The sequence below is a fragment of the Rhodoferax sp. GW821-FHT10B06 genome (assembly GCF_059415605.1).
In genome coordinates this window covers 172,856-288,198 of the sequence record NZ_JBWKNO010000003.1, presented here as the reverse complement: position 1 = coordinate 288,198, position 115,343 = coordinate 172,856, and the positions used below count along the sequence as shown (strand labels likewise).

The 115,343-nt window shown below is 58.8% G+C and carries 101 protein-coding genes, 1 tRNA gene and 2 pseudogenes (2 of these 104 running past the window's edge); 32 read left to right on the top strand and 72 right to left on the bottom strand.

Annotation, left to right across the window (positions count from 1 at the left end; translation table 11 throughout):
• Nucleotides 1-406, bottom strand: partial view of a GGDEF domain-containing protein gene (locus AC07O2_RS06730; protein ID WP_495074966.1) — the beginning only. The gene continues 584 nt to the left of window position 1, outside the view; only the first 406 of its 990 coding nucleotides appear in the window; its start codon is at nucleotides 404-406; its stop codon lies beyond the left edge, outside the window.
• 299 nt (nucleotides 407-705) lie between these two features.
• On the opposite strand from AC07O2_RS06730, the gene AC07O2_RS06725 reads away from it, so the two are divergent.
• The 3 genes from AC07O2_RS06725 to AC07O2_RS06715 are packed head-to-tail and all read left to right on the top strand — an operon-like array spanning nucleotide 706 to nucleotide 4,777.
• Nucleotides 706-3,300: a xanthine dehydrogenase family protein molybdopterin-binding subunit gene (locus tag AC07O2_RS06725; protein WP_495074965.1), complete on the top strand. Its 2,595-nt coding sequence runs from the start codon at nucleotides 706-708 to the stop codon at nucleotides 3,298-3,300.
• Nucleotides 3,297-3,812, top strand: coding sequence for a (2Fe-2S)-binding protein (locus AC07O2_RS06720; protein ID WP_495074964.1), 516 nt, complete (start codon nucleotides 3,297-3,299; stop codon nucleotides 3,810-3,812). The genes AC07O2_RS06725 and AC07O2_RS06720 overlap by 4 nt, the downstream gene beginning before the upstream one ends.
• Nucleotides 3,809-4,777 carry a hypothetical protein gene (locus AC07O2_RS06715; protein WP_495074963.1) on the top strand — a complete coding sequence of 323 codons (969 nt, stop codon included), beginning with the start codon at nucleotides 3,809-3,811 and terminating at the stop codon, nucleotides 4,775-4,777. Before AC07O2_RS06720 ends, AC07O2_RS06715 begins: the two co-directional genes overlap by 4 nt.
• Nucleotides 4,778-4,833: 56 nt before the next feature.
• Here the strand turns inward: AC07O2_RS06715 and ahpF are convergent, their stop codons facing one another.
• The 37 genes from ahpF to AC07O2_RS06530 all read right to left on the bottom strand — a co-directional run bounded on the left by ahpF (nucleotide 4,834) and on the right by AC07O2_RS06530 (nucleotide 44,970).
• A complete protein-coding gene (ahpF, locus tag AC07O2_RS06710) occupies nucleotides 4,834-6,405 on the bottom strand; it encodes an alkyl hydroperoxide reductase subunit F (RefSeq protein WP_495074962.1) in 1,572 nt (523 codons plus the stop codon).
• A 126-nt stretch (nucleotides 6,406-6,531) separates the two neighbouring features.
• Nucleotides 6,532-7,095, bottom strand: a complete 564-nt coding sequence (ahpC, locus tag AC07O2_RS06705) for an alkyl hydroperoxide reductase subunit C (RefSeq protein WP_490592802.1) — start codon at nucleotides 7,093-7,095, stop codon at nucleotides 6,532-6,534.
• Nucleotides 7,096-7,223: 128 nt separating this feature from the next.
• Complete coding sequence (locus AC07O2_RS06700) at nucleotides 7,224-8,084, bottom strand: NAD-dependent epimerase/dehydratase family protein (protein WP_495074961.1); 861 nt, start codon at nucleotides 8,082-8,084, stop codon at nucleotides 7,224-7,226.
• A 49-nt stretch (nucleotides 8,085-8,133) separates the two neighbouring features.
• On the bottom strand, nucleotides 8,134-9,012 hold the full coding sequence (locus AC07O2_RS06695) for a glycosyltransferase family 2 protein (RefSeq protein ID WP_495075091.1): 879 nt from the start codon (nucleotides 9,010-9,012) through the stop codon (nucleotides 8,134-8,136).
• Nucleotides 9,013-9,070: 58 nt separating this feature from the next.
• Nucleotides 9,071-10,039: a glycosyltransferase family 2 protein gene (locus AC07O2_RS06690; protein ID WP_495074960.1), complete on the bottom strand. Its 969-nt coding sequence runs from the start codon at nucleotides 10,037-10,039 to the stop codon at nucleotides 9,071-9,073.
• 50 nt (nucleotides 10,040-10,089) lie between these two features.
• Nucleotides 10,090-11,043 (bottom strand): GDP-L-fucose synthase family protein, encoded by a 954-nt coding sequence (locus AC07O2_RS06685; RefSeq protein WP_495074959.1) that lies wholly within the window; start codon nucleotides 11,041-11,043, stop codon nucleotides 10,090-10,092.
• A gap of 12 nt (nucleotides 11,044-11,055) precedes the next feature.
• Nucleotides 11,056-12,156 carry a GDP-mannose 4,6-dehydratase gene (gmd, locus tag AC07O2_RS06680; protein ID WP_495075090.1) on the bottom strand — a complete coding sequence of 367 codons (1,101 nt, stop codon included), beginning with the start codon at nucleotides 12,154-12,156 and terminating at the stop codon, nucleotides 11,056-11,058.
• Nucleotides 12,157-12,275: 119 nt separating this feature from the next.
• Nucleotides 12,276-13,280, bottom strand: a complete 1,005-nt coding sequence (locus AC07O2_RS06675) for a lysylphosphatidylglycerol synthase transmembrane domain-containing protein (RefSeq protein ID WP_495074958.1) — start codon at nucleotides 13,278-13,280, stop codon at nucleotides 12,276-12,278.
• Between the two features lie 8 nt (nucleotides 13,281-13,288).
• Nucleotides 13,289-13,975: a glycosyltransferase gene (locus tag AC07O2_RS06670; protein WP_495074957.1), complete on the bottom strand. Its 687-nt coding sequence runs from the start codon at nucleotides 13,973-13,975 to the stop codon at nucleotides 13,289-13,291.
• Nucleotide 13,976: 1 nt separating this feature from the next.
• A complete protein-coding gene (locus AC07O2_RS06665; RefSeq protein WP_495074956.1) occupies nucleotides 13,977-15,185 on the bottom strand; it encodes a protoporphyrinogen/coproporphyrinogen oxidase in 1,209 nt (402 codons plus the stop codon).
• A 19-nt stretch (nucleotides 15,186-15,204) separates the two neighbouring features.
• Nucleotides 15,205-17,112 (bottom strand): ArnT family glycosyltransferase, encoded by a 1,908-nt coding sequence (locus AC07O2_RS06660; RefSeq protein ID WP_495074955.1) that lies wholly within the window; start codon nucleotides 17,110-17,112, stop codon nucleotides 15,205-15,207.
• A gap of 38 nt (nucleotides 17,113-17,150) precedes the next feature.
• Nucleotides 17,151-19,346 carry a hypothetical protein gene (locus tag AC07O2_RS06655; RefSeq protein WP_495074954.1) on the bottom strand — a complete coding sequence of 732 codons (2,196 nt, stop codon included), beginning with the start codon at nucleotides 19,344-19,346 and terminating at the stop codon, nucleotides 17,151-17,153.
• A 13-nt stretch (nucleotides 19,347-19,359) separates the two neighbouring features.
• Nucleotides 19,360-21,237: a hypothetical protein gene (locus AC07O2_RS06650; protein ID WP_495074953.1), complete on the bottom strand. Its 1,878-nt coding sequence runs from the start codon at nucleotides 21,235-21,237 to the stop codon at nucleotides 19,360-19,362.
• A gap of 23 nt (nucleotides 21,238-21,260) precedes the next feature.
• Nucleotides 21,261-22,385, bottom strand: a complete 1,125-nt coding sequence (locus AC07O2_RS06645; RefSeq protein WP_495074952.1) for a rhamnosyltransferase WsaF family glycosyltransferase — start codon at nucleotides 22,383-22,385, stop codon at nucleotides 21,261-21,263.
• A gap of 110 nt (nucleotides 22,386-22,495) precedes the next feature.
• A complete protein-coding gene (locus AC07O2_RS06640) occupies nucleotides 22,496-22,951 on the bottom strand; it encodes a hypothetical protein (protein WP_495074951.1) in 456 nt (151 codons plus the stop codon).
• The gene (locus AC07O2_RS06635) at nucleotides 22,948-25,314 is read right to left on the bottom strand and encodes a rhamnan synthesis F family protein (protein WP_495074950.1); all 2,367 of its coding nucleotides are present in this window, start codon (nucleotides 25,312-25,314) and stop codon (nucleotides 22,948-22,950) included. The genes AC07O2_RS06640 and AC07O2_RS06635 overlap by 4 nt, the downstream gene beginning before the upstream one ends.
• Complete coding sequence (locus AC07O2_RS06630; protein ID WP_495074949.1) at nucleotides 25,311-26,294, bottom strand: glycosyltransferase family 2 protein; 984 nt, start codon at nucleotides 26,292-26,294, stop codon at nucleotides 25,311-25,313. The genes AC07O2_RS06635 and AC07O2_RS06630 overlap by 4 nt, the downstream gene beginning before the upstream one ends.
• Nucleotides 26,295-26,302: 8 nt before the next feature.
• Nucleotides 26,303-27,235, bottom strand: a complete 933-nt coding sequence (locus tag AC07O2_RS06625) for an NAD-dependent epimerase/dehydratase family protein (RefSeq protein ID WP_495074948.1) — start codon at nucleotides 27,233-27,235, stop codon at nucleotides 26,303-26,305.
• Nucleotides 27,232-31,380 (bottom strand): rhamnan synthesis F family protein, encoded by a 4,149-nt coding sequence (locus AC07O2_RS06620; RefSeq protein WP_495074947.1) that lies wholly within the window; start codon nucleotides 31,378-31,380, stop codon nucleotides 27,232-27,234. Before AC07O2_RS06620 ends, AC07O2_RS06625 begins: the two co-directional genes overlap by 4 nt.
• A complete protein-coding gene (locus tag AC07O2_RS06615) occupies nucleotides 31,381-32,478 on the bottom strand; it encodes a DegT/DnrJ/EryC1/StrS family aminotransferase (protein WP_495074946.1) in 1,098 nt (365 codons plus the stop codon).
• Nucleotides 32,478-32,885, bottom strand: a complete 408-nt coding sequence (locus AC07O2_RS06610; RefSeq protein WP_495074945.1) for a sugar 3,4-ketoisomerase — start codon at nucleotides 32,883-32,885, stop codon at nucleotides 32,478-32,480. Before AC07O2_RS06610 ends, AC07O2_RS06615 begins: the two co-directional genes overlap by 1 nt.
• Before the next feature lie 2 nt (nucleotides 32,886-32,887).
• The gene (locus AC07O2_RS06605; protein WP_495074944.1) at nucleotides 32,888-33,853 is read right to left on the bottom strand and encodes a GNAT family N-acetyltransferase; all 966 of its coding nucleotides are present in this window, start codon (nucleotides 33,851-33,853) and stop codon (nucleotides 32,888-32,890) included.
• The gene (locus AC07O2_RS06600) at nucleotides 33,850-34,578 is read right to left on the bottom strand and encodes a glycoside hydrolase family protein (RefSeq protein ID WP_495074943.1); all 729 of its coding nucleotides are present in this window, start codon (nucleotides 34,576-34,578) and stop codon (nucleotides 33,850-33,852) included. The genes AC07O2_RS06605 and AC07O2_RS06600 overlap by 4 nt, the downstream gene beginning before the upstream one ends.
• A 201-nt stretch (nucleotides 34,579-34,779) precedes the next feature.
• Nucleotides 34,780-35,457 carry an acetyltransferase gene (locus AC07O2_RS06595; protein WP_495074942.1) on the bottom strand — a complete coding sequence of 226 codons (678 nt, stop codon included), beginning with the start codon at nucleotides 35,455-35,457 and terminating at the stop codon, nucleotides 34,780-34,782.
• Nucleotides 35,458-35,464: 7 nt separating this feature from the next.
• Nucleotides 35,465-36,223: a class I SAM-dependent methyltransferase gene (locus AC07O2_RS06590; RefSeq protein WP_495074941.1), complete on the bottom strand. Its 759-nt coding sequence runs from the start codon at nucleotides 36,221-36,223 to the stop codon at nucleotides 35,465-35,467.
• 13 nt (nucleotides 36,224-36,236) lie between these two features.
• Nucleotides 36,237-37,628, bottom strand: coding sequence for an ABC transporter ATP-binding protein (locus AC07O2_RS06585; protein ID WP_495074940.1), 1,392 nt, complete (start codon nucleotides 37,626-37,628; stop codon nucleotides 36,237-36,239).
• The gene (locus AC07O2_RS06580; protein WP_495074939.1) at nucleotides 37,618-38,451 is read right to left on the bottom strand and encodes an ABC transporter permease; all 834 of its coding nucleotides are present in this window, start codon (nucleotides 38,449-38,451) and stop codon (nucleotides 37,618-37,620) included. Before AC07O2_RS06580 ends, AC07O2_RS06585 begins: the two co-directional genes overlap by 11 nt.
• Before the next feature lie 306 nt (nucleotides 38,452-38,757).
• Nucleotides 38,758-38,845, bottom strand: a tRNA-Ser gene (locus tag AC07O2_RS06575).
• Between the two features lie 54 nt (nucleotides 38,846-38,899).
• Nucleotides 38,900-39,265 carry a 6-carboxytetrahydropterin synthase gene (locus tag AC07O2_RS06570; RefSeq protein WP_495074938.1) on the bottom strand — a complete coding sequence of 122 codons (366 nt, stop codon included), beginning with the start codon at nucleotides 39,263-39,265 and terminating at the stop codon, nucleotides 38,900-38,902.
• A gap of 34 nt (nucleotides 39,266-39,299) precedes the next feature.
• Nucleotides 39,300-39,938 (bottom strand): 7-carboxy-7-deazaguanine synthase, encoded by a 639-nt coding sequence (gene queE, locus AC07O2_RS06565; protein WP_495074937.1) that lies wholly within the window; start codon nucleotides 39,936-39,938, stop codon nucleotides 39,300-39,302.
• Nucleotides 39,939-39,983: 45 nt separating this feature from the next.
• Nucleotides 39,984-40,631, bottom strand: a complete 648-nt coding sequence (ureG, locus tag AC07O2_RS06560) for an urease accessory protein UreG (RefSeq protein WP_495075089.1) — start codon at nucleotides 40,629-40,631, stop codon at nucleotides 39,984-39,986.
• Complete coding sequence (locus AC07O2_RS06555; RefSeq protein ID WP_495074936.1) at nucleotides 40,625-41,428, bottom strand: urease accessory protein UreF; 804 nt, start codon at nucleotides 41,426-41,428, stop codon at nucleotides 40,625-40,627. Before AC07O2_RS06555 ends, ureG begins: the two co-directional genes overlap by 7 nt.
• The gene (gene ureE / locus AC07O2_RS06550) at nucleotides 41,394-42,008 is read right to left on the bottom strand and encodes an urease accessory protein UreE (protein ID WP_495074935.1); all 615 of its coding nucleotides are present in this window, start codon (nucleotides 42,006-42,008) and stop codon (nucleotides 41,394-41,396) included. The genes AC07O2_RS06555 and ureE overlap by 35 nt, the downstream gene beginning before the upstream one ends.
• A complete protein-coding gene (ureC, locus tag AC07O2_RS06545; protein ID WP_495074934.1) occupies nucleotides 42,008-43,726 on the bottom strand; it encodes an urease subunit alpha in 1,719 nt (572 codons plus the stop codon). The genes ureE and ureC overlap by 1 nt, the downstream gene beginning before the upstream one ends.
• Nucleotides 43,727-43,728: 2 nt before the next feature.
• A complete protein-coding gene (locus AC07O2_RS06540) occupies nucleotides 43,729-44,034 on the bottom strand; it encodes an urease subunit beta (protein ID WP_495074933.1) in 306 nt (101 codons plus the stop codon).
• A gap of 12 nt (nucleotides 44,035-44,046) precedes the next feature.
• Nucleotides 44,047-44,637, bottom strand: coding sequence for a HupE/UreJ family protein (locus AC07O2_RS06535; protein WP_495074932.1), 591 nt, complete (start codon nucleotides 44,635-44,637; stop codon nucleotides 44,047-44,049).
• A gap of 30 nt (nucleotides 44,638-44,667) precedes the next feature.
• Nucleotides 44,668-44,970 (bottom strand): urease subunit gamma, encoded by a 303-nt coding sequence (locus AC07O2_RS06530; protein WP_495074931.1) that lies wholly within the window; start codon nucleotides 44,968-44,970, stop codon nucleotides 44,668-44,670.
• A gap of 189 nt (nucleotides 44,971-45,159) precedes the next feature.
• Between AC07O2_RS06530 and AC07O2_RS06525 the strand changes: the two genes are divergently transcribed.
• Both AC07O2_RS06525 and AC07O2_RS06520 read left to right on the top strand, forming a co-directional pair.
• Complete coding sequence (locus tag AC07O2_RS06525) at nucleotides 45,160-48,690, top strand: hybrid sensor histidine kinase/response regulator (RefSeq protein ID WP_495074930.1); 3,531 nt, start codon at nucleotides 45,160-45,162, stop codon at nucleotides 48,688-48,690.
• A 16-nt stretch (nucleotides 48,691-48,706) separates the two neighbouring features.
• Nucleotides 48,707-49,699 (top strand): response regulator, encoded by a 993-nt coding sequence (locus AC07O2_RS06520; RefSeq protein WP_495075088.1) that lies wholly within the window; start codon nucleotides 48,707-48,709, stop codon nucleotides 49,697-49,699.
• A gap of 182 nt (nucleotides 49,700-49,881) precedes the next feature.
• Here AC07O2_RS06520 and AC07O2_RS06515 read toward each other — a convergent pair whose 3' ends face one another.
• Together AC07O2_RS06515 and AC07O2_RS06510 are read right to left on the bottom strand one after the other, a co-directional pair.
• On the bottom strand, nucleotides 49,882-51,624 hold the full coding sequence (locus AC07O2_RS06515; protein WP_495074929.1) for a methyl-accepting chemotaxis protein: 1,743 nt from the start codon (nucleotides 51,622-51,624) through the stop codon (nucleotides 49,882-49,884).
• 43 nt (nucleotides 51,625-51,667) lie between these two features.
• Nucleotides 51,668-52,168: a chemotaxis protein CheW gene (locus tag AC07O2_RS06510; RefSeq protein WP_495074928.1), complete on the bottom strand. Its 501-nt coding sequence runs from the start codon at nucleotides 52,166-52,168 to the stop codon at nucleotides 51,668-51,670.
• Nucleotides 52,169-52,457: 289 nt separating this feature from the next.
• Between AC07O2_RS06510 and AC07O2_RS06505 the strand changes: the two genes are divergently transcribed.
• Nucleotides 52,458-53,087 (top strand): flavin reductase family protein, encoded by a 630-nt coding sequence (locus tag AC07O2_RS06505; protein ID WP_495074927.1) that lies wholly within the window; start codon nucleotides 52,458-52,460, stop codon nucleotides 53,085-53,087.
• Between the two features lie 138 nt (nucleotides 53,088-53,225).
• On the opposite strand, the gene AC07O2_RS06500 is transcribed toward AC07O2_RS06505, so the two are convergent.
• From AC07O2_RS06500 to AC07O2_RS06485, 4 genes are all read right to left on the bottom strand, one after another.
• A complete protein-coding gene (locus AC07O2_RS06500) occupies nucleotides 53,226-54,092 on the bottom strand; it encodes an anti-sigma factor family protein (protein WP_495074926.1) in 867 nt (288 codons plus the stop codon).
• 7 nt (nucleotides 54,093-54,099) lie between these two features.
• Nucleotides 54,100-54,603: an RNA polymerase sigma factor gene (locus AC07O2_RS06495; RefSeq protein WP_495074925.1), complete on the bottom strand. Its 504-nt coding sequence runs from the start codon at nucleotides 54,601-54,603 to the stop codon at nucleotides 54,100-54,102.
• 21 nt (nucleotides 54,604-54,624) lie between these two features.
• Nucleotides 54,625-55,026 carry a COG4315 family predicted lipoprotein gene (locus AC07O2_RS06490; protein WP_495074924.1) on the bottom strand — a complete coding sequence of 134 codons (402 nt, stop codon included), beginning with the start codon at nucleotides 55,024-55,026 and terminating at the stop codon, nucleotides 54,625-54,627.
• Between the two features lie 117 nt (nucleotides 55,027-55,143).
• Nucleotides 55,144-56,229: a YeiH family protein gene (locus AC07O2_RS06485; RefSeq protein WP_495074923.1), complete on the bottom strand. Its 1,086-nt coding sequence runs from the start codon at nucleotides 56,227-56,229 to the stop codon at nucleotides 55,144-55,146.
• 92 nt (nucleotides 56,230-56,321) lie between these two features.
• Here AC07O2_RS06485 and AC07O2_RS06480 point away from each other — a divergent pair, with 92 nt between their 5' ends.
• Nucleotides 56,322-57,248, top strand: a complete 927-nt coding sequence (locus tag AC07O2_RS06480) for a LysR family transcriptional regulator (protein ID WP_495074922.1) — start codon at nucleotides 56,322-56,324, stop codon at nucleotides 57,246-57,248.
• 25 nt (nucleotides 57,249-57,273) lie between these two features.
• Here the strand turns inward: AC07O2_RS06480 and icd are convergent, their stop codons facing one another.
• The 8 genes from icd to AC07O2_RS06440 all read right to left on the bottom strand — a co-directional run bounded on the left by icd (nucleotide 57,274) and on the right by AC07O2_RS06440 (nucleotide 67,730).
• Nucleotides 57,274-58,536 (bottom strand): NADP-dependent isocitrate dehydrogenase, encoded by a 1,263-nt coding sequence (gene icd, locus AC07O2_RS06475; protein WP_495074921.1) that lies wholly within the window; start codon nucleotides 58,534-58,536, stop codon nucleotides 57,274-57,276.
• A gap of 725 nt (nucleotides 58,537-59,261) precedes the next feature.
• Nucleotides 59,262-60,887, bottom strand: a complete 1,626-nt coding sequence (locus AC07O2_RS06470; protein WP_495074920.1) for a hypothetical protein — start codon at nucleotides 60,885-60,887, stop codon at nucleotides 59,262-59,264.
• Between the two features lie 397 nt (nucleotides 60,888-61,284).
• On the bottom strand, nucleotides 61,285-61,779 hold the full coding sequence (locus AC07O2_RS06465; protein ID WP_495074919.1) for a hypothetical protein: 495 nt from the start codon (nucleotides 61,777-61,779) through the stop codon (nucleotides 61,285-61,287).
• A 39-nt stretch (nucleotides 61,780-61,818) separates the two neighbouring features.
• On the bottom strand, nucleotides 61,819-63,516 hold the full coding sequence (locus tag AC07O2_RS06460; protein ID WP_495074918.1) for a hypothetical protein: 1,698 nt from the start codon (nucleotides 63,514-63,516) through the stop codon (nucleotides 61,819-61,821).
• Between the two features lies 1 nt (nucleotide 63,517).
• Nucleotides 63,518-64,693, bottom strand: a complete 1,176-nt coding sequence (locus tag AC07O2_RS06455; protein ID WP_495074917.1) for a hypothetical protein — start codon at nucleotides 64,691-64,693, stop codon at nucleotides 63,518-63,520.
• 602 nt (nucleotides 64,694-65,295) lie between these two features.
• Entirely contained in the window at nucleotides 65,296-66,246 is a 951-nt protein-coding gene (locus AC07O2_RS06450; protein ID WP_495074916.1) for an AlbA family DNA-binding domain-containing protein, read from the bottom strand.
• A 30-nt stretch (nucleotides 66,247-66,276) separates the two neighbouring features.
• A complete protein-coding gene (locus tag AC07O2_RS06445; protein ID WP_495074915.1) occupies nucleotides 66,277-67,122 on the bottom strand; it encodes a nucleotidyl transferase AbiEii/AbiGii toxin family protein in 846 nt (281 codons plus the stop codon).
• Complete coding sequence (locus AC07O2_RS06440; RefSeq protein WP_495074914.1) at nucleotides 67,119-67,730, bottom strand: type IV toxin-antitoxin system AbiEi family antitoxin domain-containing protein; 612 nt, start codon at nucleotides 67,728-67,730, stop codon at nucleotides 67,119-67,121. Before AC07O2_RS06440 ends, AC07O2_RS06445 begins: the two co-directional genes overlap by 4 nt.
• A gap of 444 nt (nucleotides 67,731-68,174) precedes the next feature.
• Here AC07O2_RS06440 and AC07O2_RS06435 point away from each other — a divergent pair, with 444 nt between their 5' ends.
• The 4 genes from AC07O2_RS06435 (at nucleotide 68,175) to AC07O2_RS06420 (ending at nucleotide 73,357) form a co-directional block, all read left to right on the top strand.
• Nucleotides 68,175-69,248 carry an ABC-three component system protein gene (locus AC07O2_RS06435; RefSeq protein WP_495074913.1) on the top strand — a complete coding sequence of 358 codons (1,074 nt, stop codon included), beginning with the start codon at nucleotides 68,175-68,177 and terminating at the stop codon, nucleotides 69,246-69,248.
• Between the two features lie 2 nt (nucleotides 69,249-69,250).
• A complete protein-coding gene (locus AC07O2_RS06430) occupies nucleotides 69,251-69,745 on the top strand; it encodes a three component ABC system middle component (protein ID WP_495075087.1) in 495 nt (164 codons plus the stop codon).
• Complete coding sequence (locus AC07O2_RS06425) at nucleotides 69,745-71,724, top strand: DUF3732 domain-containing protein (protein ID WP_495074912.1); 1,980 nt, start codon at nucleotides 69,745-69,747, stop codon at nucleotides 71,722-71,724. The genes AC07O2_RS06430 and AC07O2_RS06425 overlap by 1 nt, the downstream gene beginning before the upstream one ends.
• An 805-nt stretch (nucleotides 71,725-72,529) precedes the next feature.
• Nucleotides 72,530-73,357 (top strand): DUF932 domain-containing protein, encoded by an 828-nt coding sequence (locus AC07O2_RS06420; RefSeq protein WP_495074911.1) that lies wholly within the window; start codon nucleotides 72,530-72,532, stop codon nucleotides 73,355-73,357.
• Nucleotides 73,358-73,886: 529 nt separating this feature from the next.
• Here the strand turns inward: AC07O2_RS06420 and AC07O2_RS06415 are convergent.
• Nucleotides 73,887-74,606, bottom strand: coding sequence for a CPBP family intramembrane glutamic endopeptidase (locus AC07O2_RS06415; protein ID WP_495074910.1), 720 nt, complete (start codon nucleotides 74,604-74,606; stop codon nucleotides 73,887-73,889).
• 728 nt (nucleotides 74,607-75,334) lie between these two features.
• Between AC07O2_RS06415 and AC07O2_RS06410 the strand changes: the two genes are divergently transcribed.
• On the top strand, nucleotides 75,335-77,374 hold the full coding sequence (locus AC07O2_RS06410) for a ParB/RepB/Spo0J family partition protein (RefSeq protein WP_495074909.1): 2,040 nt from the start codon (nucleotides 75,335-75,337) through the stop codon (nucleotides 77,372-77,374).
• 773 nt (nucleotides 77,375-78,147) lie between these two features.
• Complete coding sequence (locus AC07O2_RS06405) at nucleotides 78,148-78,456, top strand: DUF736 domain-containing protein (RefSeq protein ID WP_495074908.1); 309 nt, start codon at nucleotides 78,148-78,150, stop codon at nucleotides 78,454-78,456.
• Between the two features lie 47 nt (nucleotides 78,457-78,503).
• On the opposite strand, the gene AC07O2_RS06400 is transcribed toward AC07O2_RS06405, so the two are convergent.
• Nucleotides 78,504-78,800 carry a helix-turn-helix domain-containing protein gene (locus AC07O2_RS06400; RefSeq protein ID WP_495074907.1) on the bottom strand — a complete coding sequence of 99 codons (297 nt, stop codon included), beginning with the start codon at nucleotides 78,798-78,800 and terminating at the stop codon, nucleotides 78,504-78,506.
• 426 nt (nucleotides 78,801-79,226) lie between these two features.
• On the opposite strand from AC07O2_RS06400, the gene AC07O2_RS06395 reads away from it, so the two are divergent.
• The 9 genes from AC07O2_RS06395 to AC07O2_RS06355 all read left to right on the top strand — a co-directional run bounded on the left by AC07O2_RS06395 (nucleotide 79,227) and on the right by AC07O2_RS06355 (nucleotide 86,752).
• Entirely contained in the window at nucleotides 79,227-79,577 is a 351-nt protein-coding gene (locus AC07O2_RS06395) for a DUF2958 domain-containing protein (protein ID WP_495074906.1), read from the top strand.
• A gap of 364 nt (nucleotides 79,578-79,941) precedes the next feature.
• Entirely contained in the window at nucleotides 79,942-80,739 is a 798-nt protein-coding gene (locus AC07O2_RS06390; protein WP_495074905.1) for a DUF2285 domain-containing protein, read from the top strand.
• A gap of 84 nt (nucleotides 80,740-80,823) precedes the next feature.
• Entirely contained in the window at nucleotides 80,824-81,126 is a 303-nt protein-coding gene (locus AC07O2_RS06385; RefSeq protein ID WP_495074904.1) for a helix-turn-helix domain-containing protein, read from the top strand.
• 35 nt (nucleotides 81,127-81,161) lie between these two features.
• On the top strand, nucleotides 81,162-82,031 hold the full coding sequence (locus AC07O2_RS06380) for a replication initiator protein A (RefSeq protein WP_495074903.1): 870 nt from the start codon (nucleotides 81,162-81,164) through the stop codon (nucleotides 82,029-82,031).
• A 274-nt stretch (nucleotides 82,032-82,305) separates the two neighbouring features.
• Nucleotides 82,306-82,944, top strand: a complete 639-nt coding sequence (gene parA / locus AC07O2_RS06375) for a ParA family partition ATPase (protein ID WP_495074902.1) — start codon at nucleotides 82,306-82,308, stop codon at nucleotides 82,942-82,944.
• Nucleotides 82,941-83,192, top strand: a complete 252-nt coding sequence (locus AC07O2_RS06370) for a chromosome partitioning protein ParB (RefSeq protein WP_495074901.1) — start codon at nucleotides 82,941-82,943, stop codon at nucleotides 83,190-83,192. Before parA ends, AC07O2_RS06370 begins: the two co-directional genes overlap by 4 nt.
• On the top strand, nucleotides 83,189-83,734 hold the full coding sequence (locus AC07O2_RS06365) for a DUF2840 domain-containing protein (RefSeq protein WP_495074900.1): 546 nt from the start codon (nucleotides 83,189-83,191) through the stop codon (nucleotides 83,732-83,734). The genes AC07O2_RS06370 and AC07O2_RS06365 overlap by 4 nt, the downstream gene beginning before the upstream one ends.
• Entirely contained in the window at nucleotides 83,731-84,291 is a 561-nt protein-coding gene (locus tag AC07O2_RS06360) for a S26 family signal peptidase (RefSeq protein ID WP_495074899.1), read from the top strand. Before AC07O2_RS06365 ends, AC07O2_RS06360 begins: the two co-directional genes overlap by 4 nt.
• 514 nt (nucleotides 84,292-84,805) lie before the next feature.
• Nucleotides 84,806-86,752 carry a DUF3363 domain-containing protein gene (locus AC07O2_RS06355; RefSeq protein ID WP_495074898.1) on the top strand — a complete coding sequence of 649 codons (1,947 nt, stop codon included), beginning with the start codon at nucleotides 84,806-84,808 and terminating at the stop codon, nucleotides 86,750-86,752.
• 514 nt (nucleotides 86,753-87,266) lie between these two features.
• Here AC07O2_RS06355 and AC07O2_RS06350 read toward each other — a convergent pair.
• The 4 genes and pseudogenes from AC07O2_RS06350 to AC07O2_RS06335 all read right to left on the bottom strand — a co-directional run.
• Nucleotides 87,267-87,653 (bottom strand): annotated as a pseudogene (locus AC07O2_RS06350) (IS21 family transposase); the annotation flags it as partial.
• 276 nt (nucleotides 87,654-87,929) lie between these two features.
• Nucleotides 87,930-88,772, bottom strand: coding sequence for a cupin domain-containing protein (locus AC07O2_RS06345; RefSeq protein ID WP_495074897.1), 843 nt, complete (start codon nucleotides 88,770-88,772; stop codon nucleotides 87,930-87,932).
• The gene (locus tag AC07O2_RS06340) at nucleotides 88,769-89,587 is read right to left on the bottom strand and encodes an RraA family protein (RefSeq protein ID WP_495074896.1); all 819 of its coding nucleotides are present in this window, start codon (nucleotides 89,585-89,587) and stop codon (nucleotides 88,769-88,771) included. The genes AC07O2_RS06345 and AC07O2_RS06340 overlap by 4 nt, the downstream gene beginning before the upstream one ends.
• Nucleotides 89,588-89,719: 132 nt before the next feature.
• Nucleotides 89,720-90,532: a transporter substrate-binding domain-containing protein gene (locus AC07O2_RS06335; protein WP_495074895.1), complete on the bottom strand. Its 813-nt coding sequence runs from the start codon at nucleotides 90,530-90,532 to the stop codon at nucleotides 89,720-89,722.
• Between the two features lie 377 nt (nucleotides 90,533-90,909).
• Here AC07O2_RS06335 and AC07O2_RS06330 point away from each other — a divergent pair, with 377 nt between their 5' ends.
• Nucleotides 90,910-91,749: a transporter substrate-binding domain-containing protein gene (locus AC07O2_RS06330; RefSeq protein ID WP_495074894.1), complete on the top strand. Its 840-nt coding sequence runs from the start codon at nucleotides 90,910-90,912 to the stop codon at nucleotides 91,747-91,749.
• Nucleotides 91,750-91,766: 17 nt separating this feature from the next.
• Here the strand turns inward: AC07O2_RS06330 and AC07O2_RS06325 are convergent, their stop codons facing one another.
• The 4 genes from AC07O2_RS06325 to AC07O2_RS06310 form a co-directional block, all read right to left on the bottom strand.
• The gene (locus AC07O2_RS06325; RefSeq protein WP_495074893.1) at nucleotides 91,767-92,594 is read right to left on the bottom strand and encodes an NAD-dependent epimerase/dehydratase family protein; all 828 of its coding nucleotides are present in this window, start codon (nucleotides 92,592-92,594) and stop codon (nucleotides 91,767-91,769) included.
• Nucleotides 92,591-93,517, bottom strand: a complete 927-nt coding sequence (locus tag AC07O2_RS06320) for an alpha/beta hydrolase (RefSeq protein ID WP_495074892.1) — start codon at nucleotides 93,515-93,517, stop codon at nucleotides 92,591-92,593. The genes AC07O2_RS06325 and AC07O2_RS06320 overlap by 4 nt, the downstream gene beginning before the upstream one ends.
• Nucleotides 93,514-95,121, bottom strand: coding sequence for an IclR family transcriptional regulator domain-containing protein (locus AC07O2_RS06315; RefSeq protein ID WP_495074891.1), 1,608 nt, complete (start codon nucleotides 95,119-95,121; stop codon nucleotides 93,514-93,516). Before AC07O2_RS06315 ends, AC07O2_RS06320 begins: the two co-directional genes overlap by 4 nt.
• Before the next feature lie 146 nt (nucleotides 95,122-95,267).
• On the bottom strand, nucleotides 95,268-96,176 hold the full coding sequence (locus AC07O2_RS06310) for an aldose epimerase family protein (RefSeq protein WP_495074890.1): 909 nt from the start codon (nucleotides 96,174-96,176) through the stop codon (nucleotides 95,268-95,270).
• 249 nt (nucleotides 96,177-96,425) lie between these two features.
• Between AC07O2_RS06310 and AC07O2_RS06305 the strand changes: the two genes are divergently transcribed.
• Entirely contained in the window at nucleotides 96,426-97,517 is a 1,092-nt protein-coding gene (locus AC07O2_RS06305) for a mandelate racemase/muconate lactonizing enzyme family protein (RefSeq protein WP_495074889.1), read from the top strand.
• Between the two features lie 282 nt (nucleotides 97,518-97,799).
• Here AC07O2_RS06305 and AC07O2_RS06300 read toward each other — a convergent pair.
• From AC07O2_RS06300 to AC07O2_RS06280, 5 genes and pseudogenes are all read right to left on the bottom strand, one after another.
• A pseudogene (locus AC07O2_RS06300) lies at nucleotides 97,800-98,057 on the bottom strand (IS3 family transposase); the annotation flags it as partial.
• The gene (locus AC07O2_RS06295) at nucleotides 98,015-98,245 is read right to left on the bottom strand and encodes a hypothetical protein (protein ID WP_495074888.1); all 231 of its coding nucleotides are present in this window, start codon (nucleotides 98,243-98,245) and stop codon (nucleotides 98,015-98,017) included. The gene AC07O2_RS06295 and the pseudogene AC07O2_RS06300, both read right to left, overlap by 43 nt.
• Nucleotides 98,246-98,492: 247 nt before the next feature.
• Nucleotides 98,493-99,221, bottom strand: coding sequence for an amino acid ABC transporter ATP-binding protein (locus tag AC07O2_RS06290; protein ID WP_495074887.1), 729 nt, complete (start codon nucleotides 99,219-99,221; stop codon nucleotides 98,493-98,495).
• Complete coding sequence (locus AC07O2_RS06285) at nucleotides 99,205-99,852, bottom strand: amino acid ABC transporter permease (RefSeq protein ID WP_495074886.1); 648 nt, start codon at nucleotides 99,850-99,852, stop codon at nucleotides 99,205-99,207. Before AC07O2_RS06285 ends, AC07O2_RS06290 begins: the two co-directional genes overlap by 17 nt.
• Before the next feature lie 10 nt (nucleotides 99,853-99,862).
• A complete protein-coding gene (locus AC07O2_RS06280; protein WP_495074885.1) occupies nucleotides 99,863-100,546 on the bottom strand; it encodes an amino acid ABC transporter permease in 684 nt (227 codons plus the stop codon).
• 824 nt (nucleotides 100,547-101,370) lie between these two features.
• On the opposite strand from AC07O2_RS06280, the gene AC07O2_RS06275 reads away from it, so the two are divergent.
• From AC07O2_RS06275 to AC07O2_RS06260, 4 genes are all read left to right on the top strand, one after another.
• Nucleotides 101,371-102,459: a mannonate dehydratase gene (locus tag AC07O2_RS06275; RefSeq protein WP_495074884.1), complete on the top strand. Its 1,089-nt coding sequence runs from the start codon at nucleotides 101,371-101,373 to the stop codon at nucleotides 102,457-102,459.
• 188 nt (nucleotides 102,460-102,647) lie between these two features.
• Entirely contained in the window at nucleotides 102,648-104,381 is a 1,734-nt protein-coding gene (araD, locus tag AC07O2_RS06270; protein WP_495074883.1) for an L-arabinonate dehydratase, read from the top strand.
• 129 nt (nucleotides 104,382-104,510) lie between these two features.
• Nucleotides 104,511-105,281, top strand: coding sequence for an MFS transporter (locus tag AC07O2_RS06265; RefSeq protein WP_495074882.1), 771 nt, complete (start codon nucleotides 104,511-104,513; stop codon nucleotides 105,279-105,281).
• A complete protein-coding gene (locus tag AC07O2_RS06260; protein WP_495074881.1) occupies nucleotides 105,278-105,730 on the top strand; it encodes a hypothetical protein in 453 nt (150 codons plus the stop codon). Before AC07O2_RS06265 ends, AC07O2_RS06260 begins: the two co-directional genes overlap by 4 nt.
• 79 nt (nucleotides 105,731-105,809) lie before the next feature.
• On the opposite strand, the gene AC07O2_RS06255 is transcribed toward AC07O2_RS06260, so the two are convergent.
• Both AC07O2_RS06255 and AC07O2_RS06250 read right to left on the bottom strand, forming a co-directional pair.
• Nucleotides 105,810-106,787 (bottom strand): LacI family DNA-binding transcriptional regulator, encoded by a 978-nt coding sequence (locus AC07O2_RS06255; RefSeq protein WP_495074880.1) that lies wholly within the window; start codon nucleotides 106,785-106,787, stop codon nucleotides 105,810-105,812.
• 32 nt (nucleotides 106,788-106,819) lie between these two features.
• On the bottom strand, nucleotides 106,820-107,803 hold the full coding sequence (locus tag AC07O2_RS06250; protein ID WP_495074879.1) for a LacI family DNA-binding transcriptional regulator: 984 nt from the start codon (nucleotides 107,801-107,803) through the stop codon (nucleotides 106,820-106,822).
• A 235-nt stretch (nucleotides 107,804-108,038) separates the two neighbouring features.
• Between AC07O2_RS06250 and AC07O2_RS06245 the strand changes: the two genes are divergently transcribed.
• From AC07O2_RS06245 to AC07O2_RS06230, 4 genes are all read left to right on the top strand, one after another.
• The gene (locus AC07O2_RS06245; protein WP_495074878.1) at nucleotides 108,039-109,256 is read left to right on the top strand and encodes a UxaA family hydrolase; all 1,218 of its coding nucleotides are present in this window, start codon (nucleotides 108,039-108,041) and stop codon (nucleotides 109,254-109,256) included.
• A gap of 86 nt (nucleotides 109,257-109,342) precedes the next feature.
• On the top strand, nucleotides 109,343-110,929 hold the full coding sequence (locus AC07O2_RS06240; protein ID WP_495074877.1) for a UxaA family hydrolase: 1,587 nt from the start codon (nucleotides 109,343-109,345) through the stop codon (nucleotides 110,927-110,929).
• 141 nt (nucleotides 110,930-111,070) lie between these two features.
• Nucleotides 111,071-112,081: a Bug family tripartite tricarboxylate transporter substrate binding protein gene (locus tag AC07O2_RS06235; protein ID WP_495074876.1), complete on the top strand. Its 1,011-nt coding sequence runs from the start codon at nucleotides 111,071-111,073 to the stop codon at nucleotides 112,079-112,081.
• 183 nt (nucleotides 112,082-112,264) lie between these two features.
• Nucleotides 112,265-113,404, top strand: coding sequence for an L-talarate/galactarate dehydratase (locus tag AC07O2_RS06230; RefSeq protein ID WP_495075086.1), 1,140 nt, complete (start codon nucleotides 112,265-112,267; stop codon nucleotides 113,402-113,404).
• A gap of 72 nt (nucleotides 113,405-113,476) precedes the next feature.
• On the opposite strand, the gene AC07O2_RS06225 is transcribed toward AC07O2_RS06230, so the two are convergent.
• The 3 genes in view from AC07O2_RS06225 to AC07O2_RS06215 are tightly spaced (at most 7 nt apart) and all read right to left on the bottom strand, a layout consistent with a single transcriptional unit that may run on beyond the window.
• Nucleotides 113,477-113,770 carry a Dabb family protein gene (locus AC07O2_RS06225; RefSeq protein ID WP_495074875.1) on the bottom strand — a complete coding sequence of 98 codons (294 nt, stop codon included), beginning with the start codon at nucleotides 113,768-113,770 and terminating at the stop codon, nucleotides 113,477-113,479.
• Nucleotides 113,764-115,239, bottom strand: coding sequence for an aldehyde dehydrogenase (NADP(+)) (locus tag AC07O2_RS06220; RefSeq protein WP_495074874.1), 1,476 nt, complete (start codon nucleotides 115,237-115,239; stop codon nucleotides 113,764-113,766). Before AC07O2_RS06220 ends, AC07O2_RS06225 begins: the two co-directional genes overlap by 7 nt.
• Before the next feature lie 7 nt (nucleotides 115,240-115,246).
• Nucleotides 115,247-115,343 carry the 3' end of a nuclear transport factor 2 family protein gene (locus AC07O2_RS06215; protein WP_495074873.1) on the bottom strand. The gene runs 356 nt beyond the window's last position, so the window shows 97 of its 453 coding nt (coding positions 357-453); the start codon falls outside the window, past its right edge; it ends in the stop codon at nucleotides 115,247-115,249.

Sequence of the window (115,343 nt, the reverse complement as noted above, 5' to 3'; positions counted from 1 at the left end):
GCACGCGAACATGGATCTGCGCTTCAATACGCCTGCCGTCCAGCGCGTAGTTCACGGTCTCCTTGGTGAAATGGAAGACTCCGCTCCACAGGTTTTCCAGCTCGGTGACAAACGACTCCAGCATGTCGTCGCGAAAAATATCGGATAGGCGGGCCACCAGTTCTTCTTGGCTCTGTGCTGCGCACAGGATCAAGGTTTGGCGATTGACCCGAACCAGGCGGATCTTGCGCGAACACTCCAGCAGCCGCTCAGGCGCAGCTTGCAGGTGAGCACGTATGTCCACTACGCCTTGCTTACGCCAGGCATCGAACAGATTCTTGAGTTCGCTGTAGTCTTCCAGCCACAATGAAATGGGCGCCCATTCGAACATGCTTTCGCAATCGGCTGACGCGACATAAGACTCCATGTGCTGAACCTCCGCAGATTTTGGGGGGCCTTCAATAGCGGCACCACGCCGAAAAATAATTTCTATTCGCCTATTTCATGCCATAGACAAGAATGATACAAGGTGTTACACCGGCGGCCTGCTTTGTGCCTCGTGCGGTGAGCCATTTGTGCAGGCCGGCCAGCACTAGCAATAAGGAAGGATCTGACTTGAAAAGCCTGTTTACCTTATCACGACGAACATTTATCCAGACCGCTGGAGCGGCTAGTTTATGCGTTGTGTTCAATCGTTTGGCCATAGGTGCCACTGATCCCACCGCAGTGCCGCCACCGACGGGCCAACCCGCGTGGGGCGATACTCCTGGCAAGGCCCGGTTTCGTATCGATGGCATTGCCAAGGTGACCGGGCAGAAGATTTATGCGCGAGATTTCCGTGCCCGCGATATGCCCGGCTGGCCAGCCCAGGAGCAGGTGGGCATGGTCCTGCGTGCAACGGTGGTGGATCGATTGTTTGAGCGCATAGACCTGTCGATGCTGCCGGATGCGCTCAAGCCCACCAAGGTTGTGACGCAGGAAGATTTGCTGCACGACCACATCGACGTTCCCTGGTTTGCCCAGCCTCCGGCTACATGGCCCAGTGGTTTGCTGGTGGGCAAGGGGCAACGCCCTGTCTTCTTTGGGCAGCCTGTGGCACTGCTGCTGTTTCGCAATTTTGAAACCTGGCGCCAAGCCAAGCGCTTGCTGCAATTCAACCCCGATGTGCTGCGTTACGGCGATGTCGCCCGCGTCCCGGAGGTCCACCAGGGATATGCACCTACCACCCAGCTAACGCGCTACGCAGATGCAGCGGGCGTTGGCTTCTCGCAGGTGGAGAGCGGCAAAAGCAATCCATTTGCCCATCCTCCTACCGCCGTCGATTGGGTAGCGCGCACCTTGCGGGGCGATATAGACCAGACTTTTCGCAAGCCCGGTATTCGCAGCTTTGAGGGTACATATTCCACGCAGGTGTTGGACCCGATGTTCATGGAGCCGGAAGCAGGCCTGGCATGGCGAAATGGCGATACGCTGCATTTGGTAATGGGTACGCAGGCGACTAATGGTGACTTGTCATCCACCTTCGGCCTGTTTCAGAACAAGGACTGTCCCATCAAGGTGAAGATGGTGGTGCTCAATTCTTGCTACCCCGGCGGCGGCTTTGGCGGGCGAGATACATCTACATTCCCTCCTTTGCTGGCCCTGGCTGCGGCTTATGCTGACGGGCCGGTGCGTATTGCACAAGACCGGTACGAGCAATTCCAGTCTGGTTTGAAGCAGTTGGACTCCACCATGCGGCAGCGTATTGCGGTGGACCGCGACGGTCGCTTCGTGGCTTTTCAGAGCCACCAAGACCTGCGCTCGGGCGGCAATAACAACTACAGCCAATATGTGGCCGAGCTGGCCGCCTACTGTGGCACCGGAGGCTACAACATTACTCAGGCGGCTGTGGATGCCCGAGCCGTGCCGACCGATGGTGTGGTGGCCGGCTCCATGCGGGGGTTTGGTGGCCCACAGGCCAGCTTTGCGGTGGAGAGCCTGGTGGACGAAGTGGCAGTGCGCCTGAAGCTGGACCCCATTGCCTTGCGTGAACGCAATGTACTGCGCAAGGGTGACCGTACGGTAACCGGCACACCGTTGACCCAGCCTATGCAACTGGCTGAGATTTGCCGTCTGGCGCGCGAGCATCCTTTGTGGGCACAGCGCCACACACACAGGCATACGGCCGAGCATTTGTATGGAGTGGGCTTTGCGCTAGCCAATCAGGCCTTCGGCACGGGTACGGATGGCGTGATGGCCGAAGTCTCGATTGCGCAAGACGGGCAGCTCACGGTGCGCACCAATTGCGTGGACATGGGCAATGGTTCTGCCACCACCTTGGCCATCAGCACGGCCAAATACGCCGGTGCCAATGCCACGTTGGCCAATATGGGGGAGGCCGCGTATTTCACGCAGCCATTGGGTTTCACCGATACGTCGGACACCAATGCCTGGAACAACCCGCGTTGGACTGCGAGCTGGGCCATGTCGTCCAGTGCCTGTTTGACGGCGTTTCACCAGGTCCATGTGGCGGAGCAGGCCAGCCTGGTTCTGTTTGAAACTGGTTTGCTGCCGGCTGCTGCGCAGCTGTGGGGGGTATCGACTGACACCTTGCGTGGGCACACCCAGTGGCGCGACAGCCAACTGGAGGCGCCCGGTTTGCCGCCGCTGGATCTGGTAAAGATTGCTGGCCAGTTGTATGCCGGTGGTCTGCCTGCTGCGGCCATGGTGCATGCGGTTTACCAAGGGCAGTGGGTGTCAGCCGACTACAAAGTCGGGGACTGGAGCGGCAGCTTGCCTTTGGATGGCTTGTCCACCAAGCTGGCCAATCAACATGATTGGCGGCGCCACGACCGGACCCATACCGCCGCCCCCCCTGCGAACGCCAGTTTGTATGGGCGTAGTCTGTTTTCGCCTTCGGGTGCACTGGCTGCTGTGCAGATCGAGCGCCGAACCGGCATTGTCAAGGTTCTGCAGATTGAGCTGTTTTTGGATGCTGGCAAGGTTATCCAGCCTGATCTGCTGCAAGGCCAGGCCCAAGGTGGTGTGGCCATGGGTATTGGCTACGCATTGCTGGAAAACATCCCCTTGCGAGGAGAGGGCGGTGGCAACGGTCGCTGGAATCTGGATAACTACCACGTAGCTTTGGCTGGCGATGTGCCATTGAAAAGGCTGGGGCTGACCGTCCTGCCCACTACCGAGTCCACTGCCAAGGGTATTGCTGAGGCCGTGCTGTGCCCGATTGCTCCGGCGATTGCGAACGCGGTGGCGTTTGCCACTGGCCATCGGTTTTATGAACTCCCTATGACCCCTGAAAAAGTGCGCAAGGTATTGAGAAAATGAACCAGTCCATCACTATCCATATCAATGGTCAAAAGGTGCAGCGTGAGGTGCCAGACGATCAGGCGCTGATCGACTTTCTCCAGGAAGACTTGGGGATGACCGGAACCAAGCTGTGCTGCGGCATCGGTGTTTGTCGGGCTTGTACCGTGGCGGTGCAACGCATCCCACAGAGCCTACCCCAGCCATTGCTGGCGTGCTCGACCCCTGCGGTGCTGTTGGACGGCGAAAGCATCACCACCATCGAAGGCATAGGCCAGCCTGAGCAGCTGGACAGCATCCAGCAGGCCTTTTTGGACCACTTTGCCTTTCAGTGCGGGTACTGCACTCCAGGCTTTGTTATGGCCACCCATATGCTGCTGGAGCGTCTGCGTTTGGCCCCGATTCCTGCCTCGGATCTGGACGCGGCCATTGCCAACGCATGTGGTGCCCATATCTGCCGCTGCACCGGCTATGTGCGGTATTACGAAGCGATCCGTGCGCTGGTTACAGCTGAGAAAGGGCTGCTTGTATGAAGCGTTATTTACTCAGCATGGTGCTGCTTATGGCGGGGGCTGTGCATGCGCAAGGCATTATCGAATACGGCCGGGAGTGTGCAGACAAGGTGGCTCCCATACCCGCATTCAGTTGTGAAACCGGCGTGGCTGTACCCATCACCGTGGATGGGCGTACACCCGATAAGTACACCAAGAACATGCTCTGCGACCGGCCCTCTCTGCTGCCGCCAGACAAAGGGCAGAAGACCGATGGTCAATGCGTGCCGTACTCGCGAGCGCTGGTGTTGCGTGACGATGACCAGGCACAGATCAGCGCCTTTTGCCGGCAGAAGATGATTCGCCCCGCTGACACCCATTTGTATGATGAGGTGGATATCGTGGCCCACAACGTGCGCACCGGCAGCACCTGCTGGTTCCAGGCCAGCACACGTAAGCCACTGAAACAAAACGAGGGCGTCGATGGCCGCAAGGTACCGCCGCCCAACCAGGCGCAGCCTTTGCCCGGCTATCCTCCTGCGCAGACCTTCTGGAACAAGCCGAGTCTGACCGCCGCGAAGAACTGCGTGCAGTGCCACGACAGCGGCCCTTTCATGTACAGCCCCTTTATCGCCCAGACACGTATGGTGCCTGGTGATCCCTTTGGTTTGTACAAAAATGATATTGGTAAAGATTTTCAGCGCTGGGCTGTACCTTTTTCCATCAGCACCCGCGGCAACGCATGTACCACCTGCCATCGCATAGGCAACATGAATAGCTGTAACGTGGCCATGTGGCAGTCCATTGGCCAGGGACATACGGAAGGGCTGGATGCTTGGGGTAAGAAGTTCCCCCAGTCACATTGGATGCCGCCTGGCAATCTGCACAGCGAGGCGCAGTGGAATGAACAGTTCGTCCGCAGCGTGCGCATGCTGGCCGCATGCTGCCAGGATCCCAAGGGGGCAGAGTGCCTGACCGGCGGCTACACGCAGTCGGGCAAGCCCTGAGTTGTTTCAGCCACGGGTGCTGGGCATCCGTGGCTGGACGTCTACTGGCTTGGTCTTCAGGCTACGGCGGGGGATGAACTGCGGATCAGGTGGTCAAATGCACCCAGCGCGGCCTTGGCGCCATCGCCTGCGGCGATGATGATTTGCTTGAAGGGTACGGTCGTCGCGTCACCCGCCGCGAACACTCCGGGCACCGAAGTCTGACCCCGGTTGTCCACGATGATCTCGCCGTGCTTGCTGAGTTCCAGTGTGCCCTTGAGCCATTCGGTGTTGGGCACCAGGCCGATCTGTACGAAGCAGCCTTCCAGCGCGATATGGTGGCTTTGGCCGCTGGTGCGGTCGGTATAGGTCAGGCCGTTCAGCTTGTTGCCGTCACCGGTCAGCTCGGTGGTCTGCGCTGACATGTGGATGGTCACGTTGGGCAGGCTTTGCAGCTTTTTGACCAGCACCGCATCGGCACGCAGGGCATCGCCGTATTCGATCAGGGTCACATGCGCCACCAGTCCGGCCAGGTCGATGGCCGCCTCGACACCCGAGTTGCCGCCGCCAATCACCGCCACGCGCTTGCCCTTGAACAGCGGGCCGTCGCAGTGCGGGCAATAGGCTACGCCCTTGTTTTTGTATTCCTGTTCGCCGGGCACGTTGACGTTGCGCCAGCGCGCGCCGGTGGTGACGATCACGGTCTTGGATTTGAGGGAGCCGCCATTGGCCAGCTGCACCTCGACCAGGCCGCCGGGTGTGGTGGCGGGGATCAATTTGTCGCCACGTTGCAGGTTCATTACATCTACGCCGTAGGCCTTCACATGCGCGTCCAGGCCCATGGCGAATTTCGGGCCGTCGGTTTCCAGTACGGAGATGAAGTTCTCGATCGCCAGTGTGTCATTCACCTGCCCGCCAAAGCGTTCGGCGGCAATGCCGGTGCGGATGCCTTTGCGGGCTGCGTATACGGCTGCTGCGGCGCCGGCAGGGCCACCGCCGACTACCAGTACGTCAAAGGCTTCTTTGGCAGAGAGCCGAGCGGCATCTTTGTCGGCTGCGCCAGTGTCGAGCTTGGTCACAATCTCTTCTACCGTCATGCGGCCCGAGCCGAAATGGCTGCCGTTCAGGTAGATGCTGGGCACTGCCATGATTTCGCGGGCGTTGACCTCGTCCTGGTACAGCGCGCCGTCGATGATGACCGTTTTGATTTTTGGGTTGAACACCGACATCAGCGTCAGCGCCTGCACCACGTCCGGGCAGTTGTGGCAGCTAAGGGACATGTAGACCTCGAAATTGAAGTCACCATCCAATGCCTGGATGCTCTCGATCACACCGGGTTCGACCTTGGGTGGGTGGCCACCGGTCCACAGCAGGGCCAGCACCAGCGAGGTGAATTCATGACCCATGGGGATAGCAGCAAAGCGCAGGCTCATAGCGCTGCCGATGCGGTTCAGGCTGAAGGAGGGCTTGCGGGTGTCCGTTCCATCCGTCTTCAGCGTGATCTTGTCGGATAGGGCTATGATGTCTTCCAGCAAGCCACGCATTTCACCAGCGGCCTTGCTGTCATCCAGGGAGGCCACAATTTCAAACGGTTGTGTCACCCGTTCTAGGTAGCTTTTGAGTTGTGATTTGAGGCTATCGTCCAACATGGTGTTCTCTTCCTATCTCGACTGTGCTGCCCATATTTTGGGCGTGGTTATCCAACACCCGCTACCCACCTCGTGGGTGCGTAGCGGGCTGTAGCGGCCTTTGGATGCCGCTTACGTCATGCAGATTTAGATCTTGCCGACCAGGTCCAGCGAAGGGGTCAGGGTTGCAGCGCCTTCGTTCCATTTGGCGGGGCAGACTTGACCTGGGTGGGCGGCGGTGTACTGAGCTGCCTTCAGCTTGCGTACGGTTTCCTTGACGTCGCGGGCAATTTCGTTGGAGTGGATTTCGGCGGTCTTGATCACCAACTCGGGGTTGATGATGAAGGTGCCGCGCAGTGCCAGACCTTCTTCAGGGATGTGCACGCCGAAAGCGTTGGTCAGGGTGTGGGTAGGATCACCCACCAGAGGGAACTTGGCCTTGCCCACGGCAGGCGAGGTTTCGTGCCACACCTTGTGCGAGAAGTGCGTGTCGGTGGTAACGATATAGACCTCGGCACCTGCCTTTTGGAACTCGGCATAGTTTTCAGCCGCGTCTTCGATTTCGGTAGGGCAGTTGAAGGTGAAGGCGGCCGGCATGAAGATCAGCACAGACCACTTGCCTTTCAGTGTCTCATCGCTCACGGTAACGAACTTGCCGTTATGGAAGGCTTCGGTCTTGAAAGGCTGGACTTGGGTATTGATCAGAGACATGTGGTATTCCTGTAAAAGCTTAGGCTGCACGCGGTATGCGTCGCTTGCCAATGTCAATAATAGGCTATTAAACGGATGTCGCTGATTAATAATTTGTATTATGCCAATAGCACTCGATATGTATTTTCTTAGCTCGTACGCCGAGGCGGCTTCGCGATAGAGACGGTGGCAGGTTCCAATACAAATTTTCTAGGAATGAATCCAAAATCACGCGTTGCTTCTGAATGGTCAAAAACCATATCTCTGTTCATGCGCTCCGCCATGGCCGAAGACCAAGTTCGATAGCGTGGGACTTGACGCATGAGCACCACGGCCATGCTAAACGCCCACAAAGGAACAGTTAAGAGGCGTGGAGAGGCTCCAAGCATGGCAAAAATGCGGCTAATCATGTCCCGGTAGGAAAGTGTCTCACCACCGGAAATGTTGTACGTGCGGTTTGCAGCCTCAGGCGACTGTAGTGCCGCCAAACATGCGGCTGCTACGTCCTCTGCGTGTATCGGTTGGCGTTTGCCTTGCGCGGCTCCGAACAAAGGGAAAAAACCGAAGCGACGTATGAATCCTGCAATTTCTGAGATATTTTTGTCCCGGCCTTGGTCATAAATAAGTGTAGGCCGTAGTACCACCCATTCCACGCCACGACCTTCTGCCCAGACTTGCAAGCTATCTTCTGCGTCGGCGAGTTGTCGGGCAATGGCTTGCTCATGTATGTCGGTGGACGTGTCTTTGGTGAACCGGCTGGTGGAGGAAAGGGCAACGATGCGGCGCACCCCGCAGCTTTCCAGCATGGCGAAATATCCGGGCAATACCCAAATGGGGGCTACGCAAATCCAATAAGGTATGGGCTCGACGTCTGTAGCACTGGACTGTAGTTCAGCGGGCAACTGTCGCCACTCAATATCTGAATCTGCAGGGGCGGTGGTACTTCGGCTGAAGGCAATTGCCTTTTCCGTGATTTTTGAAATACCCGACAGGACGTGTGCGCCAACCATGCTCCTGGCTCCCAGTATCCCCAGCGAGGTTGCATGTTTCGATGCACTGTCAGTCATGGGATTTTTCCAACGACTGCCTACTGCGTTTGGCAAGATGATAAGCGGCTAACAGTGAGAATCTGAGCCATACACCGATTGAGACCAAGTTCATGAATATGCCTGGATACTGGTGTTGGAAGAATTTGCGATAGAAGCGCATCATGCCTTTGTGCTTGTGCCACTCAACGAAAATAGGCCGGCTGCGGCTACTGACTCCTAAGGCATGGGTGATTCGGGCCGAGGGAACGAACAAGATCTTCCAGCCCTTTTGTGTAAAACGTAGGCACCAGTCTAGGTCTTCGCAATGCAAAAAATATCCTTCGTCCCATAGGCCAACATCTTGAATCGCTTGGCGTTTTACCAGCATGCAGGCACCAGAAATTGCCTCTACACCTATAGGGTGACGTGGCAAGGGTTGCTTATGCAAGTGAAAGTCGAAAAACAGCTTGGGCCAGCGTTTTTCGTACCGGCTCAAACCAAAGGCCCGCACGAAAGACCTCCAAGGGGTGGGTATTGCGCGTCGGCCACCGCCTTGCTCTGAGCCATCGAGGTTCATAAGCAGTCCACCCACCATACCCACGGATGCATCGCTTTCTATATATTTCAATAGTTCTGATGCTGCAAAAGTATCCAAGCGGCAGTCAGGGTTTAGAAAAAGCACATGCTCCCCCGTGGTTCTTGAGAAACCAATGTTGCATGCAGCTGCAAATCCTAAATTGCTGGTATTGCGCACAATCTGAACGCGCGAATCATTGGCAAAAAGGCGTGCGCAACTGTCGGTGCTAGTGTCCATGGACGCGTTGTCGACGACTACAATTTCCCCCACCTGGGGCAAGGCAGTCTCCACACACTCCGCCAGCAGCTCACCGGCGTTGTAATTAACTATCACCACGGAAATCAAAATACGCCCTTTGTTCTTTGGCTATCACACAATATAGTGTCTGATCTCAACCCGACTCCAACAAATCACGTGCAACGCAATGCAAGCCTCGACCAAATTGGTTGTATCGGCCCGTAAGCAGTTCGCGAAGGACGGGCACCAACCGAGCTAAGCGACGCTTAGGGAGGTTTGCTCTAAAGCGCTGGTGCACCAATTTGGCATGTAGCTTTGCAATAGTTGTCGCAGGTATGTATTTATCTAGTCGCTCCAATCTTTCAAGAAGAACTTCCACCTTTGTAGCGCGTGCACTCAGCGTGTCGTCGCGTGTCGCAAAAGCCTTCTGAATTTTCCATAAAAGCGTTTCGCGTCGTGCTCCAATCTGGTTTGTCGCATGTTGGCGGTAATCAATCAACCTATCTTCCATCACATCTACAAGCCCTATGCAAGCTGCTACGATGGCCAGCCATTCGTCGTGCAACCACTCCTTGGGAAATGGCAGCGCATATTGCAATAAAGAACGGTGAAATAGGGTAGTTGCACCAGTTACAAGATTGCGCCGTAAAAAAGCATCTAGCGCACGCCCTGTGTGGATCCAGTCTAGTTCGAAACCTTGGACTTCAATTGCATCAAAGAGTGACTGAGATAAATCGCCCCCCGTGGAGTCGATAAGTTTTGCGTTGCTATGCAGCAACAATAAATCGGGTCGTTGTACAAACTCCTGGGCCATGCGAACGAGTCGGTCCGTATGCCAGACATCGTCTTGGTCGCATAAAGCTATTAGATCACCCGTACACGCCTTGATTGCCTGTTCAAAGTTTTTAACGACTTTGAGCGGCTGACTATTACGCAATATGTGCAGGGTCGGGAGCGAGCGCGACTGCTTTAAGACCTGGCCCGCGACGATTGTTTGCGCCAAATCCACACAGTTATCACTGGATGCATCGTCAGATAAAACAATCTCGGACGGCAGCAGGCTTTGCTGGCAAATGCTTTCAATTTGCTCTTGGATAAATCTTCCGCCGTTGTGCGTGCACAAAGCGACAGAGATCGAGTGCCCGCAACGCTGTCGCGTTGATCGGTTGTCGCCTAGATGCACAAATAATTTTCGTAAGCTCGTTTGATACCTGTGGGCAAATCAACCGTTGGGGACCATCCCAAATTACGGATCTTGGATGTATCCATGACCTTGCGCATTGTGCCGTCGGGCTTACTGGTGTCCTGTACAAACTTGCCCGTGTAACCGACTACATCCGCAATAGTTTCCGCCAGCGCACGGATGCTCAGGTCCTCTCCTGAACCCACGTTGATTAAAGGGCACAAAGATGGATGCGTCAGTGTGTCGTAGCCTTCAGCGTCTAGCGCCGCTAAAAATACCAGCGCTTTGGCCAAATCATCCACATACAGAAACTCACGTTTTGGGGTGCCGCTACCCCAGAGAACGACCTCTTGAGCGCCGGACAACTTGGCTTCATGCGTCTTACGAATCAACGCAGGTAACACATGAGAATTATTCAAATCGTAGTTATCACCGGGTCCATATAGGTTGGTAGGCATGGCCGCCAACCATTTGGTGCCGTATTGACGGTTGTACGACCAGCACATCTCGATGCCCGCAATCTTGGCTAGCGCGTAGGGGCGGTTGGTTGGCTCAAGCAGGCCAGTCAGCAAATATTCTTCTTTGATTGGTTGAGGACAATCACGAGGGTAGATGCAGGAACTACCCAGGAAAATCAATCGACTCACCTGATTAGCATGCGCTGCGCGGAAGATATTCGTTTCGATAAGTAGGTTACTCATCAAGAAATCGACTGGATAGGTGTTATTGGCGTGAATGCCGCCGACCTTGGCCGCTGCCAGGAAAACTATCGCTGGGCGCTCTTGTTCGAAGAAATGCTGCGTGGCGGCTGAGTCTTCCAGATCAAGCTCGGTGCGGGTGCGGGTTACAAGGTTGGTATAGCCTTGTTCCTGTAAGGCGCGCAATATTGCACCACCGGCTAAACCGCGATGGCCTGCTACATAGATTTTGCTTGTCTTGTCCATGGCTACTTTGTGTTACTCGTGGTAATCGTACGTTGTGAAGCCGTGCTTTTTGACTAGCTCGTCGCGTTGTGCGCTCCTGAGGTCGGAGCGCACCATTTCCGAAACCAACTCTTGGAAGCTGATTTTTGGTGTCCAGCCGAGTTTTTGCTTGGCCTTGGTTGCATCTCCCAATAATGTTTCCACTTCGGTAGGGCGGAAGTAGCGAGGGTCCACTTGAACAATGCATTTTCCAGTCGAAACATCGTATCCCTTTTCGTCTACCCCTTGACCTTCCCAGCGCATATGGATGCCGAGTTCCAGAGCAGCTGCATTGACAAAGTCGCGTACGCTGTACTGTATGCCTGTGGCGATGACGAAATCTTCAGGCTTTTCTTGTTGAAGCATCAGCCATTGCATTTCGACGTAGTCCTTGGCATGGCCCCAGTCACGCAGCGAATCCATATTACCCAAGTAGAGACAGTCTTGCAGGTCGAGTTTGATGCGCGCCAACGCGCGGGTGATCTTGCGCGTAACGAAAGTTTCGCCACGGATCGGACTTTCATGGTTGAAAAGAATTCCGTTGCAGGCATAAATACCATAGGCCTCGCGGTAATTCACCGTAATCCAGAATGCATACATTTTGGCAACTGCATACGGGCTGCGGGGATAGAACGGCGTAGTTTCCTTCTGAGGAATTTCCTGCACTAGGCCATACAGTTCGGAAGTGGAGGCTTGGTAAAAGCGGGTCTTCTTTTCCAGGCCCAGGATACGGATGGCTTCCAGAATACGCAGGGTGCCGATACCATCTGCATTGGCCGTGTATTCCGGGGTTTCGAACGAAACTGCAACATGGCTCATCGCCGCCAGGTTATATATCTCGTCAGGTTGCACCTGCTGGATGATGCGGATTAAGTTGGTGGAGTCCGTCAGGTCACCGTAGTGCAACTTGAACTTTGCATTGTCAACATGTGGATCCTGGTAGAGGTTGTCAATACGATCAGTATTGAACAGCGAGGAACGACGTTTTACGCCGTGCACGATGTACCCTTTTTTCAATAACAATTCGGCCAAATAAGCGCCATCTTGGCCTGTGACGCCGGTAATCAGTGCAACTTTTGGGTGGTTCAATTTAATTTCCTGGTAATCAATTTTTAAAGTGCGGTAACAGCCGGGAGGTCGACTAAATTTAGTCTCAAATTTTAACCGCTAGATGCTTCGGGCGCTATCAAGTCAATGGTTTGAAAATAAAGGGACTACTTTTTCACAGAGTTGGTGTGCAGCTGGTGTGGGGTATGGTAGTTTTTTAAAAAATAGGGTAGACCAAATAATCGGGAAAGCGCTCCGATGATTTGAAAAAGCAAGCCGATAACGGCCCCGTTTTGAATGAGTAATAAATGTGATAGTAAAAAATCAAATGCTGCGGTCCCCAAGCCAAAACCCCCGGCAACACCAAAAATTCCACCAAATATGGCGAGTGGGAAAACTATAAATCCTTTTAATGGATTTATTGTGTCTCCGACTGCATAAGCAATAAAAAGCAATGCGGTGCACCAAAAAATATGATTTAAAATGGAAAGCGCTAAGCTTGCAACAAGTGCCCTAGGGTTCTCGCGTAACGCATTGAAAGAGCCAATCATTTGCTTTAAACGAAGCCCCCACGAATGGTTCATCAACCAACGGTTAATGCGGCTGCTATTGTAGAGACGGCGTGCTCCGGCAATTCGGAGAAAAATCAAGGGACCAATCCCAGCTAGAAATGACAGGCCTACCACTAAAAGACGGGACGGCAGATCTACCAATAAATTCCATCCGATAACACTAACTATCGCAGCGAGCAGAAAAAGCCCCAATAAACCGATAACGCGATCTATTGCTACAGCCATGACTGCACGGGTTCGCAAGCCTGCGCCAACATGTTCGGCCACATAACCAGCCTTCACAAAATCGCCCCCATTGGAGCTTGGCATGGCAAGATCAAAAAAAGAACCGATCATTGTCCAGCGCAATGCTTGAGGGTGAGGAACATCAATGCCCTGGCTCGAAAGTATGATTTTGAAGCGATACGAGACAATCCAAAATGGTGGCAAGGTCAATAACAGTGCGCCCATGAGCCATGGCCAAGTTTTGGTTAATGCAATGATTACAGATATATCAATGCGATTGAAATGGATTAACAATCCTATGATAAAAAATGCGATTGCTAACTTAAACCATATGGAGTTTACAATTCTACGAAGCATACTAGGGTGAGTATTCACATGCTTCCTTAATCGTGTCGTCGCAATTCAAACCACAGATAAGCCAGCAAGCGCTTACCCGTCGGCCAAATCTTGAAGTGTGTCTCGCCGTAACCCCGTGAGATTTCTTGCGTTGGGAATTCAACTCGCGATATTTTGAGTTTGTAGGAGCGAACCACCATTTCGATGTCGATTGACAGCCCCACGTCGAGGATTTTCATCCGCTTAAAGGCTTCACGTTTCCAGCCTTTGAAACCATGTAATACGTCTCGCACCCACGGGCCTTCGCGACGCCAAACCAACGCGGCGGCAGCTGCAAGACCCATAACTGCCCATTTTCGTGGACGGAAAAAGTGCGCATCCTCTTCGTTCACAGATCCCGGTAGTTGCCTACTGGCGATTACGAGATCATTGCCTTTATCAAAAAGCGGCCTGAATTTGAGGAGGTCGCCCGTTGGCAATGTGCCCTTTGCGAAAAAGACGACTACCGCATCCCCTGTTGCCACTTCATTTGCATGAACATACGCGGCATTTAATCCACGCTTGGGTTGACGATGAACCTTGATGCCCTGGCTTTCTAGGTATTCAACGGTGCCATCGGTGCTGCCACCATCAACTGCAAATACTTCATCGAACTCACTGATCGGCAGATTAGGTACGTCCGCTTGACAACCTTGTAACTCATTCCAAACTATCAAACACAAAGAAATTTTCACACTACGATCCTGTTTTCAATTGGTTCGCCATCTGCAGCGCTTCAGCTACAGCGACGTCGGAATTCATGTGTTCCCAGCGGCCCCAGCGACCCAGTCCGATCACACCATTGGCTTTCGCCCACGTCAGAATCCTCTCAACCGCTTCGGGCTTGCCGAGCGTATTGATGGGATACGCGAACTCGTTGTGGAAGCGAGGCCCTTGGGCTGGCGTTGAGCGTGAGGCGTTGGCCTCCGTCCAGTAGCCGCGAGCACCCGTCGAGAAGTTGGATCGGAGCAGCAAACGATGATGCGGAACCGATTCGTCTGGCTCGTAAGTCCAATGCGCCTTGCTATCCAACGTCTCCTGATGATAATCGACATCGATAGGTGCATTCTTCAGAGAAGAGATTGCGGCATTGACGTCCTCTGGAATAGCGCAGTACTTCGTCCACAAAGTCCACGGAATGGAAGACACGATTGTTTCAGCCTGCCAGCGTCCATTGACAGTACGGTTCGCCAGATCGATGCTCGCTACCGAGCAATTAGTGACAAGAGAATCTCCAAGCGCTTCGCCCATACGGCGCCAAACTTCGCCATAGCCGAATTTCTTGGGGTACAAAAATGTACCGTGCGCAGGCAATGCCCCCATGGGCTTGCCTTCAAGACAACTCAGCAAGGTTTCGCGGAAAGAAACATTTGGAAGCTTGTACAACCAATAAGTACCCAGCGCATCTGGATCCATCGACCAGATCTTGCGGTTGTAGGGCAGCATGTATTCCTGCGCAATACGATCGCCCAACTTCCAGTTGATCCATGCTGCGAAAGACTCTGGCATCGCTTCCCCACGAATGCAGCCGGCCTGCGCAATGGACTCTAGGTAGTCAGCCTGCACCTCGATGGGAAGTTGCCAGAGATTTGCTTCCAGCGGATGGTCCACCTCTACACCCCGAATGCGGATTTTCGACACGCGGTCGTAGAGGTCCCACTCCTCACGCGGCATGAAGCGGAACACGAAGTCCAGCACCTCCTTGCGCTTTAGGTCCAGAAAATGCCCGCCGCCGATGTCCAGGGGGGCGCCGTCCACCATTTCGGATCGGCATAGACCGCCGGAGATGGCTTCCTTTTCGACCACGAGGATCTGATCAAGTGGACAACCCGCATCGACCAAGGAATGGGCGAGCGTTAGCCCGCTCGGACCGGCGCCCAGAATGAGATATTTGATTTTTTTCATTTTTAGTTTCCAGAGTAAATTAATTACTAGTGAATTTCTTCCATTTCGAGCCATTACTCCAGTGCAGTTCTTTCAAATCTTTGGTGATTTGGGCTGAAACATTCCATGCCGGAACGGTAATGCCCCCACCCTGCACAGAGGCAGTACTCTGCACTCCAGTTTCAGTTGTGATCAGGATCCTTCCTTGATCTTCGATCGCGATTTTTGCCATGCCATTATCTACAACCCAGGCACCAGAAAAAAACTCGCCGGATTTGGCATAAAAATATTCCGGCAACTTTCTAACAAAGTAAGTGAATCTACTTCCGTCTGGCTGAATCGTCTTCAGCTCATACTTGACATAGTTTGAATTGCCATTTAATTTCTCAATGATGGCAGCATCTAGTCGGGAGGAAAATTCAGGCCAGTTCTGCCCACTTTTCGAAATAATGCCATCTGGTGCTTGGTCATCAATAAATTTCAATGCTTCTTCAAGTGTCATCTTGGGATTTGTATAATAAGGCAGTGCAAAATACCTTAGACTCAGTCCCTGGATCAATCCATAATAATCCAATAACCTCATATGATAATATCGATTGCCCCCAAGAAAGAGAATTGAATTACTCTTTATGCCTGCAGGAATTTTTGCCGCAATTTCATGCACAAGAGAATCAATTTTCCACTCTCGTTCATCGATCAGCGAATCTGTCGTTAAACCATTGCTAATTCTAAAAAAATCAAATTTTTCACTGCTCAAAAAATCGTTGACACGCAAATAAGCTGGCAGTGCCATGGCATAAAACGTCAACATTAACCCCAGACCAACAAACCGAAAATTCACACGACATGCGCTTGCGCCAGCCAATACAAAGATTGGAATCAATGCAGGATAAACATAACGCGGCTCTTTGATTTCACCCAATGTCGCAAGCAGCAACGGAATCAAGAACCAAATGGCCATTACTATTAGCCAAGTATTTTTCCCATTCACATCGAGGAATTCAATTTTTTTTGAATTTTTACGACTAAAAAATGCGAACAAAAGCGACAAGCCAATGCATAAAAATGAAATTACCATCACGGGATTGGTGAAGACAATCCACAGATATTCCATGATGGCAACTGGATCCAACGCTGATCGAAATCCATACATCTGCGATAAACCATGCGACGAAAGCAACGTGGTCAGCTGCAATATTTCCCTTATGTTGTAGATGTAATAAGGTCCTGCGATGATCAATGGCAATATGGTAGCCAGCCAGAAAACACGCACCGTTGACTTGATACCCAGTTTCTTTGTATGGCTGAAAAGAATGAAGAGGAAAGAAGGAAAAACGAACGCTGGAAAAGTCACCTTGGTCAGCAACCCGCAGCCGATCCAAAAGCCAGCAGATAGGGACCAGATCTGCCGCTGCGTTTGATGCGCCATGATAAGCGAATAAAGTGATGCAGAGACTAAGGCCACCAGCATCAATTCCACGAGATAGTTGTGCGCCAATAACACCGTTAAAGGGTAAAACGAAAAGAGAGTGAAGCTGAAAAACCCTGCTTTGTTCTGAACGGCTGCAACTGACATTTGCCGTGAAATCCCGACAATCGACCAAAGCAGGAGAAACCAAAAGACATTCAAAGAAATGACGGCAGCGTCAAGGCTAGGGCCAAAAACGAAAAACGCAGGCTGCACTATCAGCAGTAACAGCGGAACACGCCCTTTATCGATATTAAAAACAGACACAACAAAATTGTAAAAGCCATTCGTTTTAAAGCTTTCAAATAGCGTACTGGCCTGAAAAAGATACATGCCCTGATCCCAGGCTGGTGGACTTTTATCCAGCAGTGACCAGCGTACGGAAATTAGGAAAAAAATCACACCCAGTAGATAGGTCGCCCATTTCCATATTGAAGTGTTCGATATCTGACCGAGTGAAACTGAATTTTTATTAATCATCATTAAAAATAGCTAAATCAACAATGCAAAAAGAATATTTACTTGGATGCCATGCTAAGACTCTTCCATACAAAACCTCGCGTGGCAGGAGTCGCAGAGGGAACCAGAATTGAGAGCCGGGTACTATCAAGATGCGAAAGTCGAATTCCCACCTCGCCTGTCAAATATTTCTCACTTAGTTGATCGTCGCCAAGGGATACCCATGCACCATCGTTCCATGAGACATACGTATTACGGAGATATTCCTTGAGAGCAGATGGTTGGGAAACCTCAAAAACCAGAAGAATATCTAAATCCTTCTTTTTAATACTTACTCCAGCCTCAATGCTGGCTGTATCCAATACGAGTTCTGATCCACCCTTGCCGACATTGACTCCGGGCTCGTGTGAGTACATGGCATAACCAAGTACGTCGTTGGGTAACTCAAGCTCCGTTGGATTATTTGCGCTGGCTATCGATTGGGTTTCATCGGATTTGTTGTACTTCAGAAAATCGATCATGGGTAGATCAAAAAACATTTTTGACTTAATCTGTGAGAAATCATTCTCCTTAATTATTCTCCGAGAAAAATAATTTGGCATAAAGGCATTCAAATTCGGAAAGACGTGCACGCCACGGCCGAAGGTATCCTTTTCTTCATAGCCAAGATTCGCAACCACTATCACTTCTAACGGGTTGGCATATTTTTTTACATCCCCATAAGGGCAAGCTATTTCCACTTGTCCATTGGGCAATACATGACCTATATCGCAGGCAAATTTTGCCTTTAGAAAACGGCTTGCTTCCATTTCTGCTGGCCAGTAGGTGCCATAGGTGGCCTGCGTGTACTCCGTTCCTTCATTGCTTTGCATTGCCGGCCCAAACGAATCGGGCCAAATAGTCCGTCTTGGCAGGTCTTTGTTCGATGCATTGAAAAAAAGAATGCCTGCACCGGGAGATTTTTCCAGCGCATCGGTAATTTTTTGGTTCAGGGTCATATCCAGCGTCCGAATCGTGGGAAGTACCCAGATCTGGTGCACGAGGAATGCCGCAGCTGTGGCCCCGACAGCCAAACTTGCCAGAATTGCCTTGGGCCCTGGCCATGGCAATAGGGAGAGCAGAATACCGAAACCCGCTACAAGAATCATGGTTAGCGGCATGTACCCATAGCGTCTCGGCATCGTATGAGGAATGCTGTCCGACAGGATCACCACGGCCATGTAAATCGCGACATAGGACAGCGCGACCACAATCAGCATGAGGAAAAACAGAGCATCTCTTTTGAATTGATTGTTGTCTTTTCTAGGAGACTGTCCCTTGTTGACCCACCACAGTGTGGCAAATGCGAGCAGGCTGAAACCTAGCATTGCCGTAAGAAAGGGACGGACGAATTGGGAGTCCATTTCATTGACCGGAACGGCAAATGCAAAATAAATTGATTGCACCGCCGCCCAGATTCGAAATGACCAATAGGGCCAATCATGGGAAAGGCTTAACGCAAATCTTGGCCGGAGTTCCGGATTCGATTCAAATATTTTCCACAACAGATGGTGCACGGTGATGGCACAAACCATCGTTACCACGGTTACCATGGCCGCCCGCGCAAATGACTTGTCACGCGCAACGCCTGCCGCCGCCCCAAGGACGAGGCATACCGCCACGAGATGTAGTTCTCCCGTTAGTCCGCAAACTACGCCCAGAATCGCAGCGAAAAAATTCTTCTGCCATCCCTTCTCTATGATCAACAGCAGAAAGGATCCGATGATCAAAATTTGCGTTGGAAGAGCCAAATAAGAATAGTGATGAAAACAAGACGTCCACACATAAGGGGACAATAGCCAGATGATGCAAAAAATCAGAGCATCGTTGACGGAACGCCCGATTCTTAGCAATAGAAAATAAAGTACGAGAACAGACGCCACATGGGTGCCCGAAATGATGAGCGAATAACTCTTGGCACTACTGACACCCACACTCCACAAGATGAATTGCAGTGACCGGGATAATCCATAAGTTCTGTATTGGTCCGGCAGATCTAGATACAAAAAATGCAGCAGCGTTGTGAACCACCCATCTCGACCGACAAGAAAGTTGAATCCATAAGGACTGGAATCCTTCAGGGTCAGAATTACATCGTCGTAGACCAGCGTGGCATTCCACCACCATAGCGTTGTCAAGAACAGACCAAGGAGCAACAGTACCGCGGCCGGACGGTTATGGGCTCTCGTCCCAGCCAAGCCAATTTGTTTTTTCATATGCGTCATCTGGTCACAGTTTCAATTTAGTTCCAACCACCGCCAGAAGTCGGGATATGTAGATCAGGCCCAATGCACTCGCTACACCAAAAAAAGGAAAAATTGGCAGCATGTAGCGCGCTTGGCTGCCACTCCACGAGCTAGCGTCCAGGATGGCAAACAAGCCTATGCGCGCAAAAATTGCCGCCGCCAGTAGCATGAACAGCATGGACTCGGCCGACCTTGTGCGCCGAACCAACCAGATGGCGCCAAACATTACGAATACGCCCCAAAGCAAATAATGCAACCCTACATATAGGCGACCGAGGCGGCTGAGAAATCTATCGGCCCGTTGCCGCGGTTCGGCGATCTCCAGGCGGTCCACCCCCACCCGCAGTTCGGTGGATAGTCCAGCGTGGGCCAATTCGGTCACATGCCCCTCCTGCAAGGCGGATAGCGCCACAGATTGAACACGTCCCCCAGGCGTTTGCAATTGCAAGGCTGCCGGGGCCTTGAAACCCTGCGCTGAGACCTGGAAACTATAGGCGCCGGGTACGTCGGTTCGGACCGGCCCCAAGCTCTGCCAGACGATTTGCCCGTTCTCGCCGTCCAGCCCGACTCTGCTTCCCACTGGAGCCGTCAACCAGCCGCTCACTGTGGCCGTCAGCGCTGGCGCCCTGCGGCCAGTCACGGCCACGTACTGGGAAAATTGCGCCGGACTTGCGTTTTCCGCTGGAGTTTCTAGATTTTCGGCGGCAGGACGAATGACCAGCAGCAGAATCCGGCGTAGCGAAGCTGGCAAGTCCGGCGCCCATTTCCTGACGTCCGGGTCGACAAATGATGAGAGCACGTATCGCTTCTTCAGGCGCCCATCGGCAAATGCCTGCTGCAACTCTGCGGCCACTGCCGCGTACTTGCGCTCGGCCAACGCCGCTGAGGCATGCCAGCCACTGCGCGCCGCCACATCCCGCAAGGCCCAGTAGAACCATCCGTTCGCAATCTCCCCCTTCACTGACACATAAGGGCTGGCGATCGCAACCCATTGTTGGCCCGTGGCACCCTTCATTGCAGGTTGCAGCTCCTGAAGGGTAGAACTTGTCTGGAAGCCGAGACTTAGCATTTCCTGCGTGACGGTGATCTGCTTCGGCGTGGGGCCCGTGTCGATGCTGTTCAATGCTGTCATGGCACTCTTATAGCCCGGAGCATCTAGCTCTTGACTGGCCCAGATGCCCCATTTCGCATAGTTCGCTGCCGAAAAGCCAAGACCTAGCAGCACGATTGCCAGCAGTGGTAGCCCAAGTAGCGGGATCAGCAAGGTGTGACGAGAGGCTGGCGACCACCAGTTCCAGCGGTCGACCAAGGACCAGAGGGCCAGCAGTCCCAGCGGTACTAGCAGGACTACACCTTCTGAACGTGTGTGATATGCCGCACCAAAACCGACCCCGTAGACCACCATTGCACAGCGGCGCGCCGCCGACGGCCCCTCCTGGCGGCGATTCCACAGTTCCATGCCCGCCGCCAGCACCGCTGTCGACAACACCGTCAAGAGCGTCTCCGCCAGGGCGCGGTCGAAGATGCGAATGATGTAAGGGTGGAAGGCCAGAAAGATGAATAGCACCACGGCCGCCCAGGTTACTTGCGTCAGCCGACGCAATGCATACGCGAGATACCCGCAGGCTACGAGCCAGGCGAGGTCGATTGCCAGCCGGGCAGGAATACCCAAGAGATCAACCCCCACTAGCCAAACTGCGTAGGTGGGCAGATGGATCAGTGTCATCTCACTATACGAACCCCGCCAGATGCGGTTGAACGCCGTCCCTACGTACCAAAATTCGTCATGCGGGGCGTTCAACGCCAGGATGTCGCGGTTGCCCGTCAGATAGAGCCGAAAGGCCATCAGGAGCAGCAACATGACCCAGAGCATTCTTTTTCGCGTCATGGCTGTTCACCCGCCAGTTCGGCCAGCCCTTCGGCCATTCGGGCGGCTTCACGCTCCCACGATGTGGCCGCCGCAAACGCTGCGCCGGCCTGCCGTATACGCTGCGCAACAGTCGGTGTTTCTAGCACCTCCACCACGGCGTCTACCAGGCTTTGGATGTCGGGGTCGGCTAGTTTGGCATTTTCATCGTTGAGCAACCATTGTGTATAGGGGGCACGATTGCTAATGACAGGCACACCACACGCCATCAATTCGAGCGGCAGCAGAGAAAGATTAGAGCAGGAGAGAACCAAAGCCGCGTCGCAGCGCGCGTATAGCTCGGGTAGTTTGTCGATTTCCACCAACCCGGCGTACTCGCAAGGAAAAGGGATGTCGTAACCCCTCACGTCCCATCCTGCCAATACAACCCGCATTTGTGGCACTCGCTTTGCTACATCTCTTAGTACAAGAATGCCCAACTCAAATGCACGACGAGGTGTCGGTGGACGAGCATAGAACATGACGCGGTGAAAGCCATCGCCACCGCGTAGCTCTGGCATAGGGCGATATAAATCACGATCGTATGAGAACCCAATAGAGCGTGTACGAGCGCCATGCTCTTTGTGCAACTTCTGCGCGAGCCAGTCGCCTGCAGTGAAGGCAGCAAAGCCAAAGCGGTACGTAGCTTCCGCGAGCATCGCGTTACTGCCAGCGGGGTAGAACCACGGTTCGTAATCCTGCACGAAATAACATCTCTGCTTACAAGATTGAAAACGTCTGACGTAGTAAGCCGTCTGCCAGGATGTGGCCATTGCAAAATATGCGGCTGGCGTAGCGTCATCGGCCCCAAGATGTACCGAGGCCTTAAGTGGGAAGAACCATTTTTCGATATCCCGCTTCGCGGCTGCGGCCGAAGGTGGTGATGGTTGGCCTACGATGACAATCCGATTCGTATAGCCTAAATCCTCTAAATTCTTGATGAATCGAAGAATATTTAGGTGCCCACCGGATCCCTTGCCAACGGGAGGAATAAACCAGTTGATGGTCATCGGAGGCACACATTGTGCTAACGACTCCAATCCAAAAACCGCCCCCAACAACTCGTCGTAAGGACGGGTCACAGAAGCTTTACCTAAGAACATGCCGCCCTCACTAAGGCGCCTGCGAAGAAGACGGGTTAACGCGCCCCATCCATTCTGTTGACCGTACCGTACGGCTTGCACTAATTTTCTCGACATACTGGCGGCGGCGCTCATTTTCTTAAAAGCTGCTTCATGTAAGCAGCGGTCCGGGTGATCCCGTTTTCGAGTGCCACCTCTGGTGCCCACTCCAACTGGTTAGTCGCTAAATTGTTGTTCAGCAGACTCATTGGTATATCGAATCGGCGTCCCGGCAGGTAGCGCCGTTGCAGCTGTAGCGCCATCTCCTGCATACTGATGAACGTACGCCATTTGGTCACTGGTTCTGAGCTGATGTTGAATGCGCAGCGCTGCCTCAAGTAGTGCAACATCACCTTAAGCAACGGCAACATCGTCACCAAGTTACTCCGCACGTCGCAGATTGGGTCATCGCACGTCGTGAATGCTTCGGATGGCGCCATATGGGGTCGCTCAACGACGCGCAACGCATGCCCATTGCGAAGTAGCCGGTCCGCGATCGGGGATCCAGTGAAGCCTCCATCGTCAAAGATCTTGATCTTGATCTTCATCGAGTCAGGCCCGTCACGTGGCTACTTGCACTGCGTAACCGCAGCGGAGCCAGTCCCAAAGCAAACAACCGTTCCACTGCATGCAGCCTCGTGCCGTCGTAGGGCAATGGTTCTTCCGGATAGTCTGCGTAACTCCATCCCAATCGCATTAGCGGCTCTAACGCCGCTGTTTGAGCCCAAAACATTGACCCTACTGGAAAGTTGAAGTGTTCCGGCAGCGCCTGAACACCTAACCTCGGTGCGAGTGATTCAGTCTCCTGCCGGTTACCCGTCAGCCCCAGAATGTGCGGATCGTCTGGGAACACCATGCCAATAGAGGTGTCTGCTTGCATCGCCGCCAAAATAGCATCTGCCATCGATCCTGCCGCCGCGCTGCCGAGCAGGTTCTCTAGCAAGAACTGATACCACGACTGCCCCATGCGCACATCCTTCACGTCTGCACTTTTCTTCGTGTGCAAGTGACCGATGATGTCGTACTGCCCCAGCAATTTCGATGCAAATGTGGTCAATAGCGGTCCGATGTCTCGCCCACGGTTAGGCACTAACTCCACCGCTACCACCTTCCCTGCATAAGCCTTTAACTCTTGAATGGCCGCATTACGTACCCCCTCAGAGTTGACGCTCACAAACAAGTCCGGCCGGACGTGGTTGTGCTCCAACCTTTCGAGAATCTGGACGAGGAGCTCCGGATAATGTACGTGCAGATGCAAAGCCACACGTGATTGCCCCATCACTACTGGTCGCAGCTCTACGCCCGATTCGATCACCTGGTAGTGCCACGGCCCCTCAGGTCGACCAGCTCTTAAATAGTCAGCAAATGGGTCGGACGTCTTCGCGGTCAACCCGTGCTGCTCCAGGTAGATGCCGGGGTGAAATCCGGGCTGTGGTTTACGCCGGCCAATCCCACTCGCCCACGCCCGTACGTAAGCGCGTACCTCTGCTTCGACCGTTCGCTCTTGTGCGTGCGGTGGGCAGCAGAAGTCACGCTGGAATAGCCCGGAATCCAAAATGGTCTGCGTGTCCGCTTGTTCTTGACGGTTACGCTCGCACACGTTTTGAGCCAATGACTCCAAGCGTGCTACGTAGTCTTCCATTTGAAAGAAGGCACTGGACGCTATATGCGTGAGATCAGCCACGGCCGCCCGCTCTTGGGGCGATCGTGCTAAAGCTCGAATTTTTTCGGCCATCTCCCCGCAATCTAGGTATCGTGCCACGCAAGCGTCCTTCAACCCACTTTCGATGAGGAAGTCTGCAATCCCGGTCGTCTTGTCAAAACACAGAACTGGCACTGCATGTACCATGGCATCAATCGCGACGTTAGGCAGTGGGTCGAGTCTTGACGACAGCAGCAGTAAGTCTGCTTCTTCGTACGCCGCTTCGATGGCCGTTGTCTCGTCGATGAAGACCACGTGATCTTGCAGATTGGCGCGCCGAACCTGATCAGCCAGATACACCGAATAGTTCACATCGTGCTCCGGGTCGTAACCCTTGCCGACCCAGACAAATCGGTATTGCACCCCGTCTGGTGACCCCAGCACTCGCGCGGCGCATTCGATGAATAGATCCACCCCTTTGCGTAATTGCACAAACCCCGCGCCCAGCACAACAACAGTGTCCTTGGCTAGATGTGCTGGCCTGATTAGCTGCCGAATACGAATACTCTCGACTTGTTGTTGCTCTGCGTCAAATTCACCGACCGGTACTAGACATCGCCCCTGTGGCAAGATCTGCGCCGAACGCTTGCCAAAATCCGGGCATTCGGCCAATGCGTTCTCCATGGTGACACTAGCGGAGAACACTACATCGGTCGACCACAACAACGTATCCCTGAACGCAGATCTCGGCCGCGTGTACGACGCAAACTCATGGACCAGGCTGATTGTTGGTACGAAATGCTGGGCCAGCGCTGGCAACACCTCACGTGACTCTATGCTGTTAATCAGCGCATATTTGAATTTAAACCGACCACATAGATCCTCTAGAACCTGCTGGACCAGCACCGAATGTCGTCGTATCTCCGACGAGATAATGGTGATGGCTCCCGCCTGACGAAAGGACTCCGATAGTATTCCTGGCTCTAGGCACAGCGCGACCACGTTGTAGCGTTTAACGCAATGCTGAACGATGTTCAAGCTCAGTATCGGAGCGCCAGTTCTTGAGGCCTCATGGCTGACAACCAAAATAGTCGCGCGCTCTTTTTTAAAATTACCCTCGGTAACTTCAATCTTTGGAGGGTTAAAAACCCTACCGAACAATCTGCTCTCGTGCAGTAAGCGCATGTGGATAAGACGCGCCAACGCACTCCAACCGTTTTGTCTAAGGTATCGAACGGCTACCAAAAATTTACGCAACACAACGTTCATTCCGCGTGTTTCAGAGACGATATGGCCAGAAGTCGCTGGTCTCTTGACAGCCAACGCTGTATCGGTCTTGGTATGCGAGAACCTTGATTCCCCAAGAAGTATCCCATCACGCGCATGAAATTACTCATAGGCATGGCAGCAACTTGTCTCCAATGGCTCTTGTAGAGTTTTGTTCTGTAGGCAAAACGAACGTCTCGCAGAGTGAGGCCGACAAAGGCACGCAACGCATGCCGTAGGCCCGTGCCGTGCTGATAGTCGAACAGTCGACGCAGCGCGTATGACTCGTCAAAGCTGCGTTGAAAGCGCTCGACAAAGCCGTAGTCGTGGGAGTGGGCTACGATGGCGTCGGGCGCATAAGCCTTTCGGTAGCCGGCCTCGATGATCAATCGTGCCCAAGCTTGGTCTTCTGCAAAATCGACCTCGGGGTAGGGGATTTCCTGCCAGACTGTCCTCCGCAGCAAGGCATTGTTATCCGAGAAGAAATAAAGATACTGCCGGTAGCCCTCTTCGTTTGCATAACGCACCGGGTCATCGAGTTCTACCACGGGCCGCGCCAAAAAAACCTGAAAGTGCGCCACCAGCTCCTGCTGAGTGAAGATCGTAGCCTCAGGATAGGCAACATGACGGCCAAAAACCCCGGCAATCCGTGCGTCGGCTTCAGCTGTCTTTAATAGCTCTGCGAGCCAACGGGAATGCAAGGGCAGTGCGTCGTGGGTGATCATGGCGATGAACTCACCCGTGGTGTTACTGATCGCGAAATTACGCGTCTTGCCATGACCAAATTCGCGCGATTCGATTTCGATCAACCGAATCTGCGGATATTGCCGAACCAATTCGACAGTGCCGTCGGAAGAACCGGAGTCGACGACAAGTACCTCGAATGCACCGTCAATCTCCTGGCGCACCACGGCGTCCAAAACAGACTTTAAGAGGAGACCCGCATTCTTGGTCGGGATGACAACGGAGGCCTTAAAAGGCATGGAATCACTCATTTCTCAATCAAACGCCGCATGTACGATGCCGTTTGCACGATACCTTCTTTTAGACTGATCTTGGGTGACCAGCCCAACTCATCACGGGCCAGTGTGTTGTCCAGAATGCTGACGGGGACATCAAACGCTCGCCCCGGGCGGTAGTTCCTCACTATCGGCGTCCCTAATACTTGCTCAATCAATCCAATGACGTCGTTGAGACTAGTGCCTTGACCCGAGCTGATGTTGAATACGGACTTCGGACCGTCGTAGGTCACCGCTTTGGCAAAGGCGTCCGCCACATCGCTGACGTATAGGTAATCCCGCGACACGTTGCCATCGCCCCAGATCTCAATCGGTTGACCCTGGATGGCCCTACTCAGAAACACTGCCACCGCACCTTGCGCGGTTTCTACGCGCTGCCGATTGCCGAAGGGATTGGACACTCGCATGATGTTGGCCTTGATGCCGTGTAGGCCCTGGTACATCAGGAGGTATTTCTCGATCGCCAATTTGGTAATGCCGTAAGACACCAGTGGTTCTGTGGGGTGCTTTTCATCGATCGGCAGGTAGCTCGGATTGCCATAGACCGTGCCGCCCGATGAAATGAAAACGATCTTCTTGATCTTCTGCGCCACCATTGCATTCAATAACTGGAGGGTGGCCACCAGGTTGCTCTGCACGTCGTAGATCGGATCGTCGTTTGAACTCTTGGGCAACGTGGTCGACACCAGGTGCAAAACTACATCCACGCCGCTGATAGCGGTGCTGACGTCATGCACACTCATCAAGTCGCCCGTGAGCCACTCAACCTTTTCATCGGCAGCGAACGCGCGATACGGCGCTACGCGAGGGCGTTCGAACACACGCAGTTCGTGATGATCCTGCAGCAGGCGGTCTGCAATGGCTGAGCCGATGAATCCACCGCCGCCAAAAATAGCAATCTTCATCGTGATACACCGTGGATGTTCGTGGCTGCGATTTTCCAGCCACCAGACGGCAACGCCAGCGCGATCAAGCGCTCCAGGGCGTGCAACAAACTTCCGTCGTAAGGAAGCGGCTCTTCAGGATAGTCTTCCCAACTCAATTGCAGATCAGCCATTGGCTTCAAAGCGGCCGTTCTGGACCAGAACATGGTTCCGACAGGGTAGACAAAATGCATGGGAATGCTGGTGATGCCCATGTTCTTGCAGATGGCGACCGCGATGTCTCCATTCTTTTCGATGCCGGTGATATAGGGGTCGTCCGGAAAGACCATGCCAATGGACGCATCCTTCTGCAAACGGCCGATGATGATGTCCATCATTGGCCCGGAGGCGCCGCCAATCAGGTTTTCCATCAAAAAATGGAACCAGGTCTTCCCCATGTTTTCGTCTTTGACATCCTTGCTCCTTTTTGTGTGGATGTGGCCCACCAAGTCGTAGGAAGTCAGTATTTCCGGCAGGAAGGCCGTCAAAAATGGGCCGATATCCCGGCCACGGTTTGGCACCACCCGCATCGCAGCGACACGGCCGGGATAGGTCGCCAGATAGGTCTTTGCCAGCTCGAGCGCTGCCTCATCTTTGACGCTGATGAACAAATCCGCCCGTCGCTGGTTCAGGCTCAGACGCTGGATGATCTCCGGCAGCAGGTCAACATAGTAGGCATGGACATGCAGCGCCAGCCGCAGGCCATCGTGGACCAAGGTGACCGGCCCATCGAGAGGTGTGATCACGGGGTAACGCCAGGCCCCATCAGGCTGGCCAGACTGCAAATAGTCGGCCAATGGATCCGCGCCGGACGCGGCCAGACCATGCAGTTCCTGGTAGATGCCCGGGTGGAACCCGGGGAACGGCTTGCGCCGCCCAATGCCGCTGGCCCAGGCGCGTACATAACGACGCGCTAACTGTGATGAGGGGCGCGTATCCGGGAAGCAGGCCACATCGGAGCGCAACACCCCTGCGGCAAGCACAGCTTGGTAGTCTTTTTTTTCGCGTAGAGTGCGTTGGCCAACCGAATGGGCAAGCGCCTCAAGATTCTGAACGTAGCGCTCCATGTCGAAATACTGCAGTGCCGCTTCGCGGCATTTAGCACCAACCTCTTCGAGCAAACCGGGCACGGAAGAGAAACGAAGAATTTTCTCGGCCGCATCGGCGGTATCCAGGTATGCGGCGACGCAGGTTTCCGTTAGCCCGCTGGCCTGCAGAAAGTCGGCAATGCCGGTGGTTTTGTCGAAGCAGACCACAGGCACACCGACTGACATGGCATCAATTGCCACATTGGGCAGAGGATCCAGCCGCGAGGAAAGTAGTAGCACGTCCGCCTCGTCGTAGGCCACCTCGATGGCAGAGGTCTCACCGAGAAAGGCGACGTGGTTTTCTAGCCCGGCTCGTCGGATCTGGTCATGCAAGTAGACGGAATAGGCAACGTCATGATCCGGGTCATAACCGCTGCCGATCCAGACAAAGCGAACTTTGCGCACTCCGGCTAGGCGCTGGATACGTGCTGCACATTCGAGAAACAAGTCCACACCCTTGCGCAACTGCACAAAACCGGCGCCCAACACTACCAGAGTGCCCTCATCGAGCCCCGCAGGCCGTATCAGCCGGCGTAGTTTTGTCGCTTCCTGCTGCTCCGCTGCGGCGTCCTGCGTTGAAGCCGGCAACAAGCACTTACCCTGCGGCATGACATGGACCGCCACCGCATCTAGATCGGGGAAGGTTGAGAACGCATTTTCCTTAGTTACGTTGGCAGAAAACACCACCTCGCTCGACCAGAACAAGGCGTCTCCGAAAGCACTTTTTGGCCGGGTGTATGACGCAAACTCATGCACCAGGCTAATGGTCGGCACAAAATGCTCTGCCAGAACCGGCAGCAGGTAACGCGACTCGATGCTGTTGAGCAACGCAAACTTGAAATCGAACTCCCGGCACAACTGACTGCCCACATGATGAGCCACAAAAGGATTACCACGCACTGAGGACGCGACACAAACCGTTGCGCCAGTGGCCTTAAAGGCGTCGAGCAGGTCTCCGCCTCCTAGCAGTAGCGCCACAACGTTGTACTTTCTGACCAGCGATTGCACCAAGTTGAAGCTTAGGATAGGGGCGCCGGTGCGCGATGCCTCGTGACTCACCACGAGCACCATCTCCCGCCCTGAAGCAAACTGCGGGCTCTTCGAGATGTCGAACTCGGGCAGTGCCCAGACCCGGTCTTCATTGCGACCGTGCAGCAGAAAGTGATCCTTTGGGTCGACACCGGCTGCCGCCAGATCCGGGTTAAGCTTCAGATAGGTCGCGCCATCGAAACTCGGCGGTAGGCTCCTCTCCGCAGCCAGATAACGTTTTATCCGCATCTTGAACCAGCGCGCCGTCCCGGCCCGCGAAATCAAATGCCGAATATTCAATGCTAATGTACGCTTTCCAAGTGCATTCGATAGGATTCGGATCGGTTTCGTGATGCGCCAGCTCGTTGAACTGCGTAGGGCTAACACCTCGTTGGCCAATGCATGCATACGCTCACCATCGGCGCGTGTTTTGGCTTCGGTTGCAAGCAATAAATGAGCGACTTGGCTGCGCTGTATACCCAGATCAAGCTCCAGCGCTCGCGCTCCCCGCTCCGCTTGCTCCCATTGCGCACTCAAGGCTTGCGATTGCACTTCGTACTTGACCAGTTCCTCGTGCTGCGCATCGATTAAACGCACCTTGGATTGCAGCCCGAGTTCTTTGGTTCTGAGTTCGTCCAGAAAGCGCTGAAAAACATTTTCGCGGTAGACACGCAGCGGTGGAATCAGCTGTGCATCGACGGGGCGGGAGAAGTCACAACAACGGACCAGGACTTGTTCACCATGGAATTTCTCATAATGAGATTTCGCCATTGCGGAATGCAAGCGCAATACGTCGGCATCGAGCCCTTCGATGGCGCTCAGAAACTCTGTCTCATCGCGCCACACCAAGGCGCCGGTATAAGCGATATCCACGCCCCCGTGAAACCGCGAGCGATAGCTCTCGTGCATCAAAAGAGGAGTACCCGAAGCCATGGCCTCCAGCGTTGCCTTGCCCCCACCGAGAGGAAACGATGATATGTAGAGATCAACCCGCTGCGCTACCAATGCATTGGCTACCGAGTCGACCCAAGGTACATGGATGAAACGGTCGGCAGGCACACCCTGATCTGCCAGGTTGGCGAGTAGTTTTTCGTGTTGCCCTGCGTGCAATTCACCGATGTGCACATGAACGCCCTGGGTACGAGCCAACAACTGCGGAATCAGCGCCCAATAGTCATACAGGTACGCACCCTGCTCGAACTTTTCCGGCCGACCGCTGGAACAAGTCACTAGGTGGCCTTGGCTCATAAAAGGAGTGTCTCGCGGCTGGATCGCCCTCAGATTCACCGTCAACGGCCAATAATGATTTCGGGCATGGCCCAACTCATTCTTGCAGTGGAAATACCCCATCTGGTGAGGGTCCACATGAATGAACTCCGTGCTCGCCGCACCAAGACTCAAATGGTGGTCACCATGGTGAATGAACACAACTTCCTCGACCCAGCCCGCTGCTTTTGTAGCGAAAGCGGACGCAACACCCAAGGCATCTTGGTTGTGGGTGAGCAATACCAATCTCTTGGATGGCCGCGAGCAAATTAGCTGAAGAGTGTTCGAAAATTTTTCTTCATCGTCACGGCCCGTTAGTACGTCCACTGGGATCTGATGTTCGAGTGAGAAGTCGGCAGATAGCTTCGAATCCAGTCGCGAAAAACAGTCGGTCAGCACGAGGCTGACAGGGCTGTCAAAGAGATGTAGCCGAACGATATCCTTGATCAGTTCGTTGTGTCCCCCGGTTTTCGATATTTCGCTCGCCAGGATCAGCGTGCCTGCCCGTGCCTCTATCTGCTCGGTCACCAAGTTGCGGGTTTTGGCCTCACCAATATGCTTGCACAAGAGATCCAGTTCGGGACTAACAAATACCTTGGCCACCGATGCAGGGTCGAAGATGATGTCTTCTGCAAAAGTTCGAACGGCTTCGAGTGCTTTACCAAACTCCCCCTTCTCCACGCTCGCATATACATCCGATTTCAGTACAGAAATCAGACCTTTTCTCTGTTCTACGACTTGCATTTAAATGGCATCAATCAGTTTCTGGCAAACGTAGTCAATTTCGTTTGAGGCCAGATGCGGCCCCATGGGCAGACTCAGAACGCGGTCTGCCATACGTTCGGCAAGTGGAAAATCACCGCGGCGCCATCCCGAAGAGGCATAGGCCTCCTGCAGATGCGGCGGAATGGGGTAATGGATCAAGGTCCCGATCTGGGCGTCGGTGAGTTTTTTTTGCAACGCGTCGCGCCGCGATGTTTCGATCACGAACTGGTGCCAGACAGGGCGGCAGGTATCCGGTACGTACGGCAGTTTCAAGGCCGTTTTTTCCAGAGCAAGGATGTAGCGTTCGGCGGCCGCCACACGTCTTGCATTCCACGCCTCGACAACCTTCAGTTTCTCGCGAAGAAATGCCGCGTGTAGTTCGTCTAGCCGTGAATTGAATCCCTTCACACTGTTTTTGTATTTTATTTCAGACCCGTAATTGGCCAGCACCCTGACCTTTTCGGCGATTTCGGCATCATCGGTGGTGATTGCCCCGGCATCGCCTAGCGCCCCCAAATTCTTTCCCGGATAGAAACTGAAGCCCGCAGCATTTCCCAGCGAGCCTGCGAAGCGTCCCTTGTACTTCGCGCCATGGGCCTGTGCAGCATCTTCTATGACTTTAAATCCGTGCTTTTGGGCGATGGCATTGATCGGGTCCATGTCTGCCGTCTGGCCATACAGGTGCACCACGATGACGGCCTTAGTTTTCACGGAAACAGCAGCTTCTATCTTGGCGGGATCAATGTTGTACGTCCGATCGTCCGGTTCGACCGGCACGGGTGTCGCCCCGGCGTATTCGACGGCCAGCCAGGTGGCGATATAGGTGTTGGACGGCACAATGACCTCATCACCGGGCCCCACGCCATAGGCACGCAACAACAGGTGTAAGGCGTCTAGGCCATTGGCGACACCGACGCAGTGCCGAGTTTCGCAGAATTCGGCAAATTCTGTCTCGAATGCAGAAACCTCCTGGCCCAGGATATACCAGCCCGATTTCAATACTCGTGTGAATGCGGCCTGCATTTCGTGGGCCAGCTCTTCATGCGGTGCCTTCATATTCAGCAGCGGGACATTCATTATTTTTTGATCTCGGCGAGAAATTTCGTATGGTCGCGAATGTAATCAGACTCATCAAAATAAGCGGACGTCAACACCATGCAAACCGCTCCTGAAGAGAAGTTATCCAGATAACTCCAAATCATGGGGCATACATATAGGCCATAGTAGGATCGATTGAGCGTTATTCTTTTTTGCTCGCGGCCATCATCTAGCACCACGTCGAAGCTCCCCGACATGGCCACCATGAATTGCTGCAAGTTTTTGTGCGCGTGGGAGCCTCGATCTGATCCTCCAGGAACGTCGTACAAATAGAAAACCCGCTTAATATCAAACGGAATATGTTTTTTACCTTCAATAAATGACAAATTCCCACGCGGATCAGTGATTTTAGGAAGCTCGATCAAATTACATCGTTGAATTGACATGGTCAAACTCCTTCAGCTGATCGCAATGTATAAAACTCATGAACAACACCGCCTCCACCGAATTCTGACTTGAATTCATACAAGCTATTGTTCAGGACCGTGCCCCCTTGTTCATTACTGGTGCCAAAATCAAACCAGCGACATCCGGTTTTGGCGGCTATGGTCAGACAATCGTCAAATATGGCGTCGAGCGCAGACAACCGATAACCTTCAGCACTGGACGCGATGTATTGGGCGTGGTGTACACCCGGTGTATTGAACAACAACACACCCGCAACGACCTTTTGCTGCCAGAGGGCGACGACGCAGCGGATGTTTTCCGGGAAACGCTCCGCGAGAAGGCTGATCTCCGCCAAGCTGTGGACTGGCACAGCTTGGTGTTTGCGCTGCAGATTGTCAGTCAATACCTCCCAAAGCGCGGGCAGAAAGGCGTTTCCTTGCATCGTTTCAACGTGAGCAGCTAGCGCCTTTCTCAGACTACGCCCACGCCTGGAACTGGCGCGCAACCGTTGCTGCAAATCAATTGTGCAGCTGAGGTCAGCACGCACCCTGACAGCCCCCACCCGAAACAGCGCGTACAAATCGTCCTGTGCGGGAGCCCTGTGGTAAATCGAGGGCACAGCTTTGTACAGGATCTCCAGGAAGCCCTGTTGCCAGTAGTAGGCCTGAATTTGCTGTAAGGCCTCAATGGCGTAGGCTCCTTTAAGTGCCCCGCAGTGGAGCAAGCCGCCATAGGTGATGCCTGGGTGGGAAACGATGCACTCACGACGGGCAGGGTCAGACGCTGCTGGAAATAGGCCAATCCACTTCTTGTCGCGCTCCAGAATCAACGATTGATCGACAAACCGATCGCCGTGATAGGAGAGAAATCGACGCGTATGCAGAAAGGTTCCTTGCAAGGTTTGACCGCAGTAGGAATCCCATGCGTCGGCATCCCTGGCTTCAAAGGGCCGCACCTGGATCCTCATGCAGTCTCCAGGCGAGCCACGGCAAACCCTTGAGATCCAAAGTTATTGCCGTTGTAAAACAAAAAAGTCTCGCCGCCCATTTCAAAGGGAGCTGCGTACATGATGGCCTCTGAATCAAAGCCCGTGGGCGATACATCAAGATTCAGTTCCCCATCCAAGCGTTGCCAATGCCTACCATCCGGAGAGGTGGCATAACCAAGGCGGTAGGCGCCCAAGGATCTACGCCGTATCGAGTAAAACATTTGATACGTCCCATCCGCCTTTTTCGAAACATGGGGTCGCCCAAAGCCATGTTCATCTGGGTCGGTGATTTCCATTTGAACTTCACCCTTCGATGGCCAATGAATTCCGTCTTCAGACTCCACGTAACGGACGTCGTAAATCGGCATGTTTTTTCCATCGACCTCTGTCCATGCGCTACCCGCGATATACCAGAGACGAAATAGTCCCGCGTCCTGAACACAGAAGGGGCCGCATCGAAAAAACAACTCGTAGGCTGTGCGCTCCAAAATAGGGGTTTCTGAATGCCGCACGAAGGACTCACCGCCGTCGGTACTGATGGCCAGACCAGTCAACAGCCTATATCGGATCTGTGTACCCAGTTCGAAACCTGCGTAGTACATTAACATCCGTCCGTCATCCAATCGGACAACCGAACAAGCCGCTACTCCATTTTCGTCAAAGGTTCCGGGCCGCCCCACATCTAGCAACGGCATCTGGGACACCCGCAAAACCTTCAGTGGATCCTGGGCACTAATATCTACATATCCTGGTCGCCCCACACCTCGGGCATCGCAGCATGTTATGAAAACGCGCACTACGTCTGGACTCAACTGGACTGGCGTGGGCAACATGGCATGGGAGCAAGCCCATGGCAACGATCCATCAGGACCGTAAACCAATCCTATTTTTTCCCAACGCATGTCTCAATCCTTCAGCTTGAAAAAGCGCTGGGCGGACACCTTCGCCACTTCGGACTGTTTCGTCACAAATAGGGAGCCGGCTTCGGTATTTTTCATAATGGCTGAATTAGGCCCGATCCAGTTATCACGTCCGATATTGATGTTGTTGGCGACGGTGGCATTGACTCCAATAAAACTGTTTTCACCCACGTTGCAGAACCCCGAAATGACCACGTGCGAAGATATAAAACAGTTATTGCCTATTTTTGAATGATGTCCAATGTGATTTCCACTCCAGAGCACAACATTCTCACCAATATGTACAAAAGGCTGAACCGTGTTGTCTTCAAAGATAAAGCAATGTTCACCTATTTCGGCATTGCGCCAGATAAAAGCCCGGGAGCTGATATAAGAAGCAAGCCGAAAGCCTTTGAGCTTTGCGGCTTGGGCTAGGCGCGTGCGCAGACGATTGAGCTGGGTATAAACCACGGCGACGTACACCTCATGGGTATCTGGATCGAAGCGACTTTCCAGCGACTCAAACGGAACAACTGGCAGGCCGCGCACTTCCTGGCGCTTGAGGTACGCCTGCTCTACGGAGAAGGCTACGACTTCATAGTTTGAGTCAGCATCAAAATACTCATGTGCTACCTCGGCAAATGCAGAGTCTCCAACGATGATCAGTTTTTTTGTTTTTGCCATGTTTTTCTCACGGACGCACAATCAAAATATCTTCTCGTCGATTTGCCATTGGTAGACTTGAAGACTGAGGTACAACGAATGCATGAAAGCCGGCCGCACGTGTTCTTGAGAGGATGGCCATTATTATGGAGTCATCTATATGATTTAACTCAATTCTGTTGAATACAGTTTCTGGAATTTCAGTTGTTCCCGTAAAATTCTGATGATGCTTGATTCCATTATCGCTGGAGAAAAAGCGTTTTCTCATTGAAATGTTGGGAATATCTCCAATGAGCATTCGCCCCGATAATGAAAGCAAAGGTAGTGATTTTTCTAAAAAATCAAAAATATTTCCATCTGTAAATACATATTGAATTACTGAATAAATAATAATTGCATCTACACTGCCATGTAGTTCTGTCAATAATTCGGAGCAATCGGGGTATTTTGCCGGGATCATTCTGATGCCGGTATTTGAAGTTTCAGGAAGTTGGCTGAGCATTTCTGCTGAGTCAATTAAAACGAGATTTTGATGCTTTGACTGCGCTCTCGATATTAACATTTTTGGTAAATCACTGCAACCGCATCCAATATCTAAAATATTGGTTTTTTCTTTTGATAATGCGGGTAACTTAGACTCTATGTCGTGAAATATTTCTGCTTCATGGCCGAGGCGATAGGTATCTGGAAATCCGATTTTTTCAAAATCTGAAAGATCTGGATTGAGAGCCATTTTTCTAAAATCATCGAAACTCAAATTTTCAAAAAAGGAATAATCTTTTTTCATTATTTTAATAATTTTAAGCGAATGAATGAGTTTGTAAATCCGAGGCGTGCTTATTCATGTCGAGAAGACGAATGTCAACGTCTTGCCATACCATTCCTGGGAATATGTCATGAGGATCATTGCTGAAGCTGCTTTGAAAAACTATCGCATTTTCTAATACGTCAATATATTCGTGGGCAATATTTTTTTCCGCTACACTTTCGATACCGAGTGTGAGTGTGTAGGCGCCTTGTGTTAGAAGGTTTTTCCCTCTAATTTCAATAATATAATTGCAATCCGCCTGCAAATCGGAGATCTCATAATTTCGATAATTTGAGGTCATGGAGCTAATTATCTGGTTGCCCTTCAGGTCTCTGAATGAAAATCCAAAGACTGGATTTTTCACTGCGACCTTGGAGAAAATATGAAATCGAATTAAAAAATCTTCCCGTAGAATGATTGTGTCAATTGGTTGCTTTTTATGGTTCAGTAGTGCAACATTTAAGATGCTGACACGTCCATCACCATACCTGCGCCAGCCTTTGGCGAAGGAGCTATGTGCTTCCATTTGCATCATTCGATCCATGCCATTAACTGCAATAGCAAGTTCAGTTTGACGCGGAGTGGGAGCGGGGCGGTCTTTGGATAAATGACTATTTATGGATAAGTTCGCTTCGGCAACATATTGGCCTATTGTCAATTCTGGTTCGCCAAAGGCTTTCATTTTTCCGTTATTTAGCCATAATACTTTTTCGCATAAATTTCTTACGCTTGAAGTATCATGGCTGACAAATAATACAGTTGTTCCAGCATCCATCAGACTTCTAAGTGCCATCATGCATTTGGCCTGAAATGCTATATCTCCTACTGCTAGAGCTTCGTCAACGATTAGAATGTCGGCATCAACATGGATGACAACGGAAAACGCAAGTCGAACGTACATGCCCGATGAATACGTCTTTACCGGTTGATCAAGAAAATCACCAATATCCGCAAATTCAATTATTTTTTCAAAGCGAATGTCGACTTCTTCTTTGCTTAATCCCAAAACACCGGCGTTCATGTATATATTTTCGCGCCCTGTAAATTCGGCGCTGAAGCCAGCACCCAATTCAAGAAGAGCGGCAACGCGGCCATTGATTTCAACCTCTCCATTGCTTGGGGTCAATGTTCCGCAGAGTATTTGTAGCAAGGTTGACTTACCGGCACCATTGCGCCCAATAATTCCTACCGTTTGGCCTTTTTTGATTTCAAACGACAAATCCTTGATCGCCCAAAACTCGCGGAAGTATTGCTTGACTGAGCGGCCGATTAGGGACTGCAAACGGGGTAGAAGAAATTGTTTTAGTCGATCCCTTGGAGCGTTATAAATTTCGTAACACTTACTAAGATTTTTAACGCGAATCACAGTATTATTAAAGGACATCTGCAAAACCCTTCTTGGTTTTTTGAAACCAAGCGTAGCCTGCCCAAGCTATCACGGTGGCCGCGACGGTGTACACACTTAAGCCCGCCCAGTTCGGCATATGTCCCCAAATTAGCACCTCACGTGCCTGTTCGATAATGAAGGTTAGAGGATTGGCCATGATGTATGGCCTAAATCGTTCTGGAACAGCGGATACCGGAAAAAATACAGGCGAGAGGAACATCAGAACAGTCGTAAATACGCCGATAGTTTGACCGATATCACGTAAAAATACACCTAAAGATGCAAGCATCCAGGCAATACCGGTGGCCAGGGTTACGAGGGGAAGTAGCACAAACGGGGTTAAAGCGGCAGTCCAGTACACGTAGCCGTTGAAAATAGCGAATGCCACGAGCAATACGCCGAGGCTTACCAAGCTATGAAACAAGGCCGCTCCTGTTGCGACAACGGGCAAAATTTCTACCGGAAAAACTACTTTTTTGACGTAGTTGACGTTGCCCACTATTAAGCCCGGAGCACGATTCAAGACTTCGTTGAACAAGTTCAACACAATCATGCCTACAAACAGCAGTACGGCGAATTGCGTCTTGCTGTCGTTGCCGCCTTCTCCGCCCCAGCGGGATTTGAAGATCTCAGAGAATACGAAGGTGTAGACAACCAGCATGAACACCGGATTGAAAAACGACCATGCCATACCGAATGCCGAACCCTTATAGCGACCCAGCACTTCGCGCGTGGTCATTTGCAGAATAAGTTGGCGATGAAGCCAGAGGCTGCGTGCCAAAGCCGCAAGCGAGGTGGGATGCGCAGCATGTGGATTCATACAAGCGGCATCTTAGGCGTAGAGAGGGGAAAGCCGGATGGGCAGATGGGTGTGAGGGGCTCTGGGTAAAAGGGCTCAAGCGTGCGGAATAGCGGAAGACTCATTGCGGCGAAGTTTCTTTAAGAGAATGGGATTCAACCATCTGCACATCCAGTGTCTTATTGTTTTTGCTTGTTTATGGCTGCTTTGGAGCATGGCTTATTGGCACGCTAATTAGCAGGATATGCTTGATGAGGAAAGCGAAGACGCCATGGGCAAGTCACGCAGATTTAGCTTTCCTTGCACACTATAGAGTTATGCCAGATATGGCGGAAGCGGTGAGATTCGAACTCACGGATAGTTTCCCATCGCCGGTTTTCAAGACCGGTGCAATCGACCACTCTGCCACGCTTCCAAGCCCACAATTCTAACCTTGGTATTTACCCCATTGTTACAAAACGTACCCTATTTATGGGACATCCAGCGCGCATGCGTCGCCGATTGCATCGCGCCAAACCCGAACCCTATTGACGCGTGGATTTATGTCCGCCAGTTGTGCAGCAATAAACATGCATAAGTTCTCCAGAGTTGGGGTGCCGAGGTCAGGGACTTCGTCCAGCAAATGGTGGTCCAGTTGCTCCCGCACACCTTCTAGCCGCTGACGCAAAAATCCCAAGTCCAGCACCATTCCATTCACCGGATCGCGCGGCCCAGTCACGCTGACCTCTGCATGGTAGGTGTGGCCATGGATGCGGCGACTACCTGCTGTTTCAATTTCGCGTTGAAGTGTGTGGGCGGCGTCGAAATAGAAGCGTTGGCTGATGGTCAGCTGCATTGGGATACTCGCAAACAAAAAATGGGGGATTGGATCAGCGGATGCCGCTGATTTTGTGGGTCTGGATGCTCAGGCGCCAAGTGGGCTGGCGCATGCAGGTGTCTATGCACAGGCCCATATTGGCCAACTGTTCCGGGCCGTCCATGGGCTGCAGGAAGCGGTGGGTGAATTGGCCGGTGTGGGCCAATGTGTTCAGGTCAAGGCCCGGTTGTGGCCAGATCACCTTCAGCTCCTGGCCTTGCTGTTGTATCCAGGGCGCACCGGCTTTGGGGCTGATGCAGAGCCAGTCTATGCCTTCGGGGGCGCGCACGGTGCCGTTGGATTCCACGGCGATGCGAAAGCCGCGGGTATGCAGGGCAGTGACCAGTTCTGCATCTACCTGCAGCAAGGGCTCTCCACCGGTTAAGACGGTCAGGCGGTTCTGGGTTTCGCCAGCGGGCCACTGGGCCTCAATGAGATCGGCCAAGTCGTCGGCGGAGGCGAATTTGCCACCCAGAGTGCCGTCGGTGCCCACAAAGTCGGTATCGCAGAAGCGGCAGATCGCGGTGGCGCGGTCGCTTTCGCGGCCGGTCCACAGGTTGCAGCCCGCAAAGCGGCAGAACACGGCGGGGCTGCCTGCCTGGGCGCCTTCGCCCTGCAGGGTGTAGAAAATCTCTTTGACGCTATAGGTCATGTGTGAGCACCGCTGTGCGCGGTGAAACTTGCTAAGCCCTTGATTTTACTGGGCCAGCATGCCCTTCGTCTCAATGAAGCTAACTACCTCGGCCAGTCCGGTCAGGGTTTTCAGGTTGGTCATCACAAACGGCTTTGCACCGCGCATGCGGCGGGTGTCGGATTCCATGATGTCCAGGTTGGCGCCCACGTGCGGAGCCAGGTCGGTCTTGTTGATGACGAACAGGTCGCTCTTGGTGATGCCGGGGCCGCCTTTGCGCGGGATTTTTTCGCCCGCCGCCACGTCGATCACGTAGATCGTCAGGTCGCTGAGCTCGGGGCTGAAGGTGGCGGCCAGGTTGTCGCCGCCGCTTTCTACAAACACGATGTCGGCATTCGGGTGTTCGACCAGCATGCGGTCTATGGCTTCCAGGTTGATGGAGCAGTCTTCTCGGATTGCTGTGTGCGGGCAGCCGCCCGTTTCCACGCCCATGATGCGGTCGGCGGGCAGGGCGCCGCTGACGGTCAGCAGGCGCTGGTCTTCCTTGGTGTAGATGTCGTTGGTGATCGCTACCAGGTCGTATTTGTCGCGCATGGCCTTGCACAGCATTTCCAGCAAGGTGGTTTTGCCCGAGCCCACCGGCCCGCCGATGCCGACGCGCAGCGGTGGCAGTTTCTTGGTGCGATTTGCGATGTGGTGCAGTGTGCTCATGATCTAAACAGTCTGGAATATTGCACTTCGTGCTGGGAGGAAAGAATGGCCAGCATGGGCGAAAACGCCTGGCGCTGGCTGTCGGGAAGCTGGATGGCCTGGTCTACGGCGGCCGGAATGTCGGCGGCCAATCGCGCCAGTATGCGCTGGCCGGCGCTTTGGCCCAAGGGTACGGATTTGATCGCCGACTGGGTCATGTTCTCGGCCCAACCAAAGGCGTAGGCCAACAGGCAGTCGCGCAGCGGGGCCTGGGTGGCGGCCGCGGCCAGGGCGTAGGCGATGGGGTAGGTGGGCTGCATCTGGGCGCAGGCCGCAATATGGTCTGGCGTGGCGGTATTGTGGTTGCGCAGCCAGTCCAGTAGCGACCGGCCCATTTGCTCGGCCTGGGCGCGGAACTCGCTGCTCTCGCGGGTTTGCAGCACCCAGGCGTTCAGTTCGGCGACATCCTTAACGGCGCCGCGCCGCCAGGCGGGAATGGCTTTGGCGATGGCTGCCAGGTCACCGCGTGCCAGGCTTACATGCAGTTGATCCACCAACCAGTCAGATGCTCTACTTTCTGTAGCTACTCCCGCACGGTCTACCGCCGCTTCCAGGCCTTCTGAGTAGGAAAAACCACCCACAGGCAAAGCCGGCGACGCAAGCCAGATTAGCTGCAAGAGACTGGGCGTGGCCGATTCCTGCGGGCTGGCAACGCGGCTAATTGCTTTGGCGGGGTGGCGGCGTGTCGGGGGCGTTAGCGGGCGGACTCTGCGCACGGTCATGGGCTCAGTGGGAATGGCCGTGTCCGTGGTCATGTCCATGGTCGTGGCCGCAGCCGGGGCCGTGCACATGCGGTGCTGCGGCGATGGGAATGTTCACCGGCTTGCGCGTGGCGGGGGCGTGCTCATGGCTATGGCCATGTGCATGGTCACCATGGCTGTGGCCTCCGGACGCGTAGGCGCCGCCTTCAGGCTCGAAGGCCACATTGGCTTCCACCACGTCCAGGTGCATGGAGCGCAGCATGTCGGCCAGCACGTGGTCGGGCTCTATCTTCAGGTGGTCGGGCTGCAGTTCAATTGGCACATGGCGGTTGCCCAGGTGGTAGGCAGCGCGTGTCAGGTCAAAGGGCGTGCCGTGGCTGGTACAGGCAGTAATGACCAGCACGGATTGGGGTGCAGCCAGTACCCGCACTAGCGAGCCGTCTTCGGCCACCAGCACGTCGCCGCCGCGTACCAGAGTGCCGCGTGGCAAGAAGACGCCCAGCTTGCGGCCCAGTGAATCGGTGGCGTCGAAGCGGCTTTTTTGCCGTACGTCCCAGTCGAGCTCCACGGTACTGGCGCGTTTGAGCAGGGCAGGGGCCAGGCCCTTGCCTTGGGAGATCAGTTTGGAGGTTTGGAGCATTAAAAGAGAAAGTAACGTTGTGCCATGGGCAAGCTTACTGCTGCTTCGCAGGTTAGCAGTTGTCCGTCGGCACGCACGCTATAGGTTTGGGCGTCGATTTCCATCTTGGGTAGATAGCTGTTGTGCACCATGTGCTGCTTGCGCACACCGCGGATGTTCTTGACCGCGCTCAGGGGCTTTTTCAGGCCAAAGCTGTCCTGGATGCCGGCGTTCAACCCGGCCTGCGACACAAAGGTCAGCGAGCCGCGCGCCAGTGCGCTGCCAAAAGCGCCAAACATGGGGCGGTAATGCACCGGTTGCGGCGTCGGGATGCTGGCGTTCGGGTCGCCCATGGCGGCCATGGCGATAAAGCCACCTTTGAGTATGAGTGCGGGCTTTACGCCGAAGAAGGCCGGCTTCCACACCACCAGGTCGGCCCATTTGCCGACCTCGATGCTGCCGACTTCGTGGCTGATACCGTGGGCAATGGCCGGGTTGATGGTGTACTTGGCCACATAGCGCTTGGCGCGGAAGTTGTCGTTGCGGCTGTTGTCCTCGGGCAGGCTGCCGCGCTGCTGCTTCATCTTGTGTGCCGTCTGCCAGGTGCGCAGGATGACTTCGCCGACGCGGCCCATGGCCTGGCTGTCGCTGCTCATCATGCTGATGGCGCCCAGGTCGTGCAGCACGTCCTCGGCGGCAATGGTTTCCTTGCGAATGCGGCTCTCGGCAAACGCCAGGTCTTCGGGGATGCTGGCGTCCAGGTGGTGGCAGACCATCAGCATGTCCACATGCTCGTCCAGCGTGTTCACGGTGTACGGCATGGTCGGGTTGGTGCTGCTGGGCAGGAAGTTCGCCTCGCCCACCACCCGCAAAATGTCTGGTGCGTGGCCGCCGCCAGCACCTTCGGTGTGGAAGGCGCACAGGCCACGGCCCTTGGTGGCGGCAATGGTGTTTTCGACAAAGCCGCTCTCGTTCAGCGTGTCGGAATGGATGGCGACCTGGGTGTCGGTGGCGTCGGCCACGTCCAGGCAGTTGCTGATGGCGGCTGGCGTTGTGCCCCAGTCTTCGTGCAGCTTCAGGCCGATCACGCCGGCGTTGATTTGTTCATGCAACGCGTTGGGCAGGCTGGCATTGCCCTTGCCCAGAAAGCCCAGGTTCATGGGGAAGGCGTCCGCCGCCTGCAGCATGCGCTCGATGTTCCAGGGGCCGGGCGTGCAGGTGGTAGCAAAGGTGCCGGTGGCCGGGCCGGTGCCGCCGCCCATCATGGTGGTCACGCCGCTGGCCAGGGCTTCCTCGATCTGCTGCGGGCAGATGAAGTGGATGTGGCTGTCGATGCCACCGGCGGTGACGATATTGCCTTCGCAGCTGATGACTTCGGTACCCGGGCCGATGATGATGTCCACGCCGGGTTGCACGTCGGGGTTGCCGGCTTTGCCGATGGCGACGATGCGCCCGCCCTTGAGGCCGATGTCGGCCTTGACGATGCCCCAGTGGTCCAGGATCAGCGCGTTGGTCATCACGCAGTCCACCGCGCCCTCGCTGTTCATGCGCTGGCTTTGGGCCATGCCGTCGCGGATGGTCTTGCCGCCGCCGAACTTCACTTCTTCGCCGTAAGCGCCGGCGTGCAGCGTCAGGTCTTTTTCGACCTCGATCAGCAGGTCGGTATCGGCCAGGCGTACCCGGTCACCGACGGTGGGGCCAAAAATTTCCGCGTAGGCGCGTTTGCCAATGGTTGCCATGGTCAGAGTTTCCCTTGCGTCAGTCCGCGAAAGCCATACACCGTGCGGTCGCCCGCGAAATCCACCAGCTCCACCGTGCGCTGCTGGCCGGGCTCGAAGCGCACTGCGCTGCCAGAGGCAATGTTCAGCCGCATTCCCTGGGCTGCGGTGCGGTCAAAGCCCAAAGCGCCATTGGTTTCGGCAAAGTGGTAGTGCGAGCCGACCTGGATCGGCCGGTCGGCCGTGTTGTTGACCACCAGGGTTACCGTGCGGCGCCCGGTGTTCAGGGCGTGCTCGCCCGCGTCTATGAAGAGTTCGCCTGGAGTCATGGCCAATACCTCTTAAACCAGTTGCAGCAGAAATGCACCGCCCAGCAGCGTGACCAGACCGCCGATGGCGCGCGGCCACCAGGTGCTATGCGCTCGCATCGCCAGGCCGATACCCACGCCCGCCAGGTGCAAGCCGGCGGTAGCCACCAGCATGCCCACCAGCGGCAGCCAGCCGTTGTCGCCGCCGGCCAGCTCGGTGCCATGCGCCACGCCGTGGAACACCGCGAATGCGCCGACCAGGCCTGTCGCCAGCGCAGCCGGCAGCTTGGCTTGCGTAGCGACTAGCAGGCCCAGCACCAGCAGGGACGCGGCGATCATCGGCTCCACCGCCGGCAGCTCTAGCCCGCCTAGGCCCAGCAGCGCGCCCATCAGCAGCATGCCGGCGAAAGCGATGGGTGCCAGCCAGACGCGGCGTGCCGTCATGGCACTCCACAGGCCCACGGCGACCATGGCGGCCATGTGGTCCATGCCGGTCAGCGGGTGCACCAGTCCGTCCAGAAATGCATGGTGTACCCCGGCATCAGTGCCTAAATGGGCGCTTGCGCCCGTAGATACTGCGGCAGAAGCTATCAAAACAATAGTGCGTAGAGAGGGCGTGCGCATGGTGTGGGCGTCCAGAGGGTTAAACGGTGGTTAAACAATGGGTTGGTGCACGGTGACGAGCTTGGTGCCGTCGGGGAAGGTAGCTTCGACCTGGATGTCGGGGATCATTTCGGCGATGCCGTCCATCACGTCGGCACGGCCCAGCACGGTACGGCCCTCACTCATCAGCTGGGCTACGCTCTTGCCGTCACGGGCGCCTTCCATCACGGCGGCGCTGATGAAGGCAATCGCTTCGGGGTAATTCAGCTTCAGGCCGCGCGCCTTGCGCCGCTCGGCCAGCAGGGCGGCGGTGAAGATCAGCAGCTTGTCTTTTTCGCGAGGTGTCAGTTCCATTTCGTTTCACTCAAGTATTAGCTCGCGCGGCCGCCAAAGGCAGGCCGAACACGAGGCGTTAGTTCCATAAGGGCTCAGTGTGTGAAAGTTGCATCGGATTATTAGACAAGTATGTAGCAATCCCTGTGCCCCGGCGTACGCCATTGGGCGCATTGCACAGCCGGCCGGTGGCCTGAAAACTGCGAGGCTATGGGGGTGCAAGATGCAGAACACATTCCTTTGAACGACGCGCCACAGCATGTGGTGAAGGTGCGGCGCGACTACAACAGCTGGGTGGCGCGCGAGACGCTGGAAGACTACGCCCTGCGCTTTGCCCCACAGCGCTTTCGCAAATGGTCCGAATGGCGGGTGGCCAACACGGCTTTTGGTGCCGCGTCCTTCCTGGTGCTGGAGGCGGTGGGCGCCACGCTGCTGGTGCAGTACGGCTTTGTGAACGCCTTCTGGGCCATTCTGGCCACGGCGCTGATCATCTTCATGGCTGGCCTGCCCATCAGCATTTACGCGGCGCGCTTTGGTGTGGACATGGACCTGCTGACGCGCGGCGCGGGCTTTGGCTACATAGGCTCCACGCTGACCTCGCTGATCTACGCGTCTTTCACCTTCATCTTCTTCGCGCTGGAGGCGGCCGTCATGGCCTATGCGCTGGAGCTGGCCCTGGGTATTCCACCGCGCTGGGGCTACCTGGTGTGCGCGCTGGTGGTGATACCGCTGGTGACGCACGGGGTGTCGGCCATCAGCCGGTTGCAGGTCTGGACCCAGCCACTGTGGCTGGCGCTGCTGGTCGTGCCGTTTGCCTACGTGTGGATGCGCGAGCCGGGCGTTTTTGGTGCGGTTGCGCACTATGCTGGTGTTTCCGGCCAGGGTGAGGGATTTAATTTGCTCTCATTTGGTGCGTCCCTCACGGTGGGCATTGCCCTGATTACCCAAATGGGGGAGCAGGCCGACTATCTGCGCTTCATGCCGGCGCAGACCGCCGCCAACCGGGGGCGCTGGTGGTTGGGTGTGCTGGCCGGCGGGCCGGGCTGGGTGCTATTGGGCATGGTAAAGATGCTGGGCGGCGCGCTGCTGGCCTACCTGGCCATCACCCATATGGTGCCGCCGGAGCGCGCGGTGGACCCGAACCAGATGTACCTGGCGGCCTACGAGTACGTGTTTCCGCAGTACGGCTGGGCGGTGGCAGTCACAGCGGCTTTCGTGGTGCTGTCGCAGCTGAAGATCAACGTCACCAACGCCTATGCGGGCTCGCTGGCCTGGTCCAACTTCTTTTCGCGCATCACCCACAGCCACCCGGGCCGGGTGGTGTGGGTGGTGTTCAACACGCTCATCGCCTTCATGCTGATGGAGATGAATGTGTTCGAGGCGCTTGGCGACGTGCTGGGCTTGTACTCCAACCTGGCCATCGCCTGGATGATGACAGTGGTGGCCGACCTGGTCATCAACAAGCCGCTGGGCTTGTCGCCGCCGGGTATTGAATTCAAGCGCGCCTACCTGTACGACATCAACCCCGTGGGCGTGGGATCGATGGCGCTGGCGTCCATGCTGTCCATGGTGGCCTATATGGGGCTGCTGGGGCCGCTGGCGCATGCGTTTTCGGCCTTGATTGCGCTGGGCACGGCTTTGGTGGCTTCGCCAATTCTGGCGTGGTGGACGAGGGGCCGCTACTACATCGCACGTGGCCCGCAGTCGGATTGGAGAAGCGTTGCCGCGCCCCCTGAGCCTGCTGGCAGCTATCAGCGCCTGAAGGTGCAGCGCTGCGTGATCTGCGAGCGTGAATACGAGTCGCCTGACATGGCCCATTGCCCTGCCTACCAGGGCAGCATCTGCTCGCTGTGCTGCACGCTGGATGCGCGCTGTGGCGATCTGTGCAAACCCCAGGCCAGCCTGTCGGTCCAGTGGGCGGCGGCGCTGCGCTGGCTGTTGCCGCAGCGCATATGGCCCTACCTGGACACCGGTCTGGCGCACTTCATTTTGCTGATGCTGGTGGTGGTGCCGGTGCTGGCCACCTTGTTTGGATTGCTATATTTTCAAGAGCTGCGTGCGCTGGTGGAATCTGCGTCAGAGCTTGATTTTGATCCTAGCCAGGCGCTGCGTTCCGGTTTCGTCAAAGCTTATATGGCCTTGATCGTCACGGCTGGCATCGTGTCCTGGTGGCTGGTGCTGGCGCACAAAAGCCGCCAAGTGGCGCAAGAGGAATCGAACCGCCAGACGCATTTGCTGCAGCGCGAAATTGCCCTGCACCAGCAGACCGACCGCGCCCTGCAAGAAGCCAAGCTGGTGGCCGAGCAGGCCCGGCAGATCGCCGAGCAAGCTAAGTGTGCGGCCGACCAGGCTAACCAGGCCAAGAGCCGTTACATCAGCGCCATCAGCCACGAGCTGCGCACACCACTCAACAGCATCCTGGGCTATGCCCAGTTGATGGGTGAAGACGCCAGCGTACCGCCGCACCGGCAGCAGGCGGTCAGCGTCATCCGGCGCGGCGGCGAGCATCTGCTGTCACTGATCGAAGGCACGCTGGACATTGCGCGCATCGAGTCCGGCAAGCTGACCCTGGCCACCAAGCCCATGCCGTTCGCCGATTTGCTGCACGAGATGGGCGATATGTTCGAACCCCAGGCGCGGGCCAAGGGCCTGGCTTTTCATTTCGACCCACAGGGCGTGCTGCCCGAGCAGGTGCGCGCCGACGAGAAGCGGCTGCGCCAGATCCTCATCAACCTGCTGGGCAACGCCATCAAGTTCACCGCCAGCGGCCATGTGCGCCTGCGCGTGCGCTATGCGCTGGAGATGGCGGTGATCGACATTGAAGACACCGGCCCGGGCCTGAGCGCAGATGAGCTGGAGCGCATCTTCGAGCCATTTGCGCGTGGCACCTCGTCCGCCCCCGCCAATCCAGGCGCGCCCGGCGCCGGCCTGGGCCTGACCATCGCCAAGATGTTGACCGACCTGATGGGCGGCGAGATGACCGTGACCAGCACGCCGGGGCAGGGCGCGGTGTTCCGCGTCAAGTTGTTCCTGCCCGAGATCCGCGGTGGTGACGCCAAGGCCTTGCGGCCCGCCGTCCCGCGTGTGCGCCGCGCCTACCTGGGCGCGCGCCGTAAGCTGCTGGTGGTGGACAACGAGGAACCCGACCGCGAGCTACTGGTGCAGCTGCTGCAGCCCCTGGGCTTTGAGGTGCGCACCGCCGCCAGCGGCCACGACGCGCTGGACCTGCTGGCTGCCGGCTATGGCCCCGACGCCGTGCTGATGGACCTGGCCATGCCCGGGATAGACGGCTGGGAAACCATACGCCGGCTGCGCGCAGATGGCCACATCCAGGCGCATGTTGCAGTCGTATCGGCCAACGCCTTTGACAAGGGGCTGGACAACGACGTGGGCATACGCCCCGAAGACTTCATCACCAAGCCGGTACGCCACAGCGAGCTGCTGGACTGGCTGGAGCGCCGCCTGGGCCTGCAGTGGACAGATGCTGCCGCGACGGTGCCCGCTGCGCCCCAGCCGCCGTCGGCGCGGGTCTGGCCCGATGCGGCCAGCCTGCAGGCTTTGCGCGAGGTGGCCGAACTCGGCTTTTACCGCGGTATCCTCAACCAGCTGGCGGCGCTGGACGCCGCCCAGCCAGCATGCCAGGGCCTGGTGCAGGAAGTGCGCGCCCTGGCCCAACAATTTCAGTTTGAAGCCATAGGCCAGTTGCTGGCCCAGGCACCCGACAACGCCCATGCCCGTTAAGCCGATTTCCTCCGCCATGCCTGACCCGCTGGGCACCACGCTGGACCGTCGCAACAGCGACGTGGTGCTGATCGTGGACGACGTGCCCGACAACTTGGCCGTGCTGCACGACGCGCTGGACGAGTCCGGCTACACCGTGCTGGTCGCCACCCGGGGCGAAGCCGCACTGCAGCGTGCCGCCCAGGCCCTGCCCGACATCGTGCTGCTGGACGCGATGATGCCCGGTATGGACGGTTTCGAGGTGGCGCGCCGGCTGAAGGCGAATCCTGCCACGGCCCACATCCCCATCATCTTCATGACCGGCCTGACCGAGACCGAGCACCTGGTGGCCGCGCTGGACGCGGGTGGTGTGGACTACGTCACCAAGCCCATCAAGCCCAAGGAGGTGCTGGCCCGCATGAATGTGCATTTGCAAGGCGCCCGCCAGGCCCGCCAGCAGGTGCACCAGGCCGGCCAGGCACGCAATGCGCTGGACGCTTTTGGCTACGCCAGCATCACTGTGCGCGCCAGCGACGGCAAACTGATGTGGCAAACCGCGCTGGCCCGCGACCTGCTGCTGGACTATTTTGGCACCAGCGCTCCGCAGACCCCGCAGCCAGTGGTGGACTGGCTGCAGCTGCATCTACCGGCGGCAGAACAGCAAATTGAGCCGCCGCGCCTGAGCTTCGAGAAAGGCGCGCGCCGCCTCAGTTTTCGCCTGCACCAGCAGACCGGCGACAGCGAGGGCGGGGGGGATTGGCTGATCGTGATGCGGGAGGTGTCCGACGCGGCCGTGATCGAGGCCATGAGCCTGAGCTTCAAGCTCACCGGCCGCGAGGCCGAGGTGCTGTACTGGGTGGTGAAGGGCAAGACCAACCGCGACATCGGCGAGATCCTGGGCAGCAGCCCTGCCACGGTGAAGAAGCACCTGGAGCGCGTCTACGTGAAGATGGGGGTCGAGACACGTACCGCCGCCGCTGGCATGGCCATGACCAAGATTCGCCAGCTGCACCCGCAGTTTGAGGGCTAGAACGTATAAGCTTTCATGCCTCTGACGCAGGTATTGCCTGCGCTGGTAGCTATGAAATAGATAGTAATTAAATCGTTTGCAGCCTGCATAAACACCGAGGTCCCTGCCGGGTGCTGATGTAGCACCCGGCAGGGACCTCGGTGTTTGCCGTTGGCGGGCCGTGTACGCGCCCGCCGGGGTTTTTAGAAGCTGCCCCAGCCATCAGTGCCGGTCGCAGCAAGCGCGGCTTTTTGTGTGAAGGGCTTGGGGGCTGCAAGCTTGCTGGTAGCGAACGTGGGGCGCACAACATTGTTGGTGCGTGTAGGGCTGCGCTGTTCCTGCCGGGGCGTGGTCGGCGTGGCGTTGGTATTTGTATGCGTACCCAGATTGAATACGGCCACCGACTGCAGCAATTGCTCGGCCTGGCTCTGCAGGCTGTTGGCGGCTGCGGCCGACTCTTCGACCAAGGCCGCGTTCTGCTGCGTGACCTGGTCCATCTGGGTGATGGCTTCGCCGACCTGGGCCACGCCCTGGCTTTGCTCGCTGCTGGCCGAGCTGACTTCGCCAATGATGTCGGTCACGCGGCGGATGGCGGTAACCACCTCGGTCATCGTGGTGCCGGCCTTGGCCACCAGCGTGGTACCTTGCTCCACCTGGGTCACGCTGTTGTCGATCAGGGTCTTGATCTCTTTGGCGGCAGCGGCGCTGCGCTGTGCTAGGTTGCGCACTTCACTGGCCACCACGGCAAAGCCGCGGCCTTGTTCGCCGGCACGGGCGGCCTCCACGGCAGCGTTCAGCGCCAGGATGTTTGTTTGAAAGGCGATGCCGTCGATCACGCTGATGATGTCGCTGATCTTCTTCGAGCTGTCGTTGATGCCTTTCATGGTATCCACCACCTGGCTGACCACCTCGCCGCCTTGGATGGCAACAGTGGATGCATTGACGGCTAATTGGTTGGCCTGGTGGGCGCTGTCGGCATTCTGCTTGACAGTGCTGGAGAGTTCTTCCATGGAGGCGGCGGTTTCTTCCAGCGCGCTGGCTTGTTGTTCCGTGCGGCTGGACAGATCGCTATTGCCTTGGGCGATTTCGGCGCTGGCGGTAGCGACGCCATCGGCGCTTTGGCGCACATTGGACACCACGCTGACCAGGCTGTCCTGCATGGCTTTGAGCTGTGCCATCAGGCTGGTGCTGTCGCCGGGCTTGACGGTGATGGGCATGGTCAGGTTGCCTTGGGCCACGGCACGGGCCAGGTCTGCCGCAGCTGCGGGTTCACCACCCAGGGCGCCCACCAAGTTGCGGGTGATGAGAACACCCAATGCCACGGCTGCAGCCATCGCTACCAGGCTGGCGGTTATCAGCAAAAATTTTGCTTGGCTGTAGTCGGCTCCTGCGACGGCGACACTTTCGGCTCCACTCTTGACACTGAACTCTTGGTACTTTCTGGCTGCTGTAAGCAAGGCTGCCAGCAGGGGGCGGCATTCCTTGTTCATCTTGGCAATGGCTTCTTCTTTTTTGCCATCCAGCGCCAGCTTTACGATGTCGAGTGCCACTGGGCCATACAGGGTTTCGACATGGTTGATTTCATCGACCAGGCGGCGTTCTTCGGCGCTGATCTGCGGGTTTTGTTTGATGGCGTTATTTAGTTTGAGCAGGGAATCCTGGGTGTCCTGGTGGGCCTGCGTCACAGCTTGTTGCTCTGCGGCAAGATCTTCGGGAGTGGTGACCAGTACCAGATTGCGTGCTGCGATGGCTCGGCGGTTGACCGCTCCACGCACATCTGCCACCAGTTGGGACTGGGCAACATTGACATGGTTGTATTCCGTGAAATGGTTGTTGGTGTTGTTCAATGTGAACAAGGCGGCGCAGGAGATGGCCAATACCAATGCAGCCAGTAGCCCGAAGGCAAAACCCAGTTGGCCTTTGACGGTGAAGTTCTTGAAGTTCATTTTGATTCCTCTTTGAATTGAATTGTTCGGAAATAACGGGCTACTAGTGAACGGTGAGGTTTTGGCTAAGTTCGGCGCTGCCCAGAAAGGATTCGGTATCCAGCAGGATCAACATCCGTTCTTCCAGATTGGCCAGGCCGGTGATGAAACCTTCGTCGGTACCCATCTGCAGACCGGGCGGCGGCTGGATGCAAGTGGGCTCCAGTTGCACCACGTCAGACACCGAGTCGACCACCACGCCGATGACTTGGTGGACGAGGCTTAAAACAATCACCACGGTGGACGCCGTATAGGCGGCTGTGGGGCAATGCAGCTTCAGCCGCAGGTCGATGATCGGCACGATGACACCGCGCAGGTTGATGACGCCGAGCAATTCGTCGGGTGCGTTGGCGATATGCGTAGGCTGGGTGTACGAGCGGATCTCCTGCACTTTCAGGATGTCGATGCCGTATTCCACGGTACCGAGCTGAAACGAGAGGTACTCGCTGGTTGTGCCACGCGCTGTTGGCGCGCTGGTATTTGGGTGGGGGACCGGTTGGGTCATCGTGGCATCCTGGGTGTGTGGGTAGATGTGTGTATTCTAATTTTTTCGTTTCATTTCTATCGTTAAAAAGTGCACATTTTGATAAAAAGGAACATTTGTTATCAAATAACTCGTCTTATTGAAATAATTTGATATTAATGATTCATCTACTCGTGGCGCATTGGTTTGTCGTAAGAAGGCTAGGGGTGTGCTCGTTTTTGCCGCTGCCCGCTTCGGCGCGGGTATGCATATTGCTGATGGCTTGTGAGGCCGTTGGCCCAGTTGCCTCTTCACCACTCCATGGCGTTCCATGAACATCGACTTTTCCACCCTGACCGAATACCAGCGCTACAAGATGATGGCGAGCCTGATCGTGCCGCGCCCGATTGCCCTGGTCACCACCCTGGGGCCTACCGGCGTGGTGAATGCCGCGCCCTTCAGCATGTTCAACATGATGGGCGAGGAGCCACCCATCGTTATGCTCAGCATCAACCGCCTGCAGGACGGTTACCTGAAAGACACGGCCGCCAACATCCAGCGCAGCGGGGAATTCGTGGTGCATATGTGCGACGAAGACCTGGCCGAGCAAATGCACCGCTGCGGCGAGCGCCTACCACCCCACGAGAGCGAGCTGGAAGCCGTGGGGTTGACGGCCGCGCCGTCCTGCGCTGTGGCGCCGCCGCGCATCGCCGAGGCGCCCGTGGCGTTTGAGTGCACGCTATGGGAAACGCTGGAGACCGACAGCCGCCAGATCTTCATCGGCCAGGTGCGCTGGATGCATGCGCGCGACGAGCTGATCGACACCGACACTTGGCGCGTGCGCCTGCAGCATTACCACCCGGTGGGTCGCTTTGGCGCCAGCTTCTATGTGAAGACGAATGAGCGCTACGCCCTGGAGGCACAGGCCCAGTCGCGCTCGATGCAGATAGACGAGATGTAGCCGCTGCCAATCCACCGTAGCGTGAGAGCTTGTGCACACGCCCAACTTTGTGTGGCACCAAGTTAGCAATGAAATAGGCCTTTGGCGCAGGTGTCGTCTGCGCAAGATGCTATAACATCTATAGCAAATGATGGAGGGCTATCGCGCCGTAGCCAGCAGCTGCCGGTAGACCTCGGTGGACACGCGGGCCAGCTCGGCCCGGTCGGCAGTGGTCGAGAGGGCGTAGCCCAGGCCCCCATCTACCCAGTAGAAGACGTTGACCTTGCCCTCTTGCGCAAAACGGAAGGCGGTGTCGCTATTGCGTACCCCTGGTGTGCTTGGGCCATCCTGGGCCGCACCCAGATCGCCCAGGTCGTTCGACACATATAGCGTGAGCCGTTGGCCAGTGTCGGCGGTCTGCCGGTACATGAATTGTGCGACCGGCCCGCGCCCGCCGGGCAGCAGGCGACCACCTTCCAGCGTATAGCCCTGGGCTTGCAGATGCGGCGGTTTCATGGGCACGCCCATGCGTTTGGACAACCAGGTCACCAACTGGTCTTCATGTGCGGCGTCTACTTCCACGGGGCGGCGTTGTTCGGGGCTGTATACCGCGTGCGCCACGGCGGCCCGCTGTGCAAAGCCGTTGGCGGGCAGTGTCGGTGTAGCGGTGGCCAGCAGCGGGCCGGTGGGCTGCACCAGGCCGCGCAGACCCCAGCCACCGGCCGCGCCGACCACGGCAATCAGCGCGGCTGCGGCCAGCCGCTGCAGGTACCAGGCGGTGTGTGGTGGTGCGCCCTGGGCCGTCTGCCGCACACGGGCGGGCAGGGCCTCGTACAGCACCGGGTCGAACAGGTGGCGCAGCGCGAGCTTCTGGGTTCGGTAGCTTTCCAGGCGCTCGGTTTCGTCGGGGCGCTGGGCCAGATAGGCGGCGACTTCGGTCTGGCGGCCCAGGGGTAGTTGGCCGTCGATAAAGGCGTGGAGCTCGGCTTCGGTGACCGGCGAGGTGGGGGGCGGGGTTATGCGCATGGTGTCGTCACTTCACGATCTTCAGCCGCGCGGGGGCGGCGCGGCCTTCCATCACGGCGCGCAGGCGTTCGCGCCCGCGCGACAGGCGCGACATCACGGTGCCCAGGGGGATGCCCAGCGTGGCGGCAATGTCGGCATAGGCCATGTCTTCCAGGGCGACCAGCAGCAGTATTTCTTTTTGCTCCTGCGGCAACTGGTCTAGCGCAGCCTGCAGGTCCATGACCGCCAGTTGTTCTTGCTGGTGGGGCGGGGTGGCGATTTCGGGCGTGTCATGGTCCAGTGGGGCGGTTTGCAGTCGGCCACGGCGCACACCGTCCACATGCAGGTTGTGCATCAGGCTGAACAACCAGGCGCGCATATCGGCCACGCCGTGCCACAGCCCGGATTTGGTCCAGGCGCGTTCCAGCGTGTCCTGTACCAGATCATCGGCATCGTCGCGGTTGCCCACCAAGGCCCGGGCATAGCGGCGCAGGCGGGGCGCCCATGTCAGCAGGGGGTGTTCGTCTTGCATGGGCTGGTTGGCTAAGGCGCGTTATTCCTTGATGAGGTGCCAGACATCCTTGAAATTGTCGCCGCTGCGGTCACCCGCCTTCTGGTCGCCTTGGTAGTAGTACAGCGGCTTGGTTTTGTAGGACCACTGACGGCTACCGTCGTCACGTGTGGCTATGCCGTAGGCACCCATGGGCTGGTCGCTGGCGGTGGCGGCCAGTGGCGGCCACACCTTGGTGCAGGGGCCGTTGCAGTTGCTTTTGTCGGCGGCATCCTTGTCAAAGGTGTAGAGCGCCATGCCGTTGGGGGCTACCAGGATGCCGTTGTCCACTTTGGCAGGTGCGTCGGCGGCGGCTGCGCCGAATGCCACTAAACACAGGCCGAGGGCTGCGATGAGCTGGCCGGCGGCGGGACGGCGGGTGCTGGATGGGGCGGACTGGAACATGGTGCAACTCCTGAGGTGGTGAAGGATAGTCGGGTGTGTGCCTGGGGCCCACCAAGGTGTAGACGCAAGGCCTTGCCGCTTTATTCCAGACCGGCCATTTTTTTGTGCCTTGCTGCATCAGCCCAGCACTAGGCCCACCCAGTGGTTGATCAGCGCACCACCCAGCACCAGCCAGACAAATAGAACCAGGGCCAGTAGTAACGGCCTGGCGCCGGCTCGGCGTATGGCGCCCAATTGGGTGGAGATGCCCAGGGCCGCCATGGCCGTGGCCAGCAGGCCGGTATCCAAATCGGTCGCCAGGCTGAGCACCGGATGGGGCAGCAGTTGCAAGGAATTGAACAGCACCGTGGCGACAAAGCCCAACGCAAACCACGGCACCGCCAGCTTGGCCGGGGGCTGGTGGCCGCAGTGGTGGCCGGATCTGCCATTCGCCAGCCAGGCCGATAGCGCCAGCAGAAACGGCGCCAGCATCATTACGCGCACCATTTTGGCGATGACGGCGGTGTCTGCCACGCTGGGGTCTATGGCGCGTGCGGCAGCCACCACTTGTGCCACCTCGTGGATGGTCGAGCCCGCATAGATGCCGAAGCCTGGCGCGCCGCCGGGAACCAACTGCCAATGTTGGTTCAGCATGAACAGCAGCGGGTAGAGAAACATGGCCAGCGTGCCAAATACCACCACGCTGGCGACGGCCACGGTGACCTGCTCGGGCTTGGCCTTGAGCACCGGCTCGGTGGCCATGACGGCGGCGGCACCGCAGATGGAGCTGCCTGCGCCTATCAGCACCGTGGTGTTGCGGTCCAGGCCCAGCCAGCGGGTGCCAATGTGGCAGGCCAGCAAGAAGGTGGAGCCCAGCACCAGTGCATCGACCAGCACGCCCGCCATGCCGACGTGGCTTATGTCTTGTACCGTCAGGCGCAGGCCATAGAGCACCACGCCCGCACGCAGCAGGGTTTGCCGGCAGAAATCCACGCCGAAGCCGCTGGCACCTGCAAACTGCGGGTACAGGGTGTTACCGACCAGCATGCCCAGCAGGATGGCCAGCGTCAGCGGGCTGAAGCCATGTTCTTGCAGCCAGGCGATGCGGCCCAGTGCCATGCCGGCGGCGGCCAGTGCGCCGCTCAAGGCCAGGCCTGGCAACAGGTGCCGCAGAGGGCTAGGGACTGGTAGCGTGGCGGCAGGGTGGGGCAAAGTCGTGTTCATGGGGGCGAGTCTGGTCCTTGTAGATCAACCTGTCCAACGACTTGTCTTTGTAAAATATAGCGATTCAATCGATAAATAAGAGGCTGCTTGCCATGGACGTGCTGCGACTCACCCTGCGCCAGTTGCAGATATTTGCTGCCGTGGCGCGCAGCGGCAGCACCACAGCGGCCAGCGCCGAGCTGGCTTTGTCGCAGTCGGCCACCAGTGCGGCGGTGAATGAGCTGGAGCGGCTGCTGTCGCTACAGCTGTTCGACCGTGTGGGCCGCAGGCTGCTGCTGAACGACAACGGGCGTGCGTTGCTGCCCCGGGCGCTGGCCTTGCTGGACGGCGCGGCGGGCATAGAGCAGATGGCGCGCGATGGCAGCGCGCAGCGGCAGTCTTTGCGCATCGGCGCCAGCACTACCATCGGCAGCCATGTGCTGCCGCGCTTGCTGGCGGGCTTCATGGGCGGCCAGGCCGCCAGTGCGGAGGCTTGGCGTTCGCAGGTGGTGATAGGCAATACCGCCGCGATCTGCGACGCCGTGGCGGCTTTTGAGCTGGATGTCGGGTTGATCGAAGGGCCGTGCCACCAGGCGGTGTTGTCGGTGCGTGCCTGGCTGCAGGATGAGCTGGTGCTGGTGGCCGCGCCGTCTGCCGGGGCGCCGGGCCACTCGGGCCACTCGGATAACTGGTCGGTTGCCGATCTGCAGGAGCAGGTCTGGCTGCTCCGCGAGCCGGGCTCGGGCACCCGCGAGGCCACCGACCAGGCCTTGCTGCCGCATCTGCACAGCTATCGGCGCAGCGTGGAGATGGGCAGCTCCGAGGCCATCAGGCACGCGGCAGCGGCCGGACTGGGTGTTGCCTGCCTGTCTGCTTGGGCGGTGGATGCCGCCGTCCAGGCTGGCCAGTTGCAGCGTCTATCCACCACCTTGCCTAAGCTGCAGCGCCAGTGCTATGTGGTGCTGCACCGCGACAAGCAGGTGACGCCGGCCCTGCGGGAGTTTTTGCAGCAGGTGGATGCCGAGGCCCGCCGCGACTGAGCGGGCATCGGCACGGGGCGGATGCTTACATCTGCTCCATCTGCTCGATCATCACATCACCAAAGCCCGAGCAACTGACCTGGATCGCGTCTGCCATCATGCGCGCGAAGTCGTAGGTCACTTTCTTGCTGGCGATGGCGGCTTTCATGGACGCGATGATCAGGTCAGCGGCCTCCAGCCAACCCATGTGGCGCAGCATCATTTCGGCGGACAGGATGACGGAGCCGGGGTTGACATAGTCCTTGCCCGCATACTTGGGCGCCGTGCCGTGGGTGGCCTCAAAGCAGGCCACTGAGTCGGACAGGTTGCCGCCCGGCGCAATGCCGATGCCGCCCACCTGGGCTGCCAGCGCGTCGGATACATAGTCACCGTTCAGGTTCAGCGTGGCGATCACGCTGTACTCGGCCGGGCGTAGCAGGATTTGCTGCAGGAAGGCGTCGGTGATCACGTCCTTGACGATGATCTGCTTGCCGTTCTTGGGGTTCTGGAAGCGCATCCAGGGGCCGCCGTCGATTTGCTCGGCACCGAATTCCTTCTGCGCCAGGCTGTAGGCCCAGTCGCGGAACGCGCCTTCGGTGTACTTCATGATGTTGCCCTTGTGCACAATGGTCACATTGGGCTTGTCGTTGTCTATGGCGTACTGCAGCGCCTTGCGCACCAGGCGTTCCGTGCCTTCGCGCGACACGGGCTTGATGCCGATGCCCGAGGTATGTGGGAAGCGGATCTTCTTCACGCCCATCTCGTTCTGCAGAAACTGGATCAGCTTCTTGGCATTGTCGGACTCGGCTTCGAACTCGATGCCGGCGTAAATGTCTTCGGAGTTCTCGCGGAAGATCGCCATATTGATCTTCTCCGGCGCCTTGACGGGGGAGGGCACGCCGTCAAAGTACTGCACCGGGCGCAGGCAGACGTACAGGTCCAGCTCCTGGCGCAGGGCCACGTTCAGCGAGCGTATGCCACGGCCCACCGGCGTGGTCAGCGGCCCCTTGATGGACACCAGGTATTCGCGTATGGCGGCCAGGGTTTCCTGGGGCAGCCACTGGTCCGGGCCATAGATGGTGGTGGATTTTTCACCCGCATAGATTTCCATCCAGTGGATCTTGCGTTTGCCGCCATAGGCCTTGGCCACGGCAGCATCCACCACTTTCAGCATCACCGGGGTAATGTCCTGGCCCGTGCCATCACCTTCAATGTAGGGAATGATGGGGTTGGCCGGCACATTGAGTGTGGTGTCTGCGTTGACGGTGATTTTTTGGCCTTCAGCAGGTACGGTGATGTGCTGGTACATGGGGGTAAAACTCCGGAGGATTAGGAAACGGGCACGCAATGCTCCTGGCGGCAGCACTTGCCGAGGACTGCTTATAAAGTTTAACTTTAAACCCCTACTGCATCGGCATGGATGGCTTCTGTTGCGCGGCTCTGATCTAGATAGGGAAAAGCAGGACAATCACGGGTTAGCCTATTTCCCCAAGCCCTGCATTCCATGACGTCCCCTGCCCACAGTCCCTGGCGCCTGTCCGTTGCGCCCATGATGGATAAATAAGAAAAACCAATTAAATCAACTACTTAGGATCGTTCATGTGCATTTCGTGTGCACTGATTTTTGTAAAGTTCACCCTCGGTCGCTGGAGTTGCCTTCGCTTTTCTTGGCTGCGATGCAGTTCTGCAGGCCTTCATCTCGCTCCCATTGCGTTGATCGAGGTTGAGTGCGTAATCCGGCCAAAAAAGCCAGCCAATCCGATCCAAAGAAGCCGCCGATTCCGGTGTCTGCCTTGCCAGTCATTCCGATTCAAAACGCCACATGTGCGTGCTCACACTGGCTAAAACTAAGTCAGCTATAAGTTGGTTGCTGTCCTTGACCTGGGCGTCCCGAACCCTTCTTGTCGACCCGATTGCGGAAGCTCGTAGCGCCGGATTTCCGGTAGCGGGCGCTCTCACCTTTCAGCTGTGCGGCCACGACGTAAGGCGGAAGCGCAACCCCGTCGGGGTTGCGCTCCTTGCCTCGAAGAAAGACTAGAAGTTGTCCCGCAAATACCGCACGCAGCGCATGGTGAGATAGCCGTTGCCGTCTAATGGCCTCTCTAGCGCCTTGGCGATCTCGTCCGGTACTTGTGGGACCTGTCTGCAGCGCGTGGGCGGTTGCTCAAGCTCATCCAAGAACTTAATAGGAAAGCGCTGAACCAAACCATGGTTCATCGCCGTGTCCAGCGCCTTCTTGCCGATTCTGTCGACCATAGTCATCAGCTGCGGAGCGACTTCAACCAAGAGCTCCCACCTGTCTTCCTTTTCTTTCCAGTAATAGGCGTGAACAAGATTCGACATCGTCGTCCTGCCGGGGCTTTCGGAATCAAACGTCAGGCTCAGCTCAGGCGATCCGTCAGCCGGATGCACCGAAAACAGAGCAAAGTACCTCGGACGCCCCGCAGGGGCATAAACCATCAGGTCTCGAGCCGCCACCTTGCCTAGGAGCTCGCGGCCCAGTGTGATGTTGGATGTCTTCAACACGAACGCAACCTCATCGGCGAGGTACGTGAAATCAACCTTCAGCTCCTGGTGGATGTCGAAGTCGGTCGCCGGACGAACAAACAACAAGCCCGGCTGGCCATCATTGCGAGACGTCGCAGGCAGACTTTCATCTCCCAGAATCGCCTGCTTCAATGTCACGAAGTAGTCGTCGAACTCGCCCGGGTGTCTTTGAGTCTTTGGGTCATACGCGATCCATTCCATGCAGACTGGGCTCTCATGCAGCATTGCTACTTGGCTGAAGTTATCGTCTGTTGACGCGAGTTCGACGATGGTGAAGCTTGCCTGCTCCGCTTCCGTAGTGGGCCGGACTGGATAGCCGAAGACGACGTAGCAGTTTTGCCCCTCCAGAATGGCCGGCACAAGATCGTCGTCGCCAGCACTGTACTCCGCAATGCGGCCACTTGTCACAAGGGCGGCTTCGAACCACGCCTGATGTCGAGCCATCTCTTTGGTGAGTTCGACAACCGGAAGCTGCACATCCTCTGCGTCCAGGTCATCAAGGTAGTCCAGGGCGGCCTGGTACCACGCCATCGGTTCTGTCCAGATGATTCGGAGCTTGCCTTCTAACGGCTCCGCGTACTCACCGGACTCGTGCTTGGGACCAAAGTCGTAGTACCTCGGCAGATAGGTTCGCGTGCCGACCAGCCTGAGGCAGGCTCCATTGACCACAGCCTCGGACTCCACCACCGCCCATGGGTCGGGGCCAATGCCTGCTGGTCGCCAAGCCAACGCCTTGAGGGTTGGCACCAGATCATCAAGCGTTGTTGGGTTCGAACCAACGGCAAAGACCTCCCGGACGTGATCAAGCAGCCCAGCCAGGTTTGAGTTGGTCAATATGTGCTGGCTCAACGACTTGGCCAGGCCGCGACTAATCGCAGCGAAGTACGAACGAGCCTCGTCGGACCGAGGTAGAGCCGTCAGCAGTTGAATGTGCCTGTCCAGCGTTCGGCTCTTCAGGCGCTCTTCCAAATCACTCCACTCGGCGCACCGGTAGAACGCCCTAGCCAAGACGTCCTTGGCTGCAGTGATTGGTAGCTTGAGCTTTACCGCGAAACGCTTGGCCTGGCGATGGATGGTGTCGAGCTGGTATTCGACAAGTGTGGAATCTCTCATGGTTATGTCCTCTATGCAATCTGCACCAGAGACGCCCACCCACCTTCCCTGGTGCTCACAAAGAGCTGACCTTAGGGCAGAAAAACGCAGGTCGATTCCACTTTGCTGTGGCCCAATGGGCCCTGGGGGATGGGCAGCGCGCCGACCATGCAACGGCGCGAGCTAAAGTCTACACGCTAAACGACGGATGAGGACAGGTAATTGAATCAGCGCTGAGCGTGCTTCCGCGACCGGCATGACAGCCAATGCACCGGAAATCTATGTGTTCTGGTGCCGAGCCTTCGAGGCGCAATTGTGTCGCCTTGCTGCAGTCCCCCAAATCGAATTGCCTGATGAGCCTAGGACAGGCACCTACTGTCCGTGGATATTCACCACGAGGTCAATGCGCGGCTTGGCTTCAGTCGGTTTCGATTCTTCCGGCGAGCTGAACCAACCAAGCCGGCAGCTCGGCCGCACGCATGGCGTCTAGGAGCCTCGGCGTGTGAAATGAATGAAGCCGAAGCCGGTCGCAAGCTATCGACAACAACCATTCCGGTAACGCGTTGCCTCGGCCGCTCGACCAACCCGAGAGTTCCGTCATGCTCACGTCGAGCACCTCATGGCTGATGTGTTCGTCGATCGAAAAGTCGAGCTCTTGCTTGAACGCCATGCGCAGGAAGGCCGCGCGAAGGATCGAATCGTTGTAGTCGCGCATGTTGCGCGCACAAAGCGTCGCAGGCGCGAGTACGACTTGGCCGTACAGCGTCTGGTTCCACTGAATGTCGTCGCCGGAAGGCTTCATGTGCGCCGCCGGCAAGGCGGCGTCGTTGCATCTAACGGTTGCTAGCAGGTTGCTCACAACGGCCAGGACGTCCGCTTGGCTGATCGCTGCCAGGTTCGTTTCAGTGCCCAAATAAACGAAATCCGCAGCAATCGCGAGATCGCCCGCGGCTCAGGGGAGTAGGAGCCCATCGCTCTCGCAAGACATACTTTCAAGTCGGGTGAGCCGTGTCGCGAGCTCAGGCTCCAATGCGCCATCTGACGCCATGCGCTGGAGCAATTCGACTTCCGCATCCCATGCAGTCACCGACTCGCGTTGCCAGGGCAACATCAGGTCGTAAGCGGATCGAACGATGAACGTTTCGCCGCCGTGTTGGCCATAACTCAGGAACATCCTCAGATCGCCCAGATTCCGGGGCGAATCCGCCAGCGTAATGACGCTCAGGTACGCGACATTTCCCTGGGAAGCCTTCGTTCGCATCGTCGCGTTGATGCCTCGCATTCGCCCATGATCGTTCAAGCAACCCGCCAGAACCAGCATCGACCCGCGTTCGATCGGAGCGAGCGACTCAAGTTCCTCCCAGCCAATGCGCCGCGCCTCGTCGAACTCGTGGCGCATATCCGCAAGCTCGAACAAGCGTCGCGCCGTGTCTTCATGAATGTCGACGAGGACGATGGCGTGCAAGGGCGACGGCGTGAAGCGCCGCAGCAGCCTCACTACTGCTTGCGGTACCTCCCCCTCCTGCGTCAAGCGGTCGATGTCGAACTTGACGAGATTCGCAGTCGCGTCGGCTGCGTATGGCTGGATCTGCACTTGTCCTGTCCGGGCGTGACGCTCAAAAAACGCTCGCGCGTCCTTCTTCTGTGATGCAGCGGACACCCTCAATCGCTTGATCGCGCGCTTCTCCAACAAGAACTGGTCCCCCGCCAATTCAGCCAGGACGTCACCACGGGCGCAGCTTGGGCAGGTCTCCGGCGGGTAGCTTTCTATCGGTCGATATCCGAAGGTTCGGCTGGGCGCCGCAGTCAGGTCACAAACGACCTTCCCCCGTGCGGGCGGCTTCAACGGATCTTTCAACAAAAAAAGCGTGACGACGTTGTCCGCCACGATGCCCATGCCGATCAATCGATCAGAAAGCGAACCCGACGTTGACGCTGAAACAAGCGCTAGATCACCGTAGCCCATTGTCGGTGCCCGGTCGATTCCCCCATAGGAACTGAATGAGACGACCGGCTGGGAAATGGCCCATTGACCTAAGTGGCGAGCAATGCGTTGCATCGCTTGCGCTACCGCGACCAGCGGTGCGGTGTCGACGAAAATGCGACGGGGTTCCTCGGCCGACAATCGGGCCAACGTTGCTAGGCCAACGAAGCCACAAGCCGCCGATGAAAGCAACACGCTACTGGCGCGCAGGAAATGGCGGGCATGCTTGCCAGAGCCCTTGCCGAAGTGGACACCGGCGGGCGCATCCACAAGAGCACGACTCTGATCGAAGAGGTTGAATAGCCAACCTTGGATCAACTCGTCGCTGGCTGGACTTGACGCGTCGATCTTGCCATCCACCTCATTGCGATGAAGAAAGTACAACGTGAGCGACTGAGCGATCGTTCGGCGCCCAACGAGTACGCCAATCTTGCCCGCAGCGCGCTCAAAGGCACTCCCCTCCAACGCTGCACGTATCACCGACGCTTCGTCCAAGAATGGGGCAACGACAAAGATTTTCCAGGTATTGGGACGCGCGTTCAATATGTCTCGGACGTCGCTGCTCACCATCGCAGCGCTGAGCTCCGTCTCGTCATAAACAAGCAGGCAAGCATCGCCTTCGAAGGTGTCCTCCCGGTATCGAGTACTCAGGGCTAGCGCTCGCATGTCAAGCCAGCGGCACCAAGATTCGAAGAGCTGCGCCGACCACAGAGTCATTTGCGGTCGGTCTCGGCGTCAGCCTGTTCTGCACGTCTAGCAAGACCGGCTTCGGGAGCCTGATCCGCGCCCACGGCCCGGAAGGCGGACGCATCTGAGGGAGGATTGCGCCCTCGAAAAAGCTGCGATAGGCGAAGAGACGCCCCGTCCTGACCTCGATGCTGCCCTTGAGTTCCTGAAGGGCGCGCAAGACCTCGTACAAGCCCATGCCTCGTTGACGCTGCCTGTGGTCAACCTGGTCCGGATCGAAATGCCTAGCGAAGCACTTATGCATGACCTTCCATTCCTCGTCGAGGCTCGTCGACAAATCCAACGCCTGCCGGGTATACGACGTGTAATAGCCCAAGCCTGAATCAAAGATGGACACCTCCAGGCCGGGCACCTCGCGCTCCGCAACGAGCCGACCCAACTTCTGGTGCTCAGGCAAGGTCACACTGATGCGCCTGAACAGTAAGCCGCGCATTGCGTCGGGCCCCACAGGGGTTTTCGCCGAATCCAGGCGACCGTGGAGGTGGGTATTCTCGAAAAGCTCGGCGACGATGACCGCCAGCGCACCAGCCAGCGCGAATTTCCCGCTGGCAGTTTCGTCGCTATTCAAATGCGGGGATAACACGCCCAGCACCGTCGTCTCGATGTCTTCGCGGCTCCTAAGCCCGTTACTCGATCGATCGTACAAGTCCAGCGGCCGACCGTGGCCTCGGGCATCGACGCACAGCAAGATCTGGCTGTCGGTGAAGAAGTCACCGCGAAGTCTGTAGGTGAATATCTGGCGCCTGGCGCGCGCGAGCAGATCGTCAACGTCTTCGGCGCCGATCCCTAAGGATTCGTGAGTTGCTCCCTGCAGGCTGGCCGCAACAGCCAACAAGGGATGCAACGAAGCCACTGTAGGCATTTGCGTCAGCAGGTCGGACGGCCACCGGACATTGATCGGCGTCTTATTTCTGGCAAGGCTAAGCAAGCGCTGGATTGCAAACACTTCTCCAACGGACCCAGCGGACGAGAACAGGTGCTCGTAGTCCGCCGGAATCTCCAATTCGACGCCTCCGTCGAGGGCGCCCTTCCACTGGCCTGGCGCAAAGTCGGCAAGGCCCATCGGAATTTGGATTTTCGTAACGTTGCTTTGCATGGATCAACGAAGTGTCGCCTGAGTGTAGCGCGCCGGGCCTAACAGTCCCCGTACAAACTCACAGTGACTACCGCCATGAAGCGAGGACGCGGTCCTCCCGCAAGACCTTAAGTTCAACAGGCTCTTGCGTGTGGCAGGAAACCTGGACAGGGGCGAAAGACGGCGGCTCTGTAGCGACTGCAAACGCCCACGTCGGATCATCGACCGCGCCATGGCCAGCCACGTAGCAGCCATCGGCGTACGGCGGCTCCTGGCCGGCTGCGTAAGTTGGCTTGCACAGGACGACTGGCAGCAATCGCTGCCTAGCGGGTGCAGGCCCCGACAGACTGCAGCCGCATCGGGTGGCTACATTAAATCGGAACGGCTGGCCTTTTTGAATCGGAACCGGTGGCGTTTTTTCGCCGATAGAGTGGCTTCTTTGGTCGAAATGCGTAGGTTGAGTGCTGGTTGATGGTGGGGCCGGTCATTCCGGCTTGTCAGACACCATGATCGCGGCCGACAGATAGCCGAGGTCGAACTCGATCAAAGGTGCTGTCGCGTACTTCTGTCTGACGTCGTGCAGAGCTAACATTCAATGATGGGTTCAATGCGCTGGTCCAACCCTAGAAGTTGCACCATTCTTCAAAGCGCCATTCGCCATTGATTGGTTGCGAGTTTGGCAGGAAGATCCGCCAGATGATCGGTAGTCCGTGGACTTGACGCCATATGGTGTGGTCGACCTCCACGACAATGGCGGGATGTTTGTCGGGGTCTACCAGCGTATGAGTTTGGCCCGGATGAAGGGGGCGACGGCGCTGCTCGTCATCGGGATCTCCGCGCGTGATCCTGAGAAAGCGTCGGTCGCCGGGGCCGCGCGCGAGGCTCATTGTGTCGCCCCAGCTTTCCACGAGCGCTTCCAGAAGGGGGTGCACATCAGGGCCACGCGTGTCGCGAATGACCTCGTGCGGGAGGTCTATCTCAAACTGCCAGTTCTCGAGCGTGACCTGACCCACGTTGGTGATCAAGACTTCAAGTTCCTTGCGGTGCAGTTCCCCATTGCTTTCGATGTTGACCAGCCTGGGATCAACGCGCACTTCTGGCCGTAGCCGACGATTCATGACATCGCGGATCTGAAAGTCGAGCATCGGCTCAGTGCTTCGACCTGCACGTTGGTAGTACCGGCGATCGAGGAGACTTTGATGTGCCGTCGATGAAGCTTCGATCTCAATAGCGATGATCCGACCTCCAGGCACGGCGAGCTCCGTGATCTCGAACCGGCCTAGCGGGGGGCTTGTGTTGCTTCGGAGGACATTGGTGAGCCAGTCGCCGCCAACACCTGGGGCGGTAACGGGTGAGAGTGACGCCGCAGCAGGTACGCCCTCGACATCTTCTTCGGCAATCCCATACAGGATCGTCCCACCACCGGCGTTCGCGAAACCGGTGCAGTCCTTTACCAATTCCTGCCTTGACCCATTCGATGGCACCAATGCTGCCCCGCGCTTGAACTCCAGGTAGAGCCCTTCCTGCATGTGGTCGTCAAGAACCTGCTGAAGTTGCGCTGCGGTATAGGTCATTTGCTCAGTTTATTGGAGAGGCTCGCTCCTTCAGGATGCCAGGATTTTCTGGAACTCGCCGCGCAACAGCGCGACGACCTCAGCGAGGTCCAGGGCCTCGAGTCGATTCTTTTTCAGGAAGGCGGCCCATTGCTTTTGCTTCGCAGCATCCTGCACGAATGTATCGCTCAAACCTGAGGGGAGGGTATTGGGCATCGCCAGTTGCCGCCGCGCGAATGTGGCCTCGATTGCGCGGCGCAATTCGGCTGGCGCCAACGCACCTTCGGTTAGCAACACCCGGAGATCGAAGTAGTCCTTCATGCGGGTATTGGCCATGCCGAGCAGGCACACTGCGTGAAACTTCTCGGCTACCACCGTGTATTTCGGGTAGGAGCGAAGTTGCGGGGCGGGTAGGTCTTCGAGCAGCACCGGGTAGCTTACCGATTCCGGCGCTGGCGTGACCGCATCGCCAAAACCAATGTCCACCTGCAGCGCGATGCGCGCACCATCCAACTTCGCTTGCAGGTCGATCCGCACGCCGCCATAGCCCGCCTCCTTGCGGATCACGGAGCCCTTGACCGAGGCGGGATCAAATGCGATGCCATCCTCCACCTCAATCTGGCAGATCTCGCGGAAAGCCGCCACGGCGGTGTCGATATCGTCCGGACCAAATCCCAGCAGGTCTGCATCGCGCGTCGGCCGATGGGGCTGGTCGTACCACAGTGAAAATAACAGTGCACCCTTGAGCAGGTAATTGGCGGCATGCGGCGAGACTGACAGCCGGTACAGCAGCCGCTCCAACCCATAGTGGGTCAGCGTCAGGTTGAAATCCTGCTTCGTGGTGTCGGCGCGCTGCTTCAAGCGGGCCCGGATGGAGGCAGCGAGGTTGCGGTTCATGCCGTGACGCTTTCCAGATAGGGCCGCATGACATTGGCCACGCGATCCACCCTGGCGTAGTGCCAGAGCGCATCCATCGCTAGCTTGCGCTGCGACCAGCCATCGCGCAGCGCTTCCAGCGCCACGTCCAGGCCGATTTTGTTGCGGTACTTGAAACAATCGACCACCGTCTTGGCCGCGTTGAACACCGGGACCTTTACGCCGTCGATCTCAACCGGCTCGATGCCTTCGGTCAGAGCTGCCCCCGACATGCGCACCACGCGCAGAGCAGGCTGGTCCAGCCGGGGTGTGGGCGAGTGATGGGGTATCGCCATCCAGACCTCGAACGGGGCCTGCGTGCCGATGCCATGGACGCGCAGCGCCGACAGCAGGCATACGACACCACGCGGCACGCGCAGGGCTACCTCGGCCAGCGACCGGTGTTCGCTGAGCGCGCGTCCCGGCAGGCTATAGACGCCGCGGGCGATGCGCTCAAGCTTGCCGGCTGCAACCAGTCGGCTGAGCACCACTGTGGGCAGGCCCTGCTCAGCCAGATCGCGCGCGCGCAGCAGTGGCCGACGCCCGGCGAGCGCGAGGACGGCTTGTTCGAGCGTTGAGTCAGAGCCCATTCCTGAAGTATGTTGCAATAATTAGTCATTTGTCAATAAACGACTAGATAACGCAATGCCGTTGAAGGTCCGGTTACTTGGCAATGCCGAAGGTGGGCATGTTCTCCGTAAGGGATGACGAGTATTCCCGTCACATTGGCATGTTTCGGCACTGCGCGGATGTTGGCAATCTGGTTGTTATCAGTGATGCGACAACGCTAAGGCGCCCCGCTATGCCATATCGACGATGCCCAGACGCAGCACGCAGCACGCGAGCAGATACCACCATACCTGTAAGATGATGTTTCAATTAAGTCAGGGGGCTGAATGACAACATCGACGGGTAGGGGAGCCTCGCGGTCACGACGTAAAACCGAGGTTCCAGGTCAGGCGCTGGGCTACGGGCTCCAGTACACCCGACTGCTGCATCTCCTGCTTGTGGTACCCGAGGGCAGCTCCTGCAGCATGGAGGTCTTGGACGACGTGGCCCAAGAACATGCGCAGCTAGGTGTGCACCTGGTTCAGAGCAAGAGCGCGCTCACCGCGAACCCGGTGGCAGATCGGGCGAAGTCGCTTTGGAAGACGCTGTCAAATTGGGTCACCCTGGCCGCGGAAGGCGGCTGTGATCCGGACAGAACACTCTTCGAGATTTACGTGTCGCGGCCGGTGACAGGCGCGATCGTCCATGTGCTCGCCGAGGCTGCGACGTTGGATGCCGCCCGCGCTGCCATTCTCCAGGCTCGTACCGCGCTGTGGGGCGAGGCGCCCACCTTCGCGCAGCGAAGTGACGTCGCTTCAGAAATCGCCTCCTACGTTGAGAAGGTCTTCGATGCTGACCAGGATCTGGTGGCGCGAGTCATCAAGAATTTCCGGCTTACCTGCGGCTCCGGCAGCCCGCAGGCTGACATCGAAGCCGTTATCCGCACCCATCCGGTGTCGCCAAGCAAGGTCCGGGACATCGCAGATCACATGTGCGGCTTCGTGAAGCGCCGCGTGGACGAGCTCCTGGAGGCAAATCGGCCTGCCATCATCGGACGAGACGAATTCAAGGTTGCGTATGACGCCTACGTTCGCAAGATCGATCGGGAGACAGTGCTGCTGAGTCGCGCGAAGGCGCCGAGTTCGGACGAGTCGCAGGGCTACCTGCCCAAGATCTTTGTCCAACAGCTCGAAATCATCGGCATGACGTTCGAAGACAAGCTTGAGGCCGTGAGCGACTACCTGATGGCTGCCGCGGATCGCACCGATTGGGCCGTGCGCGGCGAGGTGGATGTGACGTCGCTTGATGACCTCGACGCCACCCTCAAGCGAAATTGGAAGAACAAGCGACTTGCCTGCAAAGTCGCGCACTCCGGCAAAGCGCAGGACCAGCAGGGGCAGGCGCTGTATGCCGACTGCATGCAGGTCAGCGCGTCAGTGCAGGCGATGGACCCGCCCGAGCATTTCATTCCGGGCTGCTTGCACCGACTGGCCGATGACCTCTCGATCGGATGGCATCCCGACTACGAGCAGCACCTCAAGGCGAAAAAGGCGGCGTGACGATGCTAGTACGAGAGGTACAAAACATCCAGAACCCGGCATTGGGCGCCGCCGTCATATGGCGGTTCTGCTGTGGCTACGTCGAGTCCCAGGCTGCGGGCGACCCGCCACCGTTGCCGGTGCTCTTCCTGACGTTGCCCATCGTTCTGCACCAGGCGACCGCCGATCTACTGCAACGTACTAGGATCAGCTCGGGCCTTCGCGCCTTTGCGGCCAAATTCGGTGATTCGGCTGTCTCCAAGCAAGACTTGCTGCTCCAACTTCATGATCGCGCTTTGCGATGGCGTGTGCTGAGCTTGCAGTCCATCGAGTTGGCCACCGCGGGACGATTGATCTACCTCACGGATGCGGGTAGCGCGGTTCCTTTGTCGCGGACCAGGGCGCGGGGCATGCCTGACGAAGTGAAGCAGCTCTTGGCGGATGCAGAGAAGCTCGGCGCCTGGTGTGGGCAGCTTACGCTGCACGAGATAACAACAACGCTGAAGGTGAGGCTCTGATGTTTTTCCAGATTCGCGCGATCGTGCTCTGGCCCCGGAACCCCGAATTCAAGCCGCGTCGGCTGCAGTTCGATCTGGGCAAGGTCAACGTCATCAGCGGCGCGTCACGGACGGGCAAGTCCGCGGTCATCCCCATCATCGACTACTGCCTCGGCTCCAGCACGTGTTCCATTCCCGTTAACACCATCCGCAAGTATTGCGAGTGGTTCGGAGTTGTCGTGGCGACCGATCAGGGCGACAAACTGCTGGCGCGCCGTGAGCCCGGCGCGCAGCGCAGCACCGACGACATGTTTCTGATGGAGGCCGAGAGGATCACCGAGGTGCCGCCGCGCATAGTCAAGAACACGAACGCCGACGCAGTGAAGCGGCTGCTGGATGACCTCGCCGGCCTGTCGAAGCTGGACTTCACCGGTGGTGGGGACGACTCGACCGGTTTTGACGGCCGCCCGAGCTTTCGGGATCTTGCCGCGTTCACGTTTCAGCCGCAGAACATCGTAGCCAACCCGGACGTGCTGTTTTTTAAGACCAACACTTACGAGCACCGCGAGAAGCTGCGCAAGATATTTCCCTATGTGCTGGGCGCAGTGACGCCGGCCCTCATGGCAAAGCAGTTCGAGCTGGGCCGTACACGTCAGGAATTGCGCCGCAAGGAGCGTGAGCTCAAGGATGCTCAGCAGGTGTCGGCGCGCTGGCTGGCGGATCTGATGGTCAAGTTCAGCGAAGCCCAAGAGCTGGGCTTGACGTCCAAGTCTGAGCAACAACCCACGCGAGGGCAAATGATCGAGCTGCTGGAGGAGGTCGTCGCACGCACGGATCTGACCCTGTCCGTCAGCACCTCGACGATCTCTGATGCATTGCGCGAGCTCAGTGGCCTGGATGCTGAGGAGCGCGAGGTGTCGCGAGAGCTGACCACGCTGAGGCATCGGCTCGAGGAAATGAACCGCATGAGCTCCGGCGTCGATCAGTATGAGGCGGCGATAGGGCTTCAGCGGGGACGTCTCAAGTTATCCAGTTGGCTGGTCTCACACACGGATGACGCAGCAGACTGCCCCATGTGTGGCAGTCACACCGATTCGGCAAAACGCAAGCTGGAGGTGCTGTCAGCGCGATTGGAAGAAGTCGAAGCCGAGGCCGGCGTCGACAAGGAAGTGCCCGCCGCATTTGATCGTGAACTGCAGCGCGTGACGGCCGAAGTGGGCCAGACGACGGAGCGGTTACGGTCTGTTCAGATTCGCAAACGTGCCTTGTCCGGTCGCTCTAAGGAGGCGAGTGAAAGTCAGTTCGCAGCGAAGAAAGCTGAGCGATTTGTCGGTAACCTCGAGTCCGCCCTCGATCTTCACCGGCGCCTGGGCAGCGACAGTGAACTTGTTGATGAGGTGGCCCGATTGCGGGAGATCGTTCAGCGGTTAGAGGCGGAACTTCGCGAGCAGGATGTCGACTCCCGTAAGCGCCGAGCCTTGCTCGCGGTCAACACACATGCGGGTCGCCTTTTGCCTTCCTTGGACGTGGAGAACGCCGATGACCCCATCTCCCTCGAAATCAGCGACCTGACGATCAAAGTGCGGGGCGCGGAGCGCGATGACTACCTGTCCGAGATCGGCAGCGGCTCCAACTGGCTCTCCTACCACCTGGCCATGTTGCTGGCCCTGCACCAGTTCTACTTGGCCCAGCCGAGCAGTCCCGTTCCCGGCTTTATGGTCCTGGACCAGCCCAGCCAGGTGTACTTTCCGAAGCGCGTTGTGACACGTCCGGATGAAAAGGTCGAGGAACCGCTCTTTCGGGATGAAGACATCGATGCCGTTCGCAAGGCATTCGAGGTCATGGGGCAGGTCGTGCTCAAGGCCGAGGGCAAGCTGCAACTGATCGTGCTGGACCACGCGTCCCGCGATGTGTGGGGCGATATCCCTGGCGTGGTTGGGCTGCGCGAGTGGCGAGACGGGGTTAAGCTCGTACCCATGAAGTGGCTGAACGAAGCTTGACTCTCGCTATTTTTTCAACCACCTACCTATCGTTGCCGGAGGGTGGCTTCAGGGGGGCTGAATGGCGCGAGATGTAGGGCCGCATTGGGTCGAGAGCGCCAGTTGGCGACGAGTGCAGATGCATCTCGCTGCAGTGCTCGTCGAACGCCGGCAGGGTGCGGACTTCTCCAGGAAAGATTGGAATTTTTCTCGTTGCATTGTGACGTGTGTCTCCCGGCAAACCGGGCCGCGCTGTCGAGCGTGGCATCGAGCCGCCTGTGTCGTCTCGTCCCTTCCGGGCTTCCATCCCTGACGCTTTCGCCCTCATGGGGGTGCGCACTCCGTTTGCCCTCCAGGGGATCGGCTGGTCAGCCCATCCCCGCCGCACTTCGTTTGGCGCCCCTCGAATACAGCTGAACAGGCTGCGCCTGATCGGCCAACAGCCATCCATCTAGGCATGCCTTCGGCACGCAGTGGCGCTTGCCGCGCGGCGTTGGTTTCAACGCATCTCCTGGCCTATCGGCCGCTGTTCGTCTTTCCCCAAGTCCATCGCTTTCTCCCGCGACCGTAGCCCGCAGTGCCTGGCCGTCAAGGCGCGCAGGGCCGAGTCCTCGCTGCGCTGCGGGCCGCACCAACCCTGCGCTTGCTTCCTTGACAGCCAGTCCCTCGCTGGCCCGGTTTTTCGCGGGCGATGAACTCAGGAAAGACGGCGGCAAACAGGGACCGGCCCAGGTCTCTGCGCCGAACCAACCAAAGCCACAACGGGCTCCGAATCTTGGAATCCGGTCAGCTTTGAAACCACAGCAGCATTTTTTGGAGAAAGATCATGCAACTTGCGACCCGCTTCGCATCCCGCTCCCCCGTACTGCGTGCCGATCACCCGTTATCGGATGACCAGATTCGCACCGTGGCCCCGTCCATCTTCGCCGAGGACAAGCACGCCAGCCGCTCCGACCGCTATGCCTACATCCCGACCGGCGCAGTGCTGTCCGAACTGCGCAAGGAAGGGTTTCAACCCTTCATGGTGTGCCAGACCCGCGTGCGTGACGAAGGCAAGCGCGATCACACCAAGCACATGGTGCGGCTGCGCCATGCCGACCAGATCAACGGCGCGGAGGCCAACGAAATCATTTTGCTGAACTCGCACGATGGCACCAGCAGCTATCAAATGCTGGCGGGCATGTTCCGTTTCGTCTGCAAAAACGGATTGGTGTGCGGCGATACCGTGGCCGACCTACGCATTCCGCACAAAGGCGATGTGGTCGGGCAAGTGATCGAGGGCGCATATGACGTGCTGGATGGTTTCGATCTGGTGCGTGAACGCCGCGATGAGATGTGCGCCATCACACTGGACCCGGGCGAAGCCGAAGTGTTTGCCCATGCGGCGCTGTCCCTCAAGTACGACGACCCGACGACACCCGCGCCCATCACCGAATCGCAGCTATTGGCGCCGCGCCGCCGCGATGACGACCGACCCGACCTGTGGAGCGCCTACAACCGCGTGCAGGAAAATTTGACGCAGGGCGGACTGCATGGGCGTACCGTCACCGGACGCAGGCACAGCACCCGGTCCATTCAAGGCATTGACCAGAACGTCAAGATCAACCGGGCCTTGTGGATGCTGGCCGAAGGCATGAGGCGGCTCAAGGCTTGACCGGGTGAGTCAGCGAGGGGGCGTAATGCTCCCTCGGCAGCGAAGGCATACAGCACAGCAGGGGCGGCCATGCCAGGCCGCCGCACGCCCATCCGTTCCGTCTGGGCGCGCGGCGGAGCGTTCGCTACGCGACCGCTCGATGGCTGTAGGTATTCGCCATCGTTGGCTTCGAGGGTCAACCTACATCAGCCGACAAATGCCGGTTGCTTCGCATTTGGGTAGTTCGGCAATCCTGCCTGAATTGTCTTTGCGTCTCCCGGCATAGCCGGGCCGCGCTGTCGTGCGTGGCATCGAGCCGCCATAGCGTCTCGCCCCTCTCGGGCTTCCATCGTTCCCTCCCTGCGGTCGGCTGACGCCTGCGCACTGCGTTTGCCCTCCAGGGGGCGGCTTGCAGCCCACCCCGCCGCGCTGGCTTGGCGCCCCGGAAGTCCACCGAACAGGCGGTGCCTGATCGGCCTGTGCTGCCCCAACGTTACTTCGGTACAGCATCGGAATGCCCTCGGTCTTCACCCCGTGGCAAATCAAGACATCAGTTTTCCAAATAGGCCGCAACCTGGTTGCATGCCAGCCCGAAAGCAATCGCGTATGCGTGAAGGCCAATGGGCAAGAGCAGGCCACCCGAACGAATCCGGGCACGGCCGAAGATCATGGCCAGGGCAAACATCAAGAAGTTGGTAGTCAGATAAATGTAGCTGTGTGCGTAAACGAAGATGAGTGCCGTCATGGTCACTGCTATCCAGGAAATCCTCACACTGGCGTTGAAGGGGAGGGTGGAGATGATGAAGTGCCGGAATGCCAATTCCTCGACGATCGGAGGAAGCAGCAGGAGGGAGACGACTAGCACCACCACCTGAGTTTCTGTCTTGAACTGGTAGAGGCTCACCATGGAAGGCTCGCGGGGTTGTCCCAACAGATGTGCCGCGACATAGGTTGCGAGGTAGACGATGGTGATCGCAATGATGCCCTTGACGGCGTTCTTGCGGCTGCAGGCTCCTACAAAGGGGATGTCTGGGAAAAACCGCTTGTGCAGCAAAAACATGACACCGAGCAAAACCAAGGCCGGGCCGTAAAACACCGGGATGGGATAGGCCATGGCGGTGGGAAAACCGAATACCGCCAGTTCCAAGGGCTTCATTGTCCGGTAGAGCGTGTACACGAGAGGCCCGAAAAGCAAGGCCAGGCCCCAACGTGTGGCGAAAGGTGCGCCCAGGCCAAGGATGGATGGGTGTTGCTGAGAAGTTGTCGTCAAGGTCAAGATTCTTTCAACAAGAGATTGGTATTTGTATTCTTTGCATTGTGCGTCTCCCGGCACAGTCGGGCCGCGCTGTCGTGCATGGCATCGAGCCGCCTGCGCCGTCTCGCCCCTTCCGGGCTTCCATCGCTGACGCCTCCGCCCTTATAGGGCTGCGCACTGCGTTTGCTCTCCAGGGGATCGGCTGGTCAGCCCATCCCCGCCGCGCTTTGCTTGGCGCCCCTGCAATGCCGCCCGAACAGGCTGCGCCTGATCGGCCAACAGCCATCCATCTAGGCGTGCCTTCGGCACGCAGTGGCGCTTGCCGCGCGGCGTTGGTTTCAACGCATCTCCTGGCCTATCGGCCGCTGTTCGTCTTTCCCCAAGTCCATCGCTTTCTCCCGCGACCGTAGCCCGCAGTGCCTGGCCGTCAAGGCGCGCAGGGCCGAGTCCTCGCTGCGCTGCGGGCCGCACCAACCCTGCGCTTGCTTCCTTGACAGCCAGTCCCTCGCTGGCCCGGTTTTTCGCGGGCGATGAACTCAGGAAAGACGGCGGCAAACAGGGACCGGCCCAGGTCTCTGCGCCGAACCAACCGAAGCCACAACGGGCTCCGAATCTTGGAATCCGGTCAGCTTTGAAACCACAGGAGAGCGCGCATGCAGATACCGACACCGTGAATCGACACCGAGTTTTGTTCTTCCATTTTTTTTCTTATTTCGTCCCAACACGGGACAGGAGCTTTCACCATGAATACCGTTACCCATCAAGAAGTCCAAGCCCTGCAAGCAGTAACCCCGGCGCAAAGCATGCTGCTGGTGCCGCTGTCGCAGCTTCGCCCGTCCAAGCGCAACGTGCGCAAGACTTTGGGCGCTTCCATCAATGCCCTCGCATCGAGCATCCAGCGCGTAGGGCTGCTGCAAAACCTGACCGTGATTCTTGCCAGCGATGGCGAACATTACGAAGTGGTGGCGGGTGGCCGTCGCCTTGCTGCCCTGAAAATACTGGCGAAGAAACACCGCATTGCCAAGGATTACGCGGTGCCTTGCCTGCTGGTGGCCGATGCGTCGGCCCGCACTGCCAGCCTGACCGAGAACGTGCAGCGCGAAGCTATGCACCCCGCCGACCAGTTCGAGGCTTTCGCCGCCTTGATCGAAGAAGGCCGCTCCATCGAAGACATTGCCGCAGACTTTGGTGTGACCCCGCTGGTGGTACAGCGTCGTTTGAAGCTGGCGAACGTCTCGCCACGCCTGATGGCCGACTACCGCGCCGACGAGGTCAATCTTGACCAGTTGATGGCTTTGGCCATCACCGATGACCACGCCGCGCAGGAAGCCGCTTTCTACGATGCGCCGAACTGGCAGCGTAACCCGACCGCTTTGCGGGAGCGGCTGACCGAGCGGGAGATTGATGCCCACCGCCACCCGCTGGTGCGCTTTGTCGGGCTGGATACCTACGAGGCCGCAGGCGGTGCCATCCGCCGTGACCTGTTTGCCGATGCCGACCAAGGCATTTACCTGAGCGATACCGGGCTGCTCGACCGGCTGGCACAGGACAAGCTGGCGGGGTTGGCCGACACAGTACGCGCCGAGGGCTGGGCGTGGGTGGAGGCTGTCCCCGCTACCACCTATGCCGACCTGCAAGCCTTCCAGCGTGCGCCGAAGGAGCCGCGCAAGGCCAATGCCCGCGAAGCCAAGCGTATCGCCAAGCTGCAAGCGAAGTTGCAGGAAATCGGGCAGGCCTTGGAATCCGCACTGGAGGCCGAGGACGAAGAGAAAGCCGAAGCACTCGACGAGGAAGGCCGCAGCGTGGGCGACCAACTGGAAGCCCTGGAGGCCGAGTTACTAGCCTACAGTCCGAGCATTCGCGCTGTTGCTGGTGTTGTCGTCACGCTCGACCGCCAAGGCGAACCCGTCATCCATCGCGGATTGCTACGTGAGGCCGAAGCCAAGGCGCTGCGCACGCTGGCGCGGGTGCAAGGTGGCATGGCACCGGAAGAAACCGAGGACGAGGACAGCCCCGCGTCGAAGAAGGCCGGAATCTCCGAGAAGCTGGCACGCCGTTTGAGCGCCCACCGCACGGCGGCACTGCAAATCGAACTGGCGCGCAATCCGCAGGCATCGCTGGCCGGGCTGGTGCATGGCATGGTGCAGCGGGTTTTGCAGGAGGGCTATGCGGTGGAATTGCCTATCGGCATCAGTGTCCGCCCACAGGACAGACTGGAGGGCTATGCCCCGGACTGGCCGCAGTCGCCCGCCGCTATCGCCTTGCGGGAACTACAGCAAGCATGGGGTGAGAAGCTGCCGGAGGACGATGCTGAGCTGTTCGCGGTGCTGCTGGCAATGCCGCAGGTTGAACTGGTGAAACTGCTGGCGGTATGCGTGGCTTCGACTGTGGACGTGGTTTCTTCGCTGGAACATGATGCACCGGGCAAGGTGTTGGCGCAGGCGGTTGGGCTGGACATGGCGGCATGGTGGACACCGACCGCTGAGGGGTATTTCTCGCACGTCTCCAAGGCGGTGATTCTGGAAGCCGTGCAGCAGTTTGCACCCGGAAACGTCAACCGACTGGCGAAGCTCAAGAAGGTCGACATTGCCAGCGAGGCCGAGCGGCTGGCGGTGGGGACGGGCTGGATGCCTGCCGTTTTCAAGAGTGAGGACATCACCAGCGCGGCGCAGGACGACGCGCAGCAGGAAAATTCGCAGGACATGACGAACGACACGCCAAAGGAAGCCCCGCAGGGTGCTGCCATCCCGGTGGAGGAATTGGCCGAGGCGCTGGCTGCGTAAGGTCGCAATGACAAATGGCCCCGGTACAGAAATGCGCCGGGGTATCTTTTATTAAAAATCGGGCGCGGCAAGTTTGCCGCGCCCGGTCTAACAGCCGACAAGCCACCTCAGAAACCCAAAATGCGCCCCGCCTACGTGGCGGGGCGTCGAATCGGCAAGCACTCCGGCCCATGCCGAGCCTGCGCGTGCGATGCACTTGCCCAAGCAGAGTCCCCGCCACGGTGGGCAGGTGCTGAGGTGCGCTGCACCATGCTGCGGCAGGTTGTGCAAATGCGTGCCGCCCACGATGCTGACGGTTGGCCGCCAGTTAGATCACGAAGGACGGTTCACCGACGCGCCACACAGCCTTGCCATGAAGATTCCACGCCACGCTTCAACCCGCTTGCCGTCTGGTGCAGGGAGCGTTCCCTCCAGTCGTTCCGGGCCAGACCTTGCCAGCATCAACGCCCATGCCGGCGCTGCCTTCCTGCGGGGATGCCGAGTTGACCATCGTTCCATTCGGGCCAGTTCGACCCCTGCGTCCTTGGCTTGTCGTGAATCCTGGCGAGGGCACGGCTTGCGCCTCGGGCTTCATGGCTGCAACCGTCCGGCCCAAACAATTTCCCCGGCGCTGTGCGCCTTCCTCGCGCAGCAAATTCTTTGGGCCTCCCGGTCCTCCACGCTGTTGCGGCCTCATCGCTTTGCTCTGCGGTGCAGCCCGCCCGACCCTCACCCTTGGATCACCGACAAGGACGCGATGGGCGCGATCTTGCAACCCCGAAAGGAAATTCATCATGGCTAACATCGGCACCTTCACCGCAGACCAAGACGGCTTCACCGGCACGCTCCGCACCCTGACGCTCAACGTCAAGGTCAAATTCATCCAGAACGACAAGACCAGCGAGAACGCCCCCGACTACCGCATCCAGGCAGGCAACGGGCTGGAAGTCGGCGCAGCGTGGAAGAAAATCAGCCATGCAGAGAGGCCTTACGTGTCTTGCAGTTTGGATGATCCTTCGTTTCCGGCCACGGTCTACGCCCGCCTGATCGAAGGCGAGGACGGCACGCACAACCTGATCTGGTCGCGCAACAAGGGCGACTGATCGCCGCCCCGACGCCCCGCCCACCTTGGCGGGGCGTTCCCAGACGGTCAGTGCTCCGGCTCGGAAGCCGTCAGGCGGCTTTCCGTCGCCGTCATCAAGTCAGCGGAGCTGCAACCCAGCGCCCGTGCGATCTTGAGAATGATCGCCAGCGTGGGCATGTGTTCGCCACGCTCAATCTTGCCCATGTGCGAGCGCTCAATGTCGGCCAGGTGGGCCAGCGTCTCCTGGGCGACCCCTTGCTCTGTTCTCAGCGCGCGCACTGCCGCGCCGAAGGCTTGCGCCGGTTCGGCCTCGAAAGTGGTGGCGCCGACCGGGCGGCCACGCTGGATTGATCGCTTCTGCATGCACAGAAGCGTCGATTAACAGCACAATTAAAACCACGTTATCTTTAACTCATTGGCTATTTCGGCCTACCATACTGGGTAACGGTATCTTGCTCGTCATCGTGTTTTTACGCCTCTGTGTAAAACCGAATTCGTGTTTCTGTGCTGCTGTGGATTCGTTGACTTCCGTCTGTACGTTTTTACGATCTTCCGTACATCCTTAATGGCACATCTGAGGCTTTCCGTGCATCCAGCAATACGGCTTCGTGGCCATCCTGGTCGCTCCCAGGTTCACCCCATAGCGGACAAGTGCGCGAGTCTGGCGCACGCCGCTTGCCGTCAACCCCGGCCCGCACCGGACCGTGTTGGGGTATGACGGCTGCGTTTGGAACGTGCGCCCCAGTCGCCTCGCTCCGCCGTGGAGTGAACCCTTCAAAGGAAGCGACCATGACCCAAGCTCTCATCACCGACGAACAACGCGCCCAACTGCTCGCTAATGGCCAAGCCACTGCCGAAGGCCAGGACATTGACCCGCCGCCCGTCGTCAAGCTGTTCACCCCGGACGCGCACGCGACCTGGCTGCTCACTGAACTCGATCCCGAGGATGGCGATACGGCGTTTGGGCTGTGCGATGTCGGCATCGGCATGCCCGAGCTGGGCAACGTGCGGATATCCGATCTGGCATCCATCGTCGGACCGTTGAAGCTGCCGGTAGAGCGCGATCTGTATTTCGTCGCGCAGCGCACGCTGTCAGACTATGCGCGGCTGGCCCGCATCAACGGTTCAATCATCGACTGATACGAACCGGATGGCCCGCTGCGGCGGGCCATCCAGGCGCCGCTGGTTGCAGCGTAATGTGTCTATTTGGGTCTCAGTTCAGACCCTGATCACATCAATCCAGACTATGCACCTCAGCGGTGCAAACGCGACCCAAACAGTCACGATGCTTGACGGACTTTGCGGCACCGTGGTTGGATGCTGCGCACCATTTCTGGTTGCGCTGCCGTCGCATTCGGACGATCCCTATAACGTTTCGGAGCCAGACAGTCTTGGCATTACGCGATTATTGAATATCGATATGACTTTTTTGGTGATAACTCTGTAGCTTCGTAAAACCGGCACCCGTGGCGACTGTTCCTGCTATCCGACAGGAGGTTGCGCCATGGCAGAGCTGAGTTCCGATCATTGGCATCCCCGCGCCGCGTATCTCTACGTCCTGCATCTGGACGCCCCGGCCTTGGCCTGGGAATACTTGCGGCGCGACCCGGACTACCGTCACGACTGGCTGCGCCGCCACCGCCACCCCGAGGAGGCGCTGCGCTGGGGTCTTCGCCTGCTGGAAGATCCCGGCCAGGATGCGCGAGATGCGCACCCGGCCTGGTTCCCCGACCACGATACCGTGGTGCAGCTCTATCCCGATACCGATCCGCCACCCGATGCGGTCGCGTTCGATTTCTGGCGCATCCCGGGCTACAAGCAACTGATCCATGACGGCCGACGTTTGGTGCTGGTCGCCCGGGAGCCAGGCTGCTGTCTGCGCTTGGCACTCGCGCCAACGCTGGAGGACGGCATGGCCTACGTCTACGCCATCCGCGCCTGCCAAGCGCCTTGCGCCCGCTATCGCACGCTGGCTGGCGAATTGGACAAGCTGCAGGAGGCCAGCGACACCATGCCTGCGGGAGTCGTCAAACCACGCCCATCCCCGTCGTCGCTGCTGGAACTGCACACCTTGCAGGCGCTCGACGGCACCCTGGCGGGTGCGTCCTTGCGAACGGTGGCCGACGTGCTGTTCGGCCCCGATGCCGTGGCCGAGGGCTGGCACGCCGATAGCGATCTGCGCGCCCGCGTGCGCCGCCTGGTGCAACGCGGCAAAAAGCTGATGTTGGGCGGCTATCGCCGCCTCGCACAGCTTTCACCGCTTGAACAGGGACGTTCCATATCGGACACAAATCGTCCCTGAGCAGAACGCCGTGCTTTCTTGAGACTGGCCTCCATCCGGTCGCGCTGTTGTGGCCGGCGACCCTAAACGATGGAGATTCACACCATGAGACCAGTCCCCTTGCGGCCCGCTGCCGCACCCGCTGCCACGCAGCAACCAGTGCCACCCGCACGCTACCTGACCAACGACGAAGCCGCCGTGTTCCTGCGACTGTCACCGCGCACGCTAGAAAAGCAGCGCGTCATGGGCGGTGGGCCGCGCTTCCGCAAATTCGGCCGACGTGTCATGTACGCGGTGGCCGACCTCGAAACTTGGGCGGATGCCCGCAGCTTCGAGGCTACCTCCGACCCTGAATACGCCGAGCGCCATTCTGGCGACAGCCGCGATGGTCAACATGGGCGCCGCTGAAGTTAGGCAGGCCAGGCGCGCCGATGGCCCTCGCCATGTCCAGCCCATCGCTGCCGCCAGCGCAGACTATGCAGCAGCACGAACAGCTCGACCTGTTTCGCGCGCTGCCGGGCGACATGGCACCGCGCGACGCCCAGGACTTGATGGCCTATCCGTTCTTCTCGCTGGCCAAGTCGCGGCGTATCGCGCCGATCGACTTTCATTCCGGTGGCGTGACCGTACGCGTGGAGGGAACACAAGAGCACGGCATCGCCACGATCTGGGATGCCGACATCCTGATCTGGGCGGCCAGCCAGATCGTGGAAGCGTGGGATGCGGGCATCCGCAGCTCTCGACGAATGCAGGCCACACCCTACGAGATCCTGCGCTTCATCGGACGCGGTACGTCGCTGCACGACTATCAGCGCTTAAAAGCAGCGCTGGACCGCTTGCAGTCCACCAGCGTGGCGACCTCGATCCGGGAAACGACAGGCCGCCGCCTGCATCGCTTCTCCTGGATCAACGAGTGGAAGGAGCGGGCCGACAGCAAGGGAGTTCCGCTGGGCCTCGAATTGATCCTGCCGGACTGGTTCTATGCCGGCGTGCTGGACGAGGCCCTGGTACTGACCATCGACCCGGCGTATTTCAAGCTCACGGGCGGTATCGAGCGCTGGCTATACCGGCTGGTGCGCAAACACGGCGGCAAGCAGCCCAGTGGCTGGCAGTTCGACTTCCCGCACCTGCACCGCAAATCGGGCAGCTCCGCACGCTTCTCGGACTTCGCCTACGACTTGCGCAGACTGGTGGCACGCCAGTCTTTTCCAGGCTACACGCTGAGCATCGAGCGGTTGCCGGACGGGCCGGAAATCCTGGTTTTCCGGCCAAAGTTATCCACCGAAAACACATTCCAGGTCGGCAGAGCTTGATTTTGTGGATAACCGGTGTCTCTCCTGTGAATGGGCTCGTGCTATCAGGCGCAAGGTGGCTCGTGCTATCGGGAGTACGTCTATCGTGCTATCAGGAGTACGAATCGGCCGCCAAGTCAATGATGGCGCGGGTTCCGGCCTCCCTTAACTTCCCTAACTTAAAACCTCTAACTTTTAGTAAGAGCGCGCCGGTTCGGTGGACAAGTGCTCAAAACTGCTTTGAATACGGCTTTGAACCCCGCTTCCAAAGCCGTTTACCAGCAGGAGCAAGGCCATGATCATCGCCTTGCTGAACCAAAAAGGCGGGGTCGGCAAAACCACGCTCGCCACCCACATCGCCGGTGAACTGGCGATGCAGGGCAAGCAAGTCATCCTGCTGGATGCCGATCCGCAAGGGTCATCGCTGGATTGGACACAACGGCGCAGCCAGCAAGGGCTGCCCCGGTTGTTCAGCGCAGTCGGCCTGGCAAGGGAAACCCTGCACCAGGAAGCGCCAGAACTAGCCAGACGCTGCAATCACATCGTGATTGATGGCCCGCCTCGAATCGCCGCACTCGCGCGCTCCGCGCTGCTGGCGGCCGACTGCGTGCTGATCCCGGTGCAACCCAGTCCATATGACGTTTGGGCCAGCGCCGAGATGGTGGCGTTGATCCGCGAGGCCCAGGTCTTCAGGCCAACGCTGCGCGCGGCCTTCGTCATCAATCGGCGTGTCAGCACCACGGTCATCGGACGCGAGGCGCGCAACTCGCTTGCCGATCAACCGCTGCCCGCACTGCGCGCAGAGGTGCGCCAACGCATCGTTTTCGCAGACAGCGTGGCCGCTGGTCGGTTGGCCCGCGAACTGGTGCCGGACAGCGCTGCCGCGCGTGAGATCACTGCGCTGGTGGATGAGCTGCTGCGGTGGTCGCCATGAGCGGCGGACACGGAAAACGCATCGCCATCGGCGCACGTCCACCAGCGAATCCGCACGCGGAAGCGTGGATTCGCCAGGGTGACGGCAGCGACATCAACAAGGGCGACCTCTACACCGCGCGCCTGACCCTCGACGTGACGCCCGCGCTGCGCGCTCGCATCAAGGTCTCGGCTTTCACCAAAGGCACCACGGTAGCCGAACTGCTGCGCGCCTTGCTGGAACGGGAGTTCCCGGAGAAGACAACATGAATACAAACACGCAAGTTCCACCAACAACAAGCGCGGCTGCGTCGCCACCATCGCTGCTCACACTTGCCAGCCAAATCGGCAACACACCGTTGACTCGCGTGGCGCTCGCTTACGTGGACAAGCGCATCAACCTCTATCTGCGCTTCGGCAACCCGGAGCGCATCATCCAGCTTGACCGCTGGCGGCGCAGGGCGGTGTTCCTGCCAGCATCCATCTTCTGCCGCATCCGCTGGGAGTCCAACGACTACGGTACGACCCGCTGGCAGCTCATGGTGATGCAAGCCTGTACGCCGCTGGACGCGGTGCAGCGCATTCCAGGCATACAACCCAGCGCGCGCATCCTGCTGCACGCCGAAGGCGAACGACAGGTGCAGGCCGTGCTGCCGCTAGTTGACGCGATCGAGGCACTGGATATCGCCCCCATCGACGTGTCACCCGCGTACTGGCGCACGTTGGGCAACCGTCTCTCCGCACACCTGGTACTGCCGCAATACACCATCGAGCGACATGCCGCCTGGCTTGCCGGGAAGGAATTGCAATGACCGCGGCAACGATCAAACCGCGCTCGCGCATGCGCGCTCAACTCGCGTTTGGGGTGCTGTCCGCCTGCGGCCTTGCTGCGCTTGCCTGGGCATCCTTTGCGATGTCTTCGGTGCATGTCGTCTACAACCCATCCAACAGCGTGCCGGTCGGCTGGTATCGCATCGAATCGGTCAATTCGCAAGCCGACTCGCTGCACGTCGGCAGCATCGTGCTGGCCCGGCTTCCGGCAGAAGCGACCGCACTGGCTGCGCAGCGTGGCTACCTGCCATCCCACATCCCGTTGCTCAAACGTATCGGCGCGGTTGCTCCTCAACACGTTTGCATCGTCAATGGTGTTGTGCGCATTGACGGCGTGCCGGTGGCCGCCGTGTTGCGCACCGACCGGCTGGGCCGTCCGCTACCTTCCTGGTCGCAGTGTCGGGCGCTTGCCGAAGGTGAACTGTTTCTGCTCAGTGCGACTAATCCGGCGTCGTTCGACAGCCGGTATTTTGGGCCAATTTCTGCATCCACCGTGATCGGTACGGCACAGCCGATCTACCTGGAGAAGCAGCCATGAAATCGACCGACTGCACGCGGACTCACCGGAGGCTGTCGTGGTCTCGATTTTACGTTGGCCTGCTATCGGAACTGTCGTTGCCGATGCTGGCGCAACGTCCTTGTGCGTGCCGCTTGAATGCATTTGCACAGCGCTTTTCCCTGCATCCGTTGCTGTATTTGAGGGCCAGTTCTTCGCACCCTTTCGCGCACGTTTGCGTGCGCCCCAACGTGCAGATGGCTTGCCCCGAGCGCGCCATGCCGCAGGCATGGCTGGCGTTCGTCGGCGGGTCGGCTGCGCAGGACGCAGCGCCGCCGAGGCATCGCATCCCAGTGCCGTCAGGCAGGGGGAAGGTGCAGGGCAAGATAAAAGGTCGCGGCACTTCGTTGTGCGAAAACCCAGTCTGCACATGGGGGTGGCGCGGCACGCGCCTGATCGCGGCACCGTGCCGCGAGATCAGGCAACGCCTTGCAGGCATTAGGGAAAGAGTGTGCATCGCCCGCTGGACTGCGTCGGTCTTGGATGGAGACACGGTATGAGCCGCAGCGACGACGACCGTTTCCGCGTTCGCCCTGGTGCACCCAAACAACGCGGCGATGCCTTCGTCACTCAGGTGCTGCGCCAGGCGAGCAAGGCCGGAACCAAAGCCGGCAAGGCAGGGAGTCGGCCCGGCGCACGGCTGGGCCGTGGCCACGTCGCAGCACGCTTTACAGATCACGCGCGGGCGCCCAATGCCAGGCGGGTGACCATCAAGGCCCGGCTGGTCAATCTCGCCAAGGCCGGAGCGCGCTCGACCGTCGCGCACCTGCGCTACATCGAGCGCGAGGGTGTCGGGCGTCAGGGCGAACCCGGCCAGGCCTATGGGCCGGCCGCTGACGATGCCGACTTGGCCGCCTTCGAGGAACATGGCCGGGAGGACCGGCACCAGTTCCGCTTCATCATCTCTTCCGAGGATGCCGAACAGCTCGACGACCTGCGTACCTATACCCGGCATTTGATGGCGCGCATGGAGGCTGACCTCGGCACGCGGCTGGAATGGGTGGCGGTGAATCACTGGAACACCGACAACCCACACACGCACGTCGTCCTCCGCGGTAAGGACGACACCGGTAAGGATCTCATCATCTCCCGCGATTACATCGGCCAAGGCATGCGGAACCGGGCATCGGAACTGGCGACCGAATGGCTAGGGCCACGCACCGAGCTGGAAATCCAGCGTGGCATGCAGCGCGAAGTCGATCAGGAGCGCTGGACAGGGCTGGATCGCACCTTGCAGCGAGAAGCGGTGGATGGCTTGGTGCGAACCGAGACGCTGGCCACCCCCCGGTTGCAACGTCAGCGGCAATTGCTGATCGGCCGCCTGCAACGCTTACAGCGCATGGGCTTGGCGACCGAGCAGCAGCCAGGCGTTTGGGCTGTCCACGCTGAGGCTGAGCCGACCCTGCGGGCCATGGGCGAGCGCGGAGACATCATCCGCACCATGCAGCGAGCCATGAGTGGAAGGCCGCGCGAACTAGCGGTGTTCCAATCAGGCGAGGATGGGCGTTCCATCGTCGGCCGGATGAGCGGCAAGGGGCTGGCTGATGAGCTGTACGACAAGGGCTATTTGATCGTCGATGGCACAGATGGCAAAGCGCACTATGTCGCGCTGCCGCCGCGCACGGAATTGGAGCAGTACCCGATTGGCGCCGTGGTGGAAGTGAAGGGGGCGGCCGAAGTGCGTACGTCCGACCGGAACATCGCCGCGCTGGCGGCGGACGGCATCTATCGAACCGATCATCACCTTGCTATCGCCCAAGGCCAGGCCACAGCCGACCGCGACCCGCGCGAGGTGGTAGCCGCGCACGTGCGCCGACTCGAAGGTCTGCGCCGTGCCGGCATCGTGGAGCGGGTGGCCGAAGGTGTCTGGCGCGTGCCTGATGACTTGGCCGAGCGAGGTCGCCAGTACGATGCCCAGCGCTTGGGTGGCGGCGTGGCAGTGGAGCTGAAATCGTACCTGCCCATCGAACGGCAGGCGCGTGTGATTGGTGCGACCTGGCTGGATCAGCAGTTGATCGGCGGCGGCAAGGGACTGGGCGATCTCGGCTTTGGTGGTGAGGTCAAGGACGCGCTGCAGCAGCGCGCCGACTTTCTGACCGAACAGGGACTGGCTGAGCGGCGTGGGCAGCGCGTGATCCTGGCGCGCAACCTGCTGGCGACGCTGCGTGGGCGCGAGCTGGCAAAGGCCGCGCAGGACATAACAGCAGAAACCGGCTTGGAGCACCGGCCTGTGGCCGAGGGGCAGCGCGTGGCGGGCATCTATCGACGTAGCATCGTACTTGCCAGCGGGCGCTACGCCATGCTCGATGATGGTATAGGGTTCTCGCTGGTGCCGTGGAAACCGGTGATTGAGCAGCGGCTGGGGCGGCAGATTGCTGCCACTGTGCGCGGCGGAGGGGTGTCGTGGGGAATTGGGCGACAGCGTGGCAACTCTGTGGAGTAACGTTGGCGGCTGTAGCCGTACCACGCCAGCGGCGCAGCACAAGGGCATTGATGACGACCTCGGGCTGCTGATAGCGATGACTGCGCCGCGATGACCGGACTCAGTAAGCTCAAGGCCGCCAGCGGCATACCCAGTACGCTGTGCGCGAACGCCCAGAATAGGCTCCGTTTGATTTTTGATCTTGAGTAAGTACGGCGCGAGACGTCGAACGAATCCACCATCAGGCGTGGGGCAATACGCATCAGGGGATGCTGTCGCACACGGGGCGCTGCTGTCTGTCGGATGCTTTGGCGTCCAATCCCAGGCGTTGAGGTCCCGGATGCTGAGGGCGCGATGTATCTGTTTTCCGTGTTGCGGGCCACCGCAATTCCTTGGATCCGGCCAGAAAGCTTGTGTGCGAAGTAGGGGCTGGGGCTTGCTCCTGGATCGGCTTTTGGCCTCAAAGGTGACGGCTGGTCGCGCTGGTGCCAGCTTAGGCCATCAACTGCTTGCCGCCCTGGTAGGTAGGCTCCTTGACGTCCCGGTCTTTGCCACTGCGAACCTTGTCCACAGCCGTCTTCATGTTGTCGTAGATGCCACGCTTTGGCACTCCGCCCAGCAAGCCAAAGGCGTGGTTGTGGGCGTCGAAGAGCATCTCGTGCGTCTGTAGCAGATAGGCCCGGACGCTGAAAGCCCGGCTGTGGCTCAGCTTGAAATGCGCCACCTGCAGCTTGACGCGTTCGTCGGCAATGACCGCCCAATCCTCGCTCCAGTCGAACTGGAACGCCTCTCCTGGCCCAAATACCAGCGGAACGTACGTACCGCGGCCGGCAACTCGGAGCGCTTCTTGGCGTTCCGCATGCCATTTTCGGTAGAACACCGCGACCCGACCATAGGAACCATCGAAGCCGAGGGCCTCCAATAGGCGTGCTTTGTATGGTTCAAACGTTTCGAAAATGTCACTTTACAGCCAGCCTCACCAATGCCTGCATATATCAGTGAACTTGAGGTCGGCGGTTCAGAGGATGCGTTGAACTGATAGAGGTTATCGTCGGGCCGAAGCCCTCAATGCCTGCATCAAGCCTATCTCGTTCATGCTCAGTATCTTGCTACCAACCTTGCGAACTGGACTTCCCCCGCTTTCGTAGTTTTGCCTGTAGTGCCGCTCGAAACTGGCGCCGCAGGCGGGAAGTTCTTCTCAGGGCATCGGATATTCTGACGCGTTTCGCACCAGGCCCTGTAAAGAGAAATCCAACCTGGGTGGGCCAAAAACGTCGATCAGCCAACAGCCTGCTTCAAGTGCCTGGGTCGTGTGAATCAGTCCGGTCGGAATGACCAAGGCCGAGGGACTTCCAATGTTGATGTGCTCATCGGAGCGCCAGTACGTCGAATCGATTCGCCAAGGGGTTCGCAGATGGTGCGTGAAGCGCCCTGACAGGGCCAGGGTGATTTGCTCGCAATCGTCATGCAGGTGCGGCTTCAGCTTCCTGGGGTCGCGTGGCGCAGGGTAAACATCCATTACGTTGAGCATCAGCTTCCGGGAGCGAAAGATGCGCGAAATGTTGGCCGCTCCACTGTACTCGGATAAGCGGTAATGCCGAAGTTGATAGCCGGTCTGGGGCATGGGCCAAGTCGAGAACTCGGGCAGATCGGCGGGATGGTTGGCGTAGTCCTGATGATTACTGGCCAGCGTCGCCATGTCCTGCGCTTCGCTTGAAAACACCCGGGTAACCAGTCCATCTCCACTTAGATGCACTGCGCTGGCACCCGGTGGCACAATGAATAGTGATTCTCCATCGCATTCGATGGTTTGTGATCCAGACTGAACGGTCGTTTGCATCCCGGGTGGAACAACCAGCATGTACTCGTCAGGATTGTCCGGGCGATTGAGTTGCAGATCTCCCTTGACCTGCGTCACTGTGGTCACGAAATTGGCGGTGCGCAGTGCCCAAGTGCGTGCGCCGCCGGACTCCATCTGTTGCGGCGTCTCGGTCCGCCAGTCGGCCAAGGTATGGCGACGTACGGGGAGGTTATTGTTCACGGCGCCGGCTCCGTTGATGTGGATGCCTGCGGTTGGAGGGCCGGACGGCCATCGCGGACCCACTGCGCGTAGGCGTCACGGGTGGCCGCATTCGCCGGAAAGACCCCCCAGATGGCATCGCCGCTCCGTACGCGGGCCGCAATGTATTGCTCGAGGTCATCCTGGACTTCGCAGGCATCGGCTATTTCTTCCGCAATATGGGCGGGGATGATGGTGACATTGTTGCTGTCGCCGTGAACCACGTCTCCTGGATAAACCGCTACGCCGGCGCAGCCGATCGGTACCTGTAGATCCGCCGTATGGTGGAACGACAGGCGCGACGTGGCGGTCACGCCGGCACACCAGGCCGGAATGGTCATGTCGCCAATTTCCAGACCGTCTCTAAATGCGCCGTCCGTGACGACGGCCCGTGCGCCGCGCATTTGCATGCGTGTGATGAGAATGTCCCCCATGGATGCCGCTCGTGGGTCGCCCCGACTGTCGATCACCATTACGTCACCGGCCTGCAGGGCTTCTACACCGACCCATTGCAGGTTGGTTGGACTGGGTTCGGTCGTGATGGTGGCACCGGTGTCGATGTCTTCTCGTGCTGGAATGAAGCGCATCGTGAAGGCCCGTCCGGCAAAACTTGGCGAACGGGGATTCAGTGGTTGCACTCCTACAAGAACGGGCTGGCGGAATCCTCGTTTGAGGAGTTGCGAGGTCAAGGTGCCGCTGCTGACTTTGGCCAGGCGGTTCAAGGTTTCGTCGCTGACGCGTGGCGGCTTGGGGCGACCAGTAGTCACATGGGAGAGTTCGTCTGATATAGAGATCATGTTTGAATCGTAGTCAAAGCTTGGGTTCTTTCGAGGGGATGTCGGCTGCAAAACGGACTGGCGTTCCAACATCTGAGACGGATGCCGGCCAGCGAGACGTGCCATGCTCACTTGTGTGCGGCCTCGGTTTGATCAGGGTGCCGGCTGCAGAATTTCTGGTGGTAAATCGAGGCCGTGGAACTTCTTGTAGATCGCGTTGAGTTTGCCGTTGGCCAGGTTGTTTCGCACCCATTGGTCCAGCGTACTTTTTAATGTGCCATCGTTCTTGCGCATACCGATCCCAACGGGGAATTGAATGAAGGTGAATTTCCGTTCGATCTGTCGGGTAGGATTGCGGGCGGCCACCGCCATAAGTGTGGCGGGCTCCTGCAGAACGATTTCTATCTGTCCGCTGGCGAGCGCGGTCATGGTGGTCGATTCATCTTCAAAGCGGGTGACCTCAACGCCCAATTCGGCGGCCTGCTTGGTCACAGTGCCGTCCGCGGTCGTGCCGCGCGTTACTCCGACGCGGTGGCCTTTGAGGTCTCCCGCCGACTTGAGCGCCAGCGGCTTCGGTGCACCGACGGCGATGCCAGCCACCACATAGGGCGTGGAAAAATCGACGACTTTCTGCCGCTCCGGAGTGATGGAGAAGCCTGACAGAACGACATCGACCTTGTTGGCCTGCAGGAACGGGATGCGATTGGGGCCAGTCAGCTCGACGATCTCTAATCTCAACCCGAGGTCGGCTGCCAGGAGTTCGGCCGTCTCCAGGTCTGAGCCCGTCATCTTGAGCTTCTCATCCTTGAAGGCCCATGGCGGACGACCGAATTCGAGGCCCAGGCGCATGACTTTAGCCTGGCGCATTGTCGTCAGAGTGTCGGTTTGCGCGAAGGCTGTGCTTAGGCTGCCAAATAGGCCGCTTGCGAGCAATGTTGTGGCGATGAGACGTCGTCGTGTGGTCATATTTCTCTGTGTGAATGAATCGCTGAAATCCGTACCGTGTAGACCACTGCATTGAATAAACCATGAGCAGTGGGGCTCCACCATCTTAAAAAGTAAGCCATCGTGAGCACCCTCACGGGTTAACCCGCGATCGCCGGATTTGTCCCAATATGTGAGAGGTTCCGACAAGGTGCAAGCGATAGGCACGAGATCGGAGCTCTGCTCGAGTTTTCGCCAATTCGGAGGTGTTATTGCGTCGGTATTCCAGATGTTGAGATAGCGGCGCTGAAGGGCCGTGCCTGGACCTGTTCTGATGCCCCATGTCGACCTACGATCTACTGGACACCGCGATGTCGTCGCGTGTGATCTCGCTTATTCCTCAATAACCAGGAGACAACATGACTGTTAACCGGAACACCCTACAACGCCGTACCTTGATCCTTACCTGCGCTGCGGTCGTAGGTAGTCTGATCGTTGGCAATACCGCTGCTTACGCCCAGGTTGATACGCTGGCTCGCATCCAGCAGGCCAAGAAAATTCGTATCGCCATGGACCCCAATCTTCCGCCATGGTCATACAAAAACGACAAACTCGAGATGACTGGATCCGAGTATGAGACAGCGCAGTTGCTGGCGCATGACCTCGGCGTGGAACTGGAGATGGTGCCCACCAATGGTGCCAGTCGTATTCCCTTGCTGCTCACTGATAAGGCTGATCTGGTGGTGGCGGCGATGACGATCACGCCAGAGCGGCAGAAGGTCATCGATTTTTCAAACCCCTACTCAGGCACCACCAGTGTGGTGGCCGCGGCCAAGGGCCTGGTGATCAAATCTGTCACGGACTTGGTGGGAAAACGTGTGGCGGTCGCGCGCGGCACGGTCATGGACACCGACCTCACCGCGATGGCTCCCAAGGGCACGGAGATTGTCCGCTTCGAGGATGAGGCCACCACCATGACATCCGTGCTGAGCGGCCAGGTCGACATCGTCGCTGAGTCGGTCACACTGAACGAGGCGATCAACAAGCGCGATCCTTCCAAACAGTTGGAAACCAAGTTGGTGCTCCGCAACAGCCTACACGGCATGGGTATGCGCAAAGGAGACAAGCGCCTGAAAGATTGGATTGATCAATGGATCAAGACCAATATGGCCAACGGCAAGCTGGTCGCTGTTTTTAGGAAACACCAAGCCATCGACTTGCCGGGCGCGGTTGTACAGGCTGCTCAAGCCGTGCAGTAATCAGAGCGTGGCTGCGCTTAGTGAGCGAGCCGCGCGGTGCTGCCGATAAAACCAGCCTGTGCGAAGTCGCCGCCCAGTGCGGCTTCCAGCGGCTGAAGCGCTGTGTCGCTGCCGGGCGCCGGTGGTGGGTCGCGCATCAGGATGTCTGCTTCGAAAGGGGCGACCTGGTCGAGTGGTTGATAGCCCAGAGCATAGGCTGGGGTGTTGTCGTAGTTGCGTCCGGTGGCATCCGAGATGCCCCAGACGACTTCGTGGACCAGGTCCGGATGTTCGACGCCGATGGCGATAAGTTGTGCCAGGTCACGCCAACTTATCCAGTTACCCAGGCGGCGCCGGTCGATCGGTTGCGCGTTGGCGTTGCCGATACGGATGGTGAGAACCCGCATACCGTATTTGTAGGCCTGTAGCGACGCGACGAGTTCACCAAAGGCTTTGCCTACGCCATAGCGGCTGTCCGGTCGCAAGATCACCTCTGTGCGTGTGCCATGTGTGCGTGGGTGCAGGCCGACCACATGGTTGGAGCTGGCATAGACCACGCGCTCCACGCCGGCCGCGCGCGCAGCCTCAAATAGGTTGATCGTACCCTGCATGCTGAGCCGCATCTGCTGTGGCCAGTCCGCGTCGCTGGTGCATGCTGCAAGGTGCAGCACGGCGTCGCATCCACGAAGATGGGCTGTCAATGCAGCCTGGTCTTCGATGTCCACTACAGCGCTGTCTTCATGGTGGGCGAGATTCTCGATAGGGCGCACATCGAGCAGCCGCAGTGCATATCCGCGGTCGCACAACTCCTTGCGTAGACCGGTTCCGACGCCGCCGGCTGCGCCGGTGATTGCAATTTTTTTCATGAAGAATTATGAAGTGAAGAGTCTGGAGGGAGTGTCTCGGTAATCTGCTGCGCGATGTCAGTCAGCAGTTTGTCGGCGACGTCAAGAATGTTGAACATCGGGGCAAAACCGTGCGCCATGCCGGCGTATTCGCACACCGAAACTACGACACCGGCCGCGGCCAGGCGGTGGCCGAATGCGGCACCTTCGTCGCGTAGTACATCGCATTCAGCCAATGCGATCCAGGTTGGCGGTAGACCCGAAAGGTCGGCGGTGCGCAACGGCGATATCCGTGGGTCGTGCCAGTCTTGCGTTCGTGCGTAGTGGTTGAGATACCAGCGCATGTCCAGTAAATCGAGCGCATGATCTTTGCCATACGCGCCATAGCTGGAGGTCTGCATGTCGACGTCGGTCACGGGGTACAGGAGCAACTGCAGCGCAATGCCGACCTTGTTGTGCAGACGGTTCGTCACGACTGCAGCGAGATTGGCCCCGGCGCTGTCTCCGGCCAGAATGAGGGGCGTCTTATATCGGTCCATCATCCAGAACAGCGCATCTTCCGCATCTTCGAGGGCGGCTGGAAAAGGATACTCCGGGGCCAGGCGATAGTCGAGCAGCAACACGTTGCAGCGGCTGCGCGCGGCCAGCGCCCTGGCCAGGGCTGCATAGTCGTCCAGTGTGCCGAGAATCCAGCCTCCGCCATGCAGGTAAAGGATCGTGGCGCGCGCTGGTTCCGACGGCTGGTACAGACGAGCGGAGGTTTGCCCTGCGCGAGTGAGAATCTGCAGGTCTTGGATGGCTCCGACTTCGGGGCCTTGGCCCAGCGCCCGGCGATCCGCCGCCATCTGCGCTCGCGCTTCCCCCACCGTGCCCTGGTGTCGCGGGGGGTCTTGGCGAAGCGCGCGCTCGGCAAACCGTTGTGCGAACAGCGGATGTAGGCTCATGCCGTGACCGCCTTTACTGCAGCTTCGGCCGTGGAAGCGGGTGTCAGTGCCACTTCGAACAACCGGCCAGACAACGGAGCGGATTTCAGTGTGTCAAGTGCCACAGGTTGGCGTGCCGTGGTCACGAACAGGCGATCCATTACGGCACCGCCAATGGCGACACCGGTCGGGTAAGGGACAGGTAAAGGAACTGATCGATCAAAGCTGCCATCGGCCCGGAAGCGCACCACGCTCCAGCCATCGCGCAGTGCCGTCCATACACCGCCTTCGACATCAATTTCCAGTCCACTGAGTACGCCCGAGCCCTTGGAGACGCTTGCCAGACGCCGGATCATGGACGAACCCTGGGTCATCATGAAGATCGCCCCGCATCCAGGCGCTGCGGCGTACAAGGTCGAGCCATGCCAACGCAGTGTCCGTACGGTTTCACTCAATTCCCATTTTCGGCGAAAACCACCATCGCTGCCGATCCGACCGATGACCGATCCTCCCGCGGATTCGAGAGCAACCCAGACCTCGTTATCGGCATCGGTGTCCAGGGCTTGGATTCGCATCGGCCGCCAGACTTCGAGTTGGCGCACATGTTGGCCCTCGATCTGAACGGCTCCTTCGTCATCTACCAGGCAAATTGCCTCGCCTCGCAAGAACATCCCCGTCACAGGTCGTTCGACCCGAACCTGTGCGTCGTCGCCTCGTGGACCGAAATTGCGCATGGCCGGCGCCAGCGTATCGACCCAGATCAACCGCTGTCTGCGCGCGCACCAGCGCGGGAAAGCGCCAAACAGGGCTGGCGCGGCGCTGGTTGGGGTGACCGAGGCATCCTGATGGGCTGGGTCGTGGCCTTCAAGACGGGCACCGATTCGGCGTGCGGCTTCGGCGATCTCTGGACCCAGTAATTCGAGTCGTGAATGCGGTAGGCGATATGCAGGACCAGCCACACTGATGGCTCCGCAGACGTTGCCGCGCAGATCGATCACTGCTGCGCCCACGCAGCGTACGCCAGGTACGTTCTCTTCGTCATCGATAGCCCAGCCGCGCGCTCGCGTGGCGCGCAGCTCGGCCTGTAGCCGGCGGCGGTCGGCAATAGTGCCGGGGGTGAGTGGCTTCAGCGTGAGCGCTGCGACCAGTGCATCGCGTGCCGTGCTGTCCAATGCTGCCAGGATTGCCTTGCCCTGGCTGGTCGCGTATGCCGGCTTCCGATGTCCAAGACCGGCGCTCGACCGGTGACCATGGGCACTGTCGTAACGTTCTAGCGAGACCACATCGAGGCCTTCGAGCGCACCAATGTAGGAGGTTTCTCCGGTCAGGTCGCGCAGATCGCGCAACTCCTGTGCGGCTGCGGCCACCATGTCGGGCATGGCGTAAGCTTGTCGAGCGAATTCGAAGCAGCGCAGGCCTAGGCAATACATGCGACGGGATGGATCGCGTCGGACCAACCCGCGTGCAACCAACGTAGCCAGCAACCGGTAGACCGTGGTGCGTGGCATCCCGATGCGCTCAGCCAAGTCGTTGTGGCTGATGCCACCGGGTTGACGTCCGATTTCTTCCAGCACATCGATTGCTTTTTCGAGCGATCCGGTGCCGTCTCCTGGGTGAAGCGCCATGGGTCTTGTCTCTGATTCTGATGATTGGCGCGCTGGGCGGCCTTGTACCGATATTGTGGGTGATAGCCCTGCCTGCGTCCATATGGGGCGGGTCTACCGGGGCGCAGTTTGTCCCACGGATTGGAATGGGGCGGGTGAAAGCAGCTTCAGTCGCTTGCCCATGCCAAGCTCATGCTTCCCGCCAGAACTTCTCCAGGCGCAAGTGACCGATTGCCAGTGCCGAATACACCCCGCGCGTGCAGATTGAATGCGTCGGCGGTGTGACTGACCGGTTCAACGCAAACATACGGTGCACCTTCAGGTTGGTGCAGTACCAGATGATCCAATGCATCAGAACTACCCAATACCAGGCCGGGTCCGCTGGCGTGGGTGAGAGTCAGAGGAGGTTGCCACCCCTGGTAGAGCACGGTCAGCCCCGCCGATCCCAGCTGCTTCGGTTGGCAGAAGTCGTGTTCGACTGGAACCTGTATAGGGCGGATTGCCAGGCAATCGTCCGTGGCTTCCCAGCAGCGCTCGGCTTTCAAAAGAAGTCGCTGGGACGCATGTGACGGGAGGTATGGATGGAGGCCGATCCCCGCTGGCATCGACTGAACGCCGGTGTTGCACACGGAAATGGCTACACGCAGTTGGGTCGCCGACAATTCGATCTGCATCCGGGCCAGAAAAGGCCATGGCCAATGCCTATCCGGATGGTGTGCATACGACAGCACCGCAACGTCCTCCGCATGTGTATCGATTTGCCATGGGCGTCGCTGCGCAATTCCGTGCAGCGTGTGGGCCGTACCTTCCGGGAAGGGCTGCAAGGCATGCGTGCGACCCCTATATCGCAGCGTTGCATTGGCAATACGCCCCCAATAAGGCACCAGCGGATACAGGCCACCTTTGGCCCAGTTTTCAACCTGGTCTTCGGATTCCGGAAAAGGATGGAGCACGGCGACTGCGGTCCCGTTGACTTGCTCCAAGGTGCAGGAAGCGATACGTCCTCCGAGTGTGGGTATCAGCCGTGCATGGGCTGAGCCGCTGTGCAGTGTCAGGATGGGATGAACTTCAGGCATATGGTTGTTACTGTGAAAGCGGTCGTCTGAGATGGGGCTGGTGGGGGCCAGCTTAGGCGCTCGAGGGCCCGGGCATGCTGGGTGGCGATGCGTAATGACTTGTCGCCTGCCGTCCTGTCTCAGGATTTGGGAAAGGGAACGCTGCTTCCGCCATGCGGTTCGGGTCTGCCCGGGACAGATGGGTGCAAGACAACCTAAGCTTCAGCCTCTCTTGACTGGGCAGGTAGGCACTTTTTTACGCACAAAACCATGAAAATACAAACGATAAACATCATCGAAGCTGTTGTTCCTTTCGAAGACGGGGGCGCTGGTATGGGCATCACACCCGGGCGCTGGAACACGCTCGAGTTTGTGCTGGTCCGCATCGAGACCGACACCGGCATCGTGGGCTGGGGGGAATGTTTCTCCTACGCCTGTCGCCAAGCCGTGGCGACTGCGGCGCGCACCATGGTTGCACCGTTACTTCAGGACCGCGAACTGCCGGAGACACCCGAAGCGTTGAACCTGGAGCTCCAGCGGCGCCTGCATCTGTTCGGCCGCTACGGCATCACAATGTTCGCGATCTCGGGCTTCGACATCGCGTTGTGGGACATCGCCGCCAAGGCTGCGGGCAGACCTCTGTCCGCATTGCTCGGGACACCGCTGCGCGACGAGGTGCCGGCCTATGCCAGCCTGGTGCGCTACGGCGATGCCGGCCTGGTTGACAAATACTGCCGCCAAGCCCTGTCCCAGGGCTATCGCCACGTCAAGCTTCACGAAATCGAGCCCGAGGTGCTACGCGCCGGGCGCCGGGCCTGCGGCCCGGGTATTCATCTATCCGTGGATGTGAACTGCGCATGGACGGAAGAGCTCGCTCAGCAACGCGTGGAGGTGCTACAGGAAATCGGTGCGGCCTGGATCGAGGAGCCGGTGTTCCCACCCGAAGCCATCGCCGCCCAGGCAGCCATCAATCGGCGCTTTCCGCTTGGGGCGGGTGAAAACGCCTGCACCCGCCACGAGTTCGCCCGCATGATGGAAGTCGGCGCGGTGACCTTTCCGCAGCCTTCGGTGACCAAGGTCGGTGGTGTCACCGAGTTCATGGAAGTGGTGCGCATCGCCCAGCGCTACGGCCTCACGCCGATGCCGCATTCGCCGTATTTTGGTCCTGGTTATTTCACCACCTTGCATCTGCTGTCCGCCATTCCAGGTGAACCGCTGTTCGAGCATTTGTACGTCCAACCACAAGCCGATATCGCACAGGGTGGCACGCCCTTGCCATGCGACGGCAAGGTGCGGATTCCGCAGGGCCTGGGGCATGGCTTCGAACCCGACATGGCCGTGCTTGAGCGCTACCGCGTTTGACTTGCGCCTGATTCATTACAACCACAGGAGAACGGATGAAACGTATCGCCATCACCGGCGCGGCGGGGCTGGTCGGCACCGGCTTGCGCCAACAGCTATTGGCGCGGGGCTAACGGGTGTTGTCGCTCGATCTCAAGCCGATCACCGATTGCGGTGACCAGGAAGAATCGGCGGTGGTCGATATCTGCGATCGAGCCCGGCTGACCGATCCGCTGCGAGGCTGCGATGCCGTGGTGCATCTTGCTGCATGCACTGGACTTCCCCCGCTTTCGTAGACAAATATCAGCTTCCAGTTCGCAGCTGCTCGAATGCCAGCGGGCTCAGTTGGTCTAGGTGACTGTGCTTGCGGACTCGATTGCAAAAAACCTCTATGTAATCAAACACATCTGACTTGGCTTCCTGGCGGGAAGCATAGATGTGCCGTTTGATTCGCTCCTTCTTCAAACTGCTGAAGAAGGACTCTGCAACTGCATTGTCCCAACAGTTGCCACGCCGACTCATGCTGGGTACCAGTTGATTGTCTTTGCACCAGCGGTTGAATCCGCCGGTTGAAGGTCTCGGCCAGGTGGGCGATCTTCATGAAGAGGGTGATGCCGCCGCAATTCACCACGTTCGGCTAGGGGGAAGCTCACACCACCCGTGATGGTCAGACTGCGAAACGTCCATAAGGTGCGCAGGTTTTCGCCGGTGGCGGCCAGTTCCCTTGTGATGGTGGGGCGAATGTTCATGATGATGTATGTCTCCTTGGTGCGTGGACAGGCCCCAGTCCGTAGCGGCCGCGCGCCTTGGTTTCGCGGTATCGCCTGCACAAGATCTTCGAACCTGTGAGGTCGTTCGCCGCGTGAAGGCTAACCCTTGTTCGTTGTCAAATGTCCCGTGGTATGGGACGCGCGGCGACCTTGTGCCCCGCCGGTTGGTTTGATCTGTCTGAGCCCATCCACCGGCAGCGCGGTGCGATGGGCTCGGGCCGCGCTTCTATTCGGCACCACCCACGAAGCGGACCAGTTCGGGTGTCGCTGGGGCGTTCAGAATCGACGCTGTACCTTGCTCGTGCACCACGCCGTCTCGCATGTAGATCACCTGGTGGGCCACGTTGCGCGCAAAGGCCATCTCGTGGGTCACCAGTACCATCGTCATGCCATCCTTGGCCAGTTGCTCCATCACGCGCAGCACTTCACCGGTCAGCTGAGGGTCCAACGCCGATGTGACTTCATCGAACAGCATCAGCTTCGGCTCCATCGCCAGACTGCGAGCAATGGCCACGCGTTGTTGCTGCCCCCCGGACAATTGTTCGGGGTAGGCGTTCATCTTCTGCTGCAAACCGACCTTGGCGAGTACGGACTCGGCGATTTCTTTTGCCTCGGCCATCTTCATGCCCTTTACGCTGCGAGGTGCCAGCATGACGTTCTGTTCCACCGTGAGATGGGGGAAGAGGTTGTAGCTCTGGAAGACGATGCCCACATCACGGCGAAGCGGTTTGAGGTCGACTTTAGCGTTGTGCAAGGCATGACCGCAGACCGTCAGCTCGCCGCTGTCGATGGTTTCCAGCCGGTCCATGCAGCGCAAGGCCGTACTTTTCCCCGATCCACTTTGACCGATGATCGCCGCGACCTGGCCGCGTTCGACCTTGAAGCTAACCCCTCTCAGCACATGGTTGCTGCCGAAATTCTTGTGGACATTATTGAGTTCAACGATGGCTGACATTGAGTTTCCTTTCTAGGGCACGGGCCTGGCGTGACAGGGGATAGCAGATGGAGAAGTACAGCAGGCCTGCCAGCCCGAAATAGATGAATGGCTGGAAGGTGGTGTTGTTGAGAGTCTTGGCGTTGTAGGACAGTTCGGCAAAACCCACCACCAGCGATGCGACGGAGGTGTTCTTCACGATCTGCACCATGAATCCCACGGTCGGCGGTGTGGCGAGTCGCAGGCCTTGCGGCAGCACGACTTTGTGCATGCGCTGCCAGCGCGAGAAGCCCAGGCATTCGGCAGCCTCCCATTGGGCCTTAGGCACGGCTTGCAGGCAGCCCCGCCAAATTTCGCCAAGATATGCTCCGGCATAAAGCGTCATTGCAAGAGTTGCGGCCGTGAGCGGATGCACCGACTGGTAGCCCAACAGACTGGGTCCATAGAAACACAGGCCCATCAGTACCAGCAAAGGCATGCCCTGCATGAACTGGATGTAAATGCTGGTGAGCTTGGCGATGATCTTGACCGGTGAGATGCGCGCCAATGCAATGACCAGGCCCATTGCACCGCCGAAGAGAAAGGTCAGCACGCTGAGTTGCACTGTGCCCCACAGGCCTTGCAACAACGAGAGAGCGTATTGTGTGTTCATGCTGCTTACCTCAAATTGGGGTGCCGAGCTTGCGCCGTCGCGTGAAGATCGCAAGGTCCAGGAGCCGGAACGCTGCACGCAGGATGACGGACAGCACGAGATAAACGATCCCGAGCACCACGAATACCTCAAAGTTCCGAAAGGTGTCGCTCTGCACCCGGTTGGCGATACCGAAGAGTTCCTCGACCCCCACCGATGAGAGGATGCTAGAGGCCAGCATGAGCAACACATACTGGCTTGCCAGCGACGGGTAGACCCGCTCCATGGCTGGACGCAGCACCACGTGCAGGTATATCTGTGTGCGCGTCATGCCCAGACATTCGGCCGCCTCAAGTTGTCCGCGCTGGATCGACTCGATACCCGCCCGCATGATCTCTGTGGTGTAAGCGCCAATATTCACCACCAGCGCGATTGTGGCGCCGACCAGGATCGGCAGTCGCAGCCCTATGCTGGCCATGCCGAAGATCAGGAAGTAGCTTTGAATCAGCAAGGGAGTGTTGCGGATAGCTTCGACGTATCCCGCAACCATAAACTTCAGCCACGCGGGGCCGCTAGTCCGAGCGATTGCGCAGAGAGTGCCGAAGACGAAGCCCAGAATACTTGCGAAAAAACTCAGGCGTAAAGTGACCCAGGCGCCTTCCGTAAATATAGGCCAGTAGGCAAGCACGACACTAAAATCAAACTCATAGTTCATATGGTGTCGCTCCGCATGGCCTGAGCGACGCGAAGCCGTCGAGGCTGCGTTGAAAGAAGAAAGGAGTTCATATGATGGGGAAATAGCGTCCTAAGATCAGGACATCCCGCCTGAGCGGGGAGTCCAATCTTAGGAATGAATCCGCTGTTGTAGACCCCAGGGGTTAACCCGGTGGCGCAGGAAATCGTCCCGCCATCTGGAACGTGTGGGCAGGTGCGCTTACTTTTTCAAGAGCCCGTTGCGTTCGCAATCTGGTTAGATGGACTCGCGCAGTGGTCTTGGTGGTAAATGGCGTTGATCTTTCCATTGCGCAAGCTTTCATGCACCCATTGAGCGACCTGTTGGAGCCGATTTAGTCATGGCCCCCCATTGGATTGAACCATTCCACTTGGCTAGTTACCTTGCAATGTCGCCAGCTTCCTGACAGGCCCGCGCGTCTTGATCTGTCCCTTAGCTTGATGGAGCCGCGGCGGAATGTGAACATTCGACGTTTGGCATATGCGCCAATGCTTGCTTTGATAAGCCTGCAGCTAGACGACTCTCCCTATGAGTCGGAGTTTGGACGTGGATTTCGCAGGCAAGGGCACTTCGTACGACGCTAGTACACCCATCTCTGGGGGGCTTGTGGTTTGGGGCCGCGCGTATATAAGAAGTAGCTACGAGTAAACCCTTGATTCGTCCTTCACGTACCGCATGTTGGGATGAAGTCCGGCCGCCGAGCTGGCCTTGAGGAGTTGCCTGAGCCAACGTGTCATCTTTGGATGTAAAAATGAACGCGTGTCCATTTTGCCTTTGGCTCACTTCTTTCAAGACGGAGAACCACGATGTATATCAGTGAACAATTACTCAATCCCGACGAGCGCCGCCTGCGCCTTTCAACCCAACTCGGTGTGCAAAGCGTGGTGCTAGACAACCGCGGAACAGAACTCGTCTCGGCACGTGGCGGTGTGAGCGAATGGGATATCAAAAAATTGGCCGATTACCGCCGCTGGGTTGAAGGCTTCGGCCTAAAGCTCGACGTGTTCGCTCTCGACGTGGGGTCCATCTTGCTCGACGCGTTGACCGACCTCGACAGCGCGAAGAAGCAGCGCGCCATGCTCGCAGCCAACATCCAGAAAGCGGCCGACGCCGGCATCACCTGCCTCAAATACAACGTACAAATGGTCGGCATTACCCGCACTGGCCTGAAGCCGGGCCGTGGTGGAGCGCAGAACTCGGGTTTTGTCTATGCCGAGTATTCGCAGGAAGGCGACCGGCAAAATTCCTACTGGGGTGTGGGCTATCCGACCAACCAGGACGAAGGCGACGCGGCCACCGCCATGTTGTGCGGTCAGAAGATGGCGCGCGAAGTGCCGCCTGTGACCGAAGCAGCCGGCTGGAATGCCATTGAATTTTTGGTTGAAGGCCTGGTGCCGGCTGCCGACAAGGCCGGCGTGCGTTTGGCCTGCCACCCGCATGATCCGGCGTACCCGGTCGGTGGTTTGAATGGCATCGAACACGTCGTGGGTTCGGCTGACGGTATCCGCAAGTTCCTGGCGCTGTCACCGAGCAAGAACCATGGCCTGAATTTTTGCCAGGGGACCGTGGCCGAGATGTTCAAGGAGCCTGGCAAAGCCATGATTCCGGTGATCGAAGAATTTGCCTCCACCGGACGCATCTTCATGGTCCATTTCCGCAATATCCGTGGCGGCTACCTCGACTTTCAGGAAGTCTTCCCGGACGAAGGCGATGTCGACATGTTCCAGGCGATCAAAGCCTACCAACGCGGCGGCTACACCGGCCCGCTATGCCCAGACCATGTGCCGGTGTCAGACATCGACGAAGGGCGTGAACGTTTCATGTCGTTCGCGCTGGGCTATACACGCGGCCTGTTGCAGGCCGCCGGTGTGTGGTCCACACAGCCGAAAAACTGAACCGACTTTGGCGTCCCCGGCTTTGGCATCCCAAATAGTGGAATCGTAGGGGGAAATGCTTCCCAAGCTTTACCGCGTTTTAGCGCGTTGGCATCCATGACGCGCAAGAGTTGGCCGCTCACACAAAGACCCGTTCCACCGCGGGCCGAGGAGACAGGCGGCAGGCCTTCGCCGCAGCAAGGACCCCCATGACCGAACTCAAGAAACTGCGCAGCCAGCGCTGGCTGGTGCCTGAAGATTTCCGCACCTTCAACCACCATAGCCGCATCATGCAGATGGGCTATGACAAGCAGGACTGGGCAGGCAAACCGGTCATCGGCATCCTCAACAACTGGGCCGATACCAACCCCTGCCACATGCACTTCAAGCACCGGGTGGAGGAGGTCAAGCGCGGCGTGTTGCAGGCCGGTGGCTTCCCGATGGAGATACCAACGCTCTCGATTGGCGAGAACCTGGTCAAACCTTCGGCGCTGCTGTACCGCAACATGCTGGCGATGGAGATCGAGGAAGTGATCCGCTCCTATCCGCTCGACGGCATCGTGCTCATGGGCGGTTGCGACAAGACCACCCCCGCCATGCTGCTGGGCGCCACCAGCGCCAACGTGCCCAGCATCTTTTTGCCAGCCGGCCCGATGCTGCGCGGCAACTCGCGTGGCAAGACGCTGGGCTCGGGCTCAGACGCCTTTAAGTACTGGGACGACCGGCGCGCGGGCCTGATCAGCGAGACCGAATGGGACGGCATCATCGGCGGCATCGCCCGCAGCGCCGGTACCTGCATGACTATGGGCACGGCCAGCACCATGGCGGCCATTGCCGAGGCGCTGGGCATGACCCTGCCTGGCGCATCAAGCATCCCTGCCGTGGACGCCAGCCACCAGCGTATGGCCACCCACTGTGGCCGACGCATTGTGGGCATGGTGACGGAAGACCTGCGGCCCTCGGCCATCCAGAGCCGAGACGCCTTTCTGAACGCGATCACCGTGGCCATGGCCATGGGCTGTTCTACCAATGCCATCATCCACGTCATCGCCCAGGCGCGCCGCGCCGGCCATACCGACATCGGGTTGGACGATTTCGACCGCATCAGTCGCCTGGTGCCGGTGCTTGCCAACGTGCGTCCCAGTGGCACAAGCCCGTACCTGATGGAAGATTTCTACTACGCCGGTGGCCTGCCCGCGCTGATGGTGCGGTTGGGCGACCGGCTGCATCTGGAGGCGATGACCGTCACCGGCAAGACGCTGGGTGAGAACATTGTCGGCGCGCAGGTCTACAACGACGAAGTGATCCGTCCGCTGGACAACCCGGTTTACACCGAAGGCGCGCTGGCCGTGTTGCGCGGTAACCTGGCTCCCGACGGGTGCGTCATCAAGCCCTGCGCGATGAGTGCCAAATTCCTGACCCACAGCGGACCGGCCGTGGTGTTCGACGACTACCCCACACTTAAAAAAGAGCTGGACAACGAAGCCAGTACGCTTACCGAGAACCACGTGATCGTGTTGCGCAACGCCGGCCCCGAGGGCGGCCCCGGCATGCCCGAATGGGGTATGGTGCCGGTGCCGAGCAAGTTGCTCAAGCAGGGTGTGCGCGACATGCTGCGCATCAGCGATGCGCGCATGAGCGGCACCAGCTACGGCGCCTGTGTACTGCACGTGGCCCCCGAGGCCTATGTCGGCGGCAACCTGGCGCTGGTGCAGACCGGCGACCGCATCACGCTTGACGTGCCCAGGCGCACGTTGAACATGGACGTGAGCGATGCCGAGTTGGCGCGTCGGCGTGCCACCTGGACGGCTCCCGCACCGCGCTTCGAACGTGGCTACGGCTGGATGTTCAGCCAACACATTCTGCAGGCCGACCACGGCTGCGACATGGACTTCCTGCGAACGCAATTCGGTGCCAGCGTCGGCGAACCAGATATTTTTTAACCTTTTCACTTACACCAAAGAGACATATGTTCAAGAACCGACAGCGCTAATTCATTCTTGCGCTCATCACCATTGTGCTGGCCTTCAGCACCGGCGATCGCGCCACCACTGTCAGTGGCCGGCTCCGGCATGTCGAAGGAGCTGGGTCTTACGCCGGTGCAGATGGGCTGGCTGTTCTCCTCGTTTGCCTGGGCCTATGTGCTGGCGCAGATTCCGGCCGACTGGCTGGTCGACCGACTCGGCGCAAAACGTACCGTGACCGCCGGCCTGGTGTTGTGGTCCTTGTGCACCATGTTCATGGGTGCGGCCCACATGTTTGTGGTCTTACTGGTGCTGCGGTTTTTGTTGGGCACGTTCGAGGCGCCGGTGGGACCGGCTTCGGCACGGGTTATTGCCGCCTGGTTCCCCTCAGCTGAACGTGGCATGGCGGGCGCCATCCTCAACAGTGCGCAGTACCTGTTGTTGGCGCTTTTTACTCCGCTGATGGGCTGGCTTGACCACATGTACGGCTGGGCCTATGTGCTGTCGGTGATGGGCACGCTGGGCCTACTGCTGGCCGTGGTGTGGTGGCGCAATTACGAAGTGCCGGGCAAACATTCCAAGCTGGGCGTGGTGGAGCTAGAGATGATGCGGGCCGGTGGCGCGCTAGTCGGCCTGCAGCCGCCATCCGCGCAGAGCACCCAGGCCAAGAAAGATCCCAACGCTCCCGGCATACGCGACCTCTTCAAGAGCAGGATGCTGTCGGACATCTTTCTCGCGCAATACTGCATCACGGCCATCACCTGGTTCTTCGTGTCGTGGTTCTCCACCTACCTGGTCAAAGAGCGTGGCATGACTATTCTGACGGCGGGCTTCGTGCCTCCATCTCGGCCGTCGCTGGCTGCCTTGGCGGAGTCTTGACGGGCTTTGTATCCGACTGGCTGCTCAAACGTACCCAATCGCTGACCATTGTCCGCAAGTTGCCCATCACCATCGGCCTGCTGTTCACTGCGGCCATGATAGGTTGCAACTACGTGCAAACCGACGGCATGGTTGTCGCGCTGATGTCGTTGGCCTTCTTTGGCAAGGGCTTTGGTTCGCTCGGCTGGGCCGTGGTGGCCGACACCGCGCCGCGCCAGATGATCGGCTTGACCGGCGGTGTGTTCAACGCCATCGGCAACATGGCCGGCATCACCACACCGGTGGTGATTGGCTACATCCTGGCGGCCACGGGTTCGTTCCAGAGCGCGCTGGTGTTTGTTGGCTTGCACGGGCTGGTGGCGGTGGCCAGTTACTGGATCATCGTCGGACCTATCGAACGTTTCGTGATCGCGCCGCGTGCCCCCCAAGCCGTGCCATCGACCATTTAATGCTACTTGTTGGATAGCTGCTGACGCTTATGGAATAAGCGCTATCTGCCTGTCCCTCCCCCCTCAAAAAAATTGTTGGCTAACCGCTCTCACGCACCATCAACCGAAAACCCAGGTCGTGCACCCGTTCCTGGAGGGGCGTGGCAGCACCCCAGCGCGCCAGCAGCAAGCCGCCAATGTGGTGACCCAGCCGGGCGGCATCGATCTGTACCGTGGTCAGTGCCGGTATGCAGGCGGCGGCTACGGGCAGGTCAGAAAAGCCCACCACGGCCAGTTGTTCTGGCACCGCCCAGCCACGCCGTCGGCATTCGAACAGCGCACCCACAGCCAGGGTGTCGTTGCTGCAAAACACCGCCTGCAGTCCCGGCTCGCGTGCCATCAGCTGCGCCAGCCCTGCCGCTCCGTCGTCGATGCGGGATGGCGGTGCCACCGTTTGCACCAGCACCTCGCCCGCGCCAGCCTGGCTGATGGCCGTGCGGTATCCGGCTAGGCGCTTGTGGGAGCGGTCTTCGTCGGCGCCGATGAAGCCGAAGCACCGCCGGCCCTGCGCCAGCAGGTGGGCGGCGACCGCCGCGCCAGTGGCTTCGTTAGAGAAACCCACCACCGTGTCGATCGGGTCAGCGCACAGGTCCCAGCATTCCACCGTGGGAATGCCGGCCTGCTGGAGTTTGCGGCGGACGCCCCCGGCATGGGCCGTGCCGATCAGTACCATGGCATCGACGCGGCGACCCATGAAGGTATCCACCAGTTTTTCTTCCGCTGCGGCGTCGTACTGCGTTTGGCCCAGCAGCAATTGGTAACCGGCTGGCGCCAGGCTGGCCGACAAGCCATCCATGGTGCCGGCAAACCAGGCGTTGGACAGCGTGGGCACGATGGCACCCACGATGCGCGAACGGCTGGACGCCAGGGTGCCGGCGTTCAGATTCGGCACGTAGCCCAGCCGCTCGATGGCGGCCAGCACATTGGCGCGCTTGGCCGGTGCCACGCTGTCCGGGTCGCTCAGTACCCGCGACACAGTGACCCGGGCCACCCCGGCTGCGCGGGCCACGTCGGACATCAGAACGCGGGAGGCAGCAGGCTTGTAGTGGCTCACGTGCTGGCCCGCACCACCACCTCAAACCCGATGTCTACGGTGCGGGTATCCGGGGGCTGTCCGGCAAACCGTGCCAGCAGCATCTGTCCGGCGCGTTCGCCCATTTCGGCGCGCCGGATCAGTACGGTGGATAGCCGCGGCGAGGCGGCCCGGGCCACGGCCAGATCTCCGAAACCCATCACTGCGATGCGGCCCGGCACGGCCCAGCCGTGCTGCTGGCATTCAAACAGCACGCCGGCGGCCAGCAGATCGTTGTTGCAGAACACCGCCGTGACCTCGGGCCGACGCGCCAGGATCTGTGCCAGGCGCGGGCCGGCAGCGTCCATCAGCGCCGGCGGACGGATCAGTTCGGTTTGAACATCGGCCACGCCGCGCTCGGCGGCAGCGTCCCGAAAGCCCGCCAGTCGCTGCCGCGAGCGACTTTCTTCGGCCCCAATGAAAGCCAGCACACGGTGGCCACGGTCCAGCAGATGGTTGGCGGCGGCGCGGCCTGCATCCGCGTTCGAGAAGCCGACCAGCATGTCGATGGCCGTGCCGGCCTGGTCCGGCAGATCCCAGGTCTGCACCACCGGAACCCCGGCGCGCTGGAGCTTGGCGCGTAAGGCGGTGGTCTGGGCCGTGCCGGTCAGTACCAGGCCATCGACGCGGCGGCCCAGAAAGGTGTCGACCAGCGCGGCCTCGTCGCCGGGGCGGTAACCGCTCTGGCCCAGCAGCAACTGGTAGCCGCCTTCGGCCAGGGTCTGCGCCAGCGCCTCTATAGTTTCGGAAAACACCAGGTTCGAGATGGTCGGCACGATGGCGGCCACGATGCGCGAGCGGCTGGATGCCAGGCTGCCGGCAGTGAGGTTGGGCACGTAGCCAAGTTGCTCGACGGCGTAGCGCACGGCGGCCAGGGTTTCGGGCGACACCTTGCCGGGCTCGTTGATGGCCCGCGAGACGGTGACCAGCGAGACGCCGGCACTGCGGGCCACGTCGCTCATGCGGGGGCGGCCTTGAGGGGGCATGTCGGGGGCAGCGGGGCGGGCGGAGGAAGGCGCGGGGGAGGGGGGCGAGGATTTGCGTGTCACGGACAAGGTTATACCGCGCCTCTTGCATTTATGGAAGCGTTTCCATAAAATGCCAGCCATGCGCCGCATTACGGGTTAAATAAAAGGAGCAGCAAGCTCTATTTTTTTATTTATCAATGGAAGCGCTTCCATTAACTTGCGAAACCCCATGAACACCAGCATTGATACCGCCTCCCGTCCGCTGCCGACGCCCGTGCAGCACGCCACTTTCCAGGGTTTTGTGCGTGCCGATGGTCGCGTTGGCACGCGCAACCACATCGGCGTGTTTGTCGTCGGCAACTGCGGTGCCACAGCGGCGCGGCGCGTGGCCGACCACTTCAGCGCCAAACACTTGGCGGCGTTTCCCAACGTCGATGGCGTGCTGCCCTTTGTGCATGAAATCGGCTGCGGCATGGAGGCTACCGGCGAGCCCATGAACCTGCTGCGCCGGACCATTGCCGGCACTTTGCGCAACCCGAACATCGCTGGCGCAGTGGTCATCGCTCTGGGCTGCGAGCGCAACAACATCCGCGCCTTCTTCGAGCAGGAGCATCTGGCCACCGGCCCGCTGCTGCACATGTTGGTGATGCAGGAAATCGGCGGTACCGCCAACACCATCGAGGCCGGCATTGCCGCCGTGGCGGCCATGCTGCCCATGGCCAATGCCTGCCACCGTGAAACCGTGTCTGCCGCGCACCTAGTGGTGGGCCTGCAGTCGGCTGGCGTGGATGCGGACACCGCGCTCTCGGCGAACCCGGCGCTTGGTGCCGCGGTAGATCTGCTGGTGCAGCACGGCGGCACCGCCATCCTGTCGGAAACCAGCGATCTTGCCGTGGCCGGGCCGGGTGTGGCGGCGCGTGCTGTGAACCCCGAAGTCGGTTCCCAGTTGCTGCGGCGCATCCAGTGGTGGAAGGGCTACACGGCGGGGCGCGATACACAGATGACACGCTCGGAGCCTTTCGAAGCCGCTGGCCTACGCCGCGCCGGCAGCACGCCGCTACAGGCGGTTTATGAATACGCCCATCCCATCACCCAGCGCGGCCTAGTGTTCATGGACGCGCCGGCCTACGTCGCCGTCTCCGCGACCGGCCAAGTAGCCAGCGGAGCAACCATGGTCTGCCTCACCACGGGCAGCGGCAGCAGCTATGGCGCAGCGCCCGTGCCCACCCTCAAGCTGGCCAGCAACACGGCGACGTTTGCGCGTTTGGCCGACGACCTCGATGTCGACTGCGGCGGGCTGCTCAGCGGCGAGGTCAGCGTGGCGCAGATGGGCGCGCTGGTGTTTGCCCGCATGCTGGCACATGCTTCGGGCAAACCGACCAAGAGTGAAGCGCTGGACATGGGGCAGGACGCATTTGTGCCCTGGCCCATCGGCGTATTGGCTTGAACTTTTTTGCTATCTAAAAAGTAGCATCTCACGCAATATCGCTATTGCGCCAAATGCCTAAAAACCGTATGAATTCCACATCCCCCATGAACACCACCACCGCCCCCATCATCCCCACGCTGGCCTCCACCGTACAACCGTCGGAGGCAGTGCTGCGCAGCCCCTTCATCCGGCTCGACCCCAAAGACAACGTGGTCGTGGCGCGCATCGAGGTGCCGGCGGGCCTGGCCGTGGCCAGCGAGGCCCTGACCACCCTGCAGCCCGTGCCGGCAGGCCACAAACTCGCCACGCGCTTCATCCAGAAGGGTGCGCCCGTGCTCAAGTACAACACCGTGATCGGTTTCGCTGCGGAAGACTTACCACCCGGCACCTGGCTGCACAGCCACAACATAGCCTTTGGCGATCTGGTGAAAGACTACCGCCACGGCCTCGACTATGTGCCTACCGTGCTGTTGCCGCCCGCTGAACGCGCGCGCTTCCAGGGCATCGTGCGTGCAGATGGCCGCGTGGCTACCCGCAACTATGTGGGCGTGTTCATCGTGGGCCATGGCGCGGCCACGGTGGCGCGCAAGATCGCCAGCCACTTCGATGCAGAGGAGTTGGCGGCCTTTCCCAACCTCGACGGCGTGGTGCCCTACATCCACGAGCAGGGCGCGGGCATGGAGCGCAGCGGTGAGCCGATGGAGCTGCTGCGCCGCACGCTGGGTGGCTACATCCAGCATCCCAACACCGCTGGTGCGCTGGTGGTGGCGGCTGGCGACGAACACAATCGGCTGGACGATTTTCTGGCACACCAGCATCTGGTGCCGGGGCCGATGCTGCAGACACTGGTGGTGGAGCAGGCGGGCGGCACCAGAAAGGCCATCGCTGCCGGCATCGAGCAGGTGCGCAGCATGTTGGCTGCGGCTAATGCGGTGCAGCGCGAGTCGGTGTCGGCCGAGCACATCAGCATCGGGTTGCAGTGCGGCGGCTCAGATGGTTTTTCGGGGCTGTCGGCCAATCCGGCGCTAGGGCGGGCGATGGAGATTCTCATCGAACACGGCGGCACGGCGATGTTATCGGAAACCTCGGAAATTTTTGGTGTGGAACATACCTTGACGGCCCGCGCCGTGACGCCCAAAGTCGGCCAGAAACTGGTGGCCCGCATCGACTGGTGGCTGGACTACAACCGGGGGCGCGACACGCAGATCAATGGCCGCGTCAGCCCCGGCAATAACGCCGGTGGCCTGGCCAATGTGCTTGAAAAATCGCTGGGCGGCGCCAAGAAGGGCGGCAATGCACCGTTGATGGAAGTCTATGAATACGCCCAGCCAGTCACGCAACACGGCCTGGTGTTCATGGACACGCCGGGCTACGACCCGGTCTCCGCCACCGGCCAGATCGCCGGCGGCGCCAACCTGATTTGCTTCACGACGGGTCGGGGTTCATGCTTTGGTTCGGTGCCTGCACCCACCATCAAACTGGCCAGCAACACGCCAATGTATGCGCGTATGGTCAATGACATGGACATCAATTGCGGCGTGGTGATCGACGGCGAAGCCACCATCGACCAGATGGGCCGCGCCATCTTCGCGCAGATCCTGCGCCATGCATCCGGTGAACCCACCAAGAGCGAGGCGCTGGGCGTGGGGCTCAACGAATTTGTGCCATGGACCCTGGGCATTTCCGACTGACATCGTCGCTGTTTGTCCCAGCCTGCAGGACAGCGTCGGCAGGCTAGGGGTGAACCTGAATATATGCCCGACGCCGTTATCGATTGAATCGGCGTATCTACCGTACAGCCCTTTTCTCAATACCTACAGGAGACATATTCCATGCAAAATCGCCTGCTCACCATCGCGTCAATGACCTCGTTGATCACCCCGTTCCTGGCCTCAGCCGCTCTGCTTGCCGCCACGGCGCTGCCCCTTGCCGTTCAGGCCCAGGCCGACTACCCGAGCCGCCCCGTGAAGGTGATCGTGCCCTTCCCCGCTGGCGGCACCAGCGACATCATGGGGCGGCTGATTGCGGAGGGCCTGGGCAAGCAGCTCAAGCAGGCGTTTGTGGTCGACAACAAGGGCGGAGCCGGCGGAGCCATTGGTACCGACCAGGCTGCCAAATCGCCGGCCGATGGCTACACGCTGCTGCTGTCGGGCATCGGCAGCAATGCCATCATCCACGGTTTCACGCCCAAGCCGGCCTACGATTCGACGCGCGACTTCATCCATATCTCGGAGTTAGCGGCCGGGCCGAATGTGCTAGTTGTGAATCCCGAATTTCCGGCCAAGACCTTCAAGGAGTTTCTTGCCTGGGTCAAAGCCAATCCGGGCAAGTTCAGCTACGGCCAGGTGAACGCCTCGTCGGGCCATCTGACCACCGAATACCTGAAGCAGGTAGCCGGCCTTGACATGGTCGGCATCCCTTACAAAGGGGGGGCGCCCGCGCTCAACGACGTGCTGGCGAACCAGATCCCCGGCATGTTTACCAACCAAGACGCGGCACTGTCTTTTGTTAAAGCCGGCAAGGTGCGGGCGTTGGTGGTGACCAGTGCCCAGCGCAACCCGCTGTACCCTGATGTGCCCACGGTGGCCGAGTCGGGCTACCCGGGTTTTACGGCCGTTTCGTGGACCGGTCTATCGGCACCCAAAGGAACCCCCAAGGCCATCATCGACAAGCTCGAAGTGGCGATGACCGCCGCCTTTAGCGACCCGGCCGTGCGCGCCCGGCTGGAAGCCAATGGCTTCGTCGTGGTGGCGTCAAAGTCGTCCGAATACACCAAGTTCGTACACGATGAAGTTGCCCGTTGGTCCAAGGTCGTGCAGGCGGCTGGCATCAAATTGGAATAAGCCAATGCAGCCCTTAGATAAGCTGGTCTGAGGACTCTCAGGACTTATGCAAGACGCACCGTGCACCCAGAGGGCGACAAAAGGGCGCCGCGTAAGTCCTATTTTTTACTTTTGAAAGCTACAGCTATGCATGCTGTTGAATCGTATACCGTTTCTTATGCCCAGGTCGGGGTCGATGCCCGCATGGCGGCGGACACCGGCGACCGCATTGAATGGATCAAGTTGTCATTGGTGTTCTTGCCGCTGGCCACGCCGGTGAGCGACGCCAAGGTGCTGACCGGACGGCAGAAGCCGTTGACCGAAGTCACCTTCATCTTTGCCGAGATCGCCACCCGCGATGGGCATTCGGGCATTGGCTTCGGCTACTCAAAACGCGCGGGCGGGCCCGGCATGTATGCGCATGCCAAAGAGCTGGCGCCCAATCTGCTGGGCGAGGACCCAAACGACATTGCGCGGCTGTTCACCAAGTTGATGTGGGCGGGTGCCAGTATGGGGCGCAGCGGCCTGACAACGCAGGCGATTGCACCGTTCGACATTGCGCTGTGGGACCTGAAGGCCAAGCGTGCCAAGCTGCCGCTGGCCAAGTTGCTGGGAGCGGAGCGCGACTCGGTGCAGTGCTACAACACCTCTGGGGGCTACCTGCACACCCCACTAGACCAGGTGCTGCGCAACGTGGCCATTTCGCGTGAAAGCGGTATTGGCGGCATTAAGCTCAAGGTGGGCCAGCCCGATCTGGCCATCGACATCGAGCGCGTGGCTGCGGTGCGCAAACTGCTGGGAGATTCCTTCCCGTTGATGGTCGACGCCAACCAGCAATGGGACCGGCAAAAGGCCACCCGTGCCTGCCGTGCGTTTGACGCTTTCGACCTCACCTGGATCGAAGAGCCGCTGGATGCCTACGACTTCGAGGGCCATGCCCAGCTCGCGGAGCGCTTCGACACCGCCATCGCCACCGGCGAAATGCTCACCAGCTTCGGCGAGCATGCGCAGCTCATCATGGCCGAGGGCTGCGACTTCATCCAGCCCGATGCACCACGGGTTGGCGGCATCACGCCTTTTCTGCAGATCATGGGCCTGGGCGCCTTCAAGGGCCGCAAGCTGGCGCCGCACTTTGCGATGGAAATCCACCTGCACCTGGCCGCGGCCTACCCGATCGAGCCCTGGCTGGAACACTTCGAATGGCTGGGCCCGATGTTCAACGAGCAGATGCAACTCAAGGATGGTCGCATGCATGTGTCCGACAGGCCAGGCTTGGGCTTCAGCCTGAGCGAGCAGGCGCTGCGCTGGACCACCGAAACCCAGGAGTTCGGCAAGCGACCTTGAATGGAGTGCTACTGAATCAGTAGCTGTCTGCGCAGGATCAGACTGCGCAGACAGCCGATTTTTCTTAAAATTTTATACCGTGTAGTCCACCGCAGCCCACTCGAAGTACGGCTTCAAGTCGGCTACCAGGGCTTGGTGCAGCGGATGGAATAGATAGGCGTCGAGGGCCGTGGTGTCATCGACCGCGGATTCCAGCGCCACATCCCAGCTGATCGGACGCACCAGCTCGTTGATTCCGACGCGCCATTCGCGGATGCCCGGAATCTGCGCGCCCAGTGTTTGCATGCGCTCGACCAAGGCTTGCTCGAGCGTGGCATCTTTGGCTACATCGGGCTTGCGCCGGAATAACACAGTATGTTTCAGCATGGAATACCTTTACGTTCAATGATCCAGGTCGGCGCGTCCTGTAGCGCCACGGGGCGCAGGAAACGGTCGACCGCGGCATAGCCCACCGACGTGGTGGCGGCTTGGGTGGAGGCGGGGTACGGCCCGCCGTGTTGCTGCGCCGCGGTGACAGCGACACCGGTAGGCACGCCGCCGAACAACACGCGGCCGGCCATCTGCGTGGCTGCGCGCACGAGGCGGCGGTTGTCCGCCGTGTCTTCGTCGGCGCCCCACAGCGTGACCGTGAGCGAGCCGCCCACTGCCTGCAGCACCGCCACGGCTTCGTCGGTGGATGCGGTGCGCACCACCAGCGCCGCCGAGCCGAAGACTTCTTCCTGCAGCGCGTGGTGGGCAATGAAGTCAACGGCCGATGCTTGTGCAAGGTAAGGTCGTGGCGCCGACGTGTCGGCCACGGGTGCATCCTGCACCAGCGGCTTGAGCACGCTGGACGCGCGCCAACGGGCCACGCCCTGGTCGAAGGTGGCGCGGATGCCAGCCGACAACATGGCGTGCGGCTGTAAGGCCTGCAGCGCTGTGGCGAGGCTTTGCACAAAGGTATCGCCGGCTGTGCCCGTGGGCACCACGATGACACCGGGGCTGGTGCAGAACTGGCCTGCGCCCAGGCAGATTGAGCTGGCCAGCGTGGCGGCGAGCGCCGTGCTATGGGTCTCCAGCGCAGCGGGCAGTACCAGCAAGGGGTTGATGGAGCCGAGTTCGCCGTAAAATGGAATCGGCCTTGGCCGTTCGGCGGCCACCTTGGCCAGTGCCGTGCCGCCTTTGAATGAGCCGGTAAAGGCGATGGCGGCAATGGCGGGCGCGTTCACCAGGGCCACGCCAACGGCGATCGATCCGCCTTGCACAAATTGGAACACCCCGGGTGGCAGGGCCTGCGCGGCGACTGTCTTCTGCGCCAGCGCTGCCGTCACCCGCGAGAGCTCGGGATGCGCCGGATGGCCCTTCACCACCACCGGGCAGCCGGCAGCTAGCGCCGCAGCGGTGTCACCGCCCAGTACCGAAAATGCGAACGGAAAATTGCTGGCCGAAAACATGGCCACGGGGCCGAGTGGCACTCGTGTTCGCATGAGGTGTGGCCGGCCTGCAGGCGGCACACCGGCTATGGCCGGGTCGTCGACCACGGCGTGGATGGAGCCACTTTCCAGTACATCGGAAAAGCCCTTGAGCTGGAAGGTGGTGCGGTCGAGTTCGCCATGCAGGCGCGGCAGGCCTAGACCGGTTTCGCGGTCGGCCAAGGCCACGAGTGGTTCGCGGTTCGCTTCCAGGGCCTCGGCCAGAGCGCGCAGCAGCATGCTGCGTGTGTTGGCCGAACTGGTGGCAAAGTCTTCGGCGGCCAAGGCGGCGGCTTGTACCGCGGCGTCGATCTCGGCCGGAGTGGATTCAGGCCAACCCAGCCCTACAGTTTTGCCGGTGCGGGCTTCGATAGATTGCAGCATGGCGTCCTTACTTGCTTTTCAGTGGGTAGCCACGGCCAACATAGTCGAACGCCACGAGTTCGTTGATTTTTGCGTCCTTGTCGGCGGGGGATGCGTAGTAGGCG

Coding starts and splice junctions, on each gene's coding strand:
- AC07O2_RS06720 (WP_495074964.1), top strand. CDS start 3,297: ATGAACCAGTCCATCACTATCCATATCAATGGTCAAAAGGTGCAGCGT.
- AC07O2_RS06715 (WP_495074963.1), top strand. CDS start 3,809: ATGAAGCGTTATTTACTCAGCATGGTGCTGCTTATGGCGGGGGCTGTG.
- ahpF (WP_495074962.1), bottom strand. CDS start 6,405: ATGTTGGACGATAGCCTCAAATCACAACTCAAAAGCTACCTAGAACGG.
- ahpC (WP_490592802.1), bottom strand. CDS start 7,095: ATGTCTCTGATCAATACCCAAGTCCAGCCTTTCAAGACCGAAGCCTTC.
- AC07O2_RS06700 (WP_495074961.1), bottom strand. CDS start 8,084: ATGGTTGGCGCACACGTCCTGTCGGGTATTTCAAAAATCACGGAAAAG.
- AC07O2_RS06685 (WP_495074959.1), bottom strand. CDS start 11,043: ATGGACAAGACAAGCAAAATCTATGTAGCAGGCCATCGCGGTTTAGCC.
- AC07O2_RS06665 (WP_495074956.1), bottom strand. CDS start 15,185: ATGAAAAAAATCAAATATCTCATTCTGGGCGCCGGTCCGAGCGGGCTA.
- AC07O2_RS06660 (WP_495074955.1), bottom strand. CDS start 17,112: ATGATTAATAAAAATTCAGTTTCACTCGGTCAGATATCGAACACTTCA.
- AC07O2_RS06655 (WP_495074954.1), bottom strand. CDS start 19,346: ATGAAAAAACAAATTGGCTTGGCTGGGACGAGAGCCCATAACCGTCCG.
- AC07O2_RS06650 (WP_495074953.1), bottom strand. CDS start 21,237: ATGTTGCTGCTCCTGATGGCCTTTCGGCTCTATCTGACGGGCAACCGC.
- AC07O2_RS06645 (WP_495074952.1), bottom strand. CDS start 22,385: ATGTTCTTAGGTAAAGCTTCTGTGACCCGTCCTTACGACGAGTTGTTG.
- AC07O2_RS06640 (WP_495074951.1), bottom strand. CDS start 22,951: ATGAAGATCAAGATCAAGATCTTTGACGATGGAGGCTTCACTGGATCC.
- AC07O2_RS06635 (WP_495074950.1), bottom strand. CDS start 25,314: ATGAACGTTGTGTTGCGTAAATTTTTGGTAGCCGTTCGATACCTTAGA.
- AC07O2_RS06630 (WP_495074949.1), bottom strand. CDS start 26,294: ATGCCTTTTAAGGCCTCCGTTGTCATCCCGACCAAGAATGCGGGTCTC.
- AC07O2_RS06625 (WP_495074948.1), bottom strand. CDS start 27,235: ATGAAGATTGCTATTTTTGGCGGCGGTGGATTCATCGGCTCAGCCATT.
- AC07O2_RS06620 (WP_495074947.1), bottom strand. CDS start 31,380: ATGCAAGTCGTAGAACAGAGAAAAGGTCTGATTTCTGTACTGAAATCG.
- AC07O2_RS06615 (WP_495074946.1), bottom strand. CDS start 32,478: ATGAATGTCCCGCTGCTGAATATGAAGGCACCGCATGAAGAGCTGGCC.
- AC07O2_RS06610 (WP_495074945.1), bottom strand. CDS start 32,885: ATGTCAATTCAACGATGTAATTTGATCGAGCTTCCTAAAATCACTGAT.
- AC07O2_RS06605 (WP_495074944.1), bottom strand. CDS start 33,853: ATGAGGATCCAGGTGCGGCCCTTTGAAGCCAGGGATGCCGACGCATGG.
- AC07O2_RS06595 (WP_495074942.1), bottom strand. CDS start 35,457: ATGGCAAAAACAAAAAAACTGATCATCGTTGGAGACTCTGCATTTGCC.
- AC07O2_RS06590 (WP_495074941.1), bottom strand. CDS start 36,223: ATGAAAAAAGATTATTCCTTTTTTGAAAATTTGAGTTTCGATGATTTT.
- AC07O2_RS06585 (WP_495074940.1), bottom strand. CDS start 37,628: ATGTCCTTTAATAATACTGTGATTCGCGTTAAAAATCTTAGTAAGTGT.
- AC07O2_RS06580 (WP_495074939.1), bottom strand. CDS start 38,451: ATGAATCCACATGCTGCGCATCCCACCTCGCTTGCGGCTTTGGCACGC.
- AC07O2_RS06570 (WP_495074938.1), bottom strand. CDS start 39,265: ATGCAGCTGACCATCAGCCAACGCTTCTATTTCGACGCCGCCCACACA.
- queE (WP_495074937.1), bottom strand. CDS start 39,938: ATGACCTATAGCGTCAAAGAGATTTTCTACACCCTGCAGGGCGAAGGC.
- AC07O2_RS06555 (WP_495074936.1), bottom strand. CDS start 41,428: ATGGACATGACCACGGACACGGCCATTCCCACTGAGCCCATGACCGTG.
- ureE (WP_495074935.1), bottom strand. CDS start 42,008: ATGCTCCAAACCTCCAAACTGATCTCCCAAGGCAAGGGCCTGGCCCCT.
- ureC (WP_495074934.1), bottom strand. CDS start 43,726: ATGGCAACCATTGGCAAACGCGCCTACGCGGAAATTTTTGGCCCCACC.
- AC07O2_RS06540 (WP_495074933.1), bottom strand. CDS start 44,034: ATGACTCCAGGCGAACTCTTCATAGACGCGGGCGAGCACGCCCTGAAC.
- AC07O2_RS06535 (WP_495074932.1), bottom strand. CDS start 44,637: ATGCGCACGCCCTCTCTACGCACTATTGTTTTGATAGCTTCTGCCGCA.
- AC07O2_RS06530 (WP_495074931.1), bottom strand. CDS start 44,970: ATGGAACTGACACCTCGCGAAAAAGACAAGCTGCTGATCTTCACCGCC.
- AC07O2_RS06525 (WP_495074930.1), top strand. CDS start 45,160: ATGGGGGTGCAAGATGCAGAACACATTCCTTTGAACGACGCGCCACAG.
- AC07O2_RS06520 (WP_495075088.1), top strand. CDS start 48,707: ATGCCTGACCCGCTGGGCACCACGCTGGACCGTCGCAACAGCGACGTG.
- AC07O2_RS06515 (WP_495074929.1), bottom strand. CDS start 51,624: ATGAACTTCAAGAACTTCACCGTCAAAGGCCAACTGGGTTTTGCCTTC.
- AC07O2_RS06510 (WP_495074928.1), bottom strand. CDS start 52,168: ATGACCCAACCGGTCCCCCACCCAAATACCAGCGCGCCAACAGCGCGT.
- AC07O2_RS06505 (WP_495074927.1), top strand. CDS start 52,458: ATGAACATCGACTTTTCCACCCTGACCGAATACCAGCGCTACAAGATG.
- AC07O2_RS06500 (WP_495074926.1), bottom strand. CDS start 54,092: ATGCGCATAACCCCGCCCCCCACCTCGCCGGTCACCGAAGCCGAGCTC.
- AC07O2_RS06495 (WP_495074925.1), bottom strand. CDS start 54,603: ATGCAAGACGAACACCCCCTGCTGACATGGGCGCCCCGCCTGCGCCGC.
- AC07O2_RS06490 (WP_495074924.1), bottom strand. CDS start 55,026: ATGTTCCAGTCCGCCCCATCCAGCACCCGCCGTCCCGCCGCCGGCCAG.
- AC07O2_RS06485 (WP_495074923.1), bottom strand. CDS start 56,229: ATGAACACGACTTTGCCCCACCCTGCCGCCACGCTACCAGTCCCTAGC.
- AC07O2_RS06480 (WP_495074922.1), top strand. CDS start 56,322: ATGGACGTGCTGCGACTCACCCTGCGCCAGTTGCAGATATTTGCTGCC.
- icd (WP_495074921.1), bottom strand. CDS start 58,536: ATGTACCAGCACATCACCGTACCTGCTGAAGGCCAAAAAATCACCGTC.
- AC07O2_RS06470 (WP_495074920.1), bottom strand. CDS start 60,887: ATGAGAGATTCCACACTTGTCGAATACCAGCTCGACACCATCCATCGC.
- AC07O2_RS06460 (WP_495074918.1), bottom strand. CDS start 63,516: ATGCGAGCGCTAGCCCTGAGTACTCGATACCGGGAGGACACCTTCGAA.
- AC07O2_RS06455 (WP_495074917.1), bottom strand. CDS start 64,693: ATGCAAAGCAACGTTACGAAAATCCAAATTCCGATGGGCCTTGCCGAC.
- AC07O2_RS06450 (WP_495074916.1), bottom strand. CDS start 66,246: ATGACCTATACCGCAGCGCAACTTCAGCAGGTTCTTGACGACCACATG.
- AC07O2_RS06445 (WP_495074915.1), bottom strand. CDS start 67,122: ATGAACCGCAACCTCGCTGCCTCCATCCGGGCCCGCTTGAAGCAGCGC.
- AC07O2_RS06440 (WP_495074914.1), bottom strand. CDS start 67,730: ATGGGCTCTGACTCAACGCTCGAACAAGCCGTCCTCGCGCTCGCCGGG.
- AC07O2_RS06435 (WP_495074913.1), top strand. CDS start 68,175: ATGGAGGTCTTGGACGACGTGGCCCAAGAACATGCGCAGCTAGGTGTG.
- AC07O2_RS06430 (WP_495075087.1), top strand. CDS start 69,251: ATGCTAGTACGAGAGGTACAAAACATCCAGAACCCGGCATTGGGCGCC.
- AC07O2_RS06425 (WP_495074912.1), top strand. CDS start 69,745: ATGTTTTTCCAGATTCGCGCGATCGTGCTCTGGCCCCGGAACCCCGAA.
- AC07O2_RS06420 (WP_495074911.1), top strand. CDS start 72,530: ATGCAACTTGCGACCCGCTTCGCATCCCGCTCCCCCGTACTGCGTGCC.
- AC07O2_RS06410 (WP_495074909.1), top strand. CDS start 75,335: ATGAATACCGTTACCCATCAAGAAGTCCAAGCCCTGCAAGCAGTAACC.
- AC07O2_RS06405 (WP_495074908.1), top strand. CDS start 78,148: ATGGCTAACATCGGCACCTTCACCGCAGACCAAGACGGCTTCACCGGC.
- AC07O2_RS06400 (WP_495074907.1), bottom strand. CDS start 78,800: ATGCAGAAGCGATCAATCCAGCGTGGCCGCCCGGTCGGCGCCACCACT.
- AC07O2_RS06395 (WP_495074906.1), top strand. CDS start 79,227: ATGACCCAAGCTCTCATCACCGACGAACAACGCGCCCAACTGCTCGCT.
- AC07O2_RS06390 (WP_495074905.1), top strand. CDS start 79,942: ATGGCAGAGCTGAGTTCCGATCATTGGCATCCCCGCGCCGCGTATCTC.
- AC07O2_RS06385 (WP_495074904.1), top strand. CDS start 80,824: ATGAGACCAGTCCCCTTGCGGCCCGCTGCCGCACCCGCTGCCACGCAG.
- AC07O2_RS06380 (WP_495074903.1), top strand. CDS start 81,162: ATGTCCAGCCCATCGCTGCCGCCAGCGCAGACTATGCAGCAGCACGAA.
- parA (WP_495074902.1), top strand. CDS start 82,306: ATGATCATCGCCTTGCTGAACCAAAAAGGCGGGGTCGGCAAAACCACG.
- AC07O2_RS06370 (WP_495074901.1), top strand. CDS start 82,941: ATGAGCGGCGGACACGGAAAACGCATCGCCATCGGCGCACGTCCACCA.
- AC07O2_RS06365 (WP_495074900.1), top strand. CDS start 83,189: ATGAATACAAACACGCAAGTTCCACCAACAACAAGCGCGGCTGCGTCG.
- AC07O2_RS06360 (WP_495074899.1), top strand. CDS start 83,731: ATGACCGCGGCAACGATCAAACCGCGCTCGCGCATGCGCGCTCAACTC.
- AC07O2_RS06355 (WP_495074898.1), top strand. CDS start 84,806: ATGAGCCGCAGCGACGACGACCGTTTCCGCGTTCGCCCTGGTGCACCC.
- AC07O2_RS06340 (WP_495074896.1), bottom strand. CDS start 89,587: ATGATCTCTATATCAGACGAACTCTCCCATGTGACTACTGGTCGCCCC.
- AC07O2_RS06335 (WP_495074895.1), bottom strand. CDS start 90,532: ATGACCACACGACGACGTCTCATCGCCACAACATTGCTCGCAAGCGGC.
- AC07O2_RS06330 (WP_495074894.1), top strand. CDS start 90,910: ATGACTGTTAACCGGAACACCCTACAACGCCGTACCTTGATCCTTACC.
- AC07O2_RS06325 (WP_495074893.1), bottom strand. CDS start 92,594: ATGAAAAAAATTGCAATCACCGGCGCAGCCGGCGGCGTCGGAACCGGT.
- AC07O2_RS06320 (WP_495074892.1), bottom strand. CDS start 93,517: ATGAGCCTACATCCGCTGTTCGCACAACGGTTTGCCGAGCGCGCGCTT.
- AC07O2_RS06315 (WP_495074891.1), bottom strand. CDS start 95,121: ATGGCGCTTCACCCAGGAGACGGCACCGGATCGCTCGAAAAAGCAATC.
- AC07O2_RS06310 (WP_495074890.1), bottom strand. CDS start 96,176: ATGCCTGAAGTTCATCCCATCCTGACACTGCACAGCGGCTCAGCCCAT.
- AC07O2_RS06305 (WP_495074889.1), top strand. CDS start 96,426: ATGAAAATACAAACGATAAACATCATCGAAGCTGTTGTTCCTTTCGAA.
- AC07O2_RS06295 (WP_495074888.1), bottom strand. CDS start 98,245: ATGAACATTCGCCCCACCATCACAAGGGAACTGGCCGCCACCGGCGAA.
- AC07O2_RS06290 (WP_495074887.1), bottom strand. CDS start 99,221: ATGTCAGCCATCGTTGAACTCAATAATGTCCACAAGAATTTCGGCAGC.
- AC07O2_RS06285 (WP_495074886.1), bottom strand. CDS start 99,852: ATGAACACACAATACGCTCTCTCGTTGTTGCAAGGCCTGTGGGGCACA.
- AC07O2_RS06280 (WP_495074885.1), bottom strand. CDS start 100,546: ATGAACTATGAGTTTGATTTTAGTGTCGTGCTTGCCTACTGGCCTATA.
- AC07O2_RS06275 (WP_495074884.1), top strand. CDS start 101,371: ATGTATATCAGTGAACAATTACTCAATCCCGACGAGCGCCGCCTGCGC.
- araD (WP_495074883.1), top strand. CDS start 102,648: ATGACCGAACTCAAGAAACTGCGCAGCCAGCGCTGGCTGGTGCCTGAA.
- AC07O2_RS06265 (WP_495074882.1), top strand. CDS start 104,511: ATGTCGAAGGAGCTGGGTCTTACGCCGGTGCAGATGGGCTGGCTGTTC.
- AC07O2_RS06255 (WP_495074880.1), bottom strand. CDS start 106,787: ATGTCCGACGTGGCCCGCGCAGCCGGGGTGGCCCGGGTCACTGTGTCG.
- AC07O2_RS06250 (WP_495074879.1), bottom strand. CDS start 107,803: ATGAGCGACGTGGCCCGCAGTGCCGGCGTCTCGCTGGTCACCGTCTCG.
- AC07O2_RS06245 (WP_495074878.1), top strand. CDS start 108,039: ATGAACACCAGCATTGATACCGCCTCCCGTCCGCTGCCGACGCCCGTG.
- AC07O2_RS06240 (WP_495074877.1), top strand. CDS start 109,343: ATGAACACCACCACCGCCCCCATCATCCCCACGCTGGCCTCCACCGTA.
- AC07O2_RS06235 (WP_495074876.1), top strand. CDS start 111,071: ATGCAAAATCGCCTGCTCACCATCGCGTCAATGACCTCGTTGATCACC.
- AC07O2_RS06230 (WP_495075086.1), top strand. CDS start 112,265: ATGGCGGCGGACACCGGCGACCGCATTGAATGGATCAAGTTGTCATTG.
- AC07O2_RS06225 (WP_495074875.1), bottom strand. CDS start 113,770: ATGCTGAAACATACTGTGTTATTCCGGCGCAAGCCCGATGTAGCCAAA.
- AC07O2_RS06220 (WP_495074874.1), bottom strand. CDS start 115,239: ATGCTGCAATCTATCGAAGCCCGCACCGGCAAAACTGTAGGGCTGGGT.